This window comes from Dyella lutea, assembly GCF_024158035.1.
Taxonomy (GTDB): Bacteria; Pseudomonadota; Gammaproteobacteria; order Xanthomonadales; family Rhodanobacteraceae; genus Dyella_A; species Dyella_A lutea.
This window is the reverse complement of the sequence record NZ_JAMZEK010000006.1, coordinates 1-85,452: the sequence shown is the minus strand read 5'-3', so window position 1 is coordinate 85,452 and position 85,452 is coordinate 1. Positions and strand designations below refer to the sequence as shown.

At 67.9% G+C, this 85,452-nt stretch carries 69 protein-coding genes and 1 riboswitch; of the genes, 47 read left to right on the top strand and 22 right to left on the bottom strand.

Annotated features, from left to right (window positions below; all coding sequences use genetic code 11):
* The first annotated feature begins 405 nt into the window (after positions 1-405).
* The gene (locus NC595_RS20240) at positions 406-1,239 is read left to right on the top strand and encodes a ParB N-terminal domain-containing protein (RefSeq protein WP_253569188.1); all 834 of its coding nucleotides are present in this window, start codon (positions 406-408) and stop codon (positions 1,237-1,239) included.
* 41 nt (positions 1,240-1,280) lie between these two features.
* Here NC595_RS20240 and NC595_RS20235 read toward each other — a convergent pair whose 3' ends face one another.
* On the bottom strand, positions 1,281-2,309 hold the full coding sequence (locus NC595_RS20235) for a MerR family transcriptional regulator (RefSeq protein ID WP_253569187.1): 1,029 nt from the start codon (positions 2,307-2,309) through the stop codon (positions 1,281-1,283).
* Positions 2,310-2,464: 155 nt separating this feature from the next.
* Between NC595_RS20235 and prpE the strand changes: the two genes are divergently transcribed.
* Positions 2,465-4,360 carry a propionate--CoA ligase gene (gene prpE, locus NC595_RS20230; RefSeq protein ID WP_253569186.1) on the top strand — a complete coding sequence of 632 codons (1,896 nt, stop codon included), beginning with the start codon at positions 2,465-2,467 and terminating at the stop codon, positions 4,358-4,360.
* An 88-nt stretch (positions 4,361-4,448) separates the two neighbouring features.
* Here prpE and ahpF read toward each other — a convergent pair whose 3' ends face one another.
* From ahpF to NC595_RS20215, 3 genes are all read right to left on the bottom strand, one after another.
* Complete coding sequence (gene ahpF, locus NC595_RS20225) at positions 4,449-6,041, bottom strand: alkyl hydroperoxide reductase subunit F (RefSeq protein WP_253569185.1); 1,593 nt, start codon at positions 6,039-6,041, stop codon at positions 4,449-4,451.
* Positions 6,042-6,183: 142 nt separating this feature from the next.
* Positions 6,184-6,747: an alkyl hydroperoxide reductase subunit C gene (gene ahpC / locus NC595_RS20220; RefSeq protein WP_253569184.1), complete on the bottom strand. Its 564-nt coding sequence runs from the start codon at positions 6,745-6,747 to the stop codon at positions 6,184-6,186.
* Between the two features lie 151 nt (positions 6,748-6,898).
* Positions 6,899-8,203, bottom strand: coding sequence for a citrate/2-methylcitrate synthase (locus tag NC595_RS20215; protein WP_253569183.1), 1,305 nt, complete (start codon positions 8,201-8,203; stop codon positions 6,899-6,901).
* Between the two features lie 75 nt (positions 8,204-8,278).
* Here NC595_RS20215 and prpB point away from each other — a divergent pair, with 75 nt between their 5' ends.
* The 8 genes from prpB (at position 8,279) to NC595_RS20175 (ending at position 15,629) form a co-directional block, all read left to right on the top strand.
* On the top strand, positions 8,279-9,166 hold the full coding sequence (prpB, locus tag NC595_RS20210) for a methylisocitrate lyase (protein WP_253569182.1): 888 nt from the start codon (positions 8,279-8,281) through the stop codon (positions 9,164-9,166).
* A 152-nt stretch (positions 9,167-9,318) separates the two neighbouring features.
* On the top strand, positions 9,319-10,464 hold the full coding sequence (gene prpC, locus NC595_RS20205) for a bifunctional 2-methylcitrate synthase/citrate synthase (RefSeq protein ID WP_253569181.1): 1,146 nt from the start codon (positions 9,319-9,321) through the stop codon (positions 10,462-10,464).
* A gap of 452 nt (positions 10,465-10,916) precedes the next feature.
* Positions 10,917-11,759, top strand: coding sequence for a hypothetical protein (locus NC595_RS20200; RefSeq protein ID WP_253569180.1), 843 nt, complete (start codon positions 10,917-10,919; stop codon positions 11,757-11,759).
* 256 nt (positions 11,760-12,015) lie between these two features.
* Positions 12,016-12,300, top strand: coding sequence for a hypothetical protein (locus NC595_RS20195; RefSeq protein ID WP_253569179.1), 285 nt, complete (start codon positions 12,016-12,018; stop codon positions 12,298-12,300).
* A complete protein-coding gene (locus NC595_RS20190) occupies positions 12,297-12,986 on the top strand; it encodes a C39 family peptidase (RefSeq protein WP_253569178.1) in 690 nt (229 codons plus the stop codon). Before NC595_RS20195 ends, NC595_RS20190 begins: the two co-directional genes overlap by 4 nt.
* A gap of 11 nt (positions 12,987-12,997) precedes the next feature.
* On the top strand, positions 12,998-13,540 hold the full coding sequence (locus NC595_RS20185) for a hypothetical protein (protein ID WP_253569177.1): 543 nt from the start codon (positions 12,998-13,000) through the stop codon (positions 13,538-13,540).
* Between the two features lie 64 nt (positions 13,541-13,604).
* Entirely contained in the window at positions 13,605-14,969 is a 1,365-nt protein-coding gene (locus NC595_RS20180) for an acetate kinase (protein WP_253569176.1), read from the top strand.
* 135 nt (positions 14,970-15,104) lie between these two features.
* Positions 15,105-15,629: a potassium channel family protein gene (locus NC595_RS20175; RefSeq protein WP_253569175.1), complete on the top strand. Its 525-nt coding sequence runs from the start codon at positions 15,105-15,107 to the stop codon at positions 15,627-15,629.
* Between the two features lies 1 nt (position 15,630).
* Here the strand turns inward: NC595_RS20175 and NC595_RS20170 are convergent, their stop codons facing one another.
* On the bottom strand, positions 15,631-16,311 hold the full coding sequence (locus tag NC595_RS20170; RefSeq protein ID WP_253569174.1) for a TerC family protein: 681 nt from the start codon (positions 16,309-16,311) through the stop codon (positions 15,631-15,633).
* A 399-nt stretch (positions 16,312-16,710) separates the two neighbouring features.
* Between NC595_RS20170 and acnD the strand changes: the two genes are divergently transcribed.
* From acnD to NC595_RS20140, 6 genes are all read left to right on the top strand, one after another.
* Positions 16,711-19,305, top strand: coding sequence for a Fe/S-dependent 2-methylisocitrate dehydratase AcnD (acnD, locus tag NC595_RS20165; RefSeq protein ID WP_253569173.1), 2,595 nt, complete (start codon positions 16,711-16,713; stop codon positions 19,303-19,305).
* Positions 19,306-19,331: 26 nt separating this feature from the next.
* Positions 19,332-19,886: a 2'-5' RNA ligase family protein gene (locus tag NC595_RS20160; protein WP_253569172.1), complete on the top strand. Its 555-nt coding sequence runs from the start codon at positions 19,332-19,334 to the stop codon at positions 19,884-19,886.
* Positions 19,887-19,914: 28 nt separating this feature from the next.
* On the top strand, positions 19,915-21,099 hold the full coding sequence (gene prpF / locus NC595_RS20155; protein WP_253569171.1) for a 2-methylaconitate cis-trans isomerase PrpF: 1,185 nt from the start codon (positions 19,915-19,917) through the stop codon (positions 21,097-21,099).
* Between the two features lie 124 nt (positions 21,100-21,223).
* Positions 21,224-22,675: a bifunctional 2-methylcitrate dehydratase/aconitate hydratase gene (locus NC595_RS20150; RefSeq protein WP_253569170.1), complete on the top strand. Its 1,452-nt coding sequence runs from the start codon at positions 21,224-21,226 to the stop codon at positions 22,673-22,675.
* Positions 22,676-22,822: 147 nt separating this feature from the next.
* Complete coding sequence (locus tag NC595_RS20145) at positions 22,823-23,956, top strand: OmpA family protein (protein ID WP_253569169.1); 1,134 nt, start codon at positions 22,823-22,825, stop codon at positions 23,954-23,956.
* Positions 23,957-24,250: 294 nt separating this feature from the next.
* A complete protein-coding gene (locus NC595_RS20140) occupies positions 24,251-25,384 on the top strand; it encodes an OmpA family protein (RefSeq protein WP_253569168.1) in 1,134 nt (377 codons plus the stop codon).
* 153 nt (positions 25,385-25,537) lie between these two features.
* Here the strand turns inward: NC595_RS20140 and NC595_RS20135 are convergent, their stop codons facing one another.
* From NC595_RS20135 to NC595_RS20105, 7 genes are read right to left on the bottom strand one after another with little or no spacing between them, the layout of a single operon-like run.
* Positions 25,538-26,626: an SAM-dependent methyltransferase gene (locus NC595_RS20135; protein WP_425493179.1), complete on the bottom strand. Its 1,089-nt coding sequence runs from the start codon at positions 26,624-26,626 to the stop codon at positions 25,538-25,540.
* Complete coding sequence (locus NC595_RS20130) at positions 26,623-27,423, bottom strand: DUF1295 domain-containing protein (protein ID WP_425493178.1); 801 nt, start codon at positions 27,421-27,423, stop codon at positions 26,623-26,625. The genes NC595_RS20135 and NC595_RS20130 overlap by 4 nt, the downstream gene beginning before the upstream one ends.
* Positions 27,413-27,964, bottom strand: coding sequence for a DUF2878 domain-containing protein (locus NC595_RS20125; protein WP_253569167.1), 552 nt, complete (start codon positions 27,962-27,964; stop codon positions 27,413-27,415). The genes NC595_RS20130 and NC595_RS20125 overlap by 11 nt, the downstream gene beginning before the upstream one ends.
* 10 nt (positions 27,965-27,974) lie before the next feature.
* Positions 27,975-29,273 (bottom strand): SAM-dependent methyltransferase, encoded by a 1,299-nt coding sequence (locus NC595_RS20120; protein ID WP_253569166.1) that lies wholly within the window; start codon positions 29,271-29,273, stop codon positions 27,975-27,977.
* A 3-nt stretch (positions 29,274-29,276) separates the two neighbouring features.
* Positions 29,277-30,128, bottom strand: a complete 852-nt coding sequence (locus tag NC595_RS20115) for a DUF1365 domain-containing protein (RefSeq protein ID WP_425493181.1) — start codon at positions 30,126-30,128, stop codon at positions 29,277-29,279.
* The gene (locus NC595_RS20110; protein ID WP_253569165.1) at positions 30,122-31,363 is read right to left on the bottom strand and encodes an NAD(P)/FAD-dependent oxidoreductase; all 1,242 of its coding nucleotides are present in this window, start codon (positions 31,361-31,363) and stop codon (positions 30,122-30,124) included. The genes NC595_RS20115 and NC595_RS20110 overlap by 7 nt, the downstream gene beginning before the upstream one ends.
* Positions 31,364-31,370: 7 nt before the next feature.
* On the bottom strand, positions 31,371-32,339 hold the full coding sequence (locus NC595_RS20105; RefSeq protein WP_425493180.1) for an acyl-CoA desaturase: 969 nt from the start codon (positions 32,337-32,339) through the stop codon (positions 31,371-31,373).
* A gap of 183 nt (positions 32,340-32,522) precedes the next feature.
* On the opposite strand from NC595_RS20105, the gene NC595_RS20100 reads away from it, so the two are divergent.
* Positions 32,523-33,278, top strand: coding sequence for a pseudouridine synthase (locus tag NC595_RS20100; RefSeq protein WP_253569164.1), 756 nt, complete (start codon positions 32,523-32,525; stop codon positions 33,276-33,278).
* A gap of 456 nt (positions 33,279-33,734) precedes the next feature.
* On the opposite strand, the gene kbl is transcribed toward NC595_RS20100, so the two are convergent.
* From kbl to NC595_RS20080, 4 genes are all read right to left on the bottom strand, one after another.
* Entirely contained in the window at positions 33,735-34,931 is a 1,197-nt protein-coding gene (gene kbl / locus NC595_RS20095; RefSeq protein WP_253569163.1) for a glycine C-acetyltransferase, read from the bottom strand.
* Between the two features lie 82 nt (positions 34,932-35,013).
* Positions 35,014-38,679 carry a DUF748 domain-containing protein gene (locus NC595_RS20090; protein WP_253569162.1) on the bottom strand — a complete coding sequence of 1,222 codons (3,666 nt, stop codon included), beginning with the start codon at positions 38,677-38,679 and terminating at the stop codon, positions 35,014-35,016.
* A gap of 182 nt (positions 38,680-38,861) precedes the next feature.
* The gene (tdh, locus tag NC595_RS20085) at positions 38,862-39,896 is read right to left on the bottom strand and encodes an L-threonine 3-dehydrogenase (protein WP_253569161.1); all 1,035 of its coding nucleotides are present in this window, start codon (positions 39,894-39,896) and stop codon (positions 38,862-38,864) included.
* Positions 39,897-40,002: 106 nt separating this feature from the next.
* Entirely contained in the window at positions 40,003-40,758 is a 756-nt protein-coding gene (locus NC595_RS20080; protein ID WP_253569194.1) for a hypothetical protein, read from the bottom strand.
* A 101-nt stretch (positions 40,759-40,859) separates the two neighbouring features.
* Between NC595_RS20080 and miaA the strand changes: the two genes are divergently transcribed.
* The 21 genes from miaA (at position 40,860) to NC595_RS19975 (ending at position 63,424) form a co-directional block, all read left to right on the top strand.
* Positions 40,860-41,810, top strand: a complete 951-nt coding sequence (gene miaA, locus NC595_RS20075; RefSeq protein WP_253569160.1) for a tRNA (adenosine(37)-N6)-dimethylallyltransferase MiaA — start codon at positions 40,860-40,862, stop codon at positions 41,808-41,810.
* Between the two features lie 159 nt (positions 41,811-41,969).
* Complete coding sequence (hfq, locus tag NC595_RS20070; RefSeq protein WP_253569159.1) at positions 41,970-42,239, top strand: RNA chaperone Hfq; 270 nt, start codon at positions 41,970-41,972, stop codon at positions 42,237-42,239.
* A gap of 94 nt (positions 42,240-42,333) precedes the next feature.
* Positions 42,334-43,647 carry a ribosome rescue GTPase HflX gene (gene hflX, locus NC595_RS20065; RefSeq protein WP_253569158.1) on the top strand — a complete coding sequence of 438 codons (1,314 nt, stop codon included), beginning with the start codon at positions 42,334-42,336 and terminating at the stop codon, positions 43,645-43,647.
* A gap of 168 nt (positions 43,648-43,815) precedes the next feature.
* Positions 43,816-44,964: an FtsH protease activity modulator HflK gene (hflK, locus tag NC595_RS20060; protein ID WP_253569157.1), complete on the top strand. Its 1,149-nt coding sequence runs from the start codon at positions 43,816-43,818 to the stop codon at positions 44,962-44,964.
* Positions 44,961-45,827 (top strand): protease modulator HflC, encoded by an 867-nt coding sequence (gene hflC, locus NC595_RS20055; RefSeq protein WP_253569156.1) that lies wholly within the window; start codon positions 44,961-44,963, stop codon positions 45,825-45,827. The genes hflK and hflC overlap by 4 nt, the downstream gene beginning before the upstream one ends.
* Before the next feature lie 194 nt (positions 45,828-46,021).
* Positions 46,022-47,314 carry an adenylosuccinate synthase gene (locus tag NC595_RS20050; RefSeq protein ID WP_253569189.1) on the top strand — a complete coding sequence of 431 codons (1,293 nt, stop codon included), beginning with the start codon at positions 46,022-46,024 and terminating at the stop codon, positions 47,312-47,314.
* A 248-nt stretch (positions 47,315-47,562) separates the two neighbouring features.
* Entirely contained in the window at positions 47,563-47,835 is a 273-nt protein-coding gene (locus NC595_RS20045) for a hypothetical protein (protein ID WP_253569155.1), read from the top strand.
* A gap of 123 nt (positions 47,836-47,958) precedes the next feature.
* Positions 47,959-48,306 carry a hypothetical protein gene (locus NC595_RS20040; protein ID WP_253569154.1) on the top strand — a complete coding sequence of 116 codons (348 nt, stop codon included), beginning with the start codon at positions 47,959-47,961 and terminating at the stop codon, positions 48,304-48,306.
* An 83-nt stretch (positions 48,307-48,389) separates the two neighbouring features.
* Positions 48,390-48,749, top strand: coding sequence for a hypothetical protein (locus NC595_RS20035; RefSeq protein ID WP_253569153.1), 360 nt, complete (start codon positions 48,390-48,392; stop codon positions 48,747-48,749).
* A 121-nt stretch (positions 48,750-48,870) separates the two neighbouring features.
* Positions 48,871-49,230, top strand: coding sequence for a hypothetical protein (locus NC595_RS20030; RefSeq protein ID WP_253569152.1), 360 nt, complete (start codon positions 48,871-48,873; stop codon positions 49,228-49,230).
* A 121-nt stretch (positions 49,231-49,351) separates the two neighbouring features.
* Positions 49,352-49,702, top strand: a complete 351-nt coding sequence (locus NC595_RS20025) for a hypothetical protein (RefSeq protein WP_253569151.1) — start codon at positions 49,352-49,354, stop codon at positions 49,700-49,702.
* Positions 49,699-51,798 carry an XVIPCD domain-containing protein gene (locus NC595_RS20020; RefSeq protein ID WP_253569150.1) on the top strand — a complete coding sequence of 700 codons (2,100 nt, stop codon included), beginning with the start codon at positions 49,699-49,701 and terminating at the stop codon, positions 51,796-51,798. The genes NC595_RS20025 and NC595_RS20020 overlap by 4 nt, the downstream gene beginning before the upstream one ends.
* 311 nt (positions 51,799-52,109) lie before the next feature.
* Positions 52,110-52,373, top strand: coding sequence for a helix-turn-helix domain-containing protein (locus tag NC595_RS20015; protein ID WP_253569149.1), 264 nt, complete (start codon positions 52,110-52,112; stop codon positions 52,371-52,373).
* On the top strand, positions 52,373-53,617 hold the full coding sequence (locus NC595_RS20010) for a type II toxin-antitoxin system HipA family toxin (protein ID WP_253569148.1): 1,245 nt from the start codon (positions 52,373-52,375) through the stop codon (positions 53,615-53,617). The genes NC595_RS20015 and NC595_RS20010 overlap by 1 nt, the downstream gene beginning before the upstream one ends.
* A 103-nt stretch (positions 53,618-53,720) precedes the next feature.
* Positions 53,721-55,559 (top strand): N-6 DNA methylase, encoded by a 1,839-nt coding sequence (locus NC595_RS20005; protein WP_253569147.1) that lies wholly within the window; start codon positions 53,721-53,723, stop codon positions 55,557-55,559.
* A 154-nt stretch (positions 55,560-55,713) separates the two neighbouring features.
* Entirely contained in the window at positions 55,714-57,045 is a 1,332-nt protein-coding gene (locus tag NC595_RS20000; RefSeq protein ID WP_253569146.1) for a restriction endonuclease subunit S, read from the top strand.
* Positions 57,045-57,872 (top strand): hypothetical protein, encoded by an 828-nt coding sequence (locus tag NC595_RS19995; RefSeq protein ID WP_253569145.1) that lies wholly within the window; start codon positions 57,045-57,047, stop codon positions 57,870-57,872. The genes NC595_RS20000 and NC595_RS19995 overlap by 1 nt, the downstream gene beginning before the upstream one ends.
* Positions 57,873-57,904: 32 nt before the next feature.
* Positions 57,905-58,834 carry a DUF5655 domain-containing protein gene (locus NC595_RS19990; RefSeq protein ID WP_253569144.1) on the top strand — a complete coding sequence of 310 codons (930 nt, stop codon included), beginning with the start codon at positions 57,905-57,907 and terminating at the stop codon, positions 58,832-58,834.
* Between the two features lie 245 nt (positions 58,835-59,079).
* A complete protein-coding gene (locus NC595_RS19985; protein ID WP_253569143.1) occupies positions 59,080-59,598 on the top strand; it encodes a MarR family transcriptional regulator in 519 nt (172 codons plus the stop codon).
* Positions 59,599-59,600: 2 nt separating this feature from the next.
* Positions 59,601-60,314 (top strand): hypothetical protein, encoded by a 714-nt coding sequence (locus NC595_RS19980; RefSeq protein ID WP_253569142.1) that lies wholly within the window; start codon positions 59,601-59,603, stop codon positions 60,312-60,314.
* Positions 60,311-63,424 carry a type I restriction endonuclease subunit R gene (locus NC595_RS19975; RefSeq protein ID WP_253569141.1) on the top strand — a complete coding sequence of 1,038 codons (3,114 nt, stop codon included), beginning with the start codon at positions 60,311-60,313 and terminating at the stop codon, positions 63,422-63,424. Before NC595_RS19980 ends, NC595_RS19975 begins: the two co-directional genes overlap by 4 nt.
* A gap of 61 nt (positions 63,425-63,485) precedes the next feature.
* Here the strand turns inward: NC595_RS19975 and NC595_RS19970 are convergent, their stop codons facing one another.
* Positions 63,486-63,836 (bottom strand): hypothetical protein, encoded by a 351-nt coding sequence (locus NC595_RS19970; protein WP_253569140.1) that lies wholly within the window; start codon positions 63,834-63,836, stop codon positions 63,486-63,488.
* Positions 63,837-64,178: 342 nt separating this feature from the next.
* Here NC595_RS19970 and NC595_RS19965 point away from each other — a divergent pair, with 342 nt between their 5' ends.
* Both NC595_RS19965 and NC595_RS19960 read left to right on the top strand, forming a co-directional pair.
* Positions 64,179-66,827, top strand: a complete 2,649-nt coding sequence (locus NC595_RS19965) for a M1 family metallopeptidase (RefSeq protein WP_253569139.1) — start codon at positions 64,179-64,181, stop codon at positions 66,825-66,827.
* Positions 66,828-66,952: 125 nt separating this feature from the next.
* Positions 66,953-67,879 (top strand): 2OG-Fe(II) oxygenase, encoded by a 927-nt coding sequence (locus NC595_RS19960; RefSeq protein ID WP_253569138.1) that lies wholly within the window; start codon positions 66,953-66,955, stop codon positions 67,877-67,879.
* A gap of 81 nt (positions 67,880-67,960) precedes the next feature.
* Here NC595_RS19960 and NC595_RS19955 read toward each other — a convergent pair whose 3' ends face one another.
* The 4 genes from NC595_RS19955 to NC595_RS19940 form a co-directional block, all read right to left on the bottom strand.
* Positions 67,961-69,190, bottom strand: coding sequence for a carbohydrate porin (locus tag NC595_RS19955; protein WP_253569137.1), 1,230 nt, complete (start codon positions 69,188-69,190; stop codon positions 67,961-67,963).
* Between the two features lie 70 nt (positions 69,191-69,260).
* On the bottom strand, positions 69,261-69,647 hold the full coding sequence (locus tag NC595_RS19950; RefSeq protein WP_063670072.1) for a hypothetical protein: 387 nt from the start codon (positions 69,645-69,647) through the stop codon (positions 69,261-69,263).
* Between the two features lie 18 nt (positions 69,648-69,665).
* A complete protein-coding gene (locus NC595_RS19945; RefSeq protein ID WP_253569136.1) occupies positions 69,666-70,433 on the bottom strand; it encodes a LytR/AlgR family response regulator transcription factor in 768 nt (255 codons plus the stop codon).
* Positions 70,430-71,692, bottom strand: a complete 1,263-nt coding sequence (locus tag NC595_RS19940; protein WP_253569135.1) for a sensor histidine kinase — start codon at positions 71,690-71,692, stop codon at positions 70,430-70,432. Before NC595_RS19940 ends, NC595_RS19945 begins: the two co-directional genes overlap by 4 nt.
* A 207-nt stretch (positions 71,693-71,899) precedes the next feature.
* On the opposite strand from NC595_RS19940, the gene NC595_RS19935 reads away from it, so the two are divergent.
* From NC595_RS19935 to NC595_RS19910, 6 genes are all read left to right on the top strand, one after another.
* Positions 71,900-73,975, top strand: coding sequence for a putative bifunctional diguanylate cyclase/phosphodiesterase (locus NC595_RS19935; RefSeq protein ID WP_253569134.1), 2,076 nt, complete (start codon positions 71,900-71,902; stop codon positions 73,973-73,975).
* A 134-nt stretch (positions 73,976-74,109) separates the two neighbouring features.
* Complete coding sequence (locus NC595_RS19930) at positions 74,110-75,504, top strand: SWIM zinc finger family protein (RefSeq protein WP_253569133.1); 1,395 nt, start codon at positions 74,110-74,112, stop codon at positions 75,502-75,504.
* Positions 75,497-76,930, top strand: a complete 1,434-nt coding sequence (locus NC595_RS19925; protein WP_253569132.1) for a DUF5691 domain-containing protein — start codon at positions 75,497-75,499, stop codon at positions 76,928-76,930. The genes NC595_RS19930 and NC595_RS19925 overlap by 8 nt, the downstream gene beginning before the upstream one ends.
* Positions 76,931-76,932: 2 nt before the next feature.
* Positions 76,933-78,012: an ATP-binding protein gene (locus NC595_RS19920; protein ID WP_253569131.1), complete on the top strand. Its 1,080-nt coding sequence runs from the start codon at positions 76,933-76,935 to the stop codon at positions 78,010-78,012.
* Positions 78,013-78,017: 5 nt separating this feature from the next.
* Positions 78,018-80,354 (top strand): DUF5682 family protein, encoded by a 2,337-nt coding sequence (locus tag NC595_RS19915; RefSeq protein WP_253569130.1) that lies wholly within the window; start codon positions 78,018-78,020, stop codon positions 80,352-80,354.
* Positions 80,342-81,523, top strand: coding sequence for a VWA domain-containing protein (locus NC595_RS19910; RefSeq protein WP_253569129.1), 1,182 nt, complete (start codon positions 80,342-80,344; stop codon positions 81,521-81,523). The genes NC595_RS19915 and NC595_RS19910 overlap by 13 nt, the downstream gene beginning before the upstream one ends.
* Positions 81,524-81,598: 75 nt before the next feature.
* Here NC595_RS19910 and gcvP read toward each other — a convergent pair whose 3' ends face one another.
* A complete protein-coding gene (gene gcvP, locus NC595_RS19905) occupies positions 81,599-84,490 on the bottom strand; it encodes an aminomethyl-transferring glycine dehydrogenase (RefSeq protein WP_253569128.1) in 2,892 nt (963 codons plus the stop codon).
* A gap of 40 nt (positions 84,491-84,530) precedes the next feature.
* Positions 84,531-84,634, bottom strand: a riboswitch (glycine riboswitch).
* A gap of 221 nt (positions 84,635-84,855) precedes the next feature.
* On the opposite strand from gcvP, the gene NC595_RS19900 reads away from it, so the two are divergent.
* Positions 84,856-85,266: a VOC family protein gene (locus NC595_RS19900; protein ID WP_253569127.1), complete on the top strand. Its 411-nt coding sequence runs from the start codon at positions 84,856-84,858 to the stop codon at positions 85,264-85,266.
* Positions 85,267-85,452: the final 186 nt, after the last annotated feature.

The window sequence follows — 85,452 nt, the reverse complement described above, 5'->3', positions numbered from 1 at the left end:
GGCCACGCGCCACTCTCGATTACCACTGCCCTGCAGAAATGTTCATCCGTGCCATGGGCAGAGATGATCTGGCCGATGCCATCGATGGTGCACTTCTAGATTGACACCGCCAACCAAAGAGAACGGCACCCTGCGTCCGTCGTCCTTCCGCGCCTGCGGCGCTCCAGGCACGCGGGTCGGGCCGGGCTTTTCGACAGGGCTCCTGCCCTGACGAAAAGGAACGGGCGTCCTGCCCGTTCCCCTGCGGGCCTTTTCGTCCCGACCCGCTCGACTCCCGAAGGGAGTTTCGGACGGCTCGCTTCGCAGCGCCTCTGTTCGAGACACGCAGCGCGCCGAAATACAAGGCAGCGCAACGCGCCCCCAGTCCCTAAAATGCGGCCGTTTTGCATGGTGGGTGCGCGCTGTATGGACATCGTTGTCAACGAAGATCTCAAGGCCTACATCGAGCCGATGACGCCGGAGGAATACGAGGCGCTGGAGCGCAGCCTCCTCGCCGAAGGTTGCCGCGATGCGCTGGTGCTGTGGGGCGAGATCCTGGTCGACGGGCATCACCGCTACGCGATCTGCCAGAAGCATGGCTTGCCGTTCCAGGCCGTGCAGCATCCGCATTTCCAGTCGATGGACGACGTGCATCTGTGGATGATCGACCAGCACCTGGGGCGGCGCAGCCTGTCGGTGTTCCAGCGTGGCGAGTTGGCGCTGCGCAAGCGCGACATCCTTGCCGCGCGTCGCTCACAGGCGCGGGTGACATTGCCTCCGCTTCCGCCGGTTCCGGAAGACGCGGAAACCGTCACGGAAGATGCGGCGCCGGTGATCGAACCGGCAGTCAGCACGCCGGAAGCGCCGGTGGAGGCACCGCCCAGTCGCGAGGCGTTGGCGAAGGCTGCGCGCCTGAGCAACACGCAGGTGGGGCTGATCGAGAAGATCCGCAAGCAAGCCGCGCCCGAGGTGGTGGAGGCGGTGAAGGCCGGCACGATCTCGATCAACGCCGCAGCGGCCGTGGCCAGCCTGCCGGAGGACGAGCAGCGCGCGGCGGCCAGCGGCGGCGACAGGGAACTGAAGGAGGCCGCCAAGCGCGTGCGCGAATCGCGGCGCAAGCCGAAGGAGATTCCCGCGGCCGACCCGGATGCGGCCGCGGGCGCGGAGGATGAACTGCAGCAGCTGCGTCGGCGTGTGGCGGAGCTGACAGCGGAGGTGGCCTCGCTGCGCCAGCAGTTGTCCGAGCTGCAGGGCGGATAAGAGCACGGCGCGACAACCGGGGCTGCACGCCGTGCTGGCCGTCAGTGTGGGCGGGCCATCGCGCTCGTCGCGGCTTCGCGGACGTAGGTGAGCAAGGCATCGTCGACTGCACTGCCGCTGCGCAGGTCCTGCTCGCGCGCATAGGCTTCGCGGATCTTCGCGTGGGTGGCCGGATCGTCGCCGGCGTATTCGCGGAACATCGCCATCCAGCGCTGCGCCAAGGCCTGCACGTCCGGATCGTGGGTGGGCACCCCGTCGGCGAGTGCGTTGCGCAACTCGGCGATGAGCTCGGGCCAGGTGTACATCTGCTTGCCGTAGTGCTGGCGCATCCGCTGCATTTCGTGCTCGTCGAGGTAGCGCGCGAAGATTGCCAGCCGCGCGCTCACCATGGATTCCTCCACGAACCGTTCCAGCGCCGGCGTGATGCCGCTGCGTTCGCGCATGCCCGGTTCGTCTTCGGTCATCGTGCGCAGGCGCAACAGGAAGGCCGGGTTGTTGCCGGTGCCGCGGCCGACCATTTCCATCCACTGCAGGGCGAGTTGCTGCGCGTCGGCGTCATCCGGCGTGGCGCCGCGATCCATCGCCGACTGCATGGCAGTCACCAGCGCGCTCCAGGCCGGCAACACGTCCGGGTCGGTGTGCAGCGGCAGGGCTTTCAGTTCCTCGGGGGTGAAATACTTTTCGTACATCGTCATCAGCTCCAGCGTGTCCAGCCAGTCGGCCAGGTCGGGGGACTGTCCGGACGTCAGCTGTGCACGCAGGTGCACCAGCCGCTCGCGCAGGCGGGCGGCATCGGCCAGGTCGCGGTCGAGCTGGGCGATCTGGCGGTCCACCACCTCGGCCAGCGGCGGCTGCGTTCCGGACAGGGCTTGCCCGATGTCGGCCAGCGCCAGGCCCAGCTGGCGCAGCGCCTGGATGCGGTGCAGGCGTTCGATGTCCGCCTGCCCGTAAAGCCGGTAGCCGGCATCGGACCGCGAGGACGGGCGCAGCAGGCCGATCGCGTCGTAGTGGTGCAAGGTGCGCACGGTCAGCCCGCTACGCTTCGCCAGTTCGCCCACCGTCAGCCGCATCGTCCATATCTCCATCCGTCCTGCGTGGCGACCACGCTAAGGGCTCACGTTACGTGAGGGTCAAGCGGTTTGGCCATCGCGATTTCGACCTTTGTCGCGGTGCCGCCTCCCGGAGGCTGGACTAGGCTTTAGCGAGTCGAGGAGGAGAGGGTTTCATGGGCTACGACGAGTTCTACCGGCTGTCGGTCGAGGAGCCGGAACGGTTCTGGGGCGAGCAGGCCAGGCTGATCCACTGGGAGACGCCGCCACAGCAGATCCTCGATGCCACGAAGCTGCCGTTCCGCCAGTGGTTCGTCGGCGGCACCACCAACCTCTGCTACAACGCGGTGGATCGCCACCTGGCCGAGCGCGGCGAGCAGCTGGCGCTGGTGGCGATCTCCACCGAGACCGGCGTTACCGAGGAGATCAGCTATCGCGTGCTGTACCGCGAGGTGAACCGCTTTGCCGGCATCCTCAAGGGGCTGGGCGTCGGTCGCGGCGATCGCGTGGTGATCTACATGCCGAACATGGCCGAGGCGGTGTACGCGATGCTGGCGTGCGCGCGCATCGGTGCGATCCACTCGGTGGTGTTCGGCGGCTTTGCCGCGCACAACCTGGCGCTGCGCATCGACGACGCCGAACCGAAGCTGCTGATCTGCGCCGATGCCGGCATGCGCGGCGGCAAGGTGATCCCGTACAAGCCGCTGGTGGATGCGGCGCTGGCCGAGGCGAAGGCGCCGCCACCGCACGTGCTGATCGTCAGCCGCGGGCTGGACAAGGACATGCAGCGGGTCGCCGGTCGCGACGTCGACTACGCCCGCCTGCGCGCCGAACACATGAACGACGAGGTGCCGGTGGCATGGCTCGAATCGAACGAGCCCAGCTACCTGCTCTACACCTCCGGCACCACCGGCAAGCCCAAGGGCATCCAGCGCGACGTGGGCGGCTACGCGGTGGCGATGGCGATGTCTACGCGCCTGGTGTTCGACATCGGGCCGGGGCAGGTGATGTTCTCCACCTCCGACGTCGGTTGGGCGGTGGGCCACTCGTACAACGTATATGGCCCGCTGATCGTCGGCGCGACGTCGCTGCTGTACGAAGGGCTTCCGACCAACCCTGACCCCGGCATCTGGTGGCGGCTGTGCGAGAAGTACCGCGTGCGCACCATGTTCTCCTCGCCCACTGGCATCCGCCTGCTGAAGAAGCAGGATGTGTCGTGGCTGAAGAAGGCGGATCTTTCCTCGCTCAAGTGGCTGTTCCTCGCCGGCGAGCCGCTTGACGAGCCGACCGCGCACTGGATCACCGATGGCCTCGGGGTGCCGGTGATCGACAACTACTGGCAGACCGAAACCGGCTGGCCGGTGCTCACCCTGATGCCGGGCCTGGAACTGAAGCCGGTGAAGTGGGGCTCGCCCGGACTGCCGGCGCCGGGCTACAGGATGAAGGTCATCAACGAGGCCACCGGCGAGGAGGCCGCCGCGGGCGAGAAGGGCGTGCTGGTGATGGTGCCGCCGCTGCCGCCGGGCTGCCTGACCACGGTCTGGCGCGACGACGACCGCTACGTCAACAGCTACTTCAGCCATTTCAGGGAGCTGCTGTACAGCTCGCTGGACTGGGCGATCCGCGACGCGGACGGCTACACCAACATCCTTGGCCGCACCGACGACGTGATCAATGTGGCCGGGCACCGGCTGGGCACGCGCGAGATCGAAGAGTCCGTCGCCACCTACAGCGCAGTGGCCGAGGCCGCGGTGATCGGCATGAAGGACGAGCTGAAAGGGCAGGTGCCGGTGGTGTTCGCCACGCTCAAGCAGGGTGCCGCCGCCTCGTCAGAGGAGGCGGCACGCGGCATGCAGCAGGCGGTGACCGAGCAGCTCGGCCCGATCGCCCGGCCCGCGCGCATCTACGTAGTAAATGCCCTGCCGAAGACGCGCTCGGGCAAGCTGCTGCGCCGCTCGTTGCAGGCGCTGGTGCAGCACACCGATCCGGGCGACCTGTCCACGCTGGACGATCCGGCTTCGCTCGACGAGGTGCGCAAGGCGCTGGAGCGGGGGCCGGACCTGGGCAGCTGAAGCTCCGTTCCCGCTGTAAGGGGCTGCCGCAAAGAAAAACGGGACGGCTTGCCGTCCCGTTTCCCTTCTTGCGCCCTGCGGGGATTCTTCAGGCCGCTTCGGTCACCTTCTCGCGCTCCGCCACCGGCAGGCGCATCAGGTGGTCGAAGGCGCTGAGCGCGGCGGTGGAACCGGCGCCCATCGCGATGACGATCTGCTTGTACGGCACCGTGGTGGCGTCGCCGGCGGCGTACACGCCGGGCAGCGAAGTCTCACCGCGATCATTGATGACGATCTCTCCGCGCGCCGACAGTTCCAGCGTGCCCTTCAGCCACTCCGTGTTCGGCAGCAGGCCGATCTGCACGAAGATGCCTTCCAGCTCCACCGTGTGGGTGTTGCCGCTCACGCGGTCCTTGTAGGTCAGGCCGTTGACCTTCTGGCCGTCGCCGAGCACCTCGGTCGTCTGCGCGTTGAGCAGGATCGCCACGTTCGGCAGGCTGCGCAGCTTGCGCTGCAGGACCTCGTCGGCACGCAGCTGGCTGTCGAACTCGATCAGCGTGACGTGGCTGACGATGCCGGCCAGGTCGATCGCCGCCTCCACGCCGGAGTTGCCGCCGCCGATCACCGCCACGCGCTTGCCCTTGAACAGCGGACCGTCGCAGTGCGGGCAGTAGGCCACGCCCTTGTTGCGGTAGGCGTCTTCGCCGGGCACGTTCATCTGCCGCCAGCGTGCGCCGGTGGAGAGGATCACGGTCTTGGACTTCAGCGCCGCGCCGTTGGCCAGTTCCACCTGGACCAGGCCGCCGGTGGCGTCGCTGGCCGGAATGAGCTTGGTGGCGCGCTGCAGGTTCATCACGTCGACTTCGTGCTCGCGCACGTTCTGCTCCAGCGCGGCGGCGAGCTTGGGGCCCTCGGTGTGCGGCACCGAGATCAGGTTCTCGATGCCCATGGTGTCCAGTACCTGGCCGCCGAAGCGCTCCGCGGCCACACCGGTGCGGATGCCCTTGCGCGCGCTGTAGATCGCCGCGGCCGCGCCGGCCGGGCCGCCGCCGACGATCAGCACGTCGAAGGCGTCCTTGGTCTTGAGCTTTTCGGCGTCACGCTTGGCGGCGCCGGTGTCGAGCTTGGCAACGATCTGCTCCAGGCTCATGCGGCCCTGGTCGAACACCTCGCCGTTCAAGTAGACGGTGGGCACCGACATCACCTGGCGCGCGTCCACCTCGTCCTGGAACAGCGCACCGTCGATGGCGACGTGCTTGATCTTCGGGTTCAGCACGCTCATCAGGTTGAGCGCCTGCACCACGTCCGGGCAGTTCTGGCAGGACTGCGAGAAATAGGTCTCGAAGACGAACTCGCCATCGAGGTTGCGTACCTGCTCGATCACGTCCTGCGTGGTCTTGGACGGATGACCGCCGACCTGCAGCAGGGCGAGCACGAGCGAGGTGAATTCATGGCCCATCGGGATGCCGGCGAAGCGCACGCCAACGTCCGTGCCCACGCGGTTGATCGCGAAGGAGGGCTTGCGCGCGTCGTCATCGCGACGCACCAGGGTGATCTGGTCCGAGAGCGCGGTGATTTCTTCCAGCAGCTCGTGCAGCTCGGCGGACTTGGCGCCGCCGTCGAGCGACTCGACGATCTCGATCGGCTGCGTGACCTTCTCGAGGTAGGCCTTCAACTGGGCGGAGAGATTGGCGTCCAACATGGCGATATCCCTGGTGATGGGGTGAGTCTGGCGAGCGCCCGGGGAAACCCCGGGCGTCGCGAGCGTTCGATGGGAGAACGAAGGGGCCGGGAGAGTCGCGGACCGGGCGCGCGCATCGGGGCGATGCGCGCGCCGGGCGGCATCAAATCTTGCCGACCAGGTCCAGCGACGGGGCGAGGGTCTTCTCGCCTTCCTTCCACTTGGCCGGGCACACCTCGTTCGGGTGGGCGGCGACGTACTGGGCGGCCTTGAGCTTGCGCAGGGTCTCGGTGACGTCGCGGGCGATCGCGTTGTCGTGGATTTCCAGCGTCTTGATCACGCCTTCCGGATTGATGATGAAGGTGCCGCGCAGGGCCAGGCCTTCCTCTTCGATGTGCACGTCGAACGCGCGGGTCAGCTGGTGGGTCGGATCGCCGACCAGGGCGAACTTGGCCTTGCCCACCGCCGGCGAGGTCTCGTGCCACACCTTGTGCGAGAAGTGGGTGTCGGTGGTGACGATGTACACCTCGGCGCCGGCCTTCTTGAACTCCTCATAGTGATCGGCAGCGTCCTCGACCTCGGTCGGGCAGTTGAAGGTGAAGGCGGCCGGCATGAAGATCACGACAGACCACTTGCCCTTCATGGAGGCGTCGGTCACTTCGATGAACTTGCCATCCTTGAACGCATTCGCCTTGAACGGCTTGATTTCGGTGTTGATCAGGGACATTGCAGCTTCCTGTGGTTGGTGGATGGTGGGTTGGCGCGGCGGGCATCGCCGAAGCCAATGCTTGTAGCTTACGGGCTTGCTGTGCGATGCAGCAAATCGATTGATTGGATAGTGTCGATTTGCTTTATCTATTGATATTCGCTCCCGCACTTCACTCTGTCCGGGGCGGCATGAGGCCGGCGTAAGTGGCGCGGGGCCGGATGAGTCCGCCCTCCGCCCGCTGCTCCAGGGCGTGGGCCAGCCAGCCGGCCATGCGGCTGGCGGCGAACACGGCCAGGCCGCGTCCGGCCTCCCAGCCATAGGTGATGGCGATTGCTGCCAATGCGAAGTCCAGACTGGGATGCTGCCCGGAGGCGGCCTCCACCGCGCCGGTCAGCCGCTGGATGCTTGCGACCGAACTCCGCCGCGGATGCTGCCGTGCCAGCGTATCGAGCAGCAAAGATGCGCGGGGATCCCCCTCGGGATAGAGCGGATGCCCGAACCCGGCCAGCGGTTCGCCACGGCGGAGCAGGTCGCGCACCAGCACTTCGGCATCGCGTTCCCGTGACGCCTGGCGGAGCAGGGCATGGGCGCGAGCCGTGGCGCCGCCGTGCTTCGGTCCCGACAGAGCCGCCAGACCGGCCCCCACCGCTGCATGCAGGCTGGCTCCGGTGGATGCAGCGACGCGCGTGGCAAAGGCCGAGGCGTTCAGTTCGTGGTCGGCACACAGCACTAGCGCGACACGCAGCAGCTCGGGCATTTCCCTGGCGTTCGGTTGCCAGCAGGCGGCCACACGGGCGTGGATCGGCTGCGCATCCGGCTCCGCCCGGCAGAGCAGGGCGGCCGTTTCCCGCAGAAGCTGTGCGGCGGCAAGGCGCTGCTGTTCGGGATCGCTGCTGTGCGGATAGTCGGCGCTGAGCCCGAGCAGGGGAAGTGCGGCGGCGGTCCGTTCCAGCGGCGGAAGGTCCGCATGACGCATCAGCCCGGCGACTTCCGCCGGCCAGCTGCGCCGGGGCGGCGCAGCGAAGGGGTCCTGCGCCAGTGCGTCCCACAGCAGCCGGGCCACCTGTTCCAGCGAGGCGCCGTCCCGGGCCAGTGCCAACGCAGACTGCCCCCGGTAATAGTGGCCGTGCGGGCGGATCAGCGAGATCCGTGTCTCCATCACCGGCAGTCCCCAGGTGAGGCTGTGCGCCGCTCCCTGCGCCGCACCGCGCCCGGCCTGGCGCCGCTCGATCAGTTGCGCGACGTCTTCGGCGAGATAGATCCGGCTGCGGCCATCGGGGCCGGGGCGAGAGTCGATCTTGCCGCGGCTGACGTACGCGTAGAGCGTCGCCAGGCTGACGCCGAGGCGTTCGGCTGCGTCCTGTGCGGAGAGATAGTCGCTGGCCATGTCGATATGTTGATCATTTTGATCAAGATTGATCAACCTATTTCGTCGGCCTACAGTGCGCGGCAGCGAAAACCGGTGGCTGGCCACGACGGGTGTGCACTGTCGCGTCGCAGCACCGCGCCCGACCCCGTCGCCTACACTATGCGATTCAGGAGATTCCCCATGACAGCCCAAGCCTCCGCCGGTGCGCGTTTCCGCGCCGCCCTTTCCGAAGAGACACCGCTGCAGGTGATGGGCGCCATCACCGCCTATGCGGGCCTGATGGCGAAGCGGGTCGGCTACAAGGCGCTGTACCTGTCCGGCGGCGGCGTGGCCGCCAACTCGCTGGGCATGCCGGACCTGGGGATCAGCACGATGGAAGACGTGCTCACCGACGCGCGCCGCATCGTGGACGCCACCGGCATGCCGCTGCTGGTCGACATCGATACCGGCTGGGGTGGCGCGTTCAACATCGGGCGCACGATCAGGTCGTTCATCAACGTCGGCGTCGCCGCCGTGCACATCGAGGACCAGGTCGGGCAGAAGCGCTGCGGTCATCGTCCGGGCAAGGAAGTGGTGCCGACCGAGGAGATGGTCGACCGCGTGAAGGCCGCGGTGGATGCCCGCACCGACGCGGGTTTCGTGATCATGGCGCGCACCGACGCCGCCGCCGCCGAGGGCATCGACGCGGCGATCGATCGCGCCTGCGCCTACGTCGAGGCCGGCGCGGACATGATCTTTCCCGAGGCGATGAAGACGCTGGACGACTACCGCAAGTTCAAGGCGGCGGTGAACGTGCCGATCCTGGCCAACCTCACCGAGTTCGGCTCCACCCCGTTCTTCACCACCGACGAGTTGCGCTCGGCCAACGTGGACATCGCGCTGTACTGCTGCGGCGCCTATCGCGCCATGAACAAGGCCGCGCTGAAGTTCTACGAGACGGTGCGCCGCGAAGGCACCCAGAAGAACCTCATCGACACGCTGCAGACGCGCGCCGAGCTGTACGACTTCCTCGGCTACCACGCCTACGAGGACAAGCTCGACGCGCTGTTCGCCAAGACCAAGGGCTGACCCACGACAACAGTAGGGCCCGCTCGCGGGCGATGCTCTTCTCGCTTTGATGTCGATCAGGAGCATAAGCATCGCCCGCCAGCGGGCTCCTACAGACAGGCAATGACATGCCGGGCCGCATGGCTCGCGCCATTCGCACCAGGAGATCCACCATGACCGAGCAAACCCTGCCCAAGCCGAAGAAATCCGTCGCGCTGTCCGGCGTCGCCGCCGGCAACACCGCGCTGTGCACGGTCGGCCGCAGCGGCAACGACCTGCATTACCGCGGCTACGACATCCATGACCTGGCGGCCAAGGGCTGCTTCGAGGAAGTGGCGCACCTGCTGGTCTACGGCGTGCTGCCGAACTGGACGGAGCTGCAGAACTACAAGGCCCGGCTGAAGCGCCTGCGGGGCCTGCCGGCGCCGGTGAAGGCGGCGATGGAGCTGCTGCCGGCCGCCACCCATCCGATGGACGTGCTGCGCACCGGCTGCTCGGTGCTGGGCACCGTGCTGCCGGAAAAGGAAGACCACAACCTCACCGGCGCGCGCGACATCGCCGATCGCCTGATGGCCAGCTTCGGTTCGATGCTGCTGTACTGGTACCACTTCAGCCACAACGGCAAGCGCATCGAGACCGAGACCGACGACGAGACCATCGCCGCGCACTTCCTGCATCTGCTGCACGGCAGGAAGCCGAGCGAGCTGCACGCGCACTCGCTGGACAAGTCGCTGGTGCTGTATGCCGAGCACGAGTTCAACGCCTCGACCTTCACCGCCCGCGTGATCGCCGGCACCGGTTCGGACATGTACTCCTCGATCACCGGCGCGATCGGTGCACTGCGCGGCCCGAAGCACGGTGGCGCCAACGAGGTGGCGATGGAGATCATCGCGCGCTATCGCAATGCCGCCGATGCCGAGGCCGACATTCGTGCCCGCGTCGAGCGCAAGGAGATCATCATCGGCTTCGGCCATCCGGTGTACACGGTGTCCGACCCGCGCAACGAGATCATCAAGGAGATCTCGCGCAAGCTGTGCACCGACGGCGGCAACCCGACCCTGTTCGAGGTGTCCGAGCGGATCGAGAAGCTGATGTGGGACCTCAAGAAGATGTTCCCCAACCTCGACTGGTACTCGGCCAGCGCGTACCACATGATGGGCGTGCCGACCGCCATGTTCACGCCGCTGTTCGTGATCGCCCGCACCTCCGGCTGGAGCGCGCACGTGATCGAGCAGCGCCAGGACGGCAAGATCATCCGGCCGAGCGCGAACTACACCGGTCCGGAAGACCAGACCTACGTGCCGATCGACAAGCGCTGACGGATCAGGTCGTCACAGGGGAAGAGGGGCTGCGGCCCCTTTTTTCTTTTTTATTGCGCGTCGGCCCCGATCCGCGCGGATACAACCTGTAACAGCGGTGATACACCCTCTCCCGGAGGGTGCCTGGCCTCCGGGCCCGCCAGTTCGGTGAACTCACGGCATCCGTGGGGCACGAGGCGCGCGCAGCGGTGCTTCATCGATGAAACAGGTGGCCGCCTTTCGCGCATTGGTCGATGCGCACCGCAGGTTTGGCAGGTTGCTCAAATCATTGATTTTCCATGCGCCAGCAACAGCCGGAGAGGTCGCGCAGCACGTGGCACGCATGTTGCCAAGCAGCTTGGCGACCGTAAGACAAGAAGCAGGGGGATAACGCGATGCTCCGGAGAACGATCATGCGCAAAACTCTTCTCGTGACAGCGGTATGCCTTGGCCTGGGATTCACGCTCCCGGCGATGGCGGACAAGACCCAGACCGGCGGAGCCGGACCCAGTGCCCAGGCCAATTCCTCGGCGAACGCGGACGCGTATGCCACGGGCCAGGGAAGCGCATCGGCAAACAACAGCAGTACCTCCACCTCGTCGATCGCCAGCTCGTTCAACAGCAACAGGGCGATTGCCACCAGCCGGCTCGACGGCGCGGTTACGGATATCCATGTTCGCGATATCGGCAACGTGGCCAAGAACTTCGGTGATGCCAACGGCGGCTCGGGCGGCTACGGCGGCGACGCCTACGGTGGCAACGGCCGCGGCGGCGGCGGCGGGTCGGGCGGCGACGGCGGCAATGCCTCTTCCCGCAGTGGCCACGTCGGCGGCAGCGGGGCGGCCAGCGGCGATGCGGCGGGATATGCCGGCGCCTGGGGCGGCGACAGCAACGGTGACAACTATGCCGATGCGCACGCGCGGTCGCGTGGTGGTGGCACCAACACCAGCACGGCTTCCGGCGGAAGCGGCAGCTGGGCCGGCGGCAGCGCGACGGGTGGCAGCAACAGCAGCGCCAGCGGCTCGGCGACCGCCTCCGGCGGCAGCAGCGGCGCGTCCGATGCCACCGGTGGTGCCGGCGGCATGGGTGGGGCCGGCGCGGCCGGAGCCGGCGGTTCGGCGCTTGCCGGCAATGGCGGCACGGGTGGCAACGGCGGGTCCAATGCCGTCGATGCGGGCATGTTCGACATGTCCAACCACATGGACGGCGCCGCGGCGGCGGCCGCTGGCGTGACCGTGATGGCGCAGAACAGCGGCATCGGGGCCCTGGTCCAGCAAAGCGTGAATGTCCAGGCGAATCTCAACGTCGGGCCATAAGCGCAGGGAAACGTCGCGGGGCGCCTCGGGCGCCCCGCGACTTTGTGCCGGATACCGGGAGCGATTGCCCGGTGGATGGCCATCGCGTGCTGCCGCGTAGCGTGGCGGTGGCGCGGAAGCGACCGGAGACAAGGCCATGCGATCAGTCAGTGCGCGACGTGGGCTGGTTCTGCTTGGAGCGATGTTTGCGCCGTGGAGCCTCGCAGCAGAAAACCCGGCGGCACCCGTCACACTCTCTCAGCCGTCTGCCGCGCCCATGCGCAGCACGGCGGGGATCCCGGCCGGGCGGGTCGATGGTCTGGGGCCACGAGTCGATGCTGCGACGCTGGGCCGTCTCAGCGGCGGTACCGAAGTCAGCCAGGAGATGACACTTACCGGAACGGTGGGCAACAACCAGATCGATCACGCGGTGAGCGGAAGCAACGTGATCAGCTCCGGATCGTTCGATGGAGCGACCGGCCTGCCGATGGTGATCCAGAACACCGGCAACGGCGTGCTGATCCAGAACGCCACGATCATCAGCGTGAAGCTGCAGCCATGAAGCGATGGTCGCCGCTGCTGCTCTGGCTGTTCGGCTGCCTTCCGCTGGCGGCCGCTGCGCGAGCGCCGGTGGAGTTGCAGGGCGTGTCAGGCGGGGTCTACACACTGCACGTGACGAGCCTGAAAGAGGCGCGCTTCCGCAACACGATCCGGCAGAAGTACGACTTCAGCTGTGGATCGGCCGCCGTGGCCACCCTGCTTACCTACCAGTACGACTATCCGATGAGCGAGCAGACCGCGTTCGCCCAGATGTATGCGCATGGCGACCGGGCGAAGATCAATCGCGAGGGCTTCTCCCTGCTCGACATCAAGCGCTTTCTCGCCGCGCACGGGTTCGACGCCGATGGCTTCGAGGTGCCGCTGGAAAAGCTCCGGCAGGAGCATCTGCCGGCGATCGTGTTGATCGACGAGCGCGGCTATCACCACTTCGTGGTGATCAAGGGCCTGCGGGACGGGCGGGTGCTGGTGGGCGACCCTGCCATGGGGACGCGCTCGATACCGCTGCGGCAGTTTGAGGCGGCCTGGAAGACGCACTTGGTCTTCGTGATTCACAACCGGCGCGGGCTGGCCATCTTCAACAGTCCGCAGGATTGGCGCGTGGCTCCGCTGGCACCGCTCGGGCTGGCCATCGACCGCCGCGGGCTCGAGGGCATCGTGATGCCGCGTCGCGGACCGGGCGACATCTGAAGGAGTCTGCGATGAAGCGATCCATGACTTGCCTGTGTTGCCTCTGTGTCCTGGGCGGCATCGCCTTCAGTGGCCTTGCCTCGGCGCAGGATGCTCCTGTTCCTGCCGCGGGAGCGGCCCTGGGTACGTTCCATGCCTGGCGGCCCGTCAGCGACCAGCGTCTCGCGGGTGTGCGCGGCGGTTTCGACGACGGCCGCGGGCTGGTGGTCTCGTTCGGCCTCAACCGACTGGTGTATGTCGGCGGCAACCTGGTTTCCAGCAGCAGCGTAGAGATTCCCGATATCGCGCACATCACCCGGCAGCAGGCCGAGTCGCTGGCGGCTGCGACCGGCGCGGTGAACCTGATCCAGATCGGCCCTGGCAACACGGTCGACCCGACCGTGCTCCAGCAGGCCGCAGGCCTCGGCGCAACAGTGATCCAGAACAGCCTTGACAACCAGAACATCCAGAGCTTGACCCGCCTGGATGTGACGTTGAGCGGCCTGGGGCTGCTCAACGGCGTGGACCTGCAGGGTTCGCTGCAGGCGGCCATGTCCAGCCGCGCGGGCCCGTGAAGAAGCCGGGCGCGAGCGACTGCCTGAAACGACCTGCCTGCCACCGACCGCCGGGGAAATCTCGATGAAGCAGAAAGCATGTCAAGCCGGGCGCATCGCAGCCTGTGCTGGAATGATCCTGCTCGGTGGCACGGTCCGCGCGCAGGACCCGCCGACGCCGTCGGATCCGGATCCGTTGTCCGCCGTGATCCGGAAAAACCTGGCCGACCAGGCCGCGCAACTCGACGCATTGCGCAGCGAACTCGCCAGACAGGACCAGCAGATCGCCCAATTGAAGCGCGCGCTGGCCGCGCAGGAAGCCGACTACCGGGCCTTGCGGCACGCCGTGGGCGCCGACGTGCTCGACCAGCAACGAGCGGGCAACGTGGCTGCGGCCGGGCGCATGGCCGCCGCGTTACCCATGCCGGATGATGCGGCCCCGGTCCTGCAGTCGCAGGAGCGGCCCGTCGGGAAGGCCCCCGAGCGTGACCAGCGGCCACCCGAAGTGGCTCCGATCTTCGATCAGCCAGGCGTACTGACGGCACGCGGCAAGCTCGTGGTCGAGCCGTCGTACCAGTTCGCCTATTCGTCCAACGAGCGTGTCGCGCTGATCGGCTACACGGTGATTCCTGCCGTGCTGATCGGGCTGGTCGATGCGCGGCAGGTCAAGACCACCACCCAGACGGGCGCGCTGGCATTCCGCTACGGCGTCAACAACCGCATGGAGCTGGAACTGCGGGTGCCGTACGTCTACGGGCACACCGACACGATCAGCCGGGAGATCTTCACCGGCAGCGCCACCGACAAGGTGTTCACCTCACATGGCCACGGCATCGGCGATATCGAGGCCACCGCGCGCTACCAGATGAACGACGGTGGCGCCGACCGGCCCTACTACATTGGCTGGCTGCGGGTGAAGTCGCGCACCGGCAAGGATCCCTTCGAAGTCACCACCGACTGCGTGAGCCGCTGCGTGCAGAACACCACGGGCACCGGGCTTCCGCTGGAGCTGCCGCGGGGCTCGGGGTTCTACTCGGTGCAGCCCGGCCTGACCTGGCTGTTCCCGTCCGACCCGGTGGTGTTCTTCGGCAACGTGAGCTACCTGCACAACTTCCCGCGCAGCCATGTCACACGTACCGTCCTGGCGGGCGGCAAGGAGCCGCTCGGCACGGTGAAGGTCGGAGACATCGTCGATGCCAGCGTCGGCATGGGGCTGGCCCTGAACGAGAAGGCGTCCTTCAGCATCGGCTACGACCTGAGTCTGGTAGGGCTCACCCGGCAGAACGGCCAGAAGGTGGCGGGGACGGCGCGCAGCGTACTGGGCACCCTGCTGGTAGGCGGCTCCTACCGCTACGACAGCAAGCGCACCCTGAACTTCACGCTCGGTGTCGGTGTGACCCGCGACACTCCGGACGCCACCGTCACGGTGCGCGTGCCGATGATGTACTGAGTTCCATCCGCGACAGCGAGGGGGCGACCGTGGCCGGCTTCGCCGCCGCGGCCCTCGTCTGTAAGATCGGCGGCGGGCGGCTCTGGCATGGTGTCAGTGACCGCGCGGGAGTACGGTCTCCGCGGGGGAGGAACCATGCAGGCGTGGCTGCTCGGTGGGCTGGTGCAGGCCGTATCCGGTGGCGCACCGGCAGACGGCGATGCCTATGGCGACTGGGGCGTGAATCTCGCCGTGATCGTCGCCACCATCGTGGCGGTCGGCCTCTGCGTAACGCTGCATTACGAGGTGCTCTCCTGGTTGTCGCGCCGGCTGGGGGGCAAGGACCGGACCGGGAGGCATCACCGTCGCCAGGTTCTCTACGGCATCTTCGGCGTGCTCAGCGTGCACGTCTGCGAAATCTGGATCTTCGGCCTGGCGTTCTACCTGCTGCAGTCGATCGGTCCGTCTTTCGGCCACGTCCACGGCATCGCGGCCGGTTCGCTGGTCGACCACGTGTACTTTTCGGCAGTGACGTTCACCACGGTGGGCTTCGGTGACGTGATTCCCTTCGGACCGGTGCGCTTCCTGGCGGGCACCGAGGCGCTCACCGGCTTCGTGCTGATCACCTGGTCGGCCTCTTTCACGTTCCTGGAAATGGGGCGCTTCTGGCGGCGCGACTGAGTCAGTCGCGCAAGCCCTGCATCTGCCTCCGCCGGACCAGCCAGCCGCCGCCGCAGACGGCCAGCACCAGCAGTGCGTCCAGCGCATACGCCGACCACGGGCGCGGGTCGAACCAGCGCGCGAGCAGAGTGTCGTGGGCGATCATGCGTGCCGCGGTCCAGGCGATCGCACCCGCGCCGAAGTAGATGATCACCGGGAAGCGCGCGATCAGCTTCAGGATCAGTGTGCTTCCCCACACCACCAGCGGCACGCTGATCAACAATCCCAGGATCACCAGCCCCATGTGGCCCTTCGACGCACCGGCGATCGCCAGCACATTGTCCAGGCCCATCAACGCGTCGGCCACCACGATGGTCTTGAGCGCCGACCAGAACGTGTCGCCGGGGCTGACGTCGGGGTCTTCCTCTTCGTGCCTGAGCAGCTTCCAGGCGATCGGCAGCAGCAGCAGGCCGCCGGCCAGCATCAGGCCGGGAAGCTTGAGCAGGTAGACCACGACCGCGGTCAGCAGCACGCGCACGCCGACGGCACCGAAGGTGCCCCAGAACACCGCCTTCTTCTGCAGCCTGGGCGGCAGGTTGCGTGCGGCGAGGGCGATCACGATCGCGTTGTCGCCGGCAAGCACGAGATCGAGCAGGACGATCGCCGCCAGGCCGGAGAAGAATTCGGGGGAGAGGAAATCCATGCGGTTCATTCCTGCGCGCGGGACGAATGCAGCAACCACGGGCGCACGCCGCCCCGTGGTTACCGCAAAAGTCTCGTTCGCGACAAAGCCGCTGGGGTGACCGGAGCGGTGCTCCGCTCGTGATGACGACCACCGCACGAACGCCGGGTGAACCGACGTCCGGAACTACTCCCTTTTGGGATCAGTACCTGCGCATTGTCGAGGTCGCGGCGCATGGCGGTCAAGCCGAAGTCCTCGGGGCGACGCCTCGGTCCCGCTACAATGGGCGGACTTCGCGTCGTTCCGCCCGTTCTGCCGGGCCGCCGGTCCGTGACGCCCCGGGAGGGGCCCGGAATAGGTGCGCGGGCGCGGGCACGATCTGCCGTCAGCGAGTGTTTGTCTCCAGGATTTCCGACCCCTATGAACAACGTTTACCGAAAGTCCCTTCCCGGCACCTCGCTGGAGTATTTCGATGCGCGCTCCGCCGTGGAGGCGATCCAGCCGGGAGCCTACGACGCGCTGCCCTATACCTCGCGCGTGCTGGCCGAGAACCTGGTGCGCCGCTGCGAGCCGGCGATCCTCGCCGAGTCGCTGAAGCAGCTGATCGAGCGCAAGCGCGAGCGCGATTTCCCTTGGTTCCCCGCGCGTGTGGTGTGCCACGACATCCTCGGCCAGACGGCGCTGGTGGATTTGGCCGGTCTGCGCGATGCCATCGCCGAGCGGGGCGGCGATCCGGCCAAGGTGAATCCGGTGGTGCCGGTGCAGCTGATTGTCGACCACTCGCTGGCGGTGGAGTGCGGCGGCTTCGACCCGGAGGCGTTCACCAAGAACCGCGCCATCGAGGATCGCCGCAACGAGGATCGCTTCCACTTCATCGAGTGGACCAAGCGGGCGTTCGAGAACGTCGACGTGATCCCGCCGGGCAACGGCATCATGCACCAGATCAACCTGGAGAAGATGTCGCCGGTGATCCAGGTACAGGATGGCGTGGCCTATCCCGATACCTGCGTCGGCACCGACAGCCATACGCCGCACGTGGACGCGCTCGGCGTCATCGCCGTCGGCGTCGGCGGGCTGGAGGCGGAGAGCGTGATGCTCGGCCGCGCGTCGTGGATGCGCCTGCCCGACATCGTCGGCGTGGAGCTCACCGGCAAGCGGCAGCCCGGCATCACCGCCACCGACATCGTGCTGGCGCTCACCGAGTTCCTGCGCAAGGAGAAGGTGGTCGGCGCCTATCTGGAATTCCGCGGCGAAGGCGCGGCCAGCCTCACCCTGGGCGATCGCGCCACCATCTCCAACATGGCGCCGGAATACGGCGCCACGGCGGCGATGTTCTTCATCGACGAGCAGACCCTGGACTACCTGCGCCTCACCGGCCGCAGCGACGAGCAGGTCAAGCTGGTGGAGACCTACGCCAAGGCCGCGGGTCTGTGGGCCGACACGCTGGCCCACGCGCAGTACGAGCGCACGCTCACCTTCGACCTGTCCTCAGTGGTGCGCAACATGGCCGGCCCGTCCAACCCGCACAAGCGGTTGCCGACCTCCGACCTCGCCGCGCGCGGCATCGCCGGCACGTGGGAAGAAACGCCCGGGCAGATGCCGGACGGCGCGGTGATCATCGCGGCCATCACCAGCTGCACCAACACCAGCAATCCGCGCAACGTGATCGCCGCCGCGCTGCTGGCGCGCAACGCCAATGCGCGCGGGCTCACCCGCAAGCCGTGGGTAAAGAGCTCGCTGGCGCCCGGTTCCAAGGCGGTGCAGCTGTATCTGGAAGAAGCGAAGCTGCTGCCGGAGCTGGAGAAGCTCGGCTTCGGCATCGTCGCGTTCGCCTGCACCACCTGCAACGGCATGTCCGGCGCGCTCGATCCGGCGATCCAGCAGGAGATCGTCGAGCGCGACCTGTATTCAACCGCCGTGCTGTCCGGCAACCGCAACTTCGACGGCCGCATCCACCCGTACGCGAAGCAGGCCTTCCTCGCCTCGCCGCCGCTGGTGGTCGCCTACGCCATCGCCGGCACCATCCGCTTCGACATAGAGCGCGATGCGCTGGGCCACGATGCCGACGGCCGGCCGGTGACGCTCAAGGACATCTGGCCGAGCGACGAGGAGATCGACGCCATCGTGGCCTCCAGCGTGAAGCCGGAGCAGTTCCGCAAGGTGTACGACCCGATGTTCGCCCGCACCGGACGCACCGGTACGCGCGCGGCGCCGCTGTACGACTGGCGCGCGCAGAGCACCTACATCCGCCGTCCGCCGTACTGGGAAGGCGCGCTGGCGGGCGCGCGCAGCCTCACCGGCATGCGTCCGCTGGCGGTGCTCGGCGACAACATCACCACCGACCACCTCTCGCCGTCCAACGCGATCCTGCCGACCAGCGCGGCGGGCGAGTACCTGGCGAAGATGGGCCTGCCGGACGAGGACTTCAATTCCTACGCGACCCACCGCGGCGATCATCTCACCGCGCAGCGCGCCACCTTCGCCAACCCCACGCTGGTCAACGAGATGGCCGTGGTCGACGGCGAGGTGAAGAAGGGCTCGCTAGCCCGCGTCGAGCCGGAAGGCAAGGTGATGCGCATGTGGGAAGCGATCGAGACCTACATGCAGCGCAAGCAGCCGCTGATCGTGATCGCCGGTGCCGACTACGGCCAGGGCTCGTCGCGCGACTGGGCGGCCAAGGGCGTGCGCCTGGCCGGCGTGGAGGCGATCGCGGCCGAGGGTTTCGAGCGCATCCACCGCACCAACCTGATCGGCATGGGCGTGCTGCCGCTGGAGTTCAAACCGGGCACCAACCGCAAGACGCTGGCTATCGACGGCACCGAGACCTTCGACGTGGTGGGCCAGCGCACGCCGCGGGCGGACCTCACGCTGGTGATCCAGCGCAGGAACGGCGAGCGTGTCGAGGTGCCGGTGACCTGCCGGCTCGATACCGCTGAGGAGGTGTCTATCTACGAAGCCGGCGGCGTGCTGCAGCGCTTCGCGCAGGATTTTCTCGAGGCGTCGCAGGCGGCATGAGTCGGGGTGCGGAGCCGCGTCTGTTCTTGGCGGCGATGCCGCCGCCGACACTGGTGGATTACATCGGTGCTCTGCTGGATCGGTTCGGGCTGCCCCAACGTCTGGGAAGCGCGCTGTTCGCACCGGCAAACCTGCACCAGTCGTTTTCCGAGCGCATTTTTCTGCCGACCGATGAAGACTGCGCGGCGTTGATGCAGGTGGGTGCGGCCGTTTCCGCGGCCTCTTGCACACTGCACTTCAACCGCATCGTCGGGCCGGCGAGCACGTCGGGTCCGATCCATTGGGCGATGCGTGCGCGTGGTGTGCCGCCGGCGTTTACCGCCTTGCTGCAGGCGATTCAGTCGCGTCTTGTTCAAGCAGGATTCGGCCACATCGCCACCGGCGTGACGCCGCACATGACCCTGAGCTATCACGCCCCCCAGCCGCTAGACAAGATCGTGCTCGATCCACCCATCGCCTGGACCATCGATGAGCTGTGCCTCGTCATCGGTGGCGGCCATCCCTACCGTTACGACATCATCGGCCGTTGGCCGCTGCTGCCTGAAATCGATCCCCCCGCGACGCAGGCTGGCTTGTTCTGACGCGGCGCGAGCACTTCCGGAGATTCCCATGTCGCATGCTCCACAGATCCGTATTCCCGCCACCTACATGCGCGGGGGCACCAGCAAGGGCGTGTTCTTCCGCCTCGACGATCTGCCCCAGGCCGCCCGGGCGCCCGGCGCAGCGCGCGATGCCTTGCTGATGCGGGTGATCGGTAGCCCCGATCCCTACGGCAAGCAGATCGACGGCATGGGCGGCGCCACCTCCAGCACCAGCAAGACGGTGATCGTGAGCAAGAGTTCGCGGCCGGATCACGACGTGGATTACCTGTTCGGCCAAGTCGCGATCGACAAGGCGTTTGTCGACTGGAGCGGCAACTGCGGCAACCTGTCGGCGGCGGTCGGTCCGTTCGCCATCGCCAGTGGGCTGGTCGATCCGGCGCGCGTGCCGCGCGACGGCATCGCCATCGTGCGCATCTGGCAGGCCAATATCGCCAAGACGATCATCGCCCATGTGCCGATGACCGACGGCGCGGTGCAGGAGGCCGGCGATTTCGAACTGGACGGCGTGACCTTCCCCGCCGCCGAGGTGCAGTTGGAATTCATGGATCCAGCGGCGGAGGAAGAGGGCGCGGGCGGGGCCATGTTCCCCACCGGCAATCTCGTCGACGAGCTGGAGGTGCCCGGCGTCGGCACGCTCAAGGCGACGATGATCAATGCGGGCATTCCTACGATCTTCGTCGAGGCTGCGGCGATCGGCTACACCGGCGCCGAGCTGCAGGACGCCATCAACGGTGACGACAAGGCGCTGGCGATGTTCGAGACGATCCGGGCACACGGCGCGCTGCGCATGGGCCTGATCCAGTCGCTGGACCAGATCGCCACGCGCCAGCACACGCCCAAGGTGGCCTTCGTCGCGCCGCCGGCCGACTACGTCGCCTCGAGCGGTAAGCCGGTGAAAGCGGGCGATGTCGACCTGCTGGTGCGCGCGATGTCGATGGGCAAGCTGCATCACGCGATGATGGGCACGGCGGCCGTGGCGATCGGTACCGCTGCCGCGATTCCCGGCACGCTGGTGAACCTTGCCGCTGGCGGTGGCGAACGCCAGTCGGTGCGCTTCGGTCATCCGTCGGGAACGCTGCGGGTGGGCGCTGAGGCTGCGCGGGTGGATGGCGCCTGGACGGTCACCAAGGCCGTCATGAGCCGTAGCGCGCGGGTGCTGATGGAAGGTGCGGTGCGCGTGCCCGGGGGGTAAGTCGGTGCAGGTGCGCTTTGTCGCTGCGGTGACGTCGTACGGGTAACCTGCCCGGATCGGGCCCCGGCGACAGCCAGAGCACCATGTCGCCGGGGCGCTTTCCCGTTGCCAGGAGACGAGCCTCATGAGCGCGCACGATATTCGTTCCGCCAAGCGTCCGGATCCCGACCAACCCATGGTCGACATCGCCGACTATGTCATCGATTACAGGGTCGATTCGACCGAGGCTTACGACACCGCGCGCATCATGCTGCTCGATTCGCTGGCCACTGCCATGCTGGCGATGAAGTTTCCCGAGTGCGTCAAGCACCTCGGCCCCCTGGTGCCGGGTGCCACGCTACCGGGCGGCGCCCGCGTGCCGGGTACTGGGTATGAGCTCGATCCGGCGCAGGCCGCGTTCGCCATCGGCACGCAGATCCGCTGGCTGGATTTCAACGATACCTGGCTGGCTGCCGAGTGGGGCCACCCGTCGGATAACCTCGGCGCGATCCTCGCCGTGGCCGATTACCTGAGCCGCAAGGCCGAGCGTGAGGGCGGCAAGCCGCTGACCGTGCGCGACGTGCTGACCTGGGCGATCAAGGCGCACGAGATCCAGGGCTGCTATGCGCTCAGGAACAGCTTCAACCGCGTCGGCCAGGATCACGTCATCCTGGTTCGCCTGGCGTCCACCGCGGTGACCACCGCGATGCTGGGCGGAGACAAGGAGCGGGTCATCGCTGCCGTGTCGCACAGCTGGATCGACAACGGCGCGCTGCGCACCTATCGCCACGCGCCGAACACCGGGCCGCGCAAGAGCTGGGCCGCCGGCGACGCCTGCCGCCGCGCCGTCATCCATGCGATCAACGCCGTGTACCGAGATGTGGTCGGCTATCCCTCGGCGCTCTCGGCGAAGACGTGGGGCTATTACGACGTCGCTTTCAAGGGCAACCCGTTCGAGTTCGAGCGCCCGTTCGGCAGCTACGTGATGGAGAACGTGCTGTTCAAGATCAGCTTCCCTGCCGAGTTCCATGCGCAGACCGCGGTGGAGTGCGCCATGCAGCTGCATGAGCAGGTGGCGGACAGGGTCGAGCAGATCGAGAAGGTGGTGATCGAGACCCAGGAGGCGGGACGCCGCATCATCGACAAGACCGGCCCGCTGGCCAACTACGCCGACCGCGACCACTGCATCCAGTACATGGTCGCCGTGCCGCTGATCTTCGGTCGCCTCACCGCGGACGACTACAACGAGGAGGTCGCCGCCGATCCGCGCATCGACGCGCTGCGCGAGAAGATGGTGGTTGGCGAGAATCCTGATTTCACCAGGGACTATTTCGATCCCGACAAGCGCTACATCGGAAACTCGGTGCAAGTGTTCTTCAAGGATGGGTCGAGCACGGGCAAGGTGTCGATCGACTATCCGATCGGTCATCGCATGCGTCGCGCCGAGGGTATTCCGCTGCTGTGGAAAAAGTTCGAGGCCGCCATTCGCGGGCATCTGCCGCCAATGAAAGTCGAGGAAATCATGAATGCGGCAACTGACGATTCCCGCCTCGACTCAATGCCGGTTCAGCATTTCCTGGAACTTTTCACGCTGTAAAGACGGCGTGACCCGATAATCGAATTCACCTTAAGGGGTGGCGCCCATGTCCTCCGACGGTCGGAAAGTTCCGCTTTTCGGCCATGGACATTGCGGCGAACATGCCGACGGCATTTCGAGTAGGGATTACCACCAAGGAGACACCTGATGAAACGTAAGGGCTTGTATTTTCTGATTGCTCTGGCCCTGGGCGGCGTGGGTGCCGTTCACGCGCAGGACACGGCGCCGGCGGACAGCGCACCGAGCACGAGCTCGTCGAGCTACGACGATCGCTGGTACATCGCGCCGACCATTGGTGGTTACTACAACGACACCGACCGGAATACGAACAGCCGTCAGCTGTACTACGGTCTGGGCGTGGGTCGTTTCATCTCGCCGGACGCGTCGATCGACCTGTTCGTGGACCGGACCAAGCGCAGGGTGGATGGCGCGGTGGGCGGCGGCAAGTGGTCGAACAACACGTTCGGCGCGGCGGCTCGCTTTTATCGCGGCGACTGGAATGCCTGGCGTCCGTACCTGCTGGCCGGGGTGATGGCGAGCAACCACCACGACCGTGGTGCGCAGGGCTTCTCGCCGGCGGCGGAGCTGGGTCTGGGCGTGTCCAAGACGGTGACGGACAGCTCGGACGTGCGCATCGAAGGCGGCTACCGCTACGACTGGGACAACAAGAGCCAGCCGGCGCAGGACGGCTACGGTGACTGGTTCCTGGGCTTCAGCATCGTGTCGCGCTTTGGCGCGCCGCCGGCCCCGCCGGCCCCGGCCGTGGCCCCGCCGCCGCCGGCTCCGGACTGCTCGACGCTGGACAGCGACCATGACGGCGTGAACGACTGCGACGACAAGTGCCCGGCGACGGCTGCCGGCACGATTGTGGGTCCGGACGGCTGCCCGCAGAAGGTGGTGATCGACCTGCGCGGCGTGAACTTCAAGTTCGATTACCCGAAGAAGGGTCACGTGAAGGCGTCGGAGATCGGCAAGGCGCTGGCCGAGCCGACGGCGGACTCGCTGTCGATCCTGGACCAGGCGGTGGATACGCTGCAGCGCTACCCGCAGGTGAAGGTGATGGTGGCCGGTTACACCGACTCGAAGGGCACGGAGCAGTACAACCAGGCCCTGTCGGAGCGTCGCGCGCAGATCGTGTACGACTACCTGACGGCGCACGGCATCGACGCGAGCCGTCTGGAAGGCCCGGTCGGCCACGGCGAGAACGACCCGGTGGACACCAACGACACCGACGCCGGTCGCGCCCGCAACCGCCGCACGGAGCTGCAGGTCCAGCAGTAAGGATCTGCACCCCGTGTCATGAAGAAGCCCGGCTTTGGCCGGGCTTTTTCTTTTTCCATTCCGTTATAAGACGAGTGCGGGAGGTGCCGCGTTCCTGAACAAGGCTTCACCGGCCTTTGGCGCGACAATGTGATGCAGATAGCACTGTTTAACGGTTTTGATACACTTTCTCGCGCTTGCGGCAGAAACGACAAGCCGGGGCCTCGGCCCTGTCGGCATGAGTACTGTTCTGACGCGCGATCTCCCGTCTGACGTGGAACGGACGCGAAAACCAATAATCGAAGGAGACACCTGATGAAACGTAAGGGCTTGTATTTTCTGATTGCTCTGGCCCTGGGCGGCGTGGGTGCCGTTCACGCGCAGGACACGGCGCCGGCGGACAGCGCACCGAGCACGAGCTCGTCGAGCTACGACGATCGCTGGTACATCGCGCCGACCATTGGTGGTTACTACAACGACACCGACCGGAATACGAACAGCCGTCAGCTGTACTACGGTCTGGGCGTGGGTCGTTTCATCTCGCCGGACGCGTCGATCGACCTGTTCGTGGACCGGACCAAGCGCAGGGTGGATGGCGCGGTGGGCGGCGGCAAGTGGTCGAACAACACGTTCGGCGCGGCGGCTCGCTTTTATCGCGGCGACTGGAATGCCTGGCGTCCGTACCTGCTGGCCGGGGTGATGGCGAGCAACCACCACGACCGTGGTGCGCAGGGCTTCTCGCCGGCGGCGGAGCTGGGTCTGGGCGTGTCCAAGACGGTGACGGACAGCTCGGACGTGCGCATCGAAGGCGGCTACCGCTACGACTGGGACAACAAGAGCCAGCCGGCGCAGGACGGCTACGGTGACTGGTTCCTGGGCTTCAGCATCGTGTCGCGCTTTGGCGCGCCGCCGGCCCCGCCGGCCCCGGCCGTGGCCCCGCCGCCGCCGGCTCCGGACTGCTCGACGCTGGACAGCGACCATGACGGCGTGAACGACTGCGACGACAAGTGCCCGGCGACGGCTGCCGGCACGATTGTGGGTCCGGACGGCTGCCCGCAGAAGGTGGTGATCGACCTGCGCGGCGTGAACTTCAAGTTCGATTACCCGAAGAAGGGTCACGTGAAGGCGTCGGAGATCGGCAAGGCGCTGGCGGAGCCGACGGCGGACTCGCTGTCGATCCTGGACCAGGCGGTGGATACGCTGCAGCGCTACCCGCAGGTGAAGGTGATGGTGGCGGGCTACACCGACTCGAAGGGCACGGAGCAGTACAACCAGGCCCTGTCGGAGCGTCGCGCGCAGATCGTGTACGACTACCTGACGGCGCACGGCATCGACGCGAGCCGTCTGGAGGGCCCGGTCGGCCACGGCGAGAGCGATCCGGTGGACACCAACGACACCGACGCCGGTCGCGCCCGCAACCGCCGCACGGAGCTGCAGGTCCAGCAGTAAGGATCTGCACCCCGTGTCATGAAGAAGCCCGGCTTTGGCCGGGCTTCTTTTTTTGCGCGGCGTCTCTGCCACGGCCCGGGGAGGGGCCTTCGGCGCACGCCAAAAAAGCCCGGCCAGGCCGGGCTTTTTGCGGGCAATGCAGAGCGGGGTCGGTCAGTCGGCGCGACGCTGGAACCGGTAGTGGCCCACCAGCCACTCGTTGCCGTGGTCGTAACCGAAAAGCTCCGCGCAGGCCATCCAGAACATGCGCCAGCGCTGGTGCCACAGCTTCGCCTGCGCGGCGCCGTAGGTGCCCGCCAGCACGCGCAGGATCTCTTCGCGGTTCGCGTCCTGGTGGGCCAGCCAGTGGTTCGAAGTCTTCTCGTAATGGCTGCCGGCGAGGCGCCACTCCTGCTCCACCACCATATGCTGCTGGAAATGCAGGAACGTGTCGGCCGCGGGCATCAGACCACCGGTGAAAAAGTGGCGGCCCATCCAGTCGTCGTCGCGCTCGGTCTCGAACGGATACATCAGCTCGCGATGGCAGAAGATGTGCACGAACAGCTTGCCGCCGGGGCGCAGCCAGCCGGCGATGCGCTCCAGCAGAACCTGGTAGTTGCGCACGTGCTCGAACATCTCCACCGACACCACCCGGTCGAATTGGGCCGGATCGAGCGACAGCCGGTTCACGTCCTCGGTGATCACCCGCACGTTGGACAGGCCGAGCTGGCGGCAATGTGCCTCGATATGCTCGCGCTGCGGGCGGGAGTTGGAGACCGCAGTGATCCGCGATCCGGGATAGCGCGCCGCCATCCACAGCGTCAGCGAACCCCAGCCGCAGCCCAGCTCGAGGATGTCCTGGCCATCGACCAGTTCGGCGCGCTCGTCGTAGAGGGCGAGCATCTTCTCCTCGGCCTCGTCCAGCGTCTCGCGGCCGGTCGGGTAATAGCAGCTCGAGTACTTCAGCCGCTTGCCCAGGCACAGTTCGAAGAAGCGCGGCGGCAGCTCGTAGTGCTGGCGGTTGGCTGCGTCCGTGTGCAGCGCGAGCGGGCTCTGGCGCAGCTGCTGCAGCCGGTCGCGGAAGCGCGCCCACACTGCCTCCTCGCCGCCGGCACGCTCGTCGCGCAGCCGCGTGGCGCACAGCCGGCGGATACCCAGCCGCAGCAGCGCGTCTGGAATCAGTCCCGACTCGGCCAAGCGGGTGAGGCCGCGCTCTTCGGTCTGCTCGATCGCAACGGACGGCATGGCAAGGCTGTCGGTCATGGCCGTGATCCTCGTGTCTTGGGAAACCAGGGAATGAAGGGGCTGGTGCTGGCCTGGTAGTCGCGGTAGTCGTCGCCGCGGCTGCGCAGGGCCTGCGCCTCGGTGTAGGGAATGCCGGTGAAGCGGTACAGCGACACGAGCATCAGCACCGGGCCGAGGATGGCCAGCCAGCCGATCGGCGAGCCGACCGCCAGCAGCACGTAGGCGAACCAGTGCGTCCACTCGAAGAAGTAGTTGGGATGGCGCGAGTAGCGCCACAGTCCCTCTCGACAGGTCCTGCCGCGGCTGTCCGGGCGATGCCGGAACTGCGCCAGCTGCCGGTCGGCAATGGCTTCGCCGCTGAGGCTGGCCAGCCACACCACCAGCGCGGCGACGATCCACGCCGACGACTGCTCCGTGCCGGGGTTCGCCGCCACGGCGAGGAAGGGCAGCGAGAAGATGGTCGTGAACAGCGCCTGCGCCTGGAAGAACGCAAAGAACTTCGGCTGGCTGTCCTGCCAGTGCTCGCGCAGGTACCGGTAGCGACCGTCCTCGTCCTCATGGCGTACGCGGTCCAGCAGGTGCAGGAACAGCCGCAGCGCCCACAAGGCGCCGCACAGGGCAAGCAGGCCCCGGATCAGCGGATCGCCGCTGCCCATCGCCGCGTAGAACAGCGCGGCCAGGCCCATGGTGGCGCTCCAGATCGCGTCGACCAGGGTGGCGTTGCGGGTCCGGTACTGGATCGTCCAGCCCACCGTCATCGCCGCAGCGGTCACCAGCCAGACGGTCAGCACCTGCCAGCCAAACTCATGCCACATGGGCTTCTCCATGGACGCTTCGGGGACCGGAGGTGCGCTCGACGCGCGTGGCGAGCCCGATCAGCAGCGGCATGGCGACGGCCCAGCCGGCGGCCAGCGCGATGACCGCCGGCGTGGTTCCGAGCGGGAAGGCGACCGCATGCCACGCGCGGCCGGCGCCGAGGTAGGCGATCGGCCCGCCCGCCCCGCCGAGCACGGCGGCGAGCAGCGGCCGACCGTGCAGGAAGCGGAAGCTGTGCCTGAGGGTGAGCGAGAACGCCGCCCAGATCGACAGGATCCACAGCGGTGCGGCGTGCACGAACGGCACCGGAGACACGTAGGCCACCAGCCCGCTGGCCGCCAGGCTGGAGTCGAGCACGGCGCCCAGCAGCACCGCGATCGGCATCAACAGCGCATCGGCGCCGCCGTCCGGCCGCCCCAGCATCCAGGCCGCGAACGGCAACAGCGCCAGCGGCGCCAGCCACCAGTGGCCGCTCGATGCGCCCCAGATCGCGGCGAACCAGACCAGCTGGTAGGTAATGGCATTGATCCAGGCGTTCATGCGGATACCGTCAGGCGGAGGCCGCCGTGGCCAGGTCGGGCAGGTAGGACGCGCGGCGGCAGCCCGGGCGGGTCAGCAGCATCTGCACGTCGCCGATCGAGCGCTCGCGGAAGCCGCCTTCGCAGTAGGCGAGGTAGAACTCCCACATGCGCACGAAGCGCTCGTCGTAGCCGGCCTTCAGCACCTCGTCGCGGCGGTCGAGGAAGCGCTCGCGCCAGGCCTTCAGGGTGAGCGCGTAGCTCGGGCCGATGTCCTCGAGGTGATACAGCCGCAGGTCACTGGACTCGCGGGCCGCACCCAGCATCGCGCTCACCGATGGGATGAAGCTGCCCGGGAAGATGTAGCGCTTGATGTAGTCCACCGACTTCAGCGCCTGCGCATAGCGGTGATCCTCGATGGTGATCGCCTGGATCAGCGCCATGCCCTCGTCCTTGAGCAGCCGAGAGATCGTGCCGAAGTAGGTGGGCATGAACTCGGCGCCGATCGCCTCGATCATCTCGATCGACACCAGCTTGTCGTAGCGGCCGTCGAGGTCGCGGTAGTCCTCCAGCAGCAGCTCGATGCGATCGGACAGGCCGGCCTCGGCCACGCGCCGGGAGGCCAGCTCGTACTGCTCGCGGGAGATGGTGGTGGTGGTCACGCGGCAGCCGTAGTGGCGCGCGGCGTGGATCGCGAAGCCGCCCCAGCCGGTGCCGATCTCCAGCACGTGATCGTCCGGCGAAAGCTCGAGCTTGCGGCAGATGCGGTCGAGCTTGCGGGTGGAGGCGACCTCCAGCGGTTCGTCGTCGCTGGCGTAGATCGCCGAGGAATACATCAGGTCGCTGGACAGGAACAGACTGAACAGCTCGTTGCCCAGGTCGTAGTGGGCGGCGATGTTGCGGCGGCTGCCGGCTCGGGTGTTGCGGTTGAGCGCGTGCCAGGCCTTCATCGCCAGGCCGCCGAGGCGGGCCAGGCCGGTCTCCATGCCGTCGAGCAGGTCGCGGTTGCGCACCATCACGCGGATCAGCGCAACCAGGTCGTCGCAGTGCCACAGATCCTCGATGTAGGCCTCGCCGGCGCCGACGCTGCCGTTGGCCGCCACCAACCGGTAGAAGCGCGGGTCACGCACCGTCAGGTGCACCCTCAGCGGCTCCTCGCCCGGCAGCGACGTGCCCAGCTCCACCGCGCCCAGCGCGTCGTCCAGCCGCAGGCGGCAGCCCTTGAGCTGACCCATCTGCGCGAGCAGTCGCTGGCGCAGCAGGCGCTCCAGCCGGCCGGGCAGGGCCGCGGGGGCGGGGGTGTCTAGGGGCGTGGTGAGTTCGATGTCCATGGATCAGTTCCCGGTGGTCTTGCCTGGGTGGTCGTAGACGGGGTTGCGCTTGAGCCACAGCTTCAACGCCTGCCAGTGGATCGCCAGCACCACCTGCAGCGTCATCAGCGGGAAGCGCCACAGCACGCGGGCGAGCCCGGCGCCATCGAGCGGCCGGCGTTCGAGCACCAGCGTGGCGTCGAAGTCGCGACGCTCGCCGTCCATCACGTTCATGTGTACGCGCAGGAATGCGTCGGGGATGCAGAAGCGCCAGTCGTAGCCGCGTTCCATCGGCATGAACGGCGACACGTGGAAGATCTTGTCGAAGCGCCAGGCCGTGGTGTGCCGGTGGCTGCGGCCTTCGGCGACCGGCAGCACGTAGGCGTGGCGTTCCTTCCACGGCGTGTTGGTGATCTCGGCGACGATCGTCTCCAGCGTGTGGCCGTCGGCGGCGAAGCAGTAGTAGAAGCTCACCGGATTGAATACGTGGCCGCCGTAGCGCAGGTGGGTGAGCAGCCGGATCGGCCCGGCCGGTCGACGCCCGGTGTGTTCGGCCACGCGGCGGCGCACGGCTTCGTCCAGCGGCAGCTCGGCCGGCCCCAGGTAATCGCTGCGGCGGAATTCGGCCACGTTGCGGCGGTTCAACGACCACAACCAGCGGCGGTCGAACAGGCCCGGCAGCTCGTCCAGATCCAGGTACAGCATCGCGATCGGATAGCGGAACGCGTGCGGGTGCGGCGCATGGCGGCGGTGGCGGACCCAGCCCTCGTAGATCGCGCTGGCCAGCGGACGCCGGGCGGCACGGTCCCGGCCGGGCCGGTTGTCGGTCACGGCAGGCGCGGCGTCGAGCGGCTCGCGCAGGGCGGGGTTCACCAGTCCACCCCCAGCGCGCGGGCGACCTCGACCGCGCTGCGCATGCCGTCTTCGTGGAAGCCCCAGCCCCAGTAGGCGCCGGCGAACCAGGTGCCGGACCGGCCTTGGATCTCGCCCTTGCGCTGCTGCGCGGCCACCGAGGCGTGGGTGTACTCCGGGTGCGCGTAACGCATGCGCCGGATCACCCTGGCCGGGTCGATGCGGTCGGCGCAGTTCAGCGACACGCAGAACGTGTCCGGCGCGTCCAGCGTCTGCAGCAGGTTCATGCAGTAGGTGACTGTGCACGCTTCGGTGGGCGAGGCGGGGATCAGCACGTTCCACGCCGACCATGCCTTGCGCCGCTTCGGTAGCAGGCGGGTGTCGGTGTGCAGCACGGTGTCGTTTTCCTGGTAGCGGATTGCACCGAGCACCTCGCGCTCCGCCGGCGTGGCGTCGGCCAGCATCGCCAGCGCCTCGTTGCTGTGGCAGGCCAGCACCACCTGGTCGTAGCGCTCGGTCTGGCCAAGGCTGGTGATTTCCACGCCGCCCTCGACGCGGCGCACCGCAGTCACCGGGCTGGCGATGCGCTCGCGCACGTTCCAGCGCGCGCGCAGTGCGTCCACGTAACGGGTCGAGCCGCCGCGCACCACGCGCCACTCGGGTCGCCCGTCCAGCTGCAGCATGTGGTGGTTGGCCATGAACTGCACGAGGTAGCGTGCCGGGAAGTCCAGCACCTTGCGCGACGGCGAGGACCACAGCGCCGATGCCATCGGCACGATGTGCTCGTCGCGGAACATCGCACCGTAGCGGTGGCGTTCCAGGTAGTCGCCGAGCGTCGGCCCGGCATCCGTGGTTTCCAGCAATGCCGGCGACTCACGGTAGAAGCGCACGATGTCGCGCACCATGCCGTAGAACTTCGGCGAGAGCAGGTTGCGGCGCTGGCAGAACAGCGCGTCCAGACTGGTGGCGCCGTATTCAAGTCCGCTCGCCTCGTTGTGCACGGCGAAGCTCATGGTGGTGGGCTGCGAATCGACGCCGAGCTCGCCGAACAGCCGGGTCAGCAGCGGGTAGTTGTCCGGGTTGAACACGATGAAGCCGGAATCCACCGCGTAGTCGCGGCCGCCCGATTCCACGTCGTGGGTGTGCGTGTGGCCGCCGATGTAGGCGTTCGCCTCGTACAGGTCCACTGCGTGCTGCTGCGAGAGCAGCCACGCCGAGGCCATGCCGGAAATGCCGCCGCCGATGACCGCGATGCGCATGCCCACCTCAGCGCTGGCCACGTTTGAGGCCGGCCGGCACGGCCTTCAGGCCGCGCACCACGCCGAACAGCGAGAGCATGCGCAGGAGGTAGAAGGTCAGGTCCACCTCCCACCAGCGGAAGCCCTGCCGGGCCGAGCCCGGGAAGAAATGGTGGTTGTTGTGCCAGCCCTCGCCGAAAGTGAGCAGCGCCAGCATCCAGTTGTTGCGGCTGTTGTCGCGCGTCTCGAAACGGCGGCTGCCGAAGCGGTGCGCCAGCGAGTTGATCGTCACCGTCACGTGGAACAACACGATGGTGGAGATGAAGAAACCCCACACCAGCAGCTGCGGGCCATCGGTTCCCAACTCCGGATGCGTCGCCCCCAGCCAGCGACCCCAGAAGAACAGACCCACGGCCAGCGCCACCGGCACCAGTAGGTCGAAGCGGTCGAGCAGGCGCAGTTCGGGGTACTTCGCCAGGTCGGGGATCTTCGACCAGTCGGTGCGGAAGCCGCTGCGGGTCATGAACCAGCCCATGTGGCTGCGCAGGAATCCGTGCTGCACCGGCGAGTGCACGTCGGCCGGGGTGTCCGCGTGGCGATGGTGGTTTCGGTGGTGCGCGGCCCACCACAGTGGACCGCGCTGCACCGCGCTGGCGCCGATCACGGCGAACACGAACTGCACGATGCGCGAGGTCTTGAATGCCCGATGCGAGAAGTAGCGGTGGTAGAACGCGGTGATCGCGAACATGCGCAGTGCATACAGACCCAGTGCGACCCAGAAGGCGAACCAGGAGAAGCCGACCCAGATCGCTGCCACGCAGGCCAGGTGCATGCCGATGAACGGCAGCACGCGGGTCCAGTCGATGCCGTCGTCCTCGTCGCCGGTGGTGTCCTGCGCACTGGTATCGACCCAGCGCGCCAGCCCGGTCGCCATCCGCTTGATCATGGGGGGTGCCGCAGGGCCGCTGGTCATGGGGGTGTTGGATCCATTTGGAATGGTGACAGGGGACGCGAGAAGATACGCGCGCCATGTCGGTGCGGATGCACTGGACCAGCCCGATCGTCGCTGCGGCGACATACGTCGGCGAACGTTTCCCTCCGCCGTGCGGACGATGCTGCACTCAAACAGGCCCCCCCCGGCGTGTTGCCGTCGCTTGCGGCGGCTCGCTACGCTGACGCAATGCCTCGCCCCCTCCGTCCGTCCGCCCCTGCTTCCGGTCGTCCGCGGCACGGCCTTGCCCGTGTCCTGAGCAAGCTCGGCGTGTGCTCGCGCAGCCAGGCCGAGCAGGCGGTGCGCGAGGGGAGGGTGACGGTCGACGGCCGCCGCATCCGCGACCCGGAACGCCCCACCGACGCCGAACGCGAGCGGCTGGCCCTGGACGGTCGCCCGGTCGGTGCGGCCGATCGCGTCTATATCGCACTCAACAAACCCCGCGGGGTGGTCGTGAGCGCGTCGGACGAGCGCGGCCGCGACACCGTTTACGGGCTGCTGGAAGGTGCCGGGCTGCCGTGGCTCGGCCCGGTTGGCCGGCTCGACCGGGCCAGCGAAGGTTTGCTGCTGCTCAGCAACGACACCGGGTGGGCGGCCGGACTCACCGAGCCGAAGCACCACGTCGACAAGACCTACCACGTGCAGGTCGACTGCCGCCCGGACGAGGCGCTGATGGCCAACCTACGCCAAGGCGTGGTCGATGCCGGCGAGCGGCTGGGGACGGTGGCGGTGAACGTGCTGCGCGAGGGTGAGAAATACGCCTGGCTGGAAGTCGTGCTGGACGAGGGTCGCAACCGGCACATCCGCCGGCTGCTGGCCGCGCACGAGATCGGCGTGCTGCGCCTGATCCGCGTGGCCATCGGTCCGCTGGTCCTGGGCGAATTGCCCAAGGGCGAGTGGCGACACCTCACTCCCGACGAGGTACATGCTTTGCGGCGTGGGTGATTCAGCAGAGAAGGGCTTGTGGGGTTGCCGTTCGTGATCAGAGACGCCGCGTGCAAGGCAAGAGCCCCCTCACCCCAGCCCTCTCCCCCGAACGGAGAAGCTGTTCAAGGGAGAGGGAGCGAAGCGCGGGCTCCCCGCTAGCGCGTGGCTTCGCGCTTAAAGCCCTCTCCTCCGAGCCGGCTCGGGGGAGAGGGTTAGGTGAGGGGGCGCTTTGGGCTTTTTGGGTGTTTGTCGGTGAGGTGCGGCGTAGGTAAGGCAAGAACGGCCCCCTCACCCCGGCCCTCTCCCCCGAACGATGAAGCTGTTCAGGGGAGAGGGAGCAGAGCGCTAGCGCAAAGCCTCAGGCGTAAGCCTCTCCTCCGAGCTTGTGCAGGGGAGAGGGAGCGAAGCTTGGGCTCCCCTTCAGCGCGAAGCCTCTCGCTTAAGCTTCCTCTCTCAACGGGAGGCACCCCCACCTCAGCCGATCACGCCCAGCCGCTTGCCGATGCGCGTGAACGCGTCGATCGCGCGATCCAGGTGCTCGCGGGTGTGCGCCGCGCTCATCTGGGTGCGGATGCGCGCCTGGCCCTTGGGCACCACCGGGAAGAAGAAGCCGGTGACGTAGATGCCTTCCTCCAGCAGGGCGCTCGCCATCGCCTGCGCCTTCGGCGCGTCGTAGATCATCACCGGCACGATCGGGTGCACGCCGGGCTTGATGTCGAAGCCGGCGGCGGTCATCTGCTGGCGGAAATAGGCGGTGTTCTCCTGCACCCGGGTGCGCAGCTCGCCGGCGCTCTCCAGCATGTCGAAGACCTTGATCGCCGCGGCCACCACGTGCGGCGGCAGCGAGTTGGAGAACAGGTAGGGGCGCGAGCGCTGGCGCAGCATCTCGATCACCTCGGCCGGTCCCGTGGTGAAACCGCCCAGCGCGCCGCCCAGCGCCTTGCCCAGGGTGCCGGTGAAGATGTCGACCTTGTCCATCACGCCGTTGACTTCGGCCGAGCCGCGACCGGTGGCGCCGAGGAAGCCGGTGCAGTGGCATTCGTCGATGTGCACCAGTGCGTTGTACTTCTCGGCCAGTGCGGTGATCTGGTCCAGCGGCGCGATGAAGCCGTCCATCGAGAACGCGCCGTCGGTGGTGATCAGCTTGGTGCGCGCGCCGGCGGCGTCGGCGGCCTGCAATTGCTGCTCCAGGTCGGCCATGTCGCAGTTGGCGTAGCGGAAACGTTTGGCCTTGCACAGGCGGATGCCGTCGATGATCGAGGCGTGGTTGAGCGCGTCGGAGATGATTGCGTCCTCCTCGCCCAGCAGCGGCTCGTACAGGCCACCGTTGGCGTCGAAGCAGGCGGCGTAGAGGATGGTGTCCTCGGTGCCGAAGAACTCGGCGATCTTCTTCTCCAGCTGCTTGTGCAGGTCCTGCGTGCCGCAGATGAAGCGCACGCTGGCCATGCCGAAACCGTGGGTATCCAGCGCCTCCTTGGCGGCGGCGATCACGTCCGGATGATCGGCCAGGCCGAGGTAGTTGTTGGCGCAGAAGTTGAGCACCTTGCGGCCGCCCTCCAGTTCGATCTCGGCCGACTGCGGCGAGACGATCACGCGCTCGGCCTTGAACAGGCCCTGCTCGCGGATGGAGGCGAGTTCGGCGGCGAAACGGGACTGGCCGGGGTAGCTCATGGCGGGGACCTTGTGCGAGGGCAAAACGCTATTGTCGCCGCTCGCGGCGGGGCTGGGAAGGAAGCCCCGCCGCCGGCCGCCGCTACTGGTGCAGGCCGAAATCCACCCGGGTGGTCTTGCCCTTGTCGTCGATGCCCTTGGCATCGAGCACCACCGGCTTCTCGTCGTAGCGGGCGGCATCGAGCTTGCCGGTGAGCCAGCTGCGCACGGCGTCGGCGCGGCGCTTGGCCAGGGCACGCATCGCCGGCTCGTCCACCGCCACGTTGGCTTCCATCAGGCCGCGCATCTCGTCCGGGTCCAGCGACTTCTTCAGGCCGAGGAAGTTGCGCGGTTTGTTCGGGATGTCGTCGTGCTTGTACGCGCGTTTGAGGTATTTCTCGACCTGGTCCGGCGTTACCCGCACCTCCGCGAGGGCGGTGTCGGACACGTCGGCGTCCTTGCCCTTTTCGTCGAGCACCAGCTCGCGGCGGATCAGGTTCTCCACGGTGACCTTGCGCAGGCCGTCGCGGTCCTTGGTCGGGTCGACCCGGCCGATGATGTCCAGCTTCAGCGAGGGCTTCTTCTGGAGGATCGCCACCAGCTTGCCCAGCCGCTCCTGCGCCTTGGCATCGAGGATCGCCGAGCCGGGCGCGAACTCGACGTAGCCGAGATCCGCGCCTGGTCCGCCGAACGCGGCGCCGAGCAGGCGGAACGGCGCGGTCACCGCCTTGGCGATCAGGTTGCCCAGTGCCCGCCAGACCAGCCCGCCGACGCTGAACTGCGGGTCGTCCAGCGAGCCGGACACCGGCAGGTTCACGTCGATGTTGCCCTCGGTGTCGCGCAGCAGCGCCACGGCCAGCTTCACCGGCAGGTGCTTCACGCCGGGGCTGTTGTCGCGGTCGCCGAAGGTAAGCTGGGTGATGAAGATGTGGTTGTCGGCCTCCAGCTTGCGGTTGTCGAGCTGGTAGTGGACGTCCATGTTGAGCTTGCCCGAGGTGATCGGGTAGCCGGCGTACTTGCGCGAATACGCGGCCAGCCGGGTCAGCTCCACCTCGTCGGCCTTGCCCTTGATGTCGAGGAAGGCCACCGGCTGCAGCGGGTTGATGGTGCCGCTGATGTCCACCGGCGAGTTCTCGTCCAGCGCGGCCTGCACGGCGAGGTCGGCCGGCGGGTCGCCGGGCTTGGTGCCGAAGGCGCCGATCTTGCCGGTGAGCTTGGTGAGGTTGGCGGTGTAGTTGGGCTTGATGAAGTTGTCGGTGTAGTTGAGCTGGCCGTTCACCAGGGTGATGCCGCCGAGGTGGATGTCGGCCGCTGGTGCCGCGCTCGTCGCCGGTGCCGGTGCTTGTGCCACGGCGGTCGACGCGGCTGGCGACGGCGTGGGGGCGCTGGCGGGTGGCGCGGGCGTGCTGCCCTCGGCGCGGGTCACCGACACCGGGGCGGACTCCGGCGAGGCCACCACGTCGGACAGGTTCAGCCGTCCATCCGCATTGATGATCACGCGGGCATAGAACGAGGTGAGCACCAGCGCGCCGATGTCCACCCGCGGCGTGCCCGGCCCGATCTCGGCGTCCAGCCGCGACGCGGTGAGCGCGCGCCAGCGCAGGAAGTCGTCGCCGGTGACCTTGTCCTGCACGCGCACCCGTTCCAGCGCCGCGTTGCCCTGGTAGCGCAGCGACGGCGTGCGGCCGCGGGCGTCGTAGTGCAGCTTGCCGTCGCTGGTCAGGCGCGCGTCGGCGATGGTCACGTTCAGCGGCACGCTGAGGTAGGGCTCGAAGCGGGCGATATCGAGGTTGCGCGTGGTCAGCTTCAGCTCGGCGCCGACCGGGTCCGGGCGCAGCGTGCCGCTGGCATCGAAGCTGCCGCGATCGAGCGCGCCCTGCAGGGCGAAGGGCCGCGCTTCGCCGAGCTTGTCGCTGAGGTCGTCCAGGTGCCCCTTCATGGCCGTGAGCCGGGTGGTCACCGGCCGCGAGCCGGCGGCCAGGTCGGTGAAGTCCACGCTGCCATCGTCCAGCGCGAAGTGGCCCAGCTGCCAGTGCCAGGGGGCCGCGGCCGCGCGATCGTCCGCAGCGGCCGCGGGCGTTTCCGGCATCAGTTCCATCAGGCTCAGCCGGCCGTTGCGCGCCCGCTCGATGTCCAGCGCCGGCTGATGCAGGCTCACGTCGCCCAGCTGGACCTGCCGGCTGGCCAGGTCGAACAGCGGAATCGCCGCATCGAGCTTGTTCCACGCGATGACCGGGCCGTGATCCTTCTGCAGCGGGGCAAGCGCGAAATCGTCCACCGTGGCATGTGCGTCGGTCAGGTGCACGTTGACCGCCTTGCCCCAGTCGAGCGCGAGCTGGCCGCCGGCATCGAGCCGTCCCTGGGTGACCGGCGTGTGCAGGTCGGGCGCGGCGATCGCCTGCAGCGGCGCCACCGCCACCTGCTTCAGGCCGAGCGTGGCCTTGAGCTGGCCGGCGGCCAGATCCAGCGTGCCCTTGGCGGTGATGGCGCCACCGCCCAGTCCGGCAGCCAGGTTCAGCGTGCCGGCGGGGGCCTGCAGCAGGCTGAGGCCGTGCAGGGCGCCGCGCAGGCTGACCAGGTCCAGCGTCTGCTGGGTCGCGTTGGTGTAGTGCACCGCGCTGTCGGTCAGGAATAGCCCGTCGATGCGCAAGTCGGTGGGTGCGGCCGGCGGCTGGCCGGCGGGGGCAGGGCTGCCGGAGGTCAACGCATCGAAGTTGCTGTGGCCTCCGGCATCCTGCCGGTAGCTCAGCGCGGCGTGGTCCAGCGCCACGGCGCCCAGGTGGTAGCGCGAAACCAGCGGCTGCACGTCGACGAGCTGCGCACCGCCATGGCCGAGGTCGAGGATCGGCGCCCCCTGGCGCGTGGCCAGCGCGAAGTCGTCCAACTGCAGGTGACCGGTGAGCTTGAGTTGCGGGCTGGGCTGGCTCTGCACGAAGTGCAGATCCAGCACGCCGCTGAGCAGGCCCTTCGGGATCGCCACCGGCAGCGCGGCCGGCGGCACGTAGGCGAGGTAACGCGGCAGGTCCAGCTTGTCGAACTGGACATGCATGATCGATTCGCGCGAGTTCGCGAACGGCTTGGTCTGTCCGCCGATGCGCAGCGGGCTGCCGTCCACCCGCATCGCCAGCAGCGGCTGCACGTAGATATCGGTGTCGCTGGGCAGGTTGGCCAGGAACGGGATACCGACGTCCAGCTGGTCGATCCGGTGGGTAGCCTTCGCAAGCTGGTCGTCGAAGCGGATATCGCCGTTCTTCACCTCGATGTTGGCCAGCGCGAAACGCGCCGGCGGCGAGGGCGGGGCGCCCGGCCTGGCGGCGTAGCGGTCGATCAGGTCGGAGAAGTTGAAGCGGCCGTCCGCACCGCGCGTCAGGCTGATCTGCGGGTGATCCAGGCGCAGGGCATCAAGCACCGGCGCCATGCGGAACAGCGAGGTCCACGAGGCGTTGATCACCGCCTGGTCCACGTCGACGAAGGCGGCCTTGCCGTCGCGGCCGCCAATATGCAGGTGGTCCAGCTGCAGGCGCAGGGTGAACGGATTGAAGTGCACCTTGCCCAGCGTCACCGGGCGGGACAGCGCCGCGCTGGCGCGTTTCTCGATCTGCCCGCGCAGGATCGGCGGCGCAGCGAAGAAGCCGAGCAGGCCGAACAGCACCAGCAGCACGGCGACGATCGCCAGCGTTCGGCGGGTGCGCCGGGAGCGCCCCAGCTCGCGGGCACGGTCGAGCGCGCGGGTGGCGCGGGGGTCTTCCAGCAGACGTCGGACGCGCATCGCAACACTCCCTGGGCACCGGCCGCGTGCCGGCCACGGGTGGTGGTTCCGTTGCCCCTGCGGACCCGTACGGAAGTGTACGAAGAAGCCCCGCAGACGCACAGATGTGGCGGGGCGAAAGTTCCAGCGGATCAGTTGCGGTGCCGGCCGCGCGGGGCGGCCGGCGAATCAGGCCGGTGGCCTCAGGTCCAGCTGCAGACCACCTTGCCGCAATGGCCTTCGGCCATCAGGTCGAAGCCGCGCTGGAAGTCGTCGATGGCGATCTGGTGGGTGAGCACCTTCTGCAGCGGGAAGCCGGTCAGCACCATCTGCGTCATCTTGTACCAGGTTTCGTACATCTTGCGGCCGTAGATGCCCTGCAGGGTGAGGCCCTTGAAGATCACCTTGTCCCAGTCGATGCCGGCGCCGCGCGGCATGATGCCGAGCATGGCGATCTTGCCGCCGTGGTACATCACTTCCAGCATGTCGTTGAAGGCGCGCGGGTTGCCGCTCATCTCCAGGCCCACGTCGAAACCCTGGATGTGCAGGTCCTTCACCACGTCGCGAAGCGACTGGTTGGCCACGTTCACCACGCGGGTGGCGCCCATGTCGGCAGCCAGCTTCAGGCGGTAATCGTTGACGTCGGTGACCACCACGTTGCGCGCACCGATGTGCTTGCAGATGCCCGCCGCGATGATGCCGATCGGGCCAGCGCCGGTGATCAGCACGTCCTCGCCGATCACGTCGAACTCCAGCGCGCAGTGCGCGGCGTTGCCGTAGGGGTCGAAGAACGCGGCCAGCTCGGACGGGATCTGGTCGGGGATCGGCCACAGGTTGGAGGCCGGCATGGTCATGTATTCGGCGAACGCGCCGCTGCGATTCACGCCGATGCCCACCGTGTTCGGGCACAGGTGCTGGCGGCCGGCGCGGCAGTTGCGGCAGTGGCCGCAGACGATGTGACCTTCGGCCGAGACGCGGTCGCCGATGCTGTACCCGGTCACGCCCGGGCCGATCTCCACGATGCGGCCGACGAACTCGTGGCCGATGGTCAGGCCCGGCTTGATCGTGCGCTGGCTCCACTCGTCCCACTTGTAGATGTGCAGATCGGTACCGCAGATCGCGGTCTTCTCCAGCTTGATCAGCACCTCGTTCGGGCCGACCTCGGGCACGGGGACTTCTTCCATCCAGATGCCGGGTTCGGCGTGGCGCTTGACCAGGGCTTTCATCGTCTGAGGCATGGGGACATCCGTGGGTGGGGTGACGCGGCGGGGCGGCCGCGGAATCGGGCGACGATTATACGGGCCGTGCGCCACGCGCCGCTTCGGCAGCGCAGCATGCGGCGGCTCAGTTCAGCCGCTGGTAGACCTGCACGAAGTCCACCGGGCGCTGCAGCGACGGCAGCTGCCACCGCTGGTGCAGCACCAGATGCCGGCGGTCGGCGCCGAGCGCCCAGTCCTGGGTGAGCCGTGAGCCATCGGCGTAGCGCATCTCCACATGCACCCCGACGGCGTCGCGGAAGCTGCGCACCAGCGCGCTGCCGTTGAATCCCTGCTGCGCCGGATGGCCAAAGCGCAGGTCGAGCTGGGTGCCGGAATCCAGTCGCAACTGCAGGGCATGGGCCTCCTCCTGCACGATCAGCACGCCGTCGTCGTCCAGCCAGGGCGGTGTGGCGAAGTGCGTCGGCGCCGCGCTTGCATGGTCGCCGGACGGCCTGTCGCCGCCGTGGTGGCGCCCGCCATGGTGTCCGCCGCCCATGCCACCTGCGTGACCACCGAAGCCGCCGCCGCCCATGCCGCCGCCGCGTCCGCCGAAACCGCCACCACCGATGCCTTCATGATGCTGTCCGGCGCCATTGGCCGGGCGCCCCGCGCCGGTGCTGGAGCTCCCGGGCGGGTGCGGCAGCTGCGGCGACTGTTCGCGCGTCGCCTCGTACCGGAGCAGCGCTTCCACCGCCGCGGGTGCGTTGCTGGCGCCATCATCCAGCCGCCAGATGCCGCTGAGGTCCGCCGTGTCGGGCGCGGCCGCGCGCAAGGCTGGCGATGCGCAGCACAGCAGGGCCAGGGCGAGCGCCGGTGCATGGTAGAGGGACAGTCGTGGCATCGGCGTGGCCTGGGCGCAAAGGCGGGGTGGGCAGGCAACGTGTGGTCGGCGGTTGCCGTTGACCCGGCCCACCCGCAGGCGGCTGTCTCTACACTTGCCGGATGACTACCGATGCGCGACCGCTCGCGATCTTCCTGATGGGCCCGACCGCGTCGGGCAAGACCGCACTCGCCTGCACGCTGGCCGATCGCTTCCCGGTCGCCCTCGTCAGCGTGGACTCGGCGCTGGTCTACCGCGGCCTGGATATCGGTAGCGCCAAGCCCGATGCCGCCACGCTGGCGCGCTACCCGCACGCGTTGATCGACATCCGCGACCCGGCCGAACCGTATTCGGCCGCCGACTTCCGCGCCGACGCGCTGGAGGCGATGCGGGCGATCACCGCGGCGGGCAGGGTGCCGCTGCTGGTCGGCGGTACCGGGCTGTATTTCCGTGCCCTGCAGCAGGGGCTGTCGGCGCTGCCGGAGGCGGATGCCGAGCTGCGTGCGCAGATCGGCGCCGAGGCCGCGGAGATCGGCTGGCCCGAACTGCACGCCCGGCTCACCGGGCAGGACCCGGTCGCCGCCGCGCGCATCGGCATTCACGATGCCCAGCGCATCCAGCGCGCACTGGAGGTGATCGCGCTCACCGGCCGGCCGATCTCCGAGTTGCAGGGCAGCCAGCGCCGCGAGCCGTTCCCGTGGCGGGTGATGAAGCTGGCCCTGCTGCCGGCCGACCGTGCGCCGCTGCACGCGCGCATCGCCGAACGTTTCGACGCCATGCTGGCCGCCGGCTTCCTCGACGAAGTGCGTGCGCTCAAGGCCCGCGGCGACCTGCATGCCGACCTGCCGGCGATTCGCGCGGTCGGCTACCGCCAGGCCTGGCAGCACCTGGACGGCGCCTTCGACGCCGCCGAACTGCGCGACCGCGGTATCTACGCCACCCGCCAGCTGGCCAAGCGGCAGATCACCTGGCTGCGCAGCGAGCTGGACGCGCGCGTGCTCGATCCGGAGCGCGCGGGCCTGACCGGGCGTGCCGTCGACGCGCTGGAGCCGTTCCTCGGACATGCCGGGTAAATGCCTGATGTGACAGCCATCGCGATCCGCCATCCAGCGTGTCGCGGCGCTTTCGCCCCCGATTTAAAAGCGGTTAAGATCCACCGCACTTGGTCCGGAGCGGGCATCCCCCGCTTTTTTTGTCCGGATCGCCGCATCAGACGGGGGAGAACCAGAACAATGTCCAAGGGGCAGTCTTTGCAGGATCCTTTTCTCAACGCCCTGCGCCGCGAGCGCATCCCGGTGTCCATCTACCTGGTGAACGGCATCAAGCTGCAGGGCACGGTCGAGTCCTTCGACCAGTTCGTGGTGCTTTTGCGCAACCAGGTCAGCCAGATGGTCTACAAGCACGCTATCTCCACCGTGGTGCCCAGTCGCAACGTGCGGGTGGGCAATGGCCACGAGGGCCAGTCCGAGACGCCTGCCACGGCGGCCGACGCCGAGGCCTGACTCCAGGCGGGCGGCCGTGACGCGGCCGCCCGCTTGATCGCGCCGGCGTCGCCCCCAGCTTGGGACGTTCCATCCGCCGGAGCCGCAAGCCCCCGTGTTCGATAGACAGAAGAGAGGCGACCGCGCCTTGCTCGTCCAGCCGCATTCGCGCGGCGAGGGCGACGCCGCGCGTCGCGCGGAAGAGTTCGCCGAGCTGGCCAAATCCGCCGGTGCCGAGATCCTCGGCACGGTGCCGGCGCGCGTGGACGTGCCCAACCCGCGCTTCTACATCGGCACCGGCAAGGCCGACGAGGTGGCCGAGATGGCCCGCGCGGTCGAGGCCGACCTGGTGCTGGTCGACCACCTGCTCAGCCCGGTGCAGGAGCGCAACCTGGAAAAACACCTGGGCGTGCGCGTGGTCGACCGCGCTGGGCTGATCCTGGACATCTTCGCCCAGCGCGCCCGCTCGCACGAAGGCAAGCTGGAAGTGGAGCTGGCCCAGCTCAAGCACATCGCCACCCGGCTGGTGCGCGGCTGGACCCACCTGGATGCCCAGCGCGGCGGTGCCATCGGCAACCGCGGCCCGGGCGAGACCCAGCTGGAAACCGACCGCCGGCTGCTCGCCGAGCGGGTGAAGATGCTCACCAAGCGGCTGGAGAAGGTGCAGGTGCAGCGCGGCCAGCAACGCCGCGCGCGGTTGCGCAACACGGTGCCGCGGGTGGCCCTGGTCGGCTACACCAACGCCGGCAAGTCCACCCTGTTCAACGCGATCACCGCCGGCGGCGTGTATGCCGCCGACCAGCTGTTCGCCACGCTCGACCCCACCGTACGGCGCATCGAGGACCTCAGCTGCGGCCCGGCGGTGATCGCCGACACCGTGGGCTTCGTGCGCGACCTGCCGCACGACCTGGTCGCCGCCTTCCGCGGCACCCTGGCCGAGGCGCGCGACGCCGACCTGCTGCTGCACGTCAGCGACGCCGCCGACGAGGAGCGCGACCGCCTGCACCGCGTGGTCGACGGCGTGCTGGAAGAGATCGGCGCCGGCGACCTGCCGCAGCTGCACGTGATGAACAAGATCGACCTGGCCGGCGCCGAGCCGCGCATCGTCCGCGACGGCGAGGGCCGTCCGGTGCAGGTGTGGCTGTCCGCCGGCACGGGGCAGGGGCTGGAGCTGTTGCGCGAGGCGCTGGGCGAACTGCTCGGCGGCGAACGCGTGCGTTCCGAGCTGCGCCTGCCGCTGTCGGCCGGTCGCCTGCATGCACGGCTCAAGGCGGCCGGCGCGATCGCTGGCGAGCGGGTCGACGAGGACGGCTGGCACCTGGACATCGACGCCCCGCGCAGCGTCATCGCTCCGCTGAGCGGCGGCCTCGGCGGCGATGCCGTGCTGCTGCGCGACCTGCTCGAACGCACCGCCCCGCCGCTGGAGTGACCCGCAGGCGCCGGACGGCTCTGGTAGAATTGCGCCCGTTTTGTGCCTGTGGTGCCCCTCGGGGCGGACCTTCACGCCAAGCGTGCCCGATCGAGTCATGACCCAACCCGTCACACCTGTGTTCCGGCTGTATTTGCCGGCCTCCCAGCGGCCCCAAGGAGACTGACCATGGCCTGGAACGAACCCGGCAAGAACGACGGACAACGCGACCCCTGGGGCAAGAACAACCGCCCGAACGGCAACAGCGGCCCGAACGGCCTGGACCAGCTGCTCAAGCGGCTGCGCCAGCGCTTCGGCAAGCTCGGCGGTGGCCCCGGCGGCATCTTCACCATCGTGCTGGCGGTGCTGCTGGCGTGGCTGCTGGTGTCCAGTGCCACCGTCATCAACACCAGCCAGACCGGCGTCGTGCTGCGCTTCGGCAAGTATTCGCGCACGCTCACGCCGGGCTTCCACTTCAAGCTGCCCGCGCCGATCGAGACGGTGGCCAAGGTCGAGACCACGCGCATCCGCGCCCAGGTCGGCCAGGTGCGCATGCTCACCAGCGACGAGAACATCATCTCGGTCGCCTACAACGTGCAGTACCAGGTCTCCGACCCGCGCCAGTACCTGTTCTCCACCAACGATCCGGACGACACCCTGGCCCAGGCCGCCGAAGCGGCGGTGCGCTCGGTGGTCGGTGCGCATTCGATGGACGAGATCCTCACCAGCCCGGGCGACGCCGCCGATTCGCTGCCGGCTTCGGCTGCCTCGGCGAGCGCCGCGACCGCCGCGAAGCTGGCGGCGGCCAAGCCGGGCAAGGACGACCGCATCACCCTGCAGCAGCAGACCCTGGACGCCCTGCAGCACACGCTGGACAGCTACCACGCCGGCCTGCAGGTCACCGACGTCAGCTTCCAGAACGTGGCCCCGCCTGACGAGGTGAAGGCCGCCTTCGACGACGTCAACGCCGCCCGCGAAGACAAGCAGAGCGCGGTCAACAAGGCCCATGCCTACGCCAACCAGGTGATCCCGCAGGCCACCGGCGAGGCGGCCCGCATCATCGCCCAGGCCAAGGGCGACAAGGCCGAGCGCATCGCCCGCGCCACCGGCGACGCCGAGCGATTCAACCTGCTGCTGAAGGAATACAAGGCCGCCCCGGCGGTGACCCGCCAGCGGCTGTGGCTGGAAACCATGGAAGACGTGATGGCGCGCAACCCGAAGGTGGTCGACGGCTCCGGCGGTCGCAACATCATCAACCTGCCGGCGGGCCTGGGCAGCAAGCTCAGCCCGGGGGCCACGGTCAGCGCCGATGCAGCCTCGCAGGAGAAGCAGCCATGAAGATCTCCGCCATCATCGCCGTGATCGTGCTGGCCCTGCTCGGCCTCAACAGCATGTACGTGGTGGGCGAGGGGCAGTCCGCGCTGTTGCTGCAGTTCGGCCGCATCGTGCGCACCGGCGACCAGCCCGGCCTGCACTTCAAGCTGCCGGTGCTGCAGCAGGTGATGCGCTTCGACAACCGCATCCTCACCATGGACGCCAGCCCCGAGCGCTACCTCACCTCGGAGAAGAAAAGCGTCAACGTCGACTTCTACGTGAAGTGGCGCATCGCCAACAACGCCGACTACTACCGCGCCACCGGCGGCGACCCGGTGCAGGCCGCCCAGCGGCTGAGCCCCATCGTCAAGAACGCGCTGCGCTTCGAATTCAACAGCCGCACCCTGCAGGAGCTGATCTCCGGCGGCCGCCGCGACATCACCAACAAGGTGCGCGAGCAGACCGACCTGGCCTCCCGCAAGAGTCTCGGCATCGAGGTGGTGGACGTGCGCATCAAGCAGATCGAGCTGCCCAACGAGGTCAGCGACTCGGTCTACAAGCGCATGAAGGCCGAGCGCCTGCAGCTGGCCAACGAGCTGCGCTACACCGGTGAGCAGATGGCCACCACGGTCACCGCCGACGCCGACCGCCAGGCCCAGGTGCTGCGTGCCGACGCCGACCGTGACGCCGCCAAGATCCGCGGCGAGGGCGACGCCCAGGCCGCGCTGATCTACGCCCAGGCCTACGGTCAGGATCCGGAATTCTTCGCGTTCTATCGATCCATGCAGGCGTATCGTCACGCCTTCGACGATGGCAAGAACGTGCTTGTCATCAAGCCGGACGATCCGTTCCTGCAGTATTTCCAGAACAGCGCCGGAAAGCGCTGAGACACGTTCGCGACACACCGGCGGGCCGCCGATCGGCCCGTTCCACGAGGCTCTGGCCACGAGTCCAGAGGGTGCGTCGCGCGCGGGCGTGACGGGGTGACATGGATGCCACCGACCTGCGCCACCGCAGCACCGGCAACACCACCGCAGTACCTCCCGCCCCGCCGATCGGGGCGCCACACGAGAGCAAAGCCATGGGCAAGTCCGTAGTCATTCTTGGAGCCCAGTGGGGCGACGAAGGCAAAGGCAAGATCGTCGACCTGCTGACCGAACGCGTAGGCGCCGTCGCGCGCTTCCAGGGCGGCCACAACGCCGGCCACACGCTGGTGATCAAGGGCAAGAAGACCGTCCTCCACCTCATTCCCTCGGGCATCCTGCGCGACGACGCGCTGTGCCTGATCGGCAATGGCGTGGTGCTCAGCCCGGCCGCACTCAAGAGCGAGATCGAGGAGCTGGAGGCCAACGGCGTCAACGTGCGCCCGCGCCTGAAGATCAGCCCCGCCACGCCGCTGATCATGCCGTACCACATCGCGGTGGATAAGGCGCGCGAGGCCAAGGCCGGCAAGAGCGCCATCGGCACCACCGGCCGCGGCATCGGCCCGGCCTACGAGGACAAGGTCGCCCGCCGCTCCATCCGCGTCGCCGACTTGATGTACCCGCACGAGCTGCCGGAAAAGATCAAGACGGCCGTCGAGTATCACAACTTCATCCTCGCCCAGTGGCTGGGCGCCGAACCGGTGGACTACCAGACCGTGCTCGACGACGCGCTGGCCTACGGCGAGTTCATCCGTCCGATGGTCGACGATGTCGCCACCATCCTGCACGACGTGCGCAAGGAAGGCGGCCACATCCTGTTCGAAGGCGCACAGGGCGCGCTGCTGGATATCGACCACGGCACCTATCCGTACGTCACCTCCAGCAACACCACCGTCGGCGGCGCGCTGGCCGGCACCGGCGTGGGCGCGGGCGACATCGACTACGTGCTGGGCATCTGCAAGGCCTACGCCACCCGCGTCGGCGGCGGCCCGTTCCCCACCGAGCTCAACGACGAGATGGGTGAGCGCCTGCGCAAGGTCGGCAACGAGTTCGGCGCCAGCACCGGACGTCCGCGCCGCTGTGGCTGGATCGACCTCGTCGCGCTCAAGCGCGCCGTGCAGATCAACGGCATCAACGGCCTGGCCATCACCAAGCTCGACGTGCTCGACGGCCTGCCGTCCATCAAGGTCTGCATCGCCTACGAATACCGCGGCAAGCGCCGCGAGCTGGCACCGCTGGACGCCGACGGCTGGGAAGAGTGCAAGCCGGTATACCTGGAATTCCCGGGCTGGGAAGAGTCCACCGCCGGCATCCGCGAGTGGGACAAGCTACCCCCCGCCGCGCGCGCCTACCTGCGCTCGCTGGAAGAACTCTCCGGCTGCCGCATCGCCCTCGTCGCCACCGGCGCCGACCGCGACGACACCATCATCCTGGACGACCCGTTCGCCTGAGCTTCCGGCAAGGCGTGACACGAAAAAGCCCCGCGATGCGGGGCTTTTTCTTTGGCGGCCTCGCCGCACCGAAACTCGGGAAAACGCCTACTTCGCGGCGGGCATCACGGTGGCACCATCGCAAGCCGTGCCACCCTTCGCACACAGCACACGGAGCGTGTCCATGGCCCAGGCGATCGATCCCATACGTCTCAAGTCAGCCGCCGAGCACCTGGAGTGGGTGCTGAAGCAGCACCCCGATGCGGAGGATGTACAGCCTTCTGCAGTCTCTGCGCCCCCTCATTGAGAACGCCAAGGCGGGAAAGATCTCAGAGCCTATGGACGGTATTCGCGTCCCCGGTGCGTATAACCACGGAGATGGGCGCTACGTACCCTACAAGGAGCCGAGTGTCGGTGACGCCTACGCCCGCTTCATCATCGAACTCGAAGGTGGGCTGACGGAGCGGGACAAGTTGCTCCTTGCGCGCATCGATGCCATGCGGCAAGCGATGGTCACTGGTGGCCAGACAAGTGGCAGCTGACTGCTTCTGCTGGCGCGGTCCGACAGGTGCCCCGGCCGTTATGGAAGGGAGCTCGCGCATACCGGGACCCTGGCGCAAGGAATCGACGATCCGATACTCCCCAGTGCGCAACGGGAACTTGCCATGACCCAGGCCATCGACCCCGCAAAGCTCAAGGAAGCCGCCGAACATCTTGACTGGGTGCTCAGGCAATACCCGGACAACGATGATGTGCAAGCCCTCTTGCAGGCGCTCTCACCGCTTATCGAGGATGCGCTGCAAGGTCGCGTGCTTGCGCCCGTGATCCGCACGGATATCCCCGGGACGTGGAACTTCGGGGATGGGCGCTACATGGCCTACAGGCGCCCCAGCGTAAACGGCGCCTACTCCCGGTTTATAACGGAGATGGGTGGTGGTTTTAGTGAGGACATGAAGGACATCGTTCGCAGGCTCGATAGCGCTCGGGGAGACAGGACAACGAGAGGTCGTTGATCGTGCCCACATTCATGCGGCCGCGAGAGCGATCTGGAAGGGTAGTGGTTCGAAGGGTCGGGTTGAACTGGAGGGGGTGTGTCATGGCGAAAACCATCGATTCCCAAAAACTCGAGAATGCTGCGGAGCGCCTGGAATGGGTGCTTCACCAGTACCCGGACAGTGACGAGGTGAAGAGTCTGTTGACGTCGCTGTCGGCTTTGATTGAAGAAGCCAAAGCAGGGCGTGTACTCGTGCCGATCAACGGTAGCGATGTCCCAGGTGCTTATGACTTCACGGATGGTCGATTCATCCCGTACCGGGAGCCCAATGTCGACAACGCGTACTCCGATTTCGTGGACGAGATCGAAGGGGGCCTTTCCGAAGAAGACAAAGAGCGCATCGCGCGCATGGATGCCATGAGGCAGGCGATGTCGGACAGCGACCCGACAACCATCAACTGACTACATTCGTGTTTGCGTGCGTGTAGTGACTTGCCCTTGAAGCGGCCTGCCGCACACAACGCGGACTACCTGCACAAGAATCGTGCGATCCAATTTACCGGTTACTCGAGGACAGCGTGCCATGACCCAAGCCATCGACCCAGCAAAGCTCAAGGAAGCAGCCGAGCATCTGGAGTGGGTGCTGCAGCAATATCCGGACAGCGAGGATGTGCGGGATCTTCTGCAGTCTTTATCGCCGCTCATCGATGATGCCAGGGCGCAAAGGATCTCGGCCCCTTTGGACGGCACACGCATCCCGGGGGCCTACAATTTCGGAGATGGGCGGTACGTCCCCTACGGAGATCCGAGTGTCGATGAGGCCTATACGAGCTTCATCATCGAATTGGAAGGTGGACTGACGGAGCGGGACAGGTTGCGCATTGCCCGCTTGGATGCGGTGCGGCGAGTGATGTTGGACAGCGGCCCGACAACCATCAACTGACTACATCCGTGTCTGCGTGCGTATGGCGACTTGTCCCTGAGGAGGAATGTCGCACGCGACACGGACTATCTGTAAAAGAGTCCTGTGTTCCAATTTTCCGGCTACTTGAGGACAGCGCGCCATGACCCAGACCATCGACCCGGCAAAGCTCAAGGAAGCAGCCGAGCACCTGGAGTGGGTGCTGAAACAGTATCCGGACAGCGAGGATGTGCAGAGTCTTCTACGCGCCCTTAAGCCCCTGCTTGATGAGGCCAAGGCAGGTCGGGTGCTGCAACCCGTGGACAGGAGGGATATTCCCGGTGCTTACAACTTTGCTGACGGTCGCTATGTCGATTTCACGGACCCCGACGTAGACGACGCATACGTTGGCTTTTCAATTGAAATGCGTGGCGGTCTGACCGAGCAGGAAAAGCGAATCAATGCGCGCATGGATGCGATGCGCAAGGCGAAGACCGAGGAGCCCCGGTCATGACTGCGGATGGGATGACGGACGATCATCTCAAGCAGCGTTACTCGGATGCCATAGCCAGGTTCGAGACGTTCAAGCCGGATGGCGTATCGTTGCAATCGGCGCTCGACTATCTGGAAACCAATGAGGGTGCGATGTATTGGTGGCGCCTCAGCGAGGCCGCTCCATCGGACACTCCCTCGAGAAAAATCACCGATCGTGCTGTTGAGCAGCTCATGTCCGGCCGCGAGCTCCCCAGCATGGAAACGCTCGACACCGGCGAAACCCTGCTGAAGTTCGTGCCGGCAGGCACTCAGCCGAGCACTCACTCCCCGTTCTGGGCCAAGGCCGCCGAAGCCGAGGCGGCGATAGCGCAGGGTAGGAACATCTCCGAGTTCTACGGCCTGCCGATAGCCAGCGAGGCGCCACGCTACGACGTCTATCGCATCACGCCAAAGGTGCCGACGCAGGTGTTCGTCAGTACCGTGGCGCCGACCTCCGAGCTGGACGGATTGGTCACCAAACCGGGCGGTGCCGAGCAGGCGCTGGTGCCCAATCGCCAGCTCTTCCATGAGCCGGTTTACGTCAAATCGGTCGACAACCTGCCCAAGCCCGAGGTGACCGTCGCGCGGGCAGGCGAAGTGCCGGGGCTAGCCCGCGGCCTGGGTGTGCTCGGTGCCGCTGCGGTTATCGAGGACACCGCCAGCACCGTCGATCACACCACCGATCTGCTTCGCCAGGGCAACGTCACCGGCGCGCAGTCCGGCATGTTGCATCTGGGCGGTCGCACGCTGGGCATGGTGGCGGGGGCCGAGGTCCTGGGCGGGCTTGGCACGCTCGCCGGCATCGAATCCGGCCCGGGTGCGTTCGTCACCGGCGCGGTGGGCGGGGTGGTTGGCGCGATCGGCGGCGACAGGCTCGTGAATGCTTTCGACGACTACCGCATCTACCACCAGGACGATCCGCAAGGTCGGCCCTGGCGCTACGACCCGGCGCACCCCGGGCAGGGCTGGGTGTCCGATCTGCCGCCGCTTCCCGGCGACGTGCAGGGCCCCGTGGCGGACGCGGCGCTGCAGAGCCGGCTGGACTACCAGGCATCCACCCGCATGGCCGAACTGCGCATGGCGCAACCGAGCGAGCTGGCCGATCCGTACCGGCAGCCAGCCAACGCCGCCGACCCGGCCCGCCTCCAGGCCGACGACTGGAGGCGCCAGGCCGAGAGCGGGCAGTGGACGCGGTCGGTGGTGACCGGCGTGGTGGGGCGCGTGGTCGAGCGCGGTACCGAGGTGGCCTCTCCCCAGCGTGCCGCCGAACTCGACCAGGCGGCCGAGCGCAGCATCGCGCACAACCGCGCCAATTCACCGCAAGGTGTGGCGGAGGCCTATCGCGCGCTTTACGAACAGCGCGGCTGGTCTGCATTCGGGCCGCTGCCTGAGGCAGTCGCTTCCACCCTCCGTGATGCGGATCGGACGGTATTGGCCTCCGATGGCCGCAGCTATACCCGCGATGCGCAGGGCCAGTGGAGCGCGCCCGGCATGCTCTTCGGACGGCACGCCGCCGAAGGCAACGTCGCGGCGGAAATCCGTGAAACCCGGGATATGGAGGCGTCGAAGCTGTCTGCGGCGCAGGGACACGGCTGTCGCGAGTCGCCAGCGTCTCGTCCGGTCAATCCCCCCGAGCCGGCCTTGCCTACGCGACTGGACGACCCGCAGCATCCGGACCACGCCTTTTTCCAGCAGACCCGGCAGCACGTGCACGCGCTGGACCGTTCGCTCGGCCGCGCCCCCGACATCCACAGCGATCAGGTGGCTTCGTCGCTCGCCGTGCAGGCGCGCGCCGACGGCCTGCAACGCATCGACCGCATCGCGCTCTCGGACGATGGCACCCGGCTGTGGGCGGTGCAGACGCCACCGGGCCGGCAGGACCACTTGCTCGACCTGCGCACCCAGGTCCCCACCGCCAGCGCCAATACCCCCATGGAGCAGAGTGCTGCCCGCTGGCCGCAGGCGATGGAGCAGTTCCAGCAGGTCACGCAGCAGCAAGGACAAGCGCAAGCCGTTGCAGCCATGCAGGTGCAAGCCTCGCAGCAAGCGTCCTCTGGCCCGAGCCTGGCTCGCTAGCGTTGGGAGGTGATCGTACCGCTGCGATCGTCTGGGGCGACCTGTTCGCCTGAGCTTCCGGCACGGCGTGACGAAGAGAAGCCCCGCGATGCGGGGCTTTTCTTTGCGCGTTTGCTTTGCGCGCCTTGAAGCAGGGCAGGCGATGTAACGATTTGTTACAGCGCCTGGGTCGCACCGGAAGTAGCGGGAACGGTGGCAACCTGGTGATCAAGAAAGTCGGTCAAGTTCAACTTTCCTTGATTTTCCACTGAGAATTCCTTAAAAGTCGGACTTCGCCGACTTATGGCGATCTCAAGGGCCCCAAACACACCATGTCGACCAGGACCAACTTTTCGCCCAAGGTGCGCGGTCATGCCCGGCGTGGTGACGACCCGGATGCGCTGGCGCTGGGCGAGATCGTGCGTACGGCGCGCATCGGTGCCGAGCTGACCCAGGACCAGCTTGCCCTTGCCTCCGGGGTCGGGCGCGACACCGTCATCGCGATCGAGAACGGTCGCGGCACCGTGGGTCTCGGCAAGGCGCTGCAGGTGATCAAGGCGCTGGGGCTGCGCATCGTGCCGCAGGAGCGCGGCTGATGCTTGCTGTCCGGCATGCGGGGGAAATCGTCGGTCGTCTGCAGGCCCGGGAGCGCGAACTGGCGTTCACCTACGACGCCGCATGGCTGGGGCGACCCCATACCTTCCCGCTGTCTCCACGCCTGCCGCTACGGGCCGATCCGCATATCGGCGAGGAGGTGCTGTTCTTCTTCGCCAACCTGCTTCCGGAGGGGCCGGTTCTCGACACCCTGTGCAGGCTGCAGCGACTTCCACGCGGGAACGTGTACCGCCTGCTGGAGGCGTTCGGTCGAGAGTGCGCGGGTGCCTTCGAGCTGGTCCCGGAAACGGACGAGCCGCAGCGCGAACCTGCCTACGAGCCGTACCCGCCGGATCAGCTGACGGCGGACCTGCAGCGCCTGCGCGACAACATCCCGCTGCTGCAGAGTCACGGCGATCTGCGTCTCTCGCTGGCGGGCGCGCAGAACAAGATTCCCCTGCGCTACGCGGATGGCCAGTTCAGCCTGCCGGCGGGCGGTGCGGCGTCCACGCACATCCTCAAGCCGGCACTGCAGCCGGAAAAGCTGTATCCCGATGCCGTGCTCAACGAGGCGCTGTGCATGCGTCTGGCGCAGGCGGTCGGTTTGCCGTCGGCGCCGGTGCAGCTGGTTGCGCAACCCGAACAGGTGCTGCTCGTGGAGCGCTACGACCGCGTCATCGACGGCGATCGCGTCCATCGCCTGCATCAACTCGACTTTTGCCAGCTGGCCGGCGTTCTGCCGGACCAGAAATACGAGATTGAAGGCGGTCCGGGTGTCCGTGATCTGTTCGCACTCATCGACCGCCACAGCGCGCTGCCGGCGCGGGATCGCCTGCAACTGGTCGACTGGCTGCTGTTCAATATGCTGATCGGCAACGCCGACGCGCACGCCAAGAACATCGCCATGCTCTACGACCGGAAGGGAAAGCTGCGTCTGGCCCCGGCCTACGACCTCCTGTCCACCGCCTACTGGCCCGAACTGGACGACAAGCTGGCCATGGCCATCGGTGGCGAGCGTCGTCCGCGCTGGGTGATGAAGCGCCAATGGCAGCAGCTCTGCGACGAAGCCCGGCTCAACCTCACCTTGTTGCGGCGGCGCGCGCTCTCGTTGGCCGACGCCTTGCAGCAGCAGCTGCCGGGCGTGGCCGGTGGCTTGGGCGTCGAAGCGGATGCTCCTCTGCTACGACACCTCTCCACAACCATTACCCGGCGACGTGCCTACCTGGCGCGGCTGGAGGGCGCATGAGCGCGCCCCAACGCTCTCAGTCGTTGCGACGCCATACCGCCATGGTGCATCGCCTTCACTTCCATGCCGGCTCTGGCCGGCTATTTCACACAAGCAGTCACCCATGAACCAAACCTCCCTTTCTGCCCTCATCTGGTCGGTCGCCGACCTGCTGCGCGGCGACTACAAGCAATCCGAATACGGCCGGGTGATCCTGCCGTTCACCGTGCTGCGCCGGCTGGACTGCGTGCTGGAGGCGACCAAGGCCAAGGTGCTGGCGGAAAAGAAGAAGCGCGAGGCGGCCGAAATTGATCCCGACCAGTTCCTTCGTCGCGCGTCCGGGGTGAAGTTCTACAACGCCTGCGAGCTGGACCTGCCTACGCTGATGGGCGACCAGGACCACATCGAGTCCAACCTCACCAGCTACGTGCAGGGCTTCTCGCCCGAGGTGCGCGAGATCTTCGAGCGCTTCGACTTCGCCACCCAGGTCAACCGGCTGGCCAAGGCCGACCTGCTGTACCTGGTCACCGAGAAGTTCGCCAACGTCGACCTGCACCCGGACCGGGTGGACAACGTGCAGATGGGCCTGGTGTTCGAGGAGCTGATCCGCAAGTTCGCCGAGCTGTCCAACGAAACCGCCGGTGAGCACTTCACCCCGCGCGAAGTCATCCGGCTGATGGTCAACCTCATCTTCATCGAGGACGACGAGGTGCTCACCCCCGGCAACAACGTAGTGCGCACCATCTACGACCCCACCGCCGGCACCGGCGGCATGCTCTCGGTGGCCGCCGAGTTCCTGCGCGACCACAACCCGGAGGCGCGCCTGTCGCTCTATGGCCAGGAGCTCAACGACGAGTCCTACGCCATCTGCAAGGCGGACATGCTGATCCGCGGGCAGGAGGTCACCAACATGGTGCCCGGCAACACGCTCAGCGACGACGGCCATGCCGCGCGCAAGTTCGACTACATGCTGTCCAACCCGCCGTTCGGCGTGGAGTGGAAGAAGGTCGAGAAGGCGATCCGCAAGGAGCACGAGGAGAAGGGCTTCGACGGCCGCTTCGGCCCTGGCCTGCCGCGCGTGTCCGACGGCTCCATGCTGTTCCTGCTGCACCTGGTGTCCAAGATGCGCCCGGCGGTGGACGGCGGCAGTCGCTTCGGCATCGTACTCAACGGCTCGCCGCTCTTCACCGGCGGCGCCGGCAGCGGCGAGAGCGAGATCCGCCGCTACCTGCTGGAGAACGACCTGGTGGAGGCCATCGTCGCCCTGCCCACCGACATGTTCTACAACACCGGCATCGCCACCTACGTGTGGGTGGTCTCCAACAAGAAAGATCAGAGGCGCAAAGGCACCGTGCAGCTGATCGACGCCGGAAGCTTCTGGCAGAAGATGCGCAAGAGCCTCGGCTCCAAGCGCAAGGAAATGAGCGACGCGCACATCGACGCCATCACCAAACTGTTCGGCGAATTCCAGGAGGCGGAACTCGCCACTGTGTTCGACGCCGACGGCAAGGAAGTGGAGCGCAGCATCATCGCCGCCGCCGAATTCGCCCCCGAGCCGCCGCCCGGCGGCAAGGTGAAAGTGGCGCCGCTGGCGCGCATCTTCCGCAACCAGGAATTCGGCTATACCACCATCACCGTCGAGCGCCCGCTGCGCGACGAGCAGGGTAAGGTGGTGCTTGGCCAGAAGGGCAAACAGAAAGGCCAGCCGCAGCCGGACAGCAGCCTGCGCGACACCGAGAACGTACCGCTGGGTGAAGACATCCAGGCCTACTTCGATCGCGAAGTGCTGCCGCATGCCCCCGACGCCTGGATCGACGAAGCCAAGAGCAAGGTGGGCTATGAGATCCCCTTCAACCGCCACTTCTACGTATTCGAGCCACCGCGCCCGCTGCATGACATCGACGAGGAACTGAAGGCCGTCTCGGCGCGGATCATGGCGATGCTGGGAGAGCTGGCCGAATGATCGCGCGGCCCATCCCGCCCCAGCCCCAACGCGCCCACCCGCACCCCCACGCCCAGCTTCCCATCCCCCTCGCCATTACGACCGCCACCATCCCCCTCACAGTCATGCCAGCGCACGCTGGCATCCAGCGTCTCGGCTCGTGCGGGGTGCGGTCGTGAGCTTGCCGCGTTATCCGGAATACAAGGACAGCGGAGTGCCATGGCTAGGCGAGATTCCGGCTCATTGGCTCATTGCTCCGGTCAAACAATTGGGAAAGTTGAAGGGGGGCGCAGGCTTTCCCCATGCCGAGCAGGGGCTCGACGCCGAGGAGCTGCCGTTCCACAAGGTGAATGCGCTGGGTCGTGCTGGCAGCGATGGCGTACTTTGGGGAAGTGAAAACAATATTTCTCGCGCTACGGCAGAGCGCCTTGGTGCCTACATATTTCCATCGGGGGCGCTGGTCTTTGCCAAGGTGGGTGCTGCACTGCTTTTGGGGCGAATTCGGAGGCTTGGCGAAGCTGCGTGCATCGACAACAACATGATGGGACTGGTTGTCGATGACGACGCCGCAGACGTTGCGTTTGTCAGCTATGCGCTGAATCTCGTTCGCTTTGATCTAATCGCAAATCCTGGTGCTGTTCCGTCGTTGAACGAAGGACAGATCGGAAATTTTCAGTTGGTGCTGCCAAATCGCGCAGAGCAGCGCGCCATCGCCACCTTCCTCGACCGCGAAACCGCCAAGATCGACGCCCTGATCGCCGAACAGGAAAAGCTGCTGGCGCTGCTGGCCGAAAAGCGTCAGGCCACCATCTCCCACGCAGTCACCCGCGGCCTCAACCCCAACGCCCCCATGAAGGACTCCGGCATCCCCTGGCTGGGCGAAGTGCCGGCGCATTGGGAGGTTGGGCCGCTAAAGCGCTTTTGGTCAGTCACCGATTGCAAGCATCTGACAGCGGAGTTCACTGAGGATGGCATTCCACTGGCCAGCATTCGCGAGGTGCAGTCTCGCTTCGTTGACTTGTCCGACGCCAAGCGCACCACGGAGGGCTTCTTCGAGCAGTTGATCGAGGGTGGGCGTGATCCACGGGCAGGTGATCTTCTTTTCAGTCGCAATGCAACTGTTGGTGAGGTGGCTCAGGTGCCCAGCTCGGTGGAGAAATTTGCGATGGGGCAGGATGTCTGCCTGCTTCGCAGGCTTGGTGGCGCCGCGTCACCCGATTACATGCAATGCGTCCTGCGATCGCCTGTGGTTTCTGAGCAATTGAACGCGCTCATGATTGGCTCAACCTTCAAGCGGATTAACGTTGAGCAGATCCGCAGCCTTGCTGTTCCGTTCCCGCCGCCGGGTGAGCAGCTTGAAATCAGCAGCTGTCTTGAAAACCTACTTGGTAGTTATGAATCACTGGCGCAGGGAGCGGTTGCTGCTGTAGCCCTTCTGAAAGAACGTCGCAGCGCCCTGATCTCCGCCGCCGTCACCGGCAAGATCGACGTGAGGAACGCAGCGTGATGCAGTACATCGCCGAGGCACAGGGGCTCTGGTACGAAGGTACGCAGGCATGGTTGCGACGTGTCCAGGGCCTGCCGATCATCCTTCCCTTCGCTATCGTCGATGAGCTGCCGACGTCGGATCGGCTCTTCGTCGAGGACTACTTCAATTCAAGTACGCGAATCCGACGTGGCAGATTGTTCGAACGAGACAACAACAAGAATGGGTGGCCGGCGGATTGCGTGTCGCGCTTCCCCAATCGGGACACGAGTAATCCTTCCAATACCTTCAACGTAAACCGTGCCTACTGCACGGCGAACGTGCCCCCGAAGCTGGGTGCTGAGGTCAGTCTGGGGGACGGCGGAGCGAGCTCGCGTTGGATTGTGGTTCTCTCGGAGCGCATCGGCTTGGAGGGCTGCTTCGTCACGCTCAAGTCGAAAACGCATCTTGGGGTGCTGCCCGAGCTGATCGTTTCGGCGATCCCGGCAGGCAGCCGGCACGATTTGCATGCGGCTGTCGAAGCCGTCGTCGAGACCGCGACGATCCAGGCGCCTCAGGCTGCGATCGATGCTTGCCGAAACGCCGCTTGTTACATCATCAGCGCGAGGTATCCGGCGTCGAGTCCGGAGGGTACGAACGACCTTGGGCCGCTGGTGCGCTATCTGAGAGAGCAGGAGATGAAGGCGCAAGCCGACGCCGGTGATTTGATCCGCCTGCTCCACGCCCGCGCAAAGGCGAACGGCGAGGCGAGTCACGGAACACGTGCCGTTTCACGGAGTGATGCGGAACTGGCGGTAAGCGCACTGGCGTTCTTGCTTCAGGATTTCGGGTGGGCTGCCAACGATTAGTTGGTCAAGCTGGGCAAGGACTGGGGAAACACATGAGTGACATTCAATTGTTCCGGCTTGCCTCAGGTCAGGCCCATGAGCTTTCCGGGCGTTCGGCCGCCGTGGAAAAGCACCTGCAATCCCTGATCGAAGCGCAGATGCCGACCTTCCTCGGCGTGCGCTTCCTCGCCACCGAGTACGTGACCGGCAAGACCCACAAGGGCCGCATCGACTCGCTGGGGCTGGACGAGAACGGCTGCCCGGTGATCGTCGAGTACAAGCGCCACAGCAATGAGAATGTGATCAACCAGGGGCTGTTCTACCTGGACTGGCTGATGGATCACCGCGCGGAGTTCCAGTGGCTGGTGATGGAAAAGCTGGGCAAGGACGTGGCCGAGCAGATCGACTGGTCCGGCACGCGCCTGCTCTGCATCGCCGCCGACTTCACCCGCTACGACCAGCACGCGGTGCAGCAGATCCCGCGCAATATCGAACTGATCCGCTACAAGCTGTTCGGCGACGACCTGCTGCTGCTCGATCTGGTGAACAGCGTGAGCGTGGACGACGCGACCACCGCCAAGGCCGATACCGCTGGCTCGACCACCGGGACAAAGCCCAAACCGGTCGGCAAGGACAAGACGGCGGAGGAACAGCTCAGCCAGGCACAGCCCGTCATCAAGGAGCTCTACACGGCCTTGTCCGGCTATCTGCTGGCGCTGGGCGACGACGTGCAGGAAAAGCACCTGAAGCTCTACGTCGCGTTCCGACGCCTGAAGAACTTCGCCTGCGTGATCCCGTACCGGGACAAGCTGCTGGTGATGCTGAAGCTGGACCCGGACACGGTGGCGCTGGAGGAAGGCTTCAGCCGCGACGTGCGCAACATCGGCACGTGGGGCACCGGTGACCTGGAGCTGTGCCTGCGGACGATGGCCGATTTCGAGCGGGCCAAACCCTTGCTGGATCGCAGTTATGGCGAAAGTTGATGGCTGAAGCGACCGTAGATCTACACGCGAGGGTGTTGCTGTTTTGGCAACCTTGGTTGCTGATTGGGCAACAGGCTTTGTCTGAGCGTTGATCGCGCCGCTAATTTCAGTTTGGGGTCCAAGTGAAATTAGCGGGAGTCAGTCCGACGCTACGAGACCGGCTCTTTCTGCAGTCACACGCTTGCCGTGCACCGTTTAATCCGCGATATTCGCGATTCGCGAATTGCGAATAACGAGCCCGAGCCGTGGAACTCAAGCCGCAGGACCTGCTGGTATTGCTCAAGGTAGCTGCCCACCCGGGCCAGCGCTGGACCTATGCCGCGCTGGGGGAGGCGCTGACGCTCAGCGCCTCGGAAGTGCATGCCTGCGTGAAGCGTGCGGTGGCGTCAGGCCTGGCCGTGGCGCGCGGACGCGGCGATTGGGCACCGGTGCGTCCTGCACTGGCTGAGTTCGCCATACACGGCGTGCGCTACGTGTGGCCGGCGCAGCCGGGGCCGGTGAAGCGCGGGGTCCCAACGTCGTTCGGGGTGGCGCCGTTGGCCGGGAAGATCTCCGCCGCAGCCGACGAAGCACCGGTGTGGGCGCACCCCTCCGGCACGGCCAAGGGGCCGAGCCTGTCGCCGATCTACCGTTCGGCGCCGCAGGCTGCATTGCTCGATCCTGCCTTGCACCGTCTGCTGGCCTTGCAGGACGCGATTCGCGCCGGCCGGGCGCGTGAGCGGTCGCTGGCAACGGACATGCTGACGAAGGAGCTGGGGAGTTAAGGATGCGCAGGGATGATCCGAACCTGCCCACTCTGCGCGTCATCGCGCAGGCCCTGGGCGAGCTGCGGGAACAAGTGGTGTTTCTCGGCGGTGCGGTGGCGGGATTGCTGATCACCGACCCGCTGGCTGAAGGTGTGCGCGCCACCGTCGACGTGGATGCGGTGGCACAGGCCGGGCGGGCGCAGTTTCAGCGCCTGCAGCGCGAGCTGGCACGCCGTGGTTTCCGCGAGGACGCGGAGAGCGGCGTGATCTGCCGCTGGATCCATCGCGACTCCGGCGTGGTGTTCGACCTGATGCCGGAGCACCCGGACGTGCTGGGCTTCGCCAATCGCTGGTATCCCTACGCGGTGGCGACCGCGCAGCGGGTGCCGTTGGGTGAGGGGACACAGATACGGCGGGCGACGGCGGTGGCCTTCGTGGCGACCAAGCTGGAGGCCTTTGCCGGTCGCGGGCGGGGCGACGTGCTCGCCAGCCACGATCTGGAAGACGTGTTGAACATCGTCGATGGTCGCGAGGAGCTGGTGCGGGAAGTGGCTCAGGCATCGGCGGACGTGCGGCAGGCCATCGCGGAGGCGTTTGCCGGTCTGCTGGCGCGAGCGGGTTTTCTCGATGTGCTGCCGGGCCTGATCGCCGAGCCGGAGCGCGCGGACGTGGTGGCCGATCGCCTGCGGGCGATGGCGGAAGGACGCGAATCTACAGGGGAAGGACGGGCATGAATCTGCACCGCGAGCATCACTTCGAGCGCGAGATCTGCGAACACCTCGGCAGTAACGGCTGGCTTTACGTCGAGGGCGACGCCCAATACTTCGATCGCGCCCACGGCCTGTACCTGCCGGACCTGCTGGCGTGGATCGAGACGACCCAGCCGGAGAGTTGGGAGCGCTTGACCAAGGCGCGCGGCCCGGCCATGCCGGAGCGGATCGCCGAGCGCGTGCGCAAGAGCCTGGACGAGCGCGGCACGCTGGAAGTGCTGCGCCGGGGCGTGGAAATGATCGGGCTGAAGGCACCGCTGGCGCTGGTGCAGTTCAAGCCCGCGCTGGCGATGAACCCAGCGCTGGAACAGCGCTACGCCGCCAACCGCCTGCGCGTGGTGCGGCAGGTGAAGCACTCGCCGAACAACCCGCAGGATGCGCTGGACCTGGTGCTGTTCGTCAACGGCATCGCGGTGGCGACGGCGGAGCTGAAATCCGACTTCACCCAGAGCGTGGGCGATGCGGTGGACCAGTACCGCTACGACCGGCATCCGCACCCCAAGGGCGGGGTGGCTGAGCCGCTGCTGTCGTTTCCCGGCGGTGCGCTGGTGCATTTCGCGGTGAGCCAGGCCGAGGCGATGATGACCACGCGGCTGGCTGGGCCGGCCACGCGCTTCCTGCCGTTCAACCTGGGCCACGACGGCGGCGCCGGCAACCCGCCGAACCCGGACGGCTTTGCCACCGCCTACCTGTGGGAGCAGGTGTGGGCGCGCGACAGCTGGCTGGAGATCCTGGGGCGTTACCTGATCGGCAAGCGCGACGACAAGAAGCGGCTCACCAGCGTGATCTTTCCGCGCTACCACCAGCTCGACGCGACGCGGAAGCTGGTGGCCGACGTGCGCGCCAACGGCCCGGGGCAGCGCTATCTGATCCAGCATTCGGCCGGTTCGGGCAAGACCAATTCCATCGCGTGGAGCGCGCACTTCCTTGCTGACCTGCACGACGACCGCAACGCCAAGCTGTTCGACAGCGTGCTGGTGGTGTCCGACCGCAACGTGCTGGATGCGCAGTTGCAGGAGGCGATCTTCGATTTCGAGCGCACCGCGGGCGTGGTGGAAACCATCACCAGCGAGCGGGGCAGCAAGAGCGCGCAGCTGAAGGCCGCGCTGGAGGCGGGCAAGAAGATCATCGTCTGCACCATCCAGACCTTTCCCGCCGCGATGAGCGCCGCGCAGGAACTGGCCACCACCGAAGGCAAGCGTTTCGCGGTGATCGCCGACGAGGCACACAGCTCGCAGACCGGCGAATCCGCCGCCAAGCTCAAGCAGCTGCTGAGCGCGCAGGAGTGGGCCGAGCTGCAGGACGGCGGCGAGGTGGACACCGAAACTATGCTGGCGGCCGGCATGGCCGCTCGCGTCGGTGGGCAGCAGGGGCTTACCTATGTGGCGTTCACCGCCACGCCCAAGGGCAAGACGCTGGAGCTGTTCGGCCGGCCGGGGCCGGACGGGCTGCCGCTGCCGTTCCACGTGTACTCGATGCGCCAGGCGATCGAGGAGGGCTTCATCCTCGACGTGCTGCGCAACTACACGCCGTACAAGCTGGCTTTCCGGCTGGCCCACGAAGGCAGGGAGGTCGACCAGGCCGAGGTGGAGCGCAGCGCGGCAATGAAGGGGATCATGCAGTGGGTACGCCTGCATCCCTACAACATCGCGGCCAAGGTGCAGATCGTGGTGGAGCACTACCGCGAGCACGTGCAGCCGCTGCTGGCGGGCAAGGCCAAGGCGATGGTGGTGGTGGGCAGCCGCAAGGAGGCCGTGCGCTGGCAGAAGGCGGTGCGCGAGTACATCGCGCGGCAGAACTACCCGCTGGGCGTGCTGGTGGCCTTCTCCGGCGAGGTGAACGACCCGGAGAGCTTCCCCGAGCCGGTCACCGAGACCAGCCCGGATCTCAACCCGGGCCTGAAGGGGCGCGACATCCGCGACGCCTTCGCGCAGCCGGAGTACCACCTGCTGCTGGTGGCCAACAAGTTCCAGACCGGCTTCGACCAGCCGCTGTTGTGCGGCATGTACGTGGACAAGATGCTGGGCGGCATCCAGGCCGTGCAGACGCTGTCGCGACTGAACCGCGCGCACCCGGGCAAGGACACCACCTACATCCTCGACTTCGTCAACGACGCGGACGAGATCCTCACCGCGTTCAAGACCTACTACGCTACCGCCGAGCTGGAAGCGGCTACCGATCCGCACCAGGTGTTCGACCTGCGCGCCAAGCTCGACGCCAGTGGTCACTACGATGATTTCGAGGTGGATCGCGTGGCCAGGATCGAGACCGATCCGAACGCCACGCAGGCCCAGCTGAGTGCGGCGATGGCGCCGGTGGCCGACCGCCTGCTCAAGCGCTACCGCGCCGCCCAACTGGCACGCGCCGATGCGCTGGGCAGCGGCGACGAGCCAGTGGCGCAGGCGCAGAAGGACATCATGGATGCACTGCAGTTGTTCAAGGGCGACATGGGCGCCTACGTACGGCTGTATGCCTTCCTGTCGCAGATGATCGACTACGGCAACACCGACATCGAAAAGCGCTTCATCTTCTACAAGCGGCTGATCCCGCTGCTGGAGTTCGGGCGCGAGCGTGAGACGGTCGACCTGTCCAAGGTGGTGCTGACCCACCACACCTTGCGCAGCGCCGGGCGGCAGCCGCTCAACCTGCGTGATGGCAAGGGCGACTACAAGCTGCCGCCGCTTGATGCGGTGGGCAGCGGCTCGGTGCAGGACAAGGAGAAGGCGCTGCTGGCCGAGATCATCGAGAAGGTGAACGGCTTGTTCGAGGGGCAGGTCACCGACGGCGACCAGCTCGTCTACGTCAACGGCGTGCTCAAGGGCAAGCTGCTGGAAAACGAGACTCTGGTGCAGCAAGCCGGCAGCAACAGCAAGGAGCAGTTCGCCAGCTCGCCCGATCTTCGCCAGGCCCTAGTCCACGCCATCATGGACGCGCTGGATGCGCATTCGGCGATGAGCTCGCAGGCGCTGCGCTCGGAGCGGACCCAGGATGGGCTGATGGACATCCTGCTCGGGCCGGGACAGCTCTACGAAGCCTTGCGCCTGCGGGCCGAGCAGCGCGCTTCCTTGCCCTGAGACGCACGATCAGGCGAACAAGACCCCGCCAAGCGGGGCCTTGTTCGTTCAAGCGGCTGTATCAGTGCCTCCGCTGCTTCCGGATATGCCGGCTGTTGCGGTTCTCCGAGCGGTTGAGGCGGCGGGTTTCCTTCTTGGTGAGGTGGCCGTTGTGCCTGGCCTCGTCGGCGCTGGCGCGCTGGGCGATGTTGGCGTCGTGCTTTTCGTCGCGGGCGGCCTGCTTGCCGGTGATGGTGCCGTTGGCAACGCCCTTGTCGATGCGCTGCTGCTGGGTGTCGACGCGCTTGTTCACTTCGTTGACGCGCGGGTGGTGGGGCACGGGCGTGGCTTGCGCCATGGCGCCGGTGGCGGCGAGGGCGCTGGTGGCGAGCAGGGCGATCAGGCTGCGGCGGAGCGTGGTGCGAAGGCTCATGGCGATTCCTCGATGGGTGGAATGGACAGGCACGGTTTCGGGCCGCCGGTGCGCCGTAAAACCTTGCGTCGCATGGGTTTTGTCGGCGGTGGCCGGTGGGCGAGGACAGTAACGCCGGCCCGCCGCAAGGAGTTGACGGCGCCGAGGGAGGCGATGGCGGCGGTTCAGTCTCGCGGCGATGCAGCACGTCGGGCGACCCTAGTCGTGACTTCCGGCCGTGTCCGGTAGCCGGTGCGTACCCGCACGATGGCGGTATCAGGGGATTTCCGTTTCCGTTTTCCGGGCAGGGCCGGCGCGTGCGCCGGTGGCCGTCACCCGGATCCACCCAAGCAGGGAGTTGTCATGCGTCGATATCTCGTTTCCGCCATTGCGTTGGCCCTGGCCGGCGTGTCGATGGCGCCGCTCGCCGCCCAGGCCAAGGCGGCGCCGGTGCGCGAAGCCACCACCCAGTTGCCGCGCGGCGTGGTGCCCACGCATTACGACGTGTCCATCGTGCCGCATGCGGACAAGCTCACCTTCGACGGCAAGGTCACCATTACGCTCAACGTGCTCAAGCCGACCAGCAGCATCACGCTGAATGCGGCGGACCTCACCTTCCATTCGGCCACGCTGACCCCGACCAAATTGAAGATCGCCGTGCCCACGCCCACCGTGTCGGTGGATGCCAAGGCGCAGACCGCCACGTTCACCCTGTCCCATCCGATCCCGGCCGGGCAGTACAAGCTGGCGATGGACTACAGCGGCAAGGTCGAGACCCAGGCCAACGGCCTGTTCGCGCTGGACTACGACACCAAGGCCGGTAAGAAGCGCGCCCTGTACACCCAGTTCGAGAACTCCGACGCGCGTCGCTTCATCCCCTCGTGGGACGAGCCGAACTACAAGGCCACCTTCGACCTCACCGCCACCGTGCCGAGCGACGAGATGGCGGTGAGCAACATGCCGATCGCCTCGCGCAAGGACCTGGGCAACGGCCTGTCCGAGGTGCATTTCGGCCAGTCGCCGAAGATGTCCACCTACCTGCTGTTCTTCAGCGTCGGCGACTTCGAGCGCGCCACCGAGAAGGTGGACGGCACCGAGATCGGCGTGATCACCCAGAAGGGCATGGTCAAGCAGGCCGGTTTCACGCTGGACTCGGCGCGCGCCGTGCTGAAGGAATACAACGACTACTTCGGCGTGCCGTACCCGCTGCCGAAGCTGGACAACATCGCCGCGCCGGGTCAGAGCCAGTTCTTCTCGGCGATGGAGAACTGGGGCGCGATCTTCACCTTCGAGTACGCCCTGCTGCTGGATCCGAGCATCTCCACCCAGGGCGACAAGCAGCGCGTGTTCAACACCGCCGCGCACGAGATGGCGCACCAGTGGTTCGGCGACCTGGTGACCATGAGCTGGTGGGACGACCTGTGGCTCAACGAAGGCTTCGCCTCGTGGATGGCCGCGCGCACCACCGAGAAGCTGCATCCGGAATGGCATACCAACCTGGATCTGGTCGGCACGCGTGAAGGCGCGATGTCGCTCGACGCGGTCGCCACCACCCACCCGGTGGTGCAGCACGTGGAAACGGTGGAGCAGGCCAGCCAGGCGTTCGACTCGATCACCTACTCCAAGGGCGAGGCGGTGATCACCATGCTCGAGGCCTACGTGGGCCCGGAGACCTGGCGCACCGGCGTGCGCAACTACATCAAGGCGCACGAGTACGGCAACACGGTGTCCGACGACCTGTGGAAGTCGGTGCAGGCCGCGGCCGGCAAGCCGATCATGCAGATCGCCCACGACTTCACGCTGCAGCCGGGCATCCCGCTGGTCAACGTGCAGGCCATGGCCTGCAACGCCGGGTCGACCAAGGTGCTGCTGAGCCAGGGCGAGTTCACCAAGGATCGCCCGAACAAGACACCGCTGCGCTGGCACGTGCCGGTGATCGCGCAGACCGTCGGCGGCAAGCCGGTCACCACCGTGCTGGACGGCAAGGGCACGATGACCCTGCCGGGTTGCGGCCCAGTGCTGGTGAACGCCGGCCAGGCCGGCTACTACCGCACGCTGTACTCCACCGCCGGCTTCGACGCGCTGAAGGGGGACTTCGCCAAGCTCAAGCCGATCGACCAGCTCGGCCTGATGGGCGACACCTGGGCGCTGGCGATGGCCGGCAAGGAGCCGGTGGCCAACGTGCTGGCGCTGGCCCAGGCCACCCCGGCCGATGCCGATCCGCAGGTGTGGGGCGAGGTGGCCGGCTACTTTGACGCCATCGACAACTACTACGACGGCGACGCCGCCCGCCAGGAGCGCTTCCGCGCCTTCGCCCGCAGCCGCCTGCGCCCGGTGTTCGCGCGCATCGGCTGGGAGGCCAGGGCCGGCGAGAGCGTGCCGACCACCCTGCTGCGCACCCAGCTGATCGGCTCGCTGGCCGACCTGGGCGACCAGGACGTGATCGCCGAGGCGCGCCGCCGCTTCGCCGCGCAGAAGACCGATCCCAAGGCGCTGCCGGTGGCGCTGCGCAAGACGGTCACCGCGGTCGTCGCGCGCAGTGCCGACACCGCCACCTGGAACCAGCTGCATGCCGAGGCCAAGGCCGAGACCACGCCGCTGATCAAGGACCAGCTGTACGCCATGCTCTCGCTGGCCAAGGACGACACCCTGGCCAAGCAGGCGCTGGATCTGGCGCTGACCCCGGAGCCGGGCGCGACCAACAGCGCGGGCATGATCCGCATCGTCGCCTACCGCCATCCGGACATGGCGTTCGACTTCGCCGTGGCGCACCGCGACCAAGTGGACAAGCTGGTCGACTCCACCTCGGCCAGCCGCTACTACCCGGCGCTGGGCGCCAGCTCGCTGAAGCCGGAGATGATCGACAAGATCAAGGCGTACGCCGACGCGCATATCGCCAAGAGCTCGCGGCGCGTGGCCGACACGGTCATCGCCAACATCCAGTACCGCATGATGATCCGCAACGATCGCCTGCCCGACGTGGATGCGTGGCTGGCCAAGCACGCCGACTGACCGGCGTTGCCGTGAGGTGACCCGGAGGCCCCGCCTGGCGGGGCCTCTTTTTTTCTCGCGGCTCGGTGGCATGGGCTCGCCTGCCGCGCCGGCTACAATCGAGGGCCACTCCCAGGATGACCACCATGGAAGGCGCAGAGCCTCTCTCGATTCTCGATCAACGCGTGCTGGCCTCGTGCGCCGATCATCGCGAGGCCTTCGCGTCCGCCGACCCGTTTCCCCACGTGGTGATCGACGACTTCTTCGCGCCGGAGTTTGCCGCGGCGCTGCTGGACACCTTCCCCGCATTCGAGCGCGGCAATGCCGTGGGCGACGACGGCAAGGTGGGCGGGAAATCCACGCTGGAGCGAGTGCGCGCGCTGGGGCCGGCGTACCGGCGGCTGGACGATGCGATCCAGAGCCCGGCGTTCCTGCGCCTGATCGGCCAGATCACCGGCATCGACGGCCTGCTCTACGACCCGTGGTACCTCGGCGGCGGCACGCACGAAAACCGCCACGGGATGAGCCTCGACCCGCACGTTGACTTCAACTACCACCCCAGCGAGCGCTGGCACCGGCGGCTCAACCTGATCGTCTACCTCAACCAGGAGTGGGACGCGGCCTGGGGCGGCAACCTGGAGCTGTTCCGCGATCCGCACGAGGATCGCCGGCCGACCCGCTCGGTGGTGCCGCGCTTCAACCGCTGCGTGATCTTCGAGACGTCCGAGCGCTCGTGGCATGCCTTCGACCGGATCGCCCTGCCGGCCGGACGGGAGGACCTGACCCGCCGCTCGGTGGCGCTGTATTTCTATTCGCACGAGCGGCCGGCGGAAGAGACCGCGCCGCGGCACACCACCTATTACGTGAAGCGGCAGCTGCCGGAACACCTCGTCGAAGGCCACGTGCTGGACGGTCACGACGTGACGGAACTGACCCGCCTGCTGCAGGAGCGCGACGCGCACATCCGCATGCTGTACGCGGAGAACACGGCGCTGCGCAAAGCCCAGGACAAGGGCATCGGCGGTCACCTGCTCTATCTGGCCAAGCGGGCGTACGTGCGCTTTCGTCGCTGACCGAAGCGCACGCCACACCCCACTGCCGAACGCCACACAACGCGAAACCCCGGTAGGAGGGGTGTAGGACGTCCGGCGGGATTACAGGTCGGTGGACAGCTCGAAGCGCAGGGTGAACACCAGCGCGTTGCGCACGCTGGGGTCGGTGTCCGGGTGGACCACGTACTGCAGGTCCGGCTGCACGGCGAGCCAGCCGGTCGCCTGGGCCAGATAGCTCAGTTCGATCGAGCGTTCGGTGGCGGTGGTCGGCCGCGGTGCCTGTTGCTGGCGCCAGGGGCGGCCGTTGCGTGCCACCGCGATGGCCAGGCCGAGTTCGTCCTGGCTGCGCGAAGCGAGCGGTCCGGCCAGCACGGCGCCGGCACCGAGGTAGCGGCCGAAGCGCGCCACGTCCGGGTCGCCCACACCGAGCTGGGCGAACAGCGACAGGCTGCGGTCGCTGTCGTGGGGATCGTGCGCCACGGTGCGGTCGCCCACGGCGTAGTAGCCGGTGGTGCCGTGCTGCGTGGTGCGGCGGCCGGCCGGCACCAGGCGGTCGAACGTGGTGGTGTAATGCCAGGCGCCGATGGCGAGCTTGCCCTGGTACATCGGCAGCATCGCGTTGCGACCGATGCGGAAGCGCGCGTCGGGAGCCCGGCGCGCGCCGGGGCGGTCGAGCAGGGCCAGCTCGGCTACGTACAGCCGACCGTCGCCGGCCTGGAAGGCGCGCAGGCGGTCGCCGCTGCGGATCAGCGGCACACCGTCGAGCACCGCCGCGCGCAACACCACGCCGGCCGCCGGCTTGTAGGCGACGCGTGCGCCCAGCGCGGTGCGCAGGAAGATCGACGGGCCGTCGACGCCGCTCTGCGAGAACTCCGGCCCGATGCCGAACGAACTGTTGAGGAACAGACCGCCGGACTGGGTGCGGTCGAACTCGCTGTTGACGTCGTACAGGCCGGCCAGCAGCGAGACGCTCGCATGGGCGAGGTTGTGCTCGATCCACGCCTCTTCCAGCTGCAGGTTCGGCGGCGCGGCCAGGTTGTTCACGCCCATCGCGTCGCCGACGAAGGCATCGGGCTGGCCGCCGTGGATCCACAGCGCATCGAGGTAGGCGTGGGTGCCGGTCCAGCCGGTGGCGCGGTCCAGGTCCAGCAGGCTGCGCAGGTGCAGGTTGCCGACGTAGGTGGACGAGCGCGCCACGCCGCCATCGAGGTTGCCGATCGCGGCGCCGTCGTAGGTCAGCGTGGTGCGGGCCCAGGGCGCGTCGTCGGCGCGTGCGCGGGTCGCCGCCAGCGCCAACAGCGCAGCCAGTGCGGGGGCGTAGCGATGGGGCATGCGCAGCGCTTGGGCGGGAGAGTGCGCGAAGTATAGGCCTCGGCGCGGTGGCGGTCGGCGGGTCGGCGCCTCAGGCGCCGGGCGCGAGCGCCCGGCAGCGCGCGTCCACCGCGGCGTCGTCGGTACGCACGCACACCTGCCCGACGGCGGGCAGGTGGCTGACGTCGCGTTCGCTGCCGGCCGCCACGGTCAGCGTTTTCAGGGCGGGGATGCGGCAGTCGTCCGCGCGGTCGCAGCCGGCGGCGAACAGGCTGTAGTGGCATTGCCCGCTGCGACTGGCGCGGCAGTCGAAATGAGCGCCGGTGGCGGTGATCTCCACCCGGCTGTCGAGCTGGTCCACGCCGTTGGCGGTGGAGCGCTGGGTGAAGCTGCGGTGCGGATGGTCGCAGCCGAGCGCGCTGGCGGCAAAGGCGAGCAGGGCGACCAGTCGGTAGAGCATGTGCATGGCGGTATCCACGGCAGGCGCTCCTTGCGTCTACATGGTCTTGAAAAGCGTCATGAACGGCGCGCTGACGGTGAGCGTTTCCGGTCGCTGCTTCAGCCGCACGGTGCCGCGGCCGGTGTCGTCGCGCACGATCGAGGCGATCGCCTTGAGGTTGACGATGGTGGAGCGGTGGATCTGCTTGAACGCCTGGGTGTCGAGCACTTCTAGCAGTTCGCGCAGCGAGGTGCGCAACAGCGCTTCGCCCTCGGTGGTCATGGCGACGGTGTACTTGTGGTCGGCACGGAAATAGGCGACGTCGTCGACCATGATGAGCCGCGTCTCGCGGCCGGTGCTGGCGGTGATCCAGGTCAATGGCGGAGCCCTCGGTGTGGTGGCTGCGCCCTGGGCGAGATCACGCAGCAGCTGGCTGATACTGGCTGGCAGCTGGCCGCTGGCCAGCCGCGACTGGATGCGTTGCACGGTGGCGGCGAGGCGCTCTGGCGTCACCGGCTTGAGCAGGTAGTCGATGGCGCCGCGCTCGAACGCGTCGATCGCGTACTGGTGGTACGCGGTAGTGAACACGACCTGCGTGCCGGGGCTGCAGGTGGCGGCTGCGGTGGCGACGTCCATGCCGGTCAGGCCGGGCATGCGGATGTCGAGGAAGGCGACTTCGGGCTGATGCGTGGCGATGGCTTCCAGCGCGCTGGCGCCGTCCTCGCATTCGGCCACGACGGTCAGGTCCGGCCACACCTGGTGCAACAGGCGCACCAGCTCGCTGCGCAGCAGGGCTTCGTCTTCGGCGACGACGGCGCGGGTCATGGCATTCCCCGGGTCTTGTCGTTCGGTGTCTCGGTGACCGCCGGCACGGCGATGGTGGCGGCGACGCCGTCGGGCACGTTGGCGACCACCGACAGCGAGGCACGCTCGCCGTAGATCAGGCGCAGCCGCTCGCGCACGTTCTTCAGGCCGATGCCGGTGCCGCCGGTGGCCACGCCGAAGCCCTGGCCGTTGTCGGCGACGGTGACCATCACGCGGTCCTCGTCGCGACGGGCGAAGATCCACACGGTGCCGCCGCCGGGCTTGGGCTCCAGGCCGTGCTTGATGGCGTTTTCCACCAGGGTCTGCAGCATCATCGGCGGCATCGAGATGGCGCGAAGCGCGTCGGGCACGTCCACTTCCATCGCCAGCCGCGCACCCATGCGGATGCGGATGATCTCCAGGTAGGCGCGGGTGCGCTCCAGCTCGTCACCGAGGGTGGACAGCGATTCGTCAGCGCTGGGCAGCGAGTGGCGCAGGTACTGGATCAGGTGCCCGAGCATGCGGTCGGCCTGCGCCGGTTCGCTGCGGGTGAGCAGCTGCGCGCTCGCCAGCGTGTTGTAGAGGAAATGCGGTTCCACCTGGGCATGCAGCAGGTTGAGCCGGGCGACGGTGAGTTCCTTCTCGGTGGCGGTCTGCGCCGCGGCGCGCTGCTCCTGCTGGCGGCGCTCGGCCACGCGGCGGGCGATCGCGCGGGTGACCGCCTCGGCATTTTCCAGGTTGGTGCCGTCGTCGACGCGGAACCAGTCGCTCCAGGCGGCCGCTTCGGGCTCGCAGATCAGGGTGACGCTGCCCGAGCCGTTGGACGGCGTTACCGTGGCGGTGATCTGGTTGCGCAGGCTGCCCAGCCAGTTGGCCGGGTTGAGCCGGCCGATGGCATGGCGACCGTAGGTCTGCGGGCGGCGGATCTTGGCGCGCACCTGCAGGCTGTCGCGGGCGCTTTCCACTTCCTCGATGCGCGGCAGTTCGCGGATCGCGGCGTCGACCAGGTCGAACGCCTCGCCGGCCTCGAACGGGATCTCGATCTGCCGGCGCTGCCGGTTGGCCAGCGCGCTGGAGTCGACTTCCCCGGCAATCAGCCGCACCCGGCCCAGGTGCGAGAACGCCCCGGTGACCACGAAGGCGAGGGTAATCAGGTAGATCAGGAACAGCAGGTTGCCGTCGTGATAGCCAGGCGTGGCGCTCCAGAACATGCTGCCCACCAGGAATGCCGCCGACCAGGCCAGGGCGATGCGCAGGACGAAGGACAGGCTCTTGAACATGGACGGTTTGCCGGCAGCGGGATTCGCGACAGAGCTTAGTCGCTTGGCTGCCGCCGGTCGGGCCGGAGGCGACGGAACCCGGCCTGGGAGCGACGGACCCCGGATCCGGGGGCGCGAAGCAGGAACGGCCGCGCGCATGCGGGGTCAAGTGCGGGGCCGTGTTGCCGTTATGCTTCTGGTTCCCCGAATGGCCCCCTCCGGCGCTTAATGAACGGCAGTTTCCATCTCGCCCTGGCGTTGCTGGCCCCTCTTGTCGGAGCGACCACCACCTACCAGGCCCTGGACGTGATGCCCCGGCTGGCCGCCTCGCGCGAGCGCTGGCAGCGCACCGCGTGGTACGTGGTCGGCGTGTGGATGATCGGCATCGGGCTGTGGTCGCAGCACTTTGTCGGCACCCTGGCCCGCGTCCCGCAGCTGCGCGACGGGCTCGATCCGCTGCTGTGCATCGCCTCGGGGCTGCTGGCCTTGCTGGCTGCTTATGTCGTGCTGGCGATGACCGACGTCGCCACGCTCACGCGCGCCCGTACGGTCGCGGGCGGCATCCTGCTGGCCGGCTGCGTGCTGCCGATGCACCTGCTGATGATCGCCTCGCTGCACCTGCCGGCGGTGCGGGTGGGGGCAGGGCAGCATCTGTGGCTCTGGTGCGTGGTGGTCGCGGTGATCGGCGCTGCGGTGCTGAGATTGCTGCACGCGTTCCGGGCCAGGCACAACCGCAGCCTGCGGCGACGTATCCCGGTCGCCTTCGGCAATGCGCTGATCCTCGGCGCCACGTTGCACCTGGCGATGCGCATGTCGGGCGAGCGCTTTCCCGCCGGCAATGCCGGCGATGCGGCGGCGGTGGTCTGGGTCGGCTCGATGATCGGCGTGATCGCGCTGGTGTCGATGGGCTCGGCCATCGGTCTGTCCGAATGGGTGACCCGGCTGTACCAGCGCACCCGCAGCCTGGCCGGTTCGCTGGACGACCTGCACGACCGCCTGCGCTATCTCTCGACCCACGATGCACTGACGGGCCTGCCAAACCGCGCAAGCCTCGTCGATCGGCTGGAGCGCGCGCTGGACGGCGCCCGCGACGGCCGCGGTTACGTCGCCGTGCTGTACATCGACCTGGACGGCTTCAAGCACATCAACGAGTCGCTCGGCCAGACCGCGGGCGATCAGGTGCTGTGCGCGGTGGCCGAGCGGCTGGCCACCCACCTGCGGTACGAGAGCGTGGGTCGCGTCGGCGGCGACGAGTTCGTCGCCGTGCTCGAGCGCATGCGCTCGCAGGATTCGGCCCATCGCATCGTCGAGCGACTGCTCGATGCCATGCAGCTGCCGCTGGTGGTCGGTGGGATCACGCTTTGCGCCACGCCGAGTATCGGCGTCGCCCACTTTCCGCAGGACGGCGATACCGCCGAGGCGCTGATCGCGCACGCAGACGTGGCGATGAGCGCGGCCAAGCAGGCCGGCCGCAACGGCTACAGCATCTACGACACCAGCATGCGCCGGCGTGCCGAGCGGGCGCTGGCGATCCAGCGCGGGCTGCATGCGGCGATCGAGGACGGCAGCCTGTCACTGCACTACCAGTCCAAGCACGACAGCGCCACGGGGGCGATCGTCGGTGCCGAGGCGCTGGCGCGCTGGACCCATCCGGAACTGGGCGAGGTGCCGCCGATGGAGTTCATCGCGGTGGCCGAGCGCAGCGGCCAGATCGGTCGCATCGGCGAATGGGTGATCCGCGAGGCTTGCCGGCAGATCGGCGCCTGGCGCAGCCAGGGGATGGCACCGCTGCGTATCGCGATCAATCTCTCGCCGCTGCAGTTGAACCAGCCGGGGTTTGTGGACACGGCTGCGCGGATCGCGGCGGAGGCCGGGGTCGCTCCGGCGCTGATCCTGTTCGAGGTGACCGAAAGCATCGCGATGGAGAACGCCGAGCGCACCCGGTTGATGCTGCGCGATTTCCGCGAGCGCGGTTTCGAGTTCGCCATCGACGACTTCGGCACCGGCTACTCCAGCCTGGCCTACCTGCAGAAGTTCCAGGTGCGCCAACTGAAGATCGACCGCTTCTTCGTGCAGGCGCTGGACGAGGGCGGGCCGGAAGCGCGCGCGATCATCGCGGCGATCATCGACCTGGCGCACACGCTGGCCATCGAGGTGGTCGCCGAAGGCGTGGAAACCCAGCTGCAGGCCAGCGTGCTGCGCACCCTCGGCTGCGACCAGCTGCAGGGCTATCACTTCTCCCGCCCGTTGCCGCCGGAGGAGTTCCAGCGGCACTGCCGTGCGCTGATGGTGCAGCACGCCTGAGCCGGCCCATCTTGCCAAGGCGACGGCAGCCTCCCTAAGCTCCGGCGGGTCATCAGGGGCTGGGACGTCGCCATGCGGGTCGAGTTTTCCATGGAACGGGTGCGCCGCAGTCGGCAGTGTCGCGTGATGCACGGATGACCCTCTCGCTCGATGTCGTGCAGGCGCTGGCGCCGGACCAGGGGTCGCTGGTGGCTGCCGGCAAGCTGCTGCAACCGAAGCATTGGCTACGCGTGGCGCGTGCGGCAGGGCTTCCGGTGATCTGGGGCGAGTGCCAGGGCTCGGGCGCGCATCCATACCGGGTCATCGCCGACGTCGCCGACCACGGCTACAAGTGCACCTGTCCCTCACGCAAGTTTCCGTGCAAGCACTCGCTCGCGCTGATGTGGCAGTACGCCGAATCGGCCGAGCGCTTCGGCCAGGCGGAAGTGCCGGATTGGGTGCAGGAATGGCTGGGTCGGCGTCGCCGCGCCGGTGCGTCCGGCGATGCGGCGCCCGGCGTGGCCGGCAAGGACATCGCCGTGGCGCAGGCCACCGAACCGGCCGATCCGCAGGAGGCCGAGGCGCAGGCGCGCAAGCGCGAAGCCGCCGCGGCGAAACGCCAGGCGCAGACGCATGTCGCGGTAGGCGAGGGGTTGGGCGAGCTGCAGCAGTGGATCGCCGACCAGTTGCGCACGGGCGTGGCGGGTCTGCTGGACGACGTCGTCGCGCGCTGCCGGCGCATCGCCGCCCGCCTGGTCGACAGCAAGGCGGCGGCGCTGGCCTCGCGCGTGGACGAATGGCCTGCCCGCGTGCTGGCGTTGCCGCGCGAACTGCGCGGCGAGGCCGCCATGCTGGAGCTGGGCCAGTGGGTGCTGTTGGCGCAGGCGTGGCGCGCTGCGCCCGACGATCCGGATGCGCGTGCCGCGGTGATCCAGGCGTCGACCCGCGAGGAGGTACTCGCTTCGACAGCCACGCGCGCAGGCAGCCTCTGGGAGGTCATGGGGCATGCGGTGCAGACGCGGCGCGACGGCATGGTCAGCCAGTCGACCTGGCTGCTCGACCGGTGCAGCGCGACCCCGCGTTTCGCCCTGCTGCTGGATTTCTTCCCGGCCTCGGCCGGGCGTCGTGGCGCCGCGCTGGCGCCGGGGCAACGGTTGCAGGCGGAGCTGGCGTTCTATCCGTCGCGCCATCCGCTGCGCGCGGTGATCGCGACGCAGGGCGAGGAGCCTGCGGAGGAGACGGCTGGCATCGCTGCAGTTGGCTTCGAGCCGGCGGCCGACCCGCTGCAGACGCATCGCGAGCATCTTGCACGTCTGCCGTGGGCGTCCCACACGCCGCTGCATCTGGGGCCGGGGCGCGTACTCGAGGACGGCCAGGGCCAGCTGTGGTGGCGCGGCGACGAGGGTGGGGCATTGCGCCTGGCGCCGCTGGCCAACGCGATGCTCTGGCAGGCGCTGCCGCTTCGCTCGGCAGTGGCCGTCTGGGATGGGCTATGGGCACGGCTGATCCAGGTCGAGACGGCGCTGGGCAAGGGGTATCCGGATGACTGAGGTACTGGGTCCGCAACTCGATCGCCTGTATGCCCGCTGGCTGGTTGGGGCACGCGACGAGGTGCCCGTCGACACGCTGCCGGCGGCATGGCGCGATGGCTCAACGCTGGATGCCAGTCACTTGCTCGCACTGGCCAGCCAGTGCCGGCAGTTCCTCGGCGAGCACGTCCTGCCGGCCGATGCACGCGCGGCGGCAGCGCTGCCGTCGCCGCGGCTGGCGCTGGTACCGGAGGCGCAGCGCCTGCGCTTCCGCCGATGCGTGAGGGCGCTGTCGGCGGTGACCTGGCCGGCCCTGCTGCGCCTGCTGGCCTCGCGCGGCTGGCAGGCGCATCCGTACGACTGGCTGCCCGAGGCGGGCGACGTGTCGCTGCCGCCGCTCTACGACGAGTGGCGGGCCTGGCGGCGCCAGCAGGTGCCGCACGAAACGCTGGATGCCACCAGTTGGGACGAGGTGACGCCGTCGGAGCGCTGCCGGCTGGTCGCGCGACTGCGTGCCACCGATCCGGCACTTGCGGCCGAGCTCCTGACAACGCGGCTGGCGACACTGCCGGCCGAGCAGCGCCTGCAGATGCTCGATGCGCTGGTGCCGGCATTGTCCGAGGCCGACCTGCTGCTGTTGGAGGGCCTCTCCGGCGACCGCTCGGAGAAGGTGCGCCTGCGTGCGTCCCAGTTGCGTCGTCGGCTCGGTCGGCGCGAGCCGCTGGAGGCTGCAGTGCGCGACGAGTTGAAGGCCGATTTCGTCGTCGGCAGCAGCGGCCTGATCCGGCGCAGGGCACAGGTCGGCTGGGCGGCGCTGAAGACCCAGCCGCAGCGTGCCGCGCGCCTGTTGCGGCTGCAGTCGGTCGGCTGGAACGAGCTGGCCGACGTGCTGGGACTCACACCGCTGGGGCTGGCCAATGCGCTGACCCTGGACGAGCCCCAGAATGACGCAGTGCTGGTCGAATGCGCTGCTCAGACGGCGCCGGTCGAGGTGGTGCGACACGTGCTGGAGCGCCTGCTGTTCGGTCCGGCGGGCGAACAGCCGGTCCCGTTCGGCGCCTCGCTGCTGGAGCGGCTGACCGAAGCCGAGCGCGTGGCGCTGGCACGGCGGGGCCTGCGCGAGTCGGCACGCATCGCCAGCTTCGGCAGCCTGCTGGCGATCATCCCGGCCCCGTTCGAGGTGCTGCCGTTCGGAGAGCTGGCCGGCAGCGCGCCGTGGCGGCGGCTCACCGACACCCTGCGCGCACTGGCCGCCGAGCCGGGTGCGGCACGCCCGGGCTGGCTGGCCGAGGAGATCGCCGCCATCGCCAGCCTGCTCCCCGCCGGCACCGCCGGCGAGGCACTGGCCCAGCTCACCCGGGCCGGCCTGCATCCGGCCGACCCCGCACTCGATCCACTGCATCTGAACGTCGATCTCGCCGACGCTCCTCCAGCCCAGGAATCCTGACCATGAGCGACATGCAACGGCTCAACGCCGAACAGCGCTATGCGCACGAACTGGCCGCCCTGCGCGCCGACGACGACCGGCCGCGGCCGGCCAACTGGCAGCTTTCGCCGCAGCGCGTAGTGACCTACCTGATGGGGGGCACGGCGCCGGACGGCACGGTGATCACCCCCAAGTACGTCGGCAAGCGGCGGCTGATGGAGACCGCCGTGGCCACGCTCGCCACCGATCGCGCGCTGCTGCTGCTCGGCGTGCCGGGCACGGCCAAGTCGTGGGTGTCCGAACACCTGGCGGCGGCGATCTGCGGCGACTCCAGCCGCGTGGTGCAGGGCACCGCCGGCACCGACGAGAACCAGGTGCGCTACGGCTGGAACTACGCCCAGCTGCTGGCCAAGGGTCCCTCGCGCGAGGCGCTGGTGCCGACGCCGGTGTTCCGTGCGATGGAGGCCGGCACGCTGTGCCGCATCGAAGAGCTGACCCGCATGGGCTCGGAAGTGCAGGACACCCTGATCACCGTGCTGTCCGAGCGGATGATGCCGATTCCCGAGCTGGACGAGATCGTCCACGCCCGCAGCGGCTTCAACGTGATCGCCACGGCGAACAACCGCGACAAGGGCGTCAACGAGCTGTCCGCGGCGCTCAAGCGGCGCTTCAACGTGGTGGTGCTGCCGCTGCCGGATGCGCTCGACGAGGAAGTGGCGATCGTGCAGCAGCGCGTGGCCGACATGGGCCAGGGCCTGCAGCTGCCGCTGCCGAAGAATGCCGCGGAGGAGATCGCCCGCGTGGTGGCGATGTTCCGCGAGCTTCGCGACGGCCAGACCCAGGACGGCAAGGTCACACTGAAGACGCCGACCGGCAACCTGTCCACCGCCGAGGCGATCGCGGTGATGGTCGGTGGGCTGAGCCAGTGTCACTTCTTCGGCAACGGCACGCTGTCGGCCGAGGACCTGGGCGCCAACCTGCTCGGCGCCATCGTCAAGGATCCGGTGCAGGACCGCGTGGTGCTGGAGGAATACCTGGAGACGGTGCTGAAGAAGCGCGCCGACTACGGCGCCTACTACCACGCGCTGCTCGAACTGCTGTAGGCCGCATGGCCGCGGACATCCACTACTTCGGCATTCGCCACCACGGCCCGGGTTCGGCCCGGCGGCTGCTGGCCGCGCTCGAGGCGCTGGTGCCCGCCGAGGTGCTGATCGAGGGGCCGGCCGACGCCAGCGACCTGTTGCCCGCGCTGGCCGATCCGGCGATGAAGCCGCCAGTGGCGCTGCTCGCCTACGTGGTGGATCGGCCCGGCACGGCTTCGTTCTATCCGTTCGCCGAGTTCTCGCCCGAATACGTGGCGGTGTGCTGGGCGGTGCGCGCGGGCGTGCCGGTGCGCTTCATCGACCTGCCGTCGACGCTGCGGCTGCAGGCGGCGGTGCCGGAGGCACCGGCGTCGAACGCGCCGGAAGTCCCGGACGCCGATGCACCGGGCGTCGATGCCGGCGCGGAAGGCGAGGGCGATGCCGTTGCGGCCGAGTCGGCCGAACCGTCGCCGACGGAGGCCTCGGCGGACGAACTGCAGCGCGACCCGATCGGCGTGCTGGCCCGTGCGGCCGGCTACGAGGACGGCGAGTCGTGGTGGCACGACTGGATCGAATCCGGCGCGGCGGCGGGCGAGCCGGCCCAGGTGTTCGAGGCGGTGGCCGGGGTCATGGCGACGCTGCGCGAGCAGCAGCTGGAGCTGGAACCGCTGGAGGCGCGGCGCGAAGCGCACATGCGCCTGCAGATCGCCGCAGCGGCGCGGACCGCCGCCGGTCCGTTGGCAGTGGTCTGCGGCGCCTGGCACGTGCCGGCGCTGAAGGCGCGGCACAAGGCCGGCGACGATCGCGCGCTGCTGGCGGGACTGGCGAAATGCAAGACGCGGCTGACCTGGGTGCCGTGGACCTATCCGCGCCTGGCCAGCGGTTCCGGCTACGGTGCCGGCGTCGCGGCGCCGCGCTGGTATCGCCACCTGTGGCGTCACGGCGCCGGTGGCGAGGCGCTGTCGCGCTGGATGGTGGAAGTGGCGCGTACGCTGCGCGAAGGCGGCGCACCGTGCTCCACCGCGGCAGTGATCGAGTCGACCCGGCTCGCCCACGCGCTGGCGCGGGTGCGCGAACGTCCGGCCGCCGGCTACGAGGACATGCGCGACGCCGCGATCGCCAGCCTGTGTGAGGGCGAGGCGTTGCGCTGGCGCCAGCACGAGGTCGCCCTGCTGCTCGGCAACGAGGTCGGCGAAATCCCCCCGGACACGCAGCTGCTGCCGCTGCTGGAAGACCTGCAGCGCCAGCAGAAGTCCCTGCGCCTGAAGCCGGAGGCGCTGGAGCGCGAGCTCTCGCTCGACCTGCGCAGCGACGGCGGTGCGGCGCGCTCGGTGCTGCTGCATCGCCTGCTGCTTCTGGACGTGCCGTGGGGACGGCTGCTGGATGCCGGCAGCAGTCGCGGCACCTTCCGCGAGCGCTGGACCCTGGCCTGGGAGCCGGAGTACGCCGTGCGACTGGTCGAACACATGGTCTACGGACCGACCATCGAACAGGCCGCCGCCGGACGCAGCGTCGCGCGGATGCGCGAGCAGAACGCGCTGTCCGGGCTCACCGCCTTGACCCGCCGCTGCCTGGAAGCGGACCTGCCGGTGGCGGTGGAGGCCGGCTTGGCGGCCGTGGCTGAGCGCGCCGGTCACGCGCAGGAGTGCGGCGAACTGATGGCGGCGCTGCCCGAGCTGGTCTCGCTTGCCCGCTACGGCACTGCCCGCGAGATCGCCCTCGACCAGCTGGCCGGACTGGCCGAGCGGATGCTGGTGCAGGCGGCGCTGGCCCTGCCGTATGCCGCACACGGACTGGATGCCGAGCAGTCCGCGCGCTTCTGCGGCCTGCTGGCCGGCGTGCACGACTGCCTGCCGCTGGGCGACTTCGATGCCGACGCGATCGCCTCGTGGTGGCAAGCGGTGGCCTACCTGTCGGCGGACCGCCACGCCAGCCGGCGCGCCTGCGGACTGGCCTGCCGCCTGCTCTACGACGCCGGGCGGCTGGCGTCAGACGAACTGCAGGCACGCATGCAGCGGATGCTTTCACCGGGCGTGCCGACGGTCGAGGCGGCGCAGTTCTTCGAGGGCTTCTTCGAGCAGGCAGTGCAGCGCCTGCTGCACGATGCGGGGCTGCTGGCCGTCGTCGATGCGTGGCTGGCCACGCTGGATGGCGAGGTGTTCCAGGAACAGCTGCCGCTGCTGCGTCGGGTGTTCTCCTCGCTGGACCGCAGCGAACGGCGCCACCTGCTGGACCGCGCGGTGCGTCCTTCGGGCGACCACGCTGGGTCTGGTCCGGGGCTGCGCGCGCCCGATGCGGCATGGCTGGCACACGAGCAGCGCCTGCTGGCGCTGCTGCGCGGGGAGGGGGCATGGAACGGATGAACAACGACGCGGCGGAACAGCAGCGGCGCTGGCGGCTGGTGCTCGGCATGGACGAGGACGGTGTGCTCTCGCCCGAGGACCAGCGCCTCAACCAGGCGTTGTCGGCCCTCTACGACGTGCCGCACGGCGGCGATCCGGACAAGGGCAAGGGCTCGCTGTCGCGCTCGGCGCCGCGCGTGTCGCGCTGGCTGGGCGACATCCGCGAATTCTTTCCCGCCGCCGTGGTGCAGGTGATCCAGAAGGACGCCTTCGAACGCCTCGGCCTGAAACAGATGCTGCTGCAGCCGGAGTTCCTGGCCGCGGTGGAGGCCGACGTGCACCTGGTCGCCGACCTGATCAGCCTGCGCTCGCTGATGCCGGAGAAGACGCTGGACACCGCGCGCCAGGTGATCGGCAAGGTGGTCGACGCCCTGCTCGAGCGCCTGCAGCGGCGCACCAGCGAAACCCTGCGCGGCGCCGTGCATCGGGCGCGCCGCACGAACCGGCCGCGCGCCGCCGACATCGACTGGCCGCGCACCCTGCGCGCCAACCTGGGCAACTACCAGCCCGAACTCGGCACGGTGATCCCGGAGCGGCTGGTCGGCTTCATGCGGCACCAGAAGCGGCTGGTCGACCTGGACGACGTGATCCTCTGCGTCGACCAGTCCGGCTCGATGGCCACCTCGGTGGTGTACGCCTCGATATTCGCCGCGGTGATGGCCTCGGTGCCGGTGATCCGCACGCGGCTGGTGTGCTTCGACACGGCCATCGTCGATCTCACCGACGAACTGGCCGATCCGGTGCAGGTGCTGTTCGGCGTGCAGCTCGGCGGCGGCACCGACATCCACCAGGCCGTGGCCTATTGCGAGGGGCTGATCGAACGGCCGCAGAAGACCCACATGGTGCTGATCACCGACCTGTACGAGGGCGGCGATGCCAAGGCGCTGCTGGCGCGCGCCGCGCACCTGGTGCGCCAGGGCGTGAACCTGATCGTGCTGCTCGCACTCAGCGACGACGGCCGCGCCGCCTACGACCCGCGCATGGCCGAGGCCTTTGCCGCGCTGGGCGCGCCGGTGTTCGCCTGCACGCCCGACCAGTTCCCCGACCTGATGGCCACCGCGCTGCGCCGGGAGGACGTGCTGGACTGGGCGGCCGCGCAGGACATCAAGGCGGTGCGATCGTCGGCCTGAGTGCGGTGAACGGGTCGTCGAAACGAAAAACCCGGCCGAAGCCGGGTCTTTCGCATCGCGCGGGAGCGCGACGGTTTACATCACGTTCGGTTCGCTGAACGCCTCGATCTCGCCCTTGAAGGCGTCGACCGGGATGCACGAGCACATGATGTTCTTGTCGCCGTAGACGTTGTCCACGCGGGCCACCGGCGACCAGTACTTCTGCAGCCTGAGGCTGGGCAGCGGGAACGCGGCCAGCTCGCGCGGGTAGGCGTGGGTCCACTCGCTGCCGGACACCATCGCGGCGGTGTGCGGGGCGTGCTTGAGCGGGTTGTCCTCGCGGTCCAGACGGCCGTCCTCGACCGCGCGGATCTCCTCGCGGATCTGGATCATCGCGTCGATGAAGCGGTCCAGCTCGTACTGGCTCTCGCTCTCGGTGGGCTCGACCATCAGCGTGCCGGCCACCGGAAAGCTCAGCGTGGGTGCGTGGAAGCCGAAGTCGATCAGGCGCTTGGCCACGTCCTCGGCGCCGATGCCGGTGGCGTCCTTGAGCGGGCGCAGATCCAGGATGCACTCGTGCGCCACCAGGCCGTTGCGGCCGGTGTACAGCGTCTTGTAGTGCGGCGCCAGGCGCTTGGCCACGTAGTTGGCGTTGAGCAGGGCCAGCTGGGTGGCGCGGCGCAGGCCTTCGGCGCCCATCATGGCGATGTACATCCAGCTGATCGGCAGGATGCTGGCCGAACCGAAGCTGGCGGCCGAGACCATGCCCACATCGCCTTCGCCACCGAAGGTCTTGGGCAGGAACGGCGCCAGGTGCGACTTCACCGCGCACGGGCCGACGCCCGGGCCGCCGCCGCCGTGGGGGATGCAGAAGGTCTTGTGCAGGTTGAGGTGGCTGACGTCCGAGCCCCACTTGCCGGGCTTGGCCACGCCGACCAGCGCGTTCATGTTGGCGCCGTCGGTGTACACCTGGCCGCCGTGCGCGTGGATGATCTCGCAGATCTGCACGATCTCTTCCTCGAACACGCCGTGCGTGGACGGGTAGGTGACCATCAGCGCGGCGAGGCGGTCGGAGTACTTCTCGGCCTTGGCGCGCAGGTCGGCCACATCCACGTTGCCGTTGGCGTCGCAGGCGGTGACCACCACCTGCATGCCGCACATCTGCGCGCTGGCCGGGTTGGTGCCGTGGGCGGACTCGGGGATCAGGCAGATGTCGCGATGCCCTTCGCCGCGCGAGCGGTGGTAGGCGCGAATCGCCAGCAGGCCCGCGTACTCGCCCTGGGCACCGGAGTTCGGCTGCAGGCTGACCGCGTCGTAGCCGGTGCACTCCACCAGCATCGCCTCCAGCCCGTCGATCAGCTCCTTGTAGCCGGCGACCTGCTCGGCCGGGGCCAGCGGATGGATGTTGCCGAACTCCGGCCAGGTCACCGGGATCATCTCGGCGGTGGCGTTGAGCTTCATCGTGCACGAGCCCAGCGGGATCATGCTGCGGTCCAGCGCCAGATCCTTGTCGGCCAGGCCGCGCAGGTAGCGCAGCAGCTCGGTCTCGCTGTGGTGGGTGTTGAACACCGGATGGGTGAGGAACTTGCTCTGGCGCACGAGCGAACGCGGCAGCGCGTCGTGGACTTCGGCGTCGAGCGCGTCGATGTCGTCGATCTCGGCACCGAACAGGCCGGCCAGCGCGATCACGTCGGCGCGGGTGGTGGTCTCGTCCAGGCTGATGCCGACGCTGGTGCCGTGGATGGCGCGCAGGTTGATCTGCTTCTCGGCAGCGCGGGCGTGCACGGCATCGGCGTCGACGCCGGTGATGTACAGCGTGTCGAAGAAGCCGTCGGCCACGGTCACGCCGGCGCGGCGCAGTGCGACGGTCAGGATCACCGCCAGGCGGTGGGTCCGGCGGGCGATGCGCTTGAGGCCTTCCGGGCCGTGGTAGACGGCGTACATCGCCGCCATCACCGCCAGCAGCACCTGCGCGGTGCAGATGTTCGAGGTCGCCTTCTCACGGCGGATGTGCTGCTCGCGGGTCTGCAGGGTAAGGCGATAGGCCTTGTTGCCCTCGGCATCGACCGAGACGCCGATCAGGCGGCCCGGCATCGATCGCTTGTAGGCGTCGCGGCAGGCCATGAACGCGGCGTGCGGACCGCCGAAGCCGAACGGCACGCCGAAGCGCTGGCTGTTGCCGATGACGATGTCCGCACCCCATTCGCCCGGCGCCTTCAGCAGGGTCAGCGCGAGCAGGTCGGTGGCCACCGCCACCAGCGCGCCGCGCGCGTGCACGACCTCGACCAGGGCGGCGTAGTCGTGTGCCTGGCCGAAGGTGTCCGGGTACTGCAGCAGCACGCCGAAGGTATCTGCAGTGGCGGCGTCGGCGTCGTTGCCGACGAGGATCTGAAGGCCCATCGCCTCGGCGCGGGTGCGCAGCACTTCCAGCGTCTGCGGGTGCACGCCCCTGGACACGAAGAAGGTGTTCGACTTGCTCTTGCCCGAGCGCTTGGCCAGGGTCATCGCCTCGGCGGCGGCGGTGCCTTCGTCCAGCAGCGAGGCGTTGGCGATGTCCATGCCGGTGAGGTCGGCACACATCGTCTGGAAGTTGATCAGCGCTTCCATGCGACCCTGCGAGATCTCCGCCTGGTACGGCGTATAGGCGGTGTACCAGGCCGGGTTCTCCAGCACGTTGCGCAGGATGACGTTCGGTGTATGGGTGCCGTAGTAGCCCTGGCCTATGAAGCTCCTGAACACGCGGTTCTTCGAGGCGACGGCGCGGATCTTCGCCAGCGCTTCCACTTCGGTCAGCGGCGCCGGCAGCGCCAGCGGGTCGGGCGACTTGATCGAGCCGGGCACGATCGCGTCGGTCATCGCTTCCAGCGAGGGCTGGCCGATGGCGGCGAGCATGTGGGCGATCTCGGCGTCGTTCGGGCCGATGTGGCGCTCGATGAACGCACCGTGGTGCTCGAGCTCGCGCAACGAGGGGGAGGAGGACTGGCTCATGTCTGGGGCATCCGAAGACTAGCGTGCCGTGCCGCACGCGGGGCGCCCCTCTGTCCTTTTGCCTGAGAGTTTGGAGGCGGCGATGGACTGCTGCCTGGTGCCCCTTCGGCGCCGGATTCAACCGGTCTCTCCAGAGTGTTTGCGCGCGGTGGTTACGGGGCCTGAGCGATTACGGGCGTTGCGCCTTCGGCAGCGACGTGGCTATGGACGGCCTGCCGCTTCTCCCACCGTACGTTTACCGCGGCGATTATACAGGCCGGCCGGGCGGCGGTCAGCGGGCCGCCGGTCCGGCCGCCGCATCGGCGCCCGGGGTGGACGGTGCCGGTTAAGCTACCGGTTTCCGGAGCCGAGCCTGGAGGCGGGCGATGATCCGTATCGGCGAGATCGACCACGTGGTGCTGCGCGTGGCGGACATGGCGACGATGCAGCGTTTCTACTGCGAGGTGCTCGGATGCCGCGAGGAGCGACGGCAGGACGCCATCGGCCTGGTGCAGCTGCGCGCCGGCGCCTCGTTGATCGACCTGGTAAGCGTGGACGGGCGGATCGGCCGCCAAGGCGGCGCGGCGCCCGCTGCGCAAGGCCACAACATGGACCACTTCTGCCTGCGCGTGGAGGATTACGACGAGGCGGCGATCCTGGCGCACCTGCAGGCCCACAACGTGCGGCTGGGCAGCATCGGCCCGCGCTACGGCGCCCGTGGCGAGGGGCCGTCGATCTACTGTTTCGATCCCGAGGGCAACATGGTCGAGTTGAAGGGCCCGTCCCATCCAGGCTGAAGCCCGCTGTTGTAGGAGCCCGTTCGCGGGCGATGCCTTTTCGCTCTGATCAACATTCAGGGCCAGAAGCATCGCCCGCGAGCGGGCTCCTTATGTCTCGATTCTGGTCCGGCAACGGACGAGAATCCCCGACTGATCATCGGAGGGGACGAGGTGACGCCGACGGGCTCCCGAGGCTTTGCGCCT

Coding starts and splice junctions, on each gene's coding strand:
- NC595_RS20240 (WP_253569188.1), top strand. CDS start 406: ATGGACATCGTTGTCAACGAAGATCTCAAGGCCTACATCGAGCCGATG.
- NC595_RS20235 (WP_253569187.1), bottom strand. CDS start 2,309: ATGCGGCTGACGGTGGGCGAACTGGCGAAGCGTAGCGGGCTGACCGTG.
- prpE (WP_253569186.1), top strand. CDS start 2,465: ATGGGCTACGACGAGTTCTACCGGCTGTCGGTCGAGGAGCCGGAACGG.
- ahpF (WP_253569185.1), bottom strand. CDS start 6,041: ATGTTGGACGCCAATCTCTCCGCCCAGTTGAAGGCCTACCTCGAGAAG.
- ahpC (WP_253569184.1), bottom strand. CDS start 6,747: ATGTCCCTGATCAACACCGAAATCAAGCCGTTCAAGGCGAATGCGTTC.
- prpB (WP_253569182.1), top strand. CDS start 8,279: ATGACAGCCCAAGCCTCCGCCGGTGCGCGTTTCCGCGCCGCCCTTTCC.
- prpC (WP_253569181.1), top strand. CDS start 9,319: ATGACCGAGCAAACCCTGCCCAAGCCGAAGAAATCCGTCGCGCTGTCC.
- NC595_RS20200 (WP_253569180.1), top strand. CDS start 10,917: ATGGCGGACAAGACCCAGACCGGCGGAGCCGGACCCAGTGCCCAGGCC.
- NC595_RS20195 (WP_253569179.1), top strand. CDS start 12,016: ATGCGCAGCACGGCGGGGATCCCGGCCGGGCGGGTCGATGGTCTGGGG.
- NC595_RS20190 (WP_253569178.1), top strand. CDS start 12,297: ATGAAGCGATGGTCGCCGCTGCTGCTCTGGCTGTTCGGCTGCCTTCCG.
- NC595_RS20185 (WP_253569177.1), top strand. CDS start 12,998: ATGAAGCGATCCATGACTTGCCTGTGTTGCCTCTGTGTCCTGGGCGGC.
- NC595_RS20180 (WP_253569176.1), top strand. CDS start 13,605: ATGAAGCAGAAAGCATGTCAAGCCGGGCGCATCGCAGCCTGTGCTGGA.
- NC595_RS20175 (WP_253569175.1), top strand. CDS start 15,105: ATGCAGGCGTGGCTGCTCGGTGGGCTGGTGCAGGCCGTATCCGGTGGC.
- NC595_RS20170 (WP_253569174.1), bottom strand. CDS start 16,311: ATGGATTTCCTCTCCCCCGAATTCTTCTCCGGCCTGGCGGCGATCGTC.
- acnD (WP_253569173.1), top strand. CDS start 16,711: ATGAACAACGTTTACCGAAAGTCCCTTCCCGGCACCTCGCTGGAGTAT.
- prpF (WP_253569171.1), top strand. CDS start 19,915: ATGTCGCATGCTCCACAGATCCGTATTCCCGCCACCTACATGCGCGGG.
- NC595_RS20150 (WP_253569170.1), top strand. CDS start 21,224: ATGAGCGCGCACGATATTCGTTCCGCCAAGCGTCCGGATCCCGACCAA.
- NC595_RS20145 (WP_253569169.1), top strand. CDS start 22,823: ATGAAACGTAAGGGCTTGTATTTTCTGATTGCTCTGGCCCTGGGCGGC.
- NC595_RS20140 (WP_253569168.1), top strand. CDS start 24,251: ATGAAACGTAAGGGCTTGTATTTTCTGATTGCTCTGGCCCTGGGCGGC.
- NC595_RS20135 (WP_425493179.1), bottom strand. CDS start 26,626: ATGACCGACAGCCTTGCCATGCCGTCCGTTGCGATCGAGCAGACCGAA.
- NC595_RS20130 (WP_425493178.1), bottom strand. CDS start 27,423: ATGTGGCATGAGTTTGGCTGGCAGGTGCTGACCGTCTGGCTGGTGACC.
- NC595_RS20125 (WP_253569167.1), bottom strand. CDS start 27,964: ATGAACGCCTGGATCAATGCCATTACCTACCAGCTGGTCTGGTTCGCC.
- NC595_RS20120 (WP_253569166.1), bottom strand. CDS start 29,273: ATGGACATCGAACTCACCACGCCCCTAGACACCCCCGCCCCCGCGGCC.
- NC595_RS20110 (WP_253569165.1), bottom strand. CDS start 31,363: ATGCGCATCGCGGTCATCGGCGGCGGCATTTCCGGCATGGCCTCGGCG.
- NC595_RS20100 (WP_253569164.1), top strand. CDS start 32,523: ATGCCTCGCCCCCTCCGTCCGTCCGCCCCTGCTTCCGGTCGTCCGCGG.
- kbl (WP_253569163.1), bottom strand. CDS start 34,931: ATGAGCTACCCCGGCCAGTCCCGTTTCGCCGCCGAACTCGCCTCCATC.
- NC595_RS20090 (WP_253569162.1), bottom strand. CDS start 38,679: ATGCGCGTCCGACGTCTGCTGGAAGACCCCCGCGCCACCCGCGCGCTC.
- tdh (WP_253569161.1), bottom strand. CDS start 39,896: ATGCCTCAGACGATGAAAGCCCTGGTCAAGCGCCACGCCGAACCCGGC.
- NC595_RS20080 (WP_253569194.1), bottom strand. CDS start 40,758: ATGCCACGACTGTCCCTCTACCATGCACCGGCGCTCGCCCTGGCCCTG.
- miaA (WP_253569160.1), top strand. CDS start 40,860: ATGACTACCGATGCGCGACCGCTCGCGATCTTCCTGATGGGCCCGACC.
- hfq (WP_253569159.1), top strand. CDS start 41,970: ATGTCCAAGGGGCAGTCTTTGCAGGATCCTTTTCTCAACGCCCTGCGC.
- hflK (WP_253569157.1), top strand. CDS start 43,816: ATGGCCTGGAACGAACCCGGCAAGAACGACGGACAACGCGACCCCTGG.
- hflC (WP_253569156.1), top strand. CDS start 44,961: ATGAAGATCTCCGCCATCATCGCCGTGATCGTGCTGGCCCTGCTCGGC.
- NC595_RS20050 (WP_253569189.1), top strand. CDS start 46,022: ATGGGCAAGTCCGTAGTCATTCTTGGAGCCCAGTGGGGCGACGAAGGC.
- NC595_RS20045 (WP_253569155.1), top strand. CDS start 47,563: ATGTACAGCCTTCTGCAGTCTCTGCGCCCCCTCATTGAGAACGCCAAG.
- NC595_RS20040 (WP_253569154.1), top strand. CDS start 47,959: ATGACCCAGGCCATCGACCCCGCAAAGCTCAAGGAAGCCGCCGAACAT.
- NC595_RS20035 (WP_253569153.1), top strand. CDS start 48,390: ATGGCGAAAACCATCGATTCCCAAAAACTCGAGAATGCTGCGGAGCGC.
- NC595_RS20030 (WP_253569152.1), top strand. CDS start 48,871: ATGACCCAAGCCATCGACCCAGCAAAGCTCAAGGAAGCAGCCGAGCAT.
- NC595_RS20025 (WP_253569151.1), top strand. CDS start 49,352: ATGACCCAGACCATCGACCCGGCAAAGCTCAAGGAAGCAGCCGAGCAC.
- NC595_RS20020 (WP_253569150.1), top strand. CDS start 49,699: ATGACTGCGGATGGGATGACGGACGATCATCTCAAGCAGCGTTACTCG.
- NC595_RS20015 (WP_253569149.1), top strand. CDS start 52,110: ATGTCGACCAGGACCAACTTTTCGCCCAAGGTGCGCGGTCATGCCCGG.
- NC595_RS20010 (WP_253569148.1), top strand. CDS start 52,373: ATGCTTGCTGTCCGGCATGCGGGGGAAATCGTCGGTCGTCTGCAGGCC.
- NC595_RS20005 (WP_253569147.1), top strand. CDS start 53,721: ATGAACCAAACCTCCCTTTCTGCCCTCATCTGGTCGGTCGCCGACCTG.
- NC595_RS19995 (WP_253569145.1), top strand. CDS start 57,045: ATGCAGTACATCGCCGAGGCACAGGGGCTCTGGTACGAAGGTACGCAG.
- NC595_RS19990 (WP_253569144.1), top strand. CDS start 57,905: ATGAGTGACATTCAATTGTTCCGGCTTGCCTCAGGTCAGGCCCATGAG.
- NC595_RS19980 (WP_253569142.1), top strand. CDS start 59,601: ATGCGCAGGGATGATCCGAACCTGCCCACTCTGCGCGTCATCGCGCAG.
- NC595_RS19975 (WP_253569141.1), top strand. CDS start 60,311: ATGAATCTGCACCGCGAGCATCACTTCGAGCGCGAGATCTGCGAACAC.
- NC595_RS19970 (WP_253569140.1), bottom strand. CDS start 63,836: ATGAGCCTTCGCACCACGCTCCGCCGCAGCCTGATCGCCCTGCTCGCC.
- NC595_RS19965 (WP_253569139.1), top strand. CDS start 64,179: ATGCGTCGATATCTCGTTTCCGCCATTGCGTTGGCCCTGGCCGGCGTG.
- NC595_RS19960 (WP_253569138.1), top strand. CDS start 66,953: ATGGAAGGCGCAGAGCCTCTCTCGATTCTCGATCAACGCGTGCTGGCC.
- NC595_RS19955 (WP_253569137.1), bottom strand. CDS start 69,190: ATGCCCCATCGCTACGCCCCCGCACTGGCTGCGCTGTTGGCGCTGGCG.
- NC595_RS19945 (WP_253569136.1), bottom strand. CDS start 70,433: ATGACCCGCGCCGTCGTCGCCGAAGACGAAGCCCTGCTGCGCAGCGAG.
- NC595_RS19940 (WP_253569135.1), bottom strand. CDS start 71,692: ATGTTCAAGAGCCTGTCCTTCGTCCTGCGCATCGCCCTGGCCTGGTCG.
- NC595_RS19935 (WP_253569134.1), top strand. CDS start 71,900: ATGAACGGCAGTTTCCATCTCGCCCTGGCGTTGCTGGCCCCTCTTGTC.
- NC595_RS19930 (WP_253569133.1), top strand. CDS start 74,110: ATGACCCTCTCGCTCGATGTCGTGCAGGCGCTGGCGCCGGACCAGGGG.
- NC595_RS19925 (WP_253569132.1), top strand. CDS start 75,497: ATGACTGAGGTACTGGGTCCGCAACTCGATCGCCTGTATGCCCGCTGG.
- NC595_RS19920 (WP_253569131.1), top strand. CDS start 76,933: ATGAGCGACATGCAACGGCTCAACGCCGAACAGCGCTATGCGCACGAA.
- NC595_RS19915 (WP_253569130.1), top strand. CDS start 78,018: ATGGCCGCGGACATCCACTACTTCGGCATTCGCCACCACGGCCCGGGT.
- NC595_RS19910 (WP_253569129.1), top strand. CDS start 80,342: ATGGAACGGATGAACAACGACGCGGCGGAACAGCAGCGGCGCTGGCGG.
- gcvP (WP_253569128.1), bottom strand. CDS start 84,490: ATGAGCCAGTCCTCCTCCCCCTCGTTGCGCGAGCTCGAGCACCACGGT.
- NC595_RS19900 (WP_253569127.1), top strand. CDS start 84,856: ATGATCCGTATCGGCGAGATCGACCACGTGGTGCTGCGCGTGGCGGAC.